Genomic DNA, 115,343 nt, shown 5'->3' with positions numbered 1-115,343 from the left:
GATGATCAACATTAATAAAAGATGAGTTGTAGCACGATGTAAATCAGGATCATAATCTCTATCCGATTCGCTTTTATCAAAAAGTATTAATGGATTGCGGCTAACTCTTATAATCTCTTTGGATAAACTGAGCGCAAGTTTTTCTGTATAATTAAATACCGTTTCAAGACTATCGACAAAGACTTTTTGTATTAACCTTGCCGGTCTTCTGTAAAACCAATCAGTGTCAAGCGCAAGTGTTGGTTCTCCCTCAAGTTTTTTACGAAGCAGCCAAAACGCAATAAACGTAAAAGTCAAAATCTGTATCGATTCAGTAAGGTGATAAATTGTATACGGTTCATAATTAACAGTGAACGGCAGGTAATCATAAAGCAAAGTCGGATACACACCGAAAAGTGTGCAGAGAATTGCAGCGAGAAGCATTCCGACGTGCATGTTAACCGGTGGTTTTGTCGGTTCGATTTCTTCTTTTGATTTACTCCACCACGTGAAGTATGGAAGCTTAAGTCCGGTGTGTAAAAACGTACCGACTGATGCAAGCAATAATAATAACATTGCGGTATCAAAATGAGCTTCGCCTGCAGCCGAGACAACCATTGATTTACTTATAAATCCGTTGAACAACGGGAATCCGGAAATTGAAAACGCACCGATCATATAAAGCCATAGAGTTACCGGCTGCTTTTTTGCTATTCCCCCAAGCTCTGTTAGTTTACTTCTCCCGGTTGTATGAAGTACAACACCGGCGCCCATAAACAGCAATGCTTTATATAAAATGTGACTAAATGCGTGAGCTGTTGTTCCGTTAATTGCCATCTCGGTTCCGATACCGACACCCGCTACCATGTAACCAACCTGACTAATTATATGATACGCAAGTATTTCTCTGATGTCATTAGCAAGTACGGCATATACAACACCGTACAGTGCCATCATTACACCGAAGAAAATCAACACTTCCCACCCGGCAAAAATCTTAATAAGAATTAGTACGGCAGACTTTGTTGTAAAGGCACTCAAGAAAACAGCACCCGTAACAGTAGCTTTAGGATAAGCATCTGCAAGCCAAGCATGTAACGGCGGAATAGCTGTGTTTAGCGCAACACCAACTAATATTAACCAAGATGAAATTGAGCCATCGGGAGTAAGACTTGTTATAATGATTGAACCGGTTGAATAAATGTTTAAAATAATTCCGGCTAGCAATAAACTTCCACCGAAGAGATGCACAATTAAATAACGCATACCTGCATTTGCGGATTCTTTAGTTCTTCTTGCCCAGATTAAATAAGTCGAAGCAACAGCCATCAATTCCCAAAAGACAAAGAGCGTAAAATAATCTCCGGCAAAAGTAACTCCGAGCGCACCGCCGGCATATAACAGAGCTGCCGATTGCTGACCTTTTTCTTTTAAGTGATACGAATAAACTCCGCCGATTATTGCTATGATTGAAAAGATGGTTCCAAAGATTCTGTTTAACCGGTTGAACTCACCGAGGATTAATTCATAATTAAGAAAGTTTATTTTTATTACATGATCTATTGGGAAAGACCAAATAGTTATAAGCGCCAACAGAGGGAAAAGAAGAAAACTTCCCGAGCGAATCTTCTGCGGTAGCAACGGCAAAATCAATGCACCGAATATCATATAATATGCCGGTATGATCATCATGTTAATCGGCATCGTAGTAATCTTCTTTTCTTTGAATGAATAATTTTCCCAGCCACTTTGATATATAAATTATGGCAACACAACCGACAAATCCCCAAAGGATGTAGAATGCGGGAATGTAACTCCACCAATGTTTCTTCGGGTAATCTGCTAGTAATACAAATTCAGAAAACAGTGTTATCAAAGTAATTACCCCCAATAATATCCAATGCCATTTTTTCATCTTAAAATCCCCTCATAACATCGGTCGTAATGCTTACGGCGAGATCAAAGAAATTAAAAAATAGATCAGGGAACAAACCGAATAAAACCGAAAGCGTTGCCGTGATAACGATTGGTACAACCATCAGTTTGTTCGCCTCGCCATAGTTTTCCAAACCGGTTCCCTCTTTAAAATAAGCGCGATAAATAATAGGGAAGAAGTAACCCGCGTTTAACAACCCACTTAATAATAATATTGTTAATCCTATATCCATCCCGGCTTCTAAAGATCCGATGCCTAAGAACCATTTGCTAATAAAACCATTTATTGGCGGAATGCCTGCTAAGCCAATCGAACCGATTGTGAATGCAGCCATTGTCCAGGGCATCACTTTTGCAATTCCGTCAAGCTGACTAATGTTTTCTCTATGAAGATTCACATAAATCGCGCCGGCACAGAAGAATAACGTTATCTTCATTGTAGCATGTGTTGAAATGTGCATGATTCCACCGGTAAATCCAGATGTTGAAAGAAGAGACACACCAAGTACAATGTATGATAAATGTCCGACCGTTGAATAAGCGAGTCGCCTTTTCAAATTATCTTGTTTGAATGCAAGCAAAGATGCAAGAATTATAGTCGTCCCGGCAAACACAAATAAAATATTGTTCAAACCATATTGTTCCATCACCTCGGGACCGAAGACAAATCCAACTACTCTAACGACACCAAATACACCGGATTTTACAACAGCAACAGCGTGAAGCAGGGCGCTAACGGGAGTCGGTGCTGCCATTGCGGCGGGAAGCCAGCTATGTAAAGGCATAATACCGGCTTTAACTCCTACTCCGGCTAAGAATAACATGAATAAAACAATCACAGCATCTTTTGATAAGTTTACATCAGAAAAGATTCCGCCTGCGGAAAAATCTAAAGTGTTTGTGTAGTGATAAGTTAATCCGGCTGCGGCAATTAGAATAACGCCTGCAGTTAATGTATAGAGCAAATACTTTCTACCCGCGGCAATTGCCTCTTTGTTTTCTTTATGAATAACAAGCGGGTAAGTTGCAATAGTCAACACTTCATAAAAAATTATAAACGTAAGTAAGTTTGTCGAAAAAGCAATTCCGATTGTAGCTGATAGACAAACTGCAAAACTTGCAAAATAGCGAGTTTGTTTTTTCTCGTCATTTCCACGCACATAACCGATTGAATAAAAGGAAGTGAATATCCAAAGCCCAGAAGCAATAATTGCAAAGAAAATCCCGAATTGATCGGCTTTGAGTGCAAGTTCAATACCTGGTGCAATTTCTAAAATATTAAATACTGCGGCTTTACCTTCCAATGCTGCGGGAAGTAATGTCAACACTAAAACAAACTTCACAACTGCTGCAAGTATTGTCCATCCTTCGCGTAAGTTGGGATTGTTTCGGCTAATAATAATCAGCGGAACCGCAAGCAGCGAAACCATTACGGCATAAAAAGGAATTGCAGAATTATATGTAGAAATTATTTCCATGTATTAACTATTAAGTCAGCGTCATTCCGAAGGAGTCGTTTTTTGACGACCGAGGAATCTCAGTTTGCTTTAAATGAGATTCTTCCCCCGACTTATCTGGGTCAGAATGACACTTTTTGTTTATTCCTTCTTTGTATTCATCACAACATACCTTCCGGCATCATTTTATAAATGTGTTCAACTATAATAAAGTTCAATATACCCAACACAATCAAACCGATTGCTAAGACCAAAATCGGTATCAACATAGAAAACTTAATTTCATTTTTCTTTACTTTTTCTTTTACTTCCGATCCTTCCGGAGATTTCATATAAACTTTTTCAAGAATTCTAAAAAAGTAAACGGCATTTAGCAAACTGCTTATTAATATGACTGCAAGAAATAACCAGCTTGAGTTTTCTATTGTTCCTAGAGCGAGATACCACTTGCTGAAAAATCCGGCTAAAGGTGGGAGTCCAACCATTGATAAAGCGGCAACGGTAAACGCCGCCATAGTCCATGGGTATTTTTTTCTATAAGAATCATCAAACTTATAAATATCTGAATGACCCTCTTTCATTCTAATACTGCCTGCGACCATAAACAAAGTAGCTTTCATAAAAGCATGGTTAAGTAAATGTAAAACAGCTCCGATAAAACCAAATGGATTTGCAAGACCAATGCCCAATCCTATATAACCAATTTGTGCAACACTGCTGTAGGCTAGCATCCGTTTCATTTCTTTTTGTGCGATTGCTAAGACGGAACCGAATATAATTCCAGCAGAAGAAAAAACAGCAATCAAATCGGCAGCTGCTAATTCGTTACTGAAATATTCAACACCAAATACAAAATAGAGTAATCGTATCATTGCATATGCACCAACCTTTGTCCCGATCGGAGCAATTAATGCAGAAGAAGAAGTGGGAGCAAAAGTGTATGAATCCGGCAGCCAACCATGCATTGGAAAGATTGCCATTTTAATTCCGAAGCCGACGACGATTAAAATTAATGCAACGATTATGGTCGGACTTTCTTCCATCAAAGGTAAAATGCCGGCTAGATCTGACATGTTTAAGGTACCGCTCATAAAGTAAAGATAACCTATACCTAGCAAATAGAATGACGCTCCGATAGTTCCGATAATCAAATATTTAAAAGCGGCAAATGGTGCTTTTTTATCACCAACACCAATTAAGGCATAACCAGCTAACGAGGAAATTTCTATGAAGACATAAAGATTGAATAAGTCCCCGGTGATTATCATACCATTAAAACCGGTTAGTAATAACATTACAACCGAATAATAGGCAGTTTGCTTGCCGGAAAGATCAATATTTACCGGTTGATATGAATATGCAATAACAAATAGTGCTACAAAATTTATAACAAGAACCACAAATGAAGAGAGATAATCGTAAACGTATTCGATTCCTATTGGGGGAATCCATCCGCCGAAGAAATAATTTATTGGTCCATTGTTTATTACGTGAATAAATCCAAATATTGAAAGTATAGTCGCCGCTAGAGTAATCAGAGCGGCAATAGGATAAGCAATATTTTTTTTCCAAACTCCAAGAAGAGGAATAATTAAAGACGCGAACAGAAAGAGCAGCGGTATTATTGCAGGAAGATTTTTCTCAATCATTTCATTAACTCAATCAGTTCGGTTTCATCAAGGGTTTTATAATTTTTGTAAATCAATATGAGTAAAGCAAAAGCAACACCCACGGTTGCAACTCCAACTACAATAGCTGTTAACATTAAAGCATGCGGTAGAGGATTAATATAATTAGCCGGATTTTCAACCGATAAATTTTCTATAATTATTGGGACGGTGGCATCAACTTTTATTGCACTAGAGATATAAAACAGAATTATTGCAGCCTGAAAAATTGTCATGCCGATTAATTTCTTAACTAAATTTTTCTTTACAGTCATTCCGTACAAACCGATTACAAGCAGCAAGATTATAAACCAATAATCATAATGTCCGGCAATAAAATCAAACATCTTCATCCTCGTCATCTATAAGATTATCATAAATGGAAACAAGAATTGCCATGACCGCAATCCCAACTCCGACTTCGATAAATAGTATGCCGAAATATCTTAACTCGGCAGAAGTTAAACCGGGTATGGGCAGAAAACTATAATCCAGAAAATTTCCTCCGAGCAATAATGATAATAAACCAATTCCAAAAAATATTAAAACCCCAAGAACACCTAATGGAATAGCCAAATCTTTGTTAAAATGCATTGGGTGAATTTTTTCATCAGTAGAAATTCTTATTAATAAAATGGATGTTGCAAGCAAGGCGCCACCTTGAAAACCTCCGCCGGGACTATAATGCCCGTGAAAGATCACATACATCCCGAATAACATTATATATGGAGAGAGTATTCGGCTTAAAAGAATAATAATAGGACTGCTACTTCCTTGTTGCACGTTTTTTCTCCCGTCTTAAAAGTAGATAACAAATCATACCAGCTGAAAATATTACAAGTTCTTCGCCCAGTGTATCGAAACTTCTATAATCTCCCAAAACAGTTGTAACCATGTTGTCAGTGTTGGCATCTTTAATTGCATTTTCTATATAGTATGAAGAAGCAACCGGAGTTCCGGTTAAACTTTCTTCTCTATTAACCAAAGCGGTTGAATCACCTCGATAGGGAAGACCATGTGAGGCATAAATCAATAATAGAGCAAATATTACAACGCTGATATAAGTTAGATATTTCAATCGTTAGTTCTCCTCGTTGTTCTGAATATTAAAACGATATAAAGAACACCGGTTATACCGGCTCCGACAACCGCTTCGGTAAACCCGACATCAATAGCGCCCATAGATACAAACAGCATTGCAAGTATATAACTGAACACACTTAATGACACAACTGCGGTTAACAGATCTTTAACATGTAAAGAAACAACAGCAGAAATTATAAGAAAGACATAAAGTACAAGTTCAAGTTCCCAATGCATCTATTCTTCCTTTTCTTTATCTTTTTTGAACCAAGGTTTAATCCCGAAACTTAAAGCGGCACGCGCTAATGCATGAGCCCCAACAGGATTGGCAATCGCAACAAACACAAAAATGATTAATAGTTTTAAACTCTTTAAGCAGAATCCTTCGTAAACCATTAGTCCCAGAATGATTAACATAATTCCCAGCGTATCACTTTTGCTTGTTGCATGAGAGCGTGTGAAAAAATCCGGTAATCTTATAACACCAACACTTCCGATCATCATAAAAAACGAGCCGACTACAATAAAAAAAATTGTTAATATATTTTGAAGTTCTATCATTCTTTTGCTTTCTCGGTTGAAAAATATTTTGCGATAATTAATGAACTGATGAAATTTAAAATTGAATAAGCAAGAGCTATGTCGATGAACATATCTAACCTGCCGAACAAATGACCAAGCAATAAAATCAGCACTAAGGTTTTTGTACCGATTGCACCGGCACCGAGTAATCTGTCAAAAACAGTCGGACCTTTTATTACTCTAAAAAAGGGGATAGTAATAATTATTGTTAAACCTATAGCCATTGCAATAAAAAATGATTCCATACTATAGCTCATCCTCTGAATCAATTATAACTTCGTCGCATACAACTCTTTCTATTTTTGTTTTATAAAGCTTGGCAACTTCAACGGCCAAGGAGTGATCAATATGTGCTTCATCTGATTCACTTGTTAAGGCGTGAACGACAAAGTTTTCTCCGTCAATGTGTAATGTGACAGTTCCCGGAGTTAGCGAGATAGAATTTCCCAAAGTCACTTTCGCAAACATATTCGGCAGATTTGTTTTGAATTTTATTATCCCGGTTTTGATCGGCATCTTGGGATGAATGATCAAGTAAGCAATTCTAAAGCTTGATGTTATTATTTCCCACAATAGAAAAATTAGGAAGTAAAAAAATCTAAAAACTCTTAACCCGGATTCTTCTGATTTTTTATCGGGATAAAAAACATGATTGCGCAACTTTGCGTTGAACCACAAAACAGTACTAACCGACAGAACACCTAGCGAAATATGAAACAAGTCAAAATAGCCGCTTAAGATGAGCCAGAAAGCCATCATTATACAGAAATGAAGTACGATATTTCTTGGATTTACTTTAATCATGGTTAGCTTAAGAATGCAAAAGTTATATAAAAAAGAAATTCTAAACAAGAAAATGCGGAATGGAAACAAGAGGAAAAACTTTGTTGTTAAGTGAATTTTTTAATGTAATTAAAGAATAAAATGATGCTTGCTTTCTTAAATGTTGATTACTGTTTAACCAGTTCCTAATTTTTAAGTATTCAGCTTTTCAGCAGCCTCAAGTTTTTCTTCTAACTTTATTTCTTCCGCACCATGAGTAAGAGCTTTTAATTTTTTAAAGAACACCAAAAGCAGTAGTCCGAAAAAGACACAGAAGACAAATATTCCCGTAAAGACTTCAAACTCACCGGCATTTTGTGCAAACTCTCCTACAAGTCCGGCGAGTTTATTGCCAAGCCCTGTTGCGGCAAAATAAACACCCATCATTATTGATGCATATTTAAGAGGAGCTAGTTTTGTGATGAATGAAAGCGCAACGGGCGAGATTGAGAGTTCGCCTATAACTTGAAGTAGGTAAGAAAGAATTAACCAAATCAGCAATGCTTTACCGCTGGCTTGAGCCTCTAAAGCTGCGGCTGACATCATTAAAAATCCTGTTCCCATTATTATTGTACCTATCGCCATTTTAAAAATGGAAGAGGATTCTTTTCCTTTATTATTTCGTCTGGACCAAAAAGCGGCGACAGCAGTGCCAAATATTATTACAAAAATTGCCGGTACAGATTGAAATACACTCGTAGGAATTTCCCATCCCAAAACAATTCTATTAATCTTTTCTTTCGTGTATAGGTTCATCAACCCGCCTGCCTGTTCATAAGCGCCCCAGAAAACAATTACTATTAGAAAGGAAATTAGAAGAACAACAACACGATCTTTTTCAATTTTTGTTAGAGGTTTATTGCTTTTTGATCCTTCGATTTTGGGAACAGGGACATAGTTCCCGACTGTCTTTAAATGTTTTTGACCCAACAAATAAATAATCTGTCCTAAAATCATTCCAAATCCAGCTAATGAAAATCCGATATGCCATCCGTAAACTTCACCAACATAACCGACAATTAAAGGAGCGGTTGCGGCGCCTATGTTAATTCCTATATAAAAAATTGTAAATCCACTATCGCGTCGAGGATCACCTTCTTTATACAATCCTCCGACCATTGTAGAAATGTTTGGCTTAAGAAATCCGACTCCAATAATTAATAATATCAAACCAGTATAGAAAAAAGCTTCACCGGAAACTGCTAAAGTTAATTGTCCGATCGCAATAAAAAGTCCGCCAAGAAAAACTGTTTTTTTCTGACCGAGAAATCTATCCGCTACAATTCCACCTGGGATTGACATAACATAGACAAGCATCGTATACCAACCATAAAGAATCAATGCATCGGAATTACTCCACCCCATACCGGGGTTATCCCCAATAGTTTCTTTTGTTAAATAGAGAACAAGAATTGCTCGCATTCCATAGAAACTAAAACGCTCCCACATTTCCGTGAAAAAGAGTACGGGCAATCCTTTAGGATGACGAGATTTCATTTTTTCTCCATGTATGAAACTAAAAAGCTAATATACGTAAAAAGTTGATGAAGGTATTTGTTGAGCTTTCTATTAACCACGGAATTATTCCGTGATTAATAGAATTATAAAATTTAATCTTGCGGTTCCATTCCGTAGTTTTTCCATTCTTCTTTTGAAGGACCATATATACCTGGAACTGGTAGTCCGAGTAATCTCATTATAACAGTTATTTGTGCACGGTGATGTATTTGATGATTGACTAACATCGTCAAGATTCTTCCTCTTTCCCATGATTGTCCATACAAATCCATTTTTAACGATAAGTCTTCGTCAGTCCATTTTGATTTAAGGTTGACTGCCAGCTCATCACAATATTTTTTGTAGAGATCAATAATCTCGGATATGTTACTTGGTATAGGCTTGCCATCTAGATAATCATTTTCAACCAACTCAACTTTACTGCCCATTTCGGTTAATGTTTGTGTTATGTGCCATGCTAATCTTCCTAAACTTCTTGTGTTATCGGAAATAGTCTTTAAAAGATGTTCATCTTTAATGTTAGACAATATTTTTACCGTTGCTTCCTCTTCTGCTTTCCAAGTTTTAATGAAGTCTGCAATTTTGCGGTACATATAACCCCCAATGTTTTTAATTGTTACTTGCAAATTACTACAGCAAATATTCTTATAAAAGATGTATTGAGAAAGATATTTGTTCAGATTTATTATGGTTTTGTTGATGACGGATTTAATTTCATTAAAGAAATAAGAAAGAGCAATTACTAATTCTATTGTTCGGTCTTAAAGTTCAACTAAGCCGGTTTTTGTTTGTTGAGCATTTCAAGAATCCAATCCGCTTTATCAAATTTAGGAGGTATGTAGTTTTGTAATTTTAGAAGCATTTTCTCCGGATCACTATCTACCAATATCATTTCGCGGTGTTCCGGTTTTATAAAATTTTCTTTTACGGTATGGTCTAAAAAACTTGTAAGATTATCATAGTAGCCGTTAACATTTAGCAAGCCTAAAGGTTTGTTATGGAAGTTAAGTTGACCCCAAGCGACAACTTCAAAAACCTCTTCGAGTGTTCCGAATCCCCCGGGCAAAGCAATAAATCCATCTGAAAGATCAGCCATCAAAGACTTTCGCTCGGACATTGATCCGACAACACGTAAATCATTTAGCCCGGTATGCGCAACTTCTTTTTCAATAAGCTGTTTGGGAATAACGCCGATTACTTTGCCTCCTGCATTAATAACCGCAGAAGCGATTTCACCCATTAATCCAACACTTGCACCGCCATAGACAAGTTCAATATTCTTTTTTGCGATGAGTTTGCCAAGTAAATTCGCAGTGTCGGAATAACTCTTATTATTGCCAAAACTTGAGCCGCAAAACACGCATATTTTTTTCATGGTTGTAATCCAAATAAATATTGTTAAAAATAAACCCAACGGCTGTTCTGTACAAATAAATTAAATTTTATCACCTCGTTTTTTAAATTCTCTGAAGCACAAATCCGTAAACTTTTCCATTTCCGCGAAGAGATTTTCGTCATAGGATTTAAAATTAAAACAAGATTTACCCTGCATATGCTTTTTCAAATTTTCCGGAATGTTTTCCGCAATATCTTTGTACATATAAATTGGCATTAAATGGTAACTTACATAATTCTTCTTTACTTCCACACCACCGAACCAAAGATTTTTTTTAAATCTTTCTGAAAAGAATCCTTCGAGTGAATAATTTTCTTTTTCGTCTTTTAAAACATTCAATTCTTTATCATATTTATTGAAGTTCTCTTTTAATCTATCAAAGATTATTTTGAAATCATTTGTGGATGTCATATTAGAGTCCTCGTTAATATTATGGCTAATTTGTAACTAACTCATAAACACTAAAAATCTTTCCGCTGTTAAGCGTTATTATTTTTTTATCGTTGATTTCAAAACCATATTGATGCAAGATTTTTTCAAAGTCGCTAATATTTACCAAGTGCATTATAGAGTTTAGTTTTTCTAACGAAGTATATTTTGTTTGTGAAACTTTACTTTGAAGCGCACTCTCATTTTGTAATATTGTAATTAATCTTGAGCGGGAATGCATTGATTTATAAAACATTTTTAAAACGGTCGATACGTTCACATATTCAAAAACAAGTGCGGCATAAATCATGTCGAATTTGATTGAATCGGGATCCCAATATTGTAAATCAGCATTTATGATTTTCAACTGTGGATGATGTCCATATTTCTGACGAACGACATCCAAATAATTCGCGTTGATATCCAGAGCAGTAACACTTTTAACTGATGACCAATCTATATGTTCAAACCCGTTTCCGATTGTACAACCGGGGACAAAGACAGATTTTGGTGAAAAATCCTCGAGAGATTCCTTGAACACTTTGTTTATCATCTTATACTGATCGACTTCCGGACTGTCCATATGTCCGATATAATCTTCATAACTTATGTCTAACCAAGGATTCTTGTTCATTTTCTTAATTATTTTTTTATATCAATCTCGTACTTTAATTGAACTAGTCCGGATTTATAATTTGTTGCTTGAAGAAGCTTTAGAGTTTGTTGATTGGCGTTAGGAAAAAGAGGAATACCTTCGCCAAGAGCAATTGGAATTATCGATAGGATAATTTCATCAATTAAATTGTTGTTTAAAAATTCGGTGTTAAGAAGTCCACCGCCGACAAGCCAAATATTTTCGCGTCCTGAGGAAATTATTTTACTAAAACCGGTTTTTATATCACCATGCAAAAACTCGATATCTTTTCTATCCGTGATTAATTTTTGAGACGTAAAAACAAAGCTTTGTTTTCCAGCGTAAGGCCAGTCACTATGTTGTAAGATAAAATCGTATGTCTTTCTTCCCATTACAATAGCATCTATGCTATTATAGAATTCATTGTAGCCATAATCTTCTTCGCCGTCTTCGACTACAGAAAGCCAATCAACACTATGATCCTTTGTTGCAATGTATCCATCAATACTCGATGCAATATATAAAGTTGTTTTGCTCAAATTATAATTTCCTTATATATTTTTGTTTCTTGAAAATTCTATAAACTCTATAGGAGCACCATTCTCAACTATCATTGCTACGCGTACTCCTTCGGATGGGGAAGATATATCATCGATTAATTCTTTTTCTTTTATTGCTTCTTCAAGATTATCTACTTCAAATGCAATGTGCGGTATTTGTTTTATAATATCTGAAACGGGACTATCGCTTTCGAAACGCATCCATTCAATTCCATATTCACTTGTTTCAAAACCGGAGACATAAAATTTAAGATGTTCGATATATTTTTCGTTTGGTCTTTTTTCTGTGGTGGGAATTCCAATGTGATGAAATTTCATTCCCTTTAATGTTGCCGGAGGTGGTTCGTGGTCTTTTCTCATTAGCTCAACCTAATTCGAAAGTGGTAATCCCAAAAATTTTACTAACCGGAACATTCGGAGGAGTACCGTAATACATTCTTGCGCATTCAAAAACATATTTCATTTTATACTTATCTACGAGAGTTTTTGCTGATTCATTTATTATCGGAATATCTAAATAGAATAAATCATCTTTTACCGATGATGAACATGCTTTGAAAAGTTCTTCTGCAATTTCCGGAGTATCAGCAAAAAGTGGACAAATTTTATAACCTTTGTTTGCTTTACGTAAAACGGCAAATCCCTTTAGTTCATTGTTTTCAATATACTTGAAGGTTTTTACCTCGGGCATTTGTAACCAGTTTAACATGAACTGCGGTCTATCAAAACCGAAACACATTTTATCATACTTCAAAATTTCAGCGTAATCTTTTTCTTCAACCGGTGAAATGTTTTTATTAATTAAATATTCTTTTCCGATACCTTCATAACGTAAATCACGGAATGCAATTTGAAATCCGCCGCGATTATAAAATGGCTGCATATCCACAACGCCGTCCATGCCAATTGAAGCACCTTCGTTTAATCTTTTTAATAAAGCATCTCTTCTTAAATACCAAAGTTTTTTCCCGATTCCATTTGAACGATATTCAGGTTTAACAATGAAGAAACCCATAAAACCGAAATCACCATTGTATGATATGATTGACCCTCCGGCAATGAGTTCATCGTTTTCGAAGAATCCATAAAATCCTTCGGGATCGGTATTCCAATAAACTTCCGCGTCATATGGTCCGGGATTCCATCCTTCTTCATCAGCCCACTTGATTAAGGTATCAACATGTTCGCGAGAAAGCTTTATGAAGTTTAGTTCTTTCGGTTCTTTCATTTTATTTCATCTCGAGTTTCTGCAAAAGCAATTATATATCCGTCTATATCTTCATAGTAAATTACACGATGTCCCCAATCTCTCAATTTTAATCCATCAAGTAAATTTACATTCATTTTATCCGCGCGATTAATATATTTATCAATGTTGTCAACGATTAAATATATTTCGGCTCTCGGTTGGTTGTCAATTTTTTTCGGATGCTCAATTTTATCTTTCAGTAGTTTTTTAATCCCGTTTGCCGGCATTAAACCCAACTCAGAATTATCTGTTAAAATAAACTCTGTCATACCGGGAACATGCAAGGTCGGTTTTTGATTTAGTAGCGTTGAATAAAAATTAGTGCTTGCTTCTTGATCATTTACATAAATAATAGTGTGTGATTTTTTTATCATATTATCTCAATGTAAATCCAACACGCTTCCGCCAATGAATTCACGAAGAACAGAATCACCAGGAACGGGGGAGTTATCTTCTATTGGCTCAACTTCGCTCAATACACGAGTTAATCTTTCTGCTCGCGTATAAGCATCCAGGCGGAGCGGATCATCTTTATATTTTTCCGTCCATGATTTGAAATCATTCAAAAGTAATGGTCTATATAATGGAACTTCGTATGGCATTGATGTATTAATCATATAATCTGCTGAATTACAATACGGTAAAATATTTCTTTTTTCCGAGGAGCGAACATAATGCCAATGTAGTAAAGTCTGTTCAGGTTTATATGCGCGGTGAACCGAATCACGCAGCATTCTTCTAATTAAACGAAGATCAGTCCAGCGAATAAAATCACCGGCACCGGTTTTCATTTGAAGCAATGGTTCAAGGTATAATTTAAATTTTTGTGAAGAGGGAATAAGTTTACTGAACTCCGGGTATAAACCATGTAAACTATCGATTAACAGAACTTGATTATCACCAAGTTTCATAGGAGTTCTATCAAGATATCTTTTTCCTTCTTTAAAATCATAATAAGGAATTTTTACTTCTTCGCCATCGGCCAATCTTTTTAAGTGTTCATTAATCAGATCCAAATCTAAAGCTTGTGGGGTTTCAAAATCATAATCACCGAATTCGTCTTTGGGATGAAGTTCCAAATCAAAAAAGTAATGATCGACAATTAGTGGTACGAAACTCATGTTCATCTTTTTTAATCGTTGCTCTAATTTAAATGTAGTCGTAGTTTTTCCCGAAGAAGATGGACCGCTTACCATAACCATTTTTAATTCGTCGCTTCTTTCTTTAATCATTTCTGCTGCAGTATTCAACTGATCTTCATAATAGCTTTCTGCTTCATGAACTATTTGTGCAAACTCACCTTTTTGAATTCTGTTGTTCATTCCTTCGATTGTATTCACGCCATGATCAACAGACCAATTAAGCGAACGCCACATTTTTGCCCACGGAATATATTCAGATGGTTTAGAAAAGTGCCGTGAATCTTCTTTTCTTCTTCTTGCTGCTTCTTCACGATAAAGAATATATTCCTTTGCGACTTTAGCGTGACCGTTTTCAACTAAGACTTTTTCAACAATGTCTTGAATCTCTTCTATGTGGGGTTGGTCTTTCTCGGTATATTTTTGATCAATAACGTCAATGACTTGTTTGGCTAGACTTTCTGCTTTTTCTTTATCACGTCCGCCAACCGCAACCGCAGCTCTGTAAATTGCGTTCGCAATTCTATCTTCTCTAAAAGGAACAACGGCTCCTGTTCGTTTAATTACAAATTTTACTTTTGCCATTTTCTCTCCGAGTTATTGCTTATCAATATTGTAATTTAATTTTTGTGCAGGTTTATTACAAACTATCTATTTGATGGAACGCAGATTGTTGTGGATGATTATGATTTTTTATGAATAAAGTCAACGGAGATTATAAAAGAAAATATTGATCAGCATTCCATTTACTCTAACAAATTAAGCTTCTTCATCTTCCGCCAAAGTGTTGTCGGATGAATATTTAATTCCTCTGCGGTTTTGCTTCTATTACCGTTATGTTTTTTGAGTGTGTTGATTATAATGTTTCGTTCGGCATCTTTAAGATGATTTAAATTGCCTGAAGTGTTCTTTGTTATAGAGTTAAAATTTTCTTCCCGTAATCTTTTCGGTAAATGCTCAATTTGAATTACATCGCTGCCGCAAAGAACAAAGCAATGCTCGATTACATTTTCGAGTTCGCGTATGTTGCCGGGCCAATTGTAATCCATTAAAATATCGAAAGCGGAAGATGAGAAATGCTTGATGTCTCTTTTAAATTTCTCGTTGAACTTTTCAATGAAATGGTTAACTAATATCGGCAAGTCATCTTTTCTTTCACGCAAAGGAGGGAGATGTATATTCATCACATTTATTCGGTAATATAAATCTTCTCTAAACCTTCCTGCTTCAATTTCGATTTCGAGATCTTTATTTGTCGCGGCAATTATTCTTGTATTAATCTTAATCGGTTTGTTTGATCCGACACGTTCAATTTCTTTTGTCTCCAAGACACGTAATAATTTTGTTTGAACCGTAATCGAAAGATCGCCGATCTCGTCAAGAAAGAGTGTTCCGTTTTGAGCTAGCTCGAATCTTCCTATCTTTGATTTTATTGCACCGGTAAATGCCCCTTTTTCGTGTCCAAATAACTCACTTTCAATTAAGCTTTCCGCAAAAGCGCTGCAGTTGACTGCTATAAAAGGTCCGGTTCTTCGATGACTGTTTAAGTGAATAGCACGTGCCGCAAGTTCTTTTCCGGTACCGCTTTCACCGGTTACTAATACAGAGCTATCGGTTTGTGCAACACTTTCGAGTACGTTTATGATTTGCTTAATTTCTTTGTTCTTGCCGACTATGTTCTCGTACTTAAATCTTTCGTCTAAGTGTTCGAAGAGATTTTTGATTTCGCTTATATCTAAAAATGTCTCAACCGCGCCGATTTTTTCATTCTTGTTGTTTGTTAGAGTTGATGAATTAACTCGAATAGGTATTAACTTTCCGTTTTTATCTACAATTTTAACTTCATTTCCAATAGTTGGTTTATCTTTATTTATAGTTTGTTCCATATGGCATCCTTTTCTACAAACCGATGAATTAAAAATCTCCCAACATTTTTTTCCTATAGCTTCGTTCTTTTTATAGCCGGTTATTTTTTCTGCTGATAAATTAAACGACGTCACATTCCATTCGTTATCGATTGTAAAAGTGCCTTCAATATTGCTATTGAAAATTGCATCGAGTTTATTTTTTTGATCGATTAACTCTGTGGTTTTCTCTTCAAGATCTTTTGCCAAGTTGAGCATTTCTTTTGTATCGCGGAAAACAAGAACTACACTGATTACTTTTTCATTTCTGACAATCGGAGTGATAGAAGCAAGTACGTTTTTCTCGCTTTCTTTTTTTGTCTTAATGTTGAAAGCAAGATTTGTGAATGCTCTATTTTCTCTAATCGATTCTTTTAAAAAGTTCATTCCATCGAAATTCTCTTCGAAAAGAATACTGCAGTCTTCACCAACAACATCATTTTCGTTGAAACCAGTAATTCTAGAAGCGGCTTCATTAAACACAACTATGTTATGTTCTTTTCCTATAACTGCAATTCCGTCGGGGATAATTAGTACTTCTTTTCCCCGATCGATTACTGTTTTAACATCCACCTCATCACCTAAATAAGATTTTCATATCCGCAATATTGCAAAAATATTGCACAAACGGAAGATGCTGCAATCCAGCATTGCATTACTGCAAGACGACTTTCCTAAAAGCTATTAATGAAGCTCAAAAACCGACAAAGTTTAGGGCACGTCTCTTGCAATGTTATCCTTATTCTCACTTGGAGAATTTATATGAATAAGATTACAATTCACCTTAAAAATGGCAGGTACTTATCTTTTTTCCTTTGGCTGGTTGCTATTCACTCATGCTTAGTTGGTATTGGATTAATTGTTTATCCCAGCTCACTGATGGAATTTTTTGGATACGGGGTCTGCTCTGAAAGATTCTTCCCGTCGCAAGGTGGAGTATTTCATATTGCAATGGCAGTCGGATATGCAATGTCTGCCTACAATTTGAAGCGTTATGAATGCCTCATAATTTTCTCGGTAGTTGTAAAATTTATGGCAACAGTTTTCTTATTCACCTATTTCATATTCGTCAGTTCTATTTGGTTAATTCTGCTCTCGGGCATTTCTGATTTCTTAATGGGATTAATAATTTTAATCCTCTATCGCTTCGCAAAAGGAGCGGGTAAGTTATGAGTTTGTATAACAATCATAGAACTGTTTTAATAATCGGTGCCACGGGATTTGTCGGTAAAAATTTTCTCGAGAGCATTAAAGAGGAATATAAAGTATTTGCACTTGCAAGACGCTCACGCACAGAATCACATATTCCGTATCACAAAAACGTGCAATGGCTTCAGTGCGATATTGCAAATAAAAATAGATTAAATGAGGTCAAAAATTTTCTAATCGAAAACGGCGGGGTTGATTTTGTCTTTCACTTAGCTGCTTATTATGATTTTACTTATAAAGATAATCCCGAATACGAAAGAACAAATATTGAGGGAACGAAAAACGTACTAGAGTTAGCAAAGGGATTAAACGTAAAAAGGTTTGTTTTTATCAGCTCGCTCGCTGCTTGTGAATTCCCTAAAGATGGTGAAGTTGTAACGGAGTATACCCCGCCTAATGCAGGCTTCCACTATGCGCGAAGTAAAAGAATCGGTGAAGAGTTAACTCAAGAATATTCAAATTACTTTCCTTGCACAATTATTAGATTGGCGGCTATCTTTAGTGATTGGTGCGAATATGCGCCGTTATATAAATTTTTGACAACATGGCTTTCGAAAAAAATAGAGTCAAGAATACTCGCCGGCAAGGGTGAATCCGCAGTCTCATATTTGCATGTAAATGATCTTATCAATCTGTTCAGAATAATAATTAAAGAAGCGGATAATCTTTCGCAATTTGAAATTTATAATGCAAGCCCCAACGGATCAATTTCGCACAAAGAGTTATATACAATTGCAACAACTTATTATTTCGGAAAAGCAGCAAAACCGATACACTTACCAAAAATTCTAATTTACCCCGCCTTAATTATAAGAAAGATTCCTTTTTTGCTTCACTTATCAAGCGAAGAACATTTTGAAAGATTTTGGATGATAAAATATGTCGATAAAAAATTAAAAGTAGATTCGACACACACACAAATTGCATTAAGATGGCAGCCGACTCCTCGAAATTTAATCACACGCCGACTTCTTTTTTTATTGGAAAAAATGAAAAGTCATCCCGACGAATGGCGTCTTAAAAATGAAGCGGCAATGAAAAAAATTGCTCGCAGAACAAACTTTATCATTTACGATCACTTAACCAATTTGAAAGAAACAATAGTTGCCAAAATAGAAGAACAAATTCTTTCGCCTAACGCCGATGAAGTTTTCAAACGTTACCACAAAATGGATCTAAATGATTTTCAATGTTACATAAGTACAGTTTATCATCTGCTTATGGCAACAGTAAGAAGCGGCGACAGAAGTTTGATGATTCAATATATAGATGACATTGCAACACGCAGATTTGCCGAGGGGTTTCTTCCGAAAGAACTTTGTCAAACTATTCAACTATACAGAGAAATAATCATTTCAGAATTAAGCAAGATAAAAGAGCTGGCAAAAATTAAACAAGAAGTATATGACTACATCGGTTTGACTCTTCAAATGGCAATTGACGAAATTGAAGATCATTACGATAACTTAATAAAGAAAGTTCCGGCTGATAAAATTGCACAGTCGGATTTACTACCGGACTGCAAAGAATTACAAAGAATGATAAGACAACTTAGCGCATTCTATCAAATGTCTCCTGAAGAAGGAATTAATTATGAAGAAATGCGATAAAACCTATATCAGATGAGAGATCGAGGATTGTAAAACAAAATGCGGAGATTGACCTAATGGCAACGGCACAAATATACTCAGGGGAAATGAGAAAAAAGAGTCGATGAAATCCATCGGGCAATGTGCATGGTGGCTGCTGACTGCCATGCCTCCGCAATAATTAAATAAAATAATTACTCAAAATATAAATAGGCTTTTAATGAATCAAAGAATTGCAGTAGCGATTGAAGAACTTCCAGGTAATATTTATGTGGTTGCGGAAAATTTTAGCCGATGCTCAAAATTTGTTGTGTGTGAAATTAACTCTAAAAAGATAGTAGTTCAAAAAGAAACATACTTCAATCCTCTTAACGGTCATCAGAAAAGTCAATCGCAACTACCGGGGTATATTAATCAGTTTGATGTTGATTATATCATTGCGGGAGTAATGGATAAAAAAACATTGTCAAATTTTCATCAGTTCAGAATAAACGTAATAACAGCTCCGAAACTTCAATTTAAAGATGCATTAGAACAATTTTTATTTGGTAAATTAAACCGTTATGTAGAAAAAATTGAAGAGGACAATTAGCATTTACTCAACGTTGGGTAAAAAAACTCCTAAATACTTATTTTGCCTATAATAGTTTGAGAAAAATAACTATCTCAACAAAACCATTTTCTTAGTTAACGAAAATTCACCGACTGCTAACCGGTAATAATAAATTCCACTTGGTAAGTCTTCTGCGTTAAATTCAATTTCGTGATTGCCGGGTTGTAGATGTTCATTTAGAAGAGTTATTATTTCTTTACCGAGAATATCATAAACAATTACTTTGGTTTGTAGGGACAACTCATTAGTTGTCCCAACGGCGGGAATCGTAAAATTAATTTTTGTCGTTGGATTAAAAGGATTCGGGTAATTTTGCATTAATCCAAATTTATTTGGGATCTCATCTTTTTTTTTTACATCCGTTATTGGTGACAAATCGAAATCAGCAACAACAGGAAGGTGATCGGAAACCTCAGTATCGTTTTCACTCAACCCGAATTGATTCAATTCATCGAGACTCAATGTTTTTGTATTAAAGATGTAACTATTTACTTCTTCCATTACCGAACCTGAATAGACAATATAATCAAGTCTTCCCGGTGGATAACTTCCGGTGTTCGTTGTATAAGTCATAGCAGTTTTATTAACAAAGGGAATTGAATCATCAAAATTACTACCGTCCCAATCCGGCGCAAAGTCATCGCCATAAGTATTGTTATAAAAAATATCGCCGGTAATTAAAGTATTGTATTGTCTCGAATCTCCGACAAGATTCATATCTCCCATAATAACAATCGGAATGTTCGGTTGAATAGTTAATACTCCCCCATCATTCATTGCATCTCTGATAAAACCCATGATCGCATCAAATTGATTTTGGCGTTTTGTGTCTTCGCTTCCATCAGTCAAACAGCATTTTGGATGAGCAACTACAACCAACATATCCGAATCATATTTTGGACGAAGATCTAAAAGGAATGCGGTTGATGAATTGTGAGCATAAGGAGTTGTTTCAATTGGGAAACTATCTCTGATTATAAATCGACTCACTAATACAACATCATAGCCCGTAAGTTTTTTGTTATACCAAGTCTGACCTTCTAAAGAAGGAAGATAATTTTCAACTCTATCTGCAACTGCTTGTGCCGAAGATGAATAAACTTCACTGAAACCAATTATGTCCGGCTGTAAAGTAGAAAACACATTGCTAAAGTTTTGTTGAACTTCCGGTGTGTCATCAGTTATTTTATCTCGCTCAATATTGTATGCCATTATTCTCAAATAACCGGGATCAGTTTTGTTAATTGAATAAGTTGGCACCGGATCAACTTCACCTGATTGAAATGTATAGGTGAATCCGCCTTCGTTCGGTATCTTATCTTCATAATCAACCAATGAAGAAGATACATATCCGAACAATTTTACTTTTATCGTATTGCTTTGAAATACTTGAGTTCCGGATATTTGAGCATCTCTTCTTAAAACAAACTCAAAATCATTTGCAGAAAATGTAGGTGAGCCTATAAATCCTATATTCTCGTGATAAATTGTAGATGACCCTCCTATATAACTTTTCCCACGTCTTGTGCCGAATGTAAATTCGATTTCTACACCTATTCCGTCTATTGATTTGCCCGTTGATGGATTATTATCCGAATCGATGTACAAAGTCATATAATTTCCATTAACCAGAACAATTTTTTCAGTTGTCTGAATTCGGAAATAAATATACTCGTCATCGTTTGTTATATATAGATTTCCAAAATCAAACTCGGCACCTGGTGTGTTGTCTCCAATCGGATCTTCGTGCATGGTAGTCACGTCAGACCAATCATCAAAATTTTCGTCAATAAAAATTCTATCTTGTGCAGCAATTAAACTTGTAAATAAAAGGATTAGTAGTATTCTTCTCATCAGGACTCTTTCTTTATTATTCGGTTTTAACAAATGTATAAAATCTTTTTCTTAATTTTAATTCATAAAGAAATCATGTGTTGAATCAATTGAAATTACTTGGCATCTAATCAACTTTGTTTAATATAAATGTGATGACTATGAAATCAATCAAATTATTAATCGTTATTTCTATTTCGATATTTTTATTTAGCTGCGGTGAATCTCTTCCTATCGATGACGATCTTTCAGACAAAAGTTATTCCTTGCTAAATCAAGACAGTGTTGCTGTGGATTATCCGTCAAACGTAAAAAGTAAAATAGCAGTTGTTGGATATGTGTTTACAAATTGTCCTGATATTTGTCCGCTAACGACAAACAATATGAGATTGGTTCAAGAAAAAATAAATGAAGAAGGAATCACCGGAGTAGAATTTGTAACTATTACATTCGATCCTGAATACGACACACCAAGTGTTTTAAAAGAATATGCGGAAGTTAGAAGACTTGATACAAGCAATTGGATGTTTTTAACAGGAGATAAAGCAATAACAGATGAAGTAATGAAAGATGCCGGAGTTGTTGCCGTTCCAAGCGATTCAACTTTAATGGAAAGTGGAAATATGATGTACTTTTTTGTACATACCGATAGAATTCATTTGCTAGATCAGCAAAATAGAATTAGAGGAACTTATCTTGGTAGTCAAGCCGATATTAACAAACTCGTTAACGACATAAAAATTTTAGCAAATTAAAAGGAGAGATCTAAATGAAAAAGTTAGTCATTATAGGTTTATCACTATTCATTTTCTTTGGCTGCAATGAAAAAAAAGAAGAACAAGTTGAAGAAACAACCTCTGCCAAATCTGAATTGCAGAAAGCTATTAAAGAAAACGAAGAGGGAATTCATATTGTAGATTCTTGGGTTCGACCGGCAGCAATGAACCGGAATACGGGTGTGTTTTTAAGAGTAATGAATCACACAAACGAAAATGATACTTTAGTTAAAGCAATATCTACAATTGCAGAAAAAACAGAAGTTCACGAAACATTTAAACAAGGCGAAGACATGATGGGTATGCGTGAAGTTGAATATCTTGTTATGGAAGCAGGAAAAGTTTTTGTATTCAAACCGATGTCATATCATATTATGTTAATAAATCTAAACGAAACTCTTACTGTCGGCAAAACGATTGATCTCACATTAATTTTTAAGAATGCCGGTGAAGTAAAAATCAATGCAGTTGTTGAAGATAAAATGCCGACAATGAAAGCCGGTGAAGAGAAAGAAAAAACAGAAATGTAATTTTGTAACCGCCGGCTTTATGCCGGCGTTTTTACTGCTATCTAAAATCTGTGTTGATAATCAAAGAATCACTCGGTTCATATTCAAACGGAAGCATTTCTGCTAATCTCTGTATCCCGAAGTAACCCGTTGTCTCAAGTTTTAGCTCATCAAAATATTTTCCGCCTTTATCAAAATAAATTGAATCAGCATGCGGCTTAATGAATGAATACTGAGGTTTGTAATTAAGTTTTTGGTACTCTTTATTGTATATAACGTAAATTTGAGTTCTACAATTTAAGATTAGCTCATTTGGTCGTTCGGAGTCAGCAATTACACTATCGGGATAAAGTGGTTTTGAAATTGACTGTGCTCCGAATTGACCGAAGATCAGATCCGGTGTGTAAGCTTCAAAACCGTTTTTGCTCATAAACATTTTTGCGTCATAAAAAAATCTTACACCAATTTCTGTTTTATCGTCAAGATCAATCAATAGCTTAACCTTCTCGCGGTTTTGTTTGATCAACCGATAAGAAGTTGCCAGTGTTCTAAGAAAATGTCTAAGCGAACCCATGTAGGCTTCAAGTCTATTATTCTGCCAGATTACATAGTCATCTTCAAAGTCGGATTGCATTTCTTCAAAAAAAGGAAGTCCTGCATATTTCAAACTACCGAACTTATACTCGAAGTGTTTTAGTGTGTATTTAACATTATAACCTAAACTTCTGTTTTCAATTTGAATTGGCACATCACAACTCGCAAACAAAACGCCATCATTGTTTTTAAAGAAGTCAATGTAATATGGATTAGTAATTTGACATCCTTCAGCGAACCAAGTTTTGCCGAGAAGTTCTGCTTGAAAAATTTCAAAATTTTTCCACCACTCATCATCAAACTTATCGCCCACACCTATTTCGGGGAATTCAATTGGTTTTGGCGCTAGCTTAATATTAAGCTCAACCACTTCATTCGAGTTAATGTCAATCTTAAGATTTTGATTTTCATAAGACAGATGTGAAAGTATTAGGGTATATCTTCCTGGCGAAATATTGCCGATATGAAAATTACCTTCCTTATTTGAACTACTCCTGGTAAGTGAGTTTGCGATGTAAGCATTAACATTTTCTATCGGCTGTTTTGTTTGCTCATCAATTATAAAACCGGAAATACTACCATATTTGGTTTGAGCAATTAATTCCGACGAAAATATCATCAAGAGAAGAATTATGTTTTTCATTTATTTATTGATTTGTTGAACGATCAACATTAACAGCTAAAACGCTTTTTGCGGAAACGGTATGAATGAAAAATTCACCTTGTTGAGGCTTATTATCGGGTAAAATTATTTCCGGTGTCGTTAACCAATCTTTAGCTGCGTTCCAATCTTCGTCTCTTGGAATAAACCAATCCGAATCATCGGCTAATCTTATAATTCTATTTTCTTGATCTATACTTTGAACATATTGAATTCTACCTTTCATCATACCCATCATTTCAATATCGCCTGAACCGGAAAAATTAATTTTACTGTTTCGTAAATAAAAATAACCGGCACCTGTATAGTTTTCAATTATCAGCAATACCGGAGTTGAATTTACGGCTATAATTATTCGGTTAGTTCTGATAGTCATCCCGTTTGAGAAACTGATAGATCTATCATTTACATTTGCGATTGTTGTATAAATATATCCCACTTCCTGGAAATAATTTCTTGAATCAATTCCGCTGCATGAAGTAAATATCAAAACTATGATGAGAGTCGAAAAATATTTTTTCATAATTTATTCTGCTTTTTTATCGGTTGCCAAATTTGGTGTATTTGTGACACTTATGTATTCTGCAGTTACAACATTTGTAATTCTAATCGAGTTTCCGTTTTTAGTTAAAACCACATCAATATTTTCATTCCACTTACTAAGCGTTTCTTTGTCTTCGTCGGAGTTTACGTAATAAACATCGTCAGCATCTAATGTTATACTTGACTTAGTAATATTAATTGCAGTAATGTCTTTAAGTTGACCTATATTGTAAACAGAAAGTCCGTCGTATAGCGCCGGCATATATGAATTGTTGCCTGTTGTATTTGATTTCTGCATTAAAGTAACATTCACTTTTTCATTTTTTATATAAAGATAACCCTCGTTTCTATCATCTTCTAAAATTATAACAACCGGCTGCATAGAAACAGCTGTGACATTTCTGTCGGCTCGCCAAACTAAATTATTTGTGAATGTGATCAAGTTATTATTGACATCTTTAATAAATCCGGTAAGATATCGGATGTTATTTTCGGAAGCATGTAGATTTGAACTTGCGAATATCAGTAACAACAGGATAGTAATAAAAGCATTTCTTGATTTCATTTCCCCTCCGTTGTAATTGAAACAAATTCAAATTAATGTTTTTGGGTTCTGTAATCAAGATTATTCGAAGTCTCTCTTTTTCGAATTAATATTTCTGAATGAGATTTACTATTTTATTACACGTTAATTTAGGAGATAAAATGAGAAAGATTTTATTACTTGGGATGATTTTGACTTTACTAGTTGCATGTAATGAGGAGGAATATATAGAAAAGGGAAGCAAAGAATACATACAAGAAATTAATCAATGGCATGCACAAAGAGTTGCGAGATTAAAACAGCCAACCGGATGGCTTAATTTAACCGGATTATTTTGGCTGAAGGAAGGTGAAAATACTTTTGGTTCTGAATCCTCGAATGATTTGGTTTTCCCAGCAAATATGCCCGGTAATATCGGCAGTTTTATTTTAAGTGATTCAGTTGTTACTTTGAAAGTTAATGATGACATTGACGTTTTAGTTGACAGCCAATCAATTAAAGAGTTTGTATTAATCCCCGATACAAAACCAAACACTACAAAAATGAATCTCGGATCAAACGAGTGGAATTTAATAGTTCGTTCCGGCAACATGTATGGAATACGCCTACGTGATCTTGATGCGGAAATATTAAAAACTTTTGAAGGGGTCGATAGATTTCCGGTTAATGAAGATTGGAACATTAAAGCAAAATTTGAACCGTTCGATTCGTTAAGAGAAATTAAAATTCCGACAGTTCTTGGAACAATTGAAACTGATTATTCTCCCGGTAAATTAATATTTACTATAGATGACAAAAATTATGAATTATATCCGACTAAATCGGGGAATGGATTATTTATATTGTTTGCCGATCAAACTTCGGGTATTGAAACTTACGGTGCGGGACGATTTCTTTATACCGATTCTCCGGATTCTAACAACATTGTAAACATTGATTTTAATAAAGCATACAATCCGCCATGTGCATTTTCAAAATATGCAACTTGTCCTTTACCGCCAAAAGAAAATCAATTAAAAGTTAGGATAACTGCGGGAGAAAAGAATTACGGAGAAGGGCATTAACAATTTATTTTAATCTGAATCTGCTCTAAGAAAGACCGTCATTCTTAAAATAGATGATATGATCTTGCGCTTCTGAATAGTTTTTAAAGTTTATAACTTTTTTAGAATAGCAGATTCCTAAAAAATATTTCTTTTCTATTCCCAAGTACTTTTCGTTGGGCACTTCGTATACCCTCAATGAACGATTTGATCTTCTCAAACCGAAAGTCATTTTTGCATTTTCTATATTGATGGGAGCCCTCATGTAAACAATGCTCAATTTAGCGTGATACAGAACACAAAGCAAGAAAAAAATACATTGGGTCTTATAATAAAAAATGAGCTAAATTAAAAGGACTACTTGTTTTTATTAACTATATAAACACCCAAAATGATTAGGGCCATTCCAACAAAATGAATTGGGTAGAGAGCTTCATTATCTAAAATTCCCCACATAACAGCGGCAATTGGTATGAGATAAGTTGTTGTAGATGCAAAAACCGGGGTTGTAATTTGAATGAGTTTATTAAACAAAACCAATGCAAGAGATGTCCCAACTACACCAAGTATAAATAAATAGAATAAAGACATCAAAGCATAATCATGATACATTACTACATCTATAAAATCTGTTGATAAAAGTAAAACAACTGCAAAAGGACCTATGGAAAACATTGCAAGTGAAGTTAAAATCAAAGAGTTTAATCTTGGGAACCATTTTTTAAGCAAATTAATGTTTATTCCGTACCCAAGTGTTGCGAGAATTACGGCACCGGCATAATGATTAAAACTTCCAAGTGTTCCCCCGCTGCTAACAAAACTAAGAGCAACAGAACCGCCGAAACCAACGGTTAATCCGAACATTTGCCAGCGATTGATTCTTGCAGCAAAAAATAAAGCGCCGACTATTAATGTAAATGCAGGTGTAAGTGCATTTAGAATTCCAGCCAATGAACTTGTTATTCCGGTTTCAGCGTAAGCAAATAATATCGCCGGGAAAAAGTTGCCGATTAATCCCACCGCAACAAATTTCTTCCAATCGGTTTTGAAGTGTAGTTTCAGATTCTTAAATGCAATGGGAATCATTACAAGAGAAGCAAACATTATTCTTATTGTGCCTACCTGAATAGGATCAAATGCAACTAATCCTCGTTTAATAAGAATAAAAGAGCTTCCCCAAACTAATCCGAGAAGTATAAGTATTGTAATAGGAAAAGCTTTGTGTTCGGTGTACTTATCAAAATTCATTCGGCAAATATAAGGAAAGGAAATGTTATAAAGACAACATGTTTTTTTATCTAATAAACATTTTTTCTATGAGCAACTTTAACAACGAGTATTATCAATTTCTCGTCTTCAATTTTATATATAATTCTGTTGACTGCGACTCTAACGCGATAATCACTTTTACCTGTTAATTTTTTGCAATCTTTAGGACGAGGTGTTTTAGAAAGAGATGAAATCTTATCGAGCACTTTTTTGAGATATTTGTCGGGAAGTGATTTGATTTCTTTTACAGCGCTTTTCTTTATCTCAATTTTATAATCTGCCTTCATCTTTCAATTCTTTTAGAAGTGCTTCGCATGAAATCGTCGGTTCATTAATTCTCTCTTTGATGCTTTGAATATCCTCGGCATCATCAAGAAATTCTGCCCGTAACAAATCATTGACTATTTCCGAAATTGAAGATGAAGTTTCTGCCGCTTTTAATTTTAGTAGTTTGTGAATCTGCGGTTCTAAATATATTGTTGCTCTTTTGCTCATTGTTGACATTGTGAACTCCTCTTTTTCCGATAATAACGTTATAGTGCTAAAACGTCAAGCATAAGTTGAACCTATTCTACGAAACCTTTCGTAAACTCGTTCGTCTTAATCTTCAGAACAAATAAAAGATAAGAAAATGAGCGGAAATCAAAATATTAAACCAACCGTTGCCGAATTAGAAATTCTTCAAATTCTCTGGGAAAAAGGCGAAGTGACTGTTAAAGAAGTGAATGAAGAGATAAATAAGAGAAAAGAGACAGGTTATACAACAACTCTTAAAACTATGCAGATCATGTTTGAAAAAGGTTTGGTTGAACGAAAGAAAGACGGAAGAAGTCACAGTTATTCTGCTGCGATTAAAAAAGAAAAAACACAACAAGTATTGCTCGATAAAATTTTAGAAACTGCTTTCGGCGGATCGGCAAGTAAACTTGTCATGCAGGCTTTGGGAAATAAAAAAACAACAAAAGAAGAACTTCGGGAAATAAAAGAATTGATCAATAAGCTTGAAGAGGAATCAAAATGAGTTTCTTGCAAAATATTATTTCAGAAAATGCAATTAACGCTTTTGGATGGATGATCCTCCATTCACTTTGGCAGGGAGCGCTGGTAGCAATTATTTTGTCGCTCTTATTTTTGTTTCTAAATAATAAATCTGTTCATCTAAGATATCTTGTTGCTGTCGGAGCAATTTTATTTTTCACGGCTATGACAATCCGAACGTTTGTCGATTATTATAATAGTCCGATTCAAAAGATTGAACAAAACAATTTGGTTCAGAGTAATGCAGAAGAACCGCAAACTCTCAATTCATCAATAAGCACATTTGAAAGCGAAGATAGTTTTTATAAACAAATTTTGTTTACAACACAGCTTTATTTTAATCAACATTTACCGGTTATTGTTGCGATATATTTAATGGGTGTTTTGTTCTTTTCGTTAAAGCTAACGGGGGGATTTCTTTATTCGCAAAGAATAAAACATCACCGGACAAATGAACCTGACGAAAATTTAACAAATATTGTCAACCGTTTTGGTAAACAACTTAATATAAAACAAAAAGTAAAATTGCTTGAATCTGCTTTAGTTAAAGTCCCGTTAGCAATCGGTTATCTAAAGCCGGTTATACTCTTTCCGATCGGGTTATTAAACGGAATGAGTTATACACAAGTCGAAGCAATAATTGTACACGAGCTTGCACACATTAAAAGAGCAGATTACCTGGTTAACTTTTTGCAATCTATACTTGAGATAATCTTCTTTTATCATCCCGCTGTTTGGTGGATTTCATCACGCATCAGAGACGAAAGAGAAAATATTTGCGATGATATTTCATTAGAACTTGTTAACCGACCGGAGGAATTCGCAAAGGCATTGTTTTGCTTGAATCAGTACAATAGAGAAGACTATTCATTAGCATTGAGCGCAATCGGAAATAACAATCATTTATTAAGGAGAATAAAAAGAATGACGGGGGAAACTAAACATAGAACTTTTAGAAGCAAGGTTTACGCTGCTTCTTTGATGACTCTGATAATAATTTCGTTAAGCATTGCCGCATGCAGCATAACAAACGGCGAAAGTTATTATCAAGATCGATCAAACATTGTTTATGAGGAAGATAACAATGGAGATCATAGATACATTAATACAGATAGATTGGATGAGGAAAACCAAACCTATATTTTTTATAAAAGATTTCGTGGCGAAAAATCAAAGTGGGAAGCCACAATCGACAATGGAAAGCTAGTCGATTTATATAAAGACGGCGATCGAGTTCCGACAGATGAATATTATAAATACGAAGATATGATTCTTGACGAAGTTGACGGCATTACTTGGGAACTTGAAAAAGTTCACAAAGATCTCGCATCATTAAAAAAAGATCTAAAAGATATAAAAATTGATTTAGGTGAAAATTTTGCTGAAGATATGAAACGAATAGCTGAAGACATAAAAATTGAATTCGACAGCGAGGAATTCAAAGAACAAATGAAGCAGTTAAAAGAAGAACTAAAGTACTTAGAAAAGGAAGACTTTCCATTCAACAAAGAAGAATTCAAAAGAGAAATGTCTCAACTTAGAGATGAATTAATCGACATGAAATTTGATATCGACTTCAAATGGGATTCTGAAGAATTTAAAAGAGAGATGAAAGATTTATCAAGAGAGTTAGCAAACATTAAAGTAGATATCGATTTCTCAGGTCTTGAAGAAAGTATGCGTGAACTAAAAGAAGAAATGAAAGATTTGGATATTGATATGACAGAACTCAAAGCCGAAATGAAAATTCTTAAAGAGTTTACATCCGAATTAAAAGATGAACTTGTTTCCGATGGAGTAATAGATAGTCCCGGCAAACTTAGACGATTAGAATTTGAAGACGATGCATTGTATGTAAACGGCAAACAAGTTCCGGATCATCTCTACAAAAAGTATAAAGAGATTTATAAAGAATATTATGGTGAATATCCTGATGGGAACTCTTTCAGTATTCATAACGACTAAAGAGGTAATTAAATAAGTTTTTAAATAGGTGTGATTAAGTCACACCTTTTATTTATTATATAATAACACCACAACATCTTATTAATGCGTGATATTAAGAAGAGTGGTTTGATTTCTTAAATGGCATAACAACAAATAGTATAAACAAATTCTGGATGTTCTCATGACAACAATTACGATTAAAAAAACAGTTTTGATTTTATTGTTTTCCTTACTCGTATTTTCTCAAGATCATAACTTCACGTTGGTTAAAATCGATTTGGCAGATCAAGCAAAATTAAATTATGTCGAATCACTCAATCTTCCCATTTATTTACAATCACAAAATGATCTTATTACGCTGGTTAATGATGATAAGAGAAATAAGTTGAAAGCTTTTGATGTTAGGTTTGTTGAATTGGACAAAACGGATTCGGACAATTCATACAGCTTAGTTGTTTGGAAAAAAAATTCTGCAAAAAGATCATTGACGAATGTTGTTTACGAAACCATCGAACACTCTATTGTAAAAGATGTACCGCAATCATTCCTGGGAATAAAAGGAATTAGAGTTATTAATTTTGATTCGCAGCTTCCGATTTATAGAAATGAAAAAACAATTTACAACAAGGCAAATAACGAATATCTTGATCAAATTATTCAACCGATTGTTAATTCTATCGATTCAAATCAAGTTAGATACTATATACAAAGTCTTGAAGATTTTGGTACAAGATTCTTGGGTCATCCAATAAGATTTGAAGTTGCTGATTGGATAAAAAATCAATTTTTAGCAATGGGTTTTGAAGAAGTAAAACTCGACACATTTTATTCACGTAACGGAATGCTTCAAACAAATGTTGTAGCAACTCTTCCGGCGCAGAATGAAACCGATGAAGTAATAATATTCGCAGGGCATCACGATTCAATCACTTACGAGATTATGGAAGGCGATTCCACATTACCGGCACCGGGAGCAGATGACAATGCAAGCGGAACAACCGCAGTTCTTGAAACGGCCCGCACATTTATGCTCAATAATTTCAAGCCAAAAGTAAATATAAGATTTGTAACTTTTGCTGCCGAAGAGCATGGGCCAGCTGGAAGCGGTGGTGAATTTGAAGCTCAGAAATCAGTTGATAATAATGTTAATGTCCGGTTAATGGTAAATCACGATATGATTGCCTACAATCCTCCCGAAAAACAATACGTTGATGTTTATGTTCACCCTTACCGTGCCACCGAGGCTTATACCGATATCGCTCTTGATAATGTGAATAAATATTCCGGCGTTATAGGTACCCGGGGATTGCTGAATAAACAAACTTCGGATAGTTACTGTTTCTATGAACGTGGAATTAGAGCAATATATTTTGAAGAAACAACTCAAATCCCTACAATACATACCGATGAAGATTTATTAATTTATTGTGATGTCGGGTATGCTGCAGAAGTAATTAAAGGTTCGGCTGCAAGTTTAGCTCACATAAGTCTATTACCTAGAATGATAGACGGACTTGAAGTTGTTGACAAAGGAAACGGTACTTCATTATTGGTTAAATGGAATGAATATCTTGAACAAGATTTTGATATGTTCAAAATTTATGTCGGGACTGAATCAGGTAATTATTATACTTCTTACGCCATAACCGAAAACCAAATCCTTTTAGAAAACCTAATTGAAGGTGAACTGTATTTTGTTGGGGTTTCCGTGGTTGATAAATATGGTTTGGAGTCTCCTCTGCTCGAAAGATCGAACATCCCGCGGTCACTTCCTCGCGAGCCTGAAGTTTTATATGTTGAACCCAATTGGTTTGCAATAAATTTAGCATGGAATCAAAATTCTGAAGATGATCTTTTGGGATATAATATTTATCGAACAGCAGAAAACGAAGCGGAGTTTGTAAAACTAAATGGTGAAGTGTTAATCACATCCGACTATATTGATAACACCGTTCAAAGCGGAGTTTACTATCAATACTTAATTAAAGCTGTTGATACCGATGGGAATGAAAGTATAAGTGAAAACATTTATACCGCAAGAGCCGTCACCTTAGATCAAGGAATTTTACTTGTTGATGAAACAGCCGACGGAAACGGCGGATTATTTTCCCCAACCGATCAAATGGTTGATGATTTTTATAAAGAGCTTCTAAATAGCTTTTCATTTCAAGAGTTCGACTTGCAAACATTGGGAAAAGTTAATCTATCCGATCTCGGTGCATACTCAACAATTATTTGGTACGGTGATGATAAAACAGATCAAAATGCAAAATCATTTACTCAAGAAATTTCAAAGTACTTAAACTTTGGCGGTAATTTTATCTATTCCGGATATCGCCCTTCCAAAACTTTTGAATCAATTACTGCAACTTCAGCGTCATTTGAGCAAGGTGATTTTTTATATGATTACTTTAAAGTAGATTCGATCGGCTACAGTTTATTATCCAGATTCAGATATGCACAGTCCGAACTTACAGGTTATCCCGGTTTATCAACGGATCAATTAAAAACAGATATTAATTCTCAATTCCATTTAGCCGGTATAGAAGTTATTTCCCCGAATTCAGAAAGTGAATCGTTTTATCTTTTCGGAAGTGATTATGATGATTCAACTCCTCAAGGAAGTTATAATAACAAACCGGTCGGAGTTAAATATCTGTCACAAAATTTTAATACGGTCGTCTTTAGTTTCCCGCTTTATTATATGGAACAAGAATCGGTAAAAAATCTCATAACAAAAATTTTAACTGATGACTTCTCCGAGACTACAGATATTAATGATGAACATGAGCAAATAAAATATTCATTTAATCTTGAGCAGAACTATCCGAATCCGTTTAACCCGACAACCAAAATTAAATTTACTTTACCCACTGTGGGGACAACTCATGAGTTGTTCCTACAAACACAATTAGTTGTTTATGATATTCTTGGCCGAGAAATAAAAACAATATTAAACAAACCTATGCGAGGAGGTACTTACGAAATTGAATTTGATGCCGGAAGTTTATCTAGCGGGGTCTATTTTTATGCTTTGAGTTATGGAAACAACATAAAAACAAGAAAAATGATTTTGCTTCGATAATTTAAGTCCGCCTTGGTGCGGACTTTTTTATTATGTAAACAACAGCTATTTTAGAGTAACCAAAAAAATTGGCTTATCAATAAAACAACAAAACATATTATCCTAGCCGCGGAAGAAGTCCTTTAAACTCAGCGCTAACTTACATTAGGTTAGAAACGCTGAGTCCACAAACAGACTTTATTAGTTATTTCAATTAACTGTTAAAAAGGACTATTTAAAATGACATCACTAAAAAATTTAGGCTGGGATGAATTCTTTCAATCTCAACTCAATAAAAACGAAACATTAATCCCCGGTAGAGTTTCTACCGAGAATAAAACTAATTACTTTGTTCATACCGAGTTCGGTGAAATTATTGCTGAAGTTTCCGGTAAACTGTTCTTTTCTACCGAATCAAAAAGTGAATTGCCCAAAACGGGTGATTGGGTTTTGCTTGATTATTTTGAAGACGAGAAAAAAGGTATAATTCAAAAAGTACTTGAACGGAAAACAAAACTGTCGCGCAAAGCTGCCGGAAGTAAAACCGAAGAACAAGTGTTTGCAGCAAATGTTGATTACGTAATGATCGTTCATCCAATTGACGAAAGTTTTAATTACAACAAGCTTGATAGACAGCTTGTCGTGGCTTATCAAAGTAAAGCAGAACCTATTGTTGTTTTGAGCAAATCGGATTTGTGCGAAAACATTGATGATATTTTACAATCGATTAATGATAATCATAATGTTCAACTTATTCCGACAAGCACGGTTACAAATGATGGAATAAATGAACTTAAAGAGACTATCGGACTAGGAAAAACATATGTATTAATCGGGTCGTCGGGTGTCGGCAAATCGACATTGATTAACAAACTTTTCGGAAAAGATATTTTTAAAACTCAGGAAGTTCGTTCTATTGACAATAAAGGAAAACATACAACGACTCATCGTGAATTAATTGTTTTACCAACAGGCGGAATATTAATTGATAATCCGGGAATTAGAGAATTACAATTATGGAATTCCGAAGATGGACTAAGTCAAACTTTCGGTGAGTTTTCCGATTACGAAGACCAATGTAAATATAAAGACTGTACTCACACAGTAGAAAATGGTTGTGCTGTTTTACTTGCACTAGAGAATGGTGAAATTTCTCAAAAACGGTATGAGAATTATTTAAAGATGCGCAAAGAATTAGAATATCTTGAAACCAAACAAAACGATTCAGCAGCGATGAATAAGAAGAACAAATGGAAAAATATCAGTAAGGAAATAAAAAGATATTACAAAAATGTGAAAGATAAAGGTCAATAAAACTTCAAACTGAAGAGACTCATTTCAAAGAGTCTCTTCATCAAATAGTTTATTGTTCGGGGGCAGTTTCCGGTTTCATTATCAGTCCGACAATCAGTCCGGCTACAGTTGCTTCAACTACTGTTCCTAAAAACCAAATAAATGCCATTGAATAAGGAATCGGCATAACTGTATAAGATCCATATCCGAAAGAAATTCCGGCCCCCAGTCCATAAATTAATCCGAATTTTATTGCGGTGTTAAGATTTTTATTTGATACAAAAGCATAATACAAATAACAGAAAACAGCAGATACAAGAAGCGAAACAAACATCATCATCGGCATGCTCATTTCTTCCATCGGACGCCATAGGCTTTGCGTTTCTTCGTAAGCGCCCATCAATATCACGCCGTGTATGATGTAATCCAATATTTGCCAGGCAACAAAAACCGCAAGAATAGAAAGAAGCAGCTTTTTCATTTAAGCACCCCTTTTTTAGTGATATGATTTTGAGAAAAGGAAATTCTGAAAATAATCCTTTGATTTTAAGGAAGTTGATGTTAAGAAACAAGTTAAGTTTTAGTTAAATAGAATTATAGGTTGTAAAACCATCAAAAGATATTTCAAAGATGTGGAATAAATAGATCGGTAAACCGGAGGGCATCATGCTCTCTAGTTATATTTCAATATATTCTCTTAAATCCGACTTTAAGATTTGTTCAATTTCTATAAAATTAGATTTATCAGTTTCACAGAAAATAAATCCAAACACATTTGTTTTTACGATGTCCATTTTTCTGAATTCAAGAATGTTATTAAACTTACTTAGCAGTTTATCGTAATCGAATGATTTAATATGATGTGGTTTATAACCCGTTGAATTATCCAAGACAATTATACTATATAGCTTATCTTCTTTCCCAGTAAGAATCTTATCCCAATCCGGTTTCTTTTGTTCAAAAAAATATTCAATAGAATTTATTTCGTATGAAAAATATGTTGAATCAGCAGTTGTGCACCAGCCTCCAAATCTCATTGGATTAATTTCAATGGGAAATATTCTATTATCCTCGGTTACTCTAACTTCAATATGCAAAGGAAAATTTTTTAATTCGGAAAATTTGGTAAGCTCAAATAAAAAATTAGTGAACGGCTCTAGTTTCTCTTTTATGATTTGAGGTGAAGAAAGATAAACCCTATCTCCCACATCTTCCGAATGAGAGAAGAGATGATGGAATATATTTAAAACTACTGGTTCACCAAATTCGTTAAAGTAAGCATCGAAAGCGAATTCTTCACCATCGATGTATTTCTCAATAATGAAATTCCCGGTGTTTAAAACAGATAAAGGATACAAATGTTTAACGTGTTCGATTTCACTTTCAATGGAATTAATTTTTTGTCGCCAATCATTAACGGATAGAATTTTATAAACACCCATACTAAAGAATCCAACTGCAGGCTTTAATATGATGGGAAATGGAATTGATGAGATGTCAAGATTTTTAAGATTATTAATTTTTACTTCTTGAAAAAAATAATCCGGATACAATTGTTGAATTGAACGACGAAAACGAACTTTGTCTTTGAACAAATTAATTATATCAGGCAGATTAGTGTTTGCTAAATTCTTTTCAACCCAGTCAATTGAATTTTCAGAATTAGTGTATACTAAAGGAAATTTCTCTGTGTTTAACTCTCTACTCGCATCTTCACTTCCAATGAATTTAATCTCATTCAATAAATTCAAATCACTCACCGGAGTTGAAGCTAAAGTTGGATAATTATTTTTGAGAATTGTTTCTTCTAAAAATTTGGATACATAAGGTTTGTCAAGCAATATCATTCAATAATTCCTTAGTGGGACAATAATAAAATCTAAAAACCAGCTCTCAAAGATATAATAAAATTTCTTCCCGGCGCGGCAATTCCGGAGCTATATGGTCTGTATCTTTGATCGGTTATATTTTCTATACCGCCACTAATCAATAGCAAATCACTTAATTGGTAACTCATTTTTAAGTTAAGCGTGTACCAGCTTGGCGAATATGGATTTCCGTTTTCGTCTACCGCATAAAGATAAGTTTTCCCTCTTTCTTCTTCAGCAAGATTATCACAACTAACTTCACCGTTGTAAACTACGTATAAATCCATTTTTAATCTTTGTGCGGAAAATGTTAAGTGAGTCGAGCCGAACCAAGGACCCGCATGTCTAAGCGGACTTTTACTTCCGTCGTCAAGTTCTTCCTCACCTTTTTGATAATTGAAACGAGTTGAAAATCCGAATCCCGCCGGAAGTTTTAATTCCACGCCTGTTTGAATTCCCCAAACATAAGCGCTTGCAGCATTTTGTATAGCTTGAATTTGACTGAGTTCACCGGAATAGATTAAACTATCTAAACCGTTTAAAGAATAATTTCTTCTTACCATTGCATCATCAAGAAAAGTATAATAACCGGTTAAATCAATTTTCATAAAATCGTTAAAGACTTTAGCTATACCAAGCTCAGCGTTATATGCATATTCGGCTTTAAGATTCGGGTTCGGGATAACAACACTGCCCGGTTCGGAATCGAAAACTTTTCCCATGTCGTCTATGTTTGGTGAACGGAATCCGCTGGAAAGATTTAATCCAATTGACCAGGATTTCTCCTGCGTATAAACCAAACCGATACTTCCCGTTAATGCGCCATTGTTTAATTCAGTTTTTGTAAATGGAAAAGGATAAAATGTTTTATCGAACTCGGCATTTATATTAAAATAATTGTACCGCGCACCGGTTTGTAAAAGTAAATTTTGACTCATCTTAAATTGATAAGTTAAGTAAGCGGCATAGGATGACCAGTTTGATTGCGGATATCTTAAAGGTCCGGGAAGAATATCTCTTGTTAAAATATTTTCATCAGTTCCGGTTGAAGCTACATCATTGTAAACAAATTCTAATCCATAAATAATATTATGCTTTTGATCAAACGATTTATTGAAATCAAAGTTAATTGAGTATGCATTTACTTTTTCGATTCTGTTTCTTCTTGTCTCATCGTTAAAATCTCTGTCGACTCTGCTTTCTTCAAAAAATTGATGAGCCAACCGAATTGTCATATCATCATAAACCGAATTATTGTATTGATTTGTAATTTCCAAATTATTCATCATCCATTTTTGTGGACCGTAATACCATTCGGCACTTCTCGGCAAACCGTTTCTTGTTCTAATTAATCTGTCATAACGACCATAGTTAGATGTTGTCGAATAATGGAAACCGTAACTCAAGTTCCAATTTTCATTAGGTTTGTATCTTAGCTTTTGCATTAAGTTAATTTGTGAATAACCGGTTGGTGTTTGTAATTCGGGATCTTCATTTTCGAAAACTTTGTCTTCGCCATCGATTCGTTGTACATAAAACGGCTTAAGATATTCTTCGGGTCCGACAGAACCCATTTTCAAATCACCGTAATCGGTGTGTGTTATGCTTGTAATCAGTGCAAAATCTTTCCAGCCGAGATTTATATCAATGTGACCTGTAAATTCATTGTTAGCAGTCGAGTGACGCACGGATGAATTTCCCTTAATAAAAATTGATTCATTTAATGAAAACTGAGGATTCAAAGTGTAGAAACTCATTACACCGCCGATTGCATCGCTACCGTATAAAATAGAACCGGGACCGAACATGACTTCGGCTCTTTCAATTGAAAACGGATCAAGTGAAATTACATTTTGTAAATTTCCGCTTCGGAATATTGCAGTGTTCATTCGTATTCCATCGACTGCAATTAATAAACGGTTTGTTGCAAAGCCGCGGATCAGTGGACTACCGCCGCCTTGCTGACTTTTCTGAATGAAAACTTCACCGGAGATGTTCAACAAATCGGCGGCTGTTTGCGGATTTTGCAAAGCTAAATCCTTAGGAGTTACCATTGAAACTTTTGTGGGATTTTCTCTATTAAGTTGATTCCATTTAGTTGCAGAAACAACTATTTGATCCAACGAGATATTTGTTGCTTCTAAACGTATTAAAAATTCAAGTTCTTCAATTTCAGAAAAAGTAAAACGCTCTGTTTTATATCCCAGCATTTGAAATGCGATAACTTCCGATCTATTAAATTTAGATAGATCTGCTTTCCCGGATGCATTAGTTACGGTAAAAGTCTTAGGACTTTCACTCGAAATATTTACAAGTTCAAGCGGGTGATCGGTATCTTTATCAATTATAGTTACTACTTGTGCAATATTATATGTAAATAATGCCGATAAAAAGAACGGTATAACAAATCTCTTCATTAATTTCCTCAGAAAAACCAACAGTTACTTTTAATATTCATTTCTAAGTTAATAATACTATCTCTAAAATTTGATTTTATCTATTTCTTTTTCGTTAAATTTCATATGGCAAAATATTTTACTTGCCGGGAATAGGAAAAGTGTTTCTTATATCATTTCATAGAGCAATTTTTAGTAGAAAAGAATTTTCATTTTTTACAGTTTTTTTACTGTCACTTCAATTTTTACACTACGGATTAATATTTTCTTCCCAAGACTATCTGTTGTATGAATCACCGTCGAATCAAAAAGATACTATAATTAATGTTCTTCAGCATAACCTAGGCGATGAGTGCATTTTAATAGAGAATTCAAAAGCTTCCACTAAATCCGAACAGAGCTTTACAAAAACTCCTTTCATATCACCAAACAATTCTGAAAATATTATCAACAGATTCTGTAAGAAATATTTTCCGATGTATTCAGTTTCTTCAGTATCGATAGATTATAAATTTAGTAATCCCCGAAGTCCGCCTTTATTATTTATATAATGTTCGTTTTAATGCATCATCGAGAAAGGATGCAAATTCAATTATAATTTAATAAGGGAGAAAAAATGAGACCTCGGGAATCAAATAATAAAAGAACATCCAAAGATCTAGTAAAAGATTTATCCGTATTGTTTTCACCGTTTATATTAATAGTATTACTCTATTTATTGTTCTTTGCATAATAGTTTAACAGGGGTAAAGCCATGAAATATTTAAAAAGAATCTTGATTGCGTTGTGTGCTTTTTACTTTGTATCTACACTTCAATCGTTTTCTCAAGAACTTACTGTCTATCAGTTTATCGGTAAAACCAAATCCGATGTAATTAAACAATATGGAAAACCCATTCATTCAGACGAATCAAATCCGGATATGATTTGTATTTTTTATAAGAAAAATCAAGATACTATGATCTTTGTCAGCGATAAAACTTCGGTTTATCAGGTAGATGCAATGAAGTTTTATCCTACTGAAGCTGCAGCTTTAACGGCATTAAATAGTGCTGTTCAAACAGCTATTTCTCAAAGTTTTTCTCCGGATACACTTTCATCAAGTAGTTTTAAACTGTATAAGCCCGGAGTTGAATTTAACATTTCGGTCAATAAAGCGTCATCGGGAACCGATTACCAGGTTAAATTACATGCAGCACATAAGGAATAGCTATTGCTATTAATTTTAATGGAAGTTAATTCGAAACGTTTAGCGGGAATTCAATGATTGTTTTTTGAGTTCCCGTTTTATTAACAGATTATGTGAGAGATTAGAATTAGATTGACTATCCCGGTGAGTGCAAAGCCGATCATTATTATGAAGGAATATTTTGAGCTAAAAACATTTACGGATTTTTTAAGAAAATATATATGCAAGAATAAATGAATCACAGCAAACAAATTAAATATTATAAAGAATTCGTAAAAGCAGAGAATAAAAACAGAATAAACATACCCAACTAAAATTGACGGAAGCGGTAAGTGTAGGTAAAGATAAATTCTTTTCTTGATGGGATCACTGACATTTTTAAGAATGGTTAACATCTTCCATTCATTTCTGTATATCGCTTCGATTTCATGAAATATAAAAAAGGCGAGATTTATAAGTGTTATTGTAAGTACTGTTGATTTCAAGTCCGTATCCTCTTAACTAAACGAAATTCCAACCATAAAAAAACCTGCGCCAATCAAACCATAAAGAGGAAAAGGAATTGCAAGGCCGGCTTTGCAATCAATATAAAATCTTTCGGATATGGGAAACAAATAATTCATTGATATTTCGTTAAAGAGAAGTATCCCTTCTCCTTTCTCATGAAAAATTCCGATCAATCCAATATTTACATTTAAAAACGTATTCGGCAGTAAAAGTATCTCCGGACCAAGTTGAGCATACGGAGCATAGTGAAGAGAATAATCAAGTGTTTCTTTGTAGTTGTATTCTGCGATTGATGTAAGATTTAACCCGGCTTCAAATGAGAATTTCACTTCAATTGGTTCCGTAAATTTATTAAAGTAACTGTGTTTAAAACTAATATTTGAAAGAAAATTTTTATAAAGAAAATTTCTATCGCCATTAGTTAAATCAAAAGCCCCAAACATAAATCTAAATCGCTTTGTTGTGGGAATATCTTCTTCAACACTATCATGCGGTTTACCTGAAACCGTAACCATAATTACTAATGTCAGTAAAATAACTTTTGATAAAAAATTTCTGATTGAACAAATCACAATTTTGAATTCGAGATTATTCGTACAATTAATTGTTTACAACTTAAATTAAGGAAAATAATTTAAACTCGCACTAAAGAAATTTTTCTTAATTGATACAGATCATCTTTTTATTTGAATTGAGTCGGCGGTTACTGATTGCGTAGCTACTTGTAAACGTTAAATAAAATTACTTTTGTATAAAACTATTTCAATAAAATCATTTTTCGAGTTTCTATCAAATTGCCGGATGTTAATCTATATAAATAAATTCCACTTGGAAGATCGGATGCATCAAATACTATTTCATATTCACCGGGCTGCATTGACTTGTTGAGTAATGTTTTTATTTCTCTTCCGAGAATATCATAAACAATTATAGTGGATTGTGTGGACAACTCATGAGTTGTCCCTACATCGGGTAATGAGAATTTAATAGTTGTACTTGGGTTAAACGGATTCGGATAATTCTGTTCAAGTGAAAATTCTTTCGGTAATAATTTATCATTTACACCAGTTACTCCGATATTAATAGTATAAGATGACGACAACTCAGTTCTTTGGTTATTATACCAGCCCTCGAGTTTTAATTTGTATGTCCCGGAAATGCTTGATGAGACCAAATAATTATTTTCCATCCGATTAAGATTCACGTTTTCATTATTGGCAACGATAGTCAACGAATCTATATTAATTAAAGAATTATAAAAATCGGAAGTGCTTATTATTTTTTCTTCGTGGACATCTATATTTATTACAACTTCATTAGGATCTTTCCAATCAATAGAAGAATATTCTGTTGAAATATTATTATCAAACCAATTCCAACGTGCGTCAATCCAATTTTTTAGATATTGGATTTCGGATTCGTAAGTCTCTCCGACAAATTTATTCGGCCAAACATAAGTTCCGAGCACAGGCCAACGTTCAAAGTTTCTTGTTTTTGCCTCATCGATATGAACGGTTAACGAATCAATTATTTCGAAGATTCTTTCCTTAGAGAATATTGTTGATTTAACATCACTCCAACGCTTCGCAAATTTATTAGCAAAGACCGGATCGTCAAACATTTTTTCCCACCAAAAAGGTTTTTGGAAAAAATCATCAGGAATCGGATAATAAATTTGAAATCCGTCATCTTCCCAAGCTTCATAATAATCGATATTTCCGAAGGCAAGATTAAAATCCCAGATCGGTCCCATTTTTAATAACGGATTAATATCATCTCTATCTTTATATAAAAATGTACTAAGCCGGTAAGCATCAACATTTCGGGGGAATTCATTCAAGAAAACATAATCTACGAATGTATTTATATCTATTATATCATAATATCCGTCAAAGGGATTTGAATATTTATTCAAGTACATTGTTGATTCAAAATTAAAAATGAAGTCTTGAATGTAATCAATTTGCTGCGGCATTATATCTGTTTCTTTCGGGTAATCGTATTGATAAAAAACTCTTTGCCATGCGCCTGCAAAAGGAACGAAGGAGGATTCCCATCCTTCGGTATTAGCTCCGTCTCTTTTATCAATTTTAAAAAGATAACCCCCGGTTAAAGATGTTCCCGATGTATCTTTTGATTCACACTTTTTAATATCGACTCGATTTTTATCTCGTTTAATCTTTTCCATGAAAACATAGATGCCCATATATTCGTCGTTTACTACTAACTCTACGAACTTAGTTCTTGTTGTGTAACGGTTAATTTCGTTTGAGAGTTTATAAATAAGAGCATTTCTAATAAGCGATTTATCGGAATAAGGTGCGTACAAAACCCAATCGGCTTCTTCGGGCATTCCTAAAAGAGAAACATCTAAATCTTCTTCTTCATCAATTCTTGTTTCAACAGCATATGATTTTTTAGGAAATTGCTGTGATGATGAACCTCTTATTTCTATTCCGATTTTACCGTTATAGTGATTGAATTCATCGACTAGATTATTCCGTTCTCCTTCGCCGTTATAAATAATTCCCATATCAGCCATTAGCTTTGGTTCATCAACAATTGTTTGACCGTTTGTATTTATAACAATGATAGGCAAGTTCGATGAAGTGAAATTTACCTGAGAGAACAAGTCAGCACAAAAAAGAGTTAATAAAGCAGTGAATAAAGCAACGAGCGTTTTCATTTTTATATCATTGTTGAGTTAACCAAATATAAATAGATTGTAAGCAATAAGCGTGGATATAATTTTTATCTAAGCAAAACCATTTTTCTTGTCTGACTAAAACTACCGGAATTCAATCTATAAAAATAAACCCCGCTTGGTAAACCAGTTGCATCGAATTCAACTTCATATTCACCGGGCTGCATCGACTTGTTAAATAATGTTTTTATTTCTCTACCGAGAATGTCATAAACAATTAATTTCACGTCTGACATCTCACGTTTCACATCTGACGGAATTGAGAATTTAATTTTTGTAGTTGGGTTGAATGGGTTTGGGTAGTTTTGGGAAAGTTCAAATTTATTCGTTAAAGTATTCTTCTCTTCTATATTTGTTTTAATACCATATTCTACGCCTTTTATTTTTGCATAGTGTAAATACGTGTATTCATAAAAGGAATATAAAAACACTTCATTATAATAAGAATATGTTAATCCCAATCCTTTAGTAAGTTCATATCCATCATAAGCGGTATTGCTTGTACAGAATTGATCAACAAAACGACTTGATCGTCGTTCATTAAAGATTTCTTTTTCTTCAAATGATTTTACATAGTAACAATATAAAAGTGTGTCGTTGAGTTGTGCAAAAAGTGAATCTACTAATTCTTCTCTTGAACCAAGTAAACGATAGACATTGGCATTAACTGAATCAACTCGGTAATAACTAAATTGTTTGTCTGCGCTGTTTAATTCGGCCTGTTCTATAATAAAATATTTTTTTGTGTTTACAAGTGTATCGCCTATAACAAGCTTATAAAATTTCCACGAAGAGTCCGCTAATCCAGGCTCGTTGCTTATGGTTTCATATTCCCAATAATCTCCAATGTGAAGTGGATAATATTTTTTTACCTCTTCAATTGATTCTGGTTGAGCGAAGATTCCAGTTATGATAAACAAAATAATGAAGATTCTTATTAGCATATAAATATCTTTTTAATAAACTTTAACCTAGCCAAAGCATCTTTAAACTGCAACAGTCAAATTAATCTCTATCTCAGTTTTGAAACTTTTTATCATGTTTTGGTGTAATATTGCAGAATCCACTTATTCGGATATATTTATATATTTACTTTAATTGATTTGCAAATGAGGTGATATAAAATGTCATTCAACTTTAACAAGTTTACGGTAAAGGCACAGGAAACGGTACAAAACGCGGTTGAGATTGCGCAAAATTATAATAATCAAGTCGTTGAACCAGAACATATTTTGGCCGCGATGTTGCAGGACAGTGACAATGTTGCAGTTTCACTTTTGCAGAAAGCGGGTGCAAACTTAAACCAACTTAAGATAAAAGTAACCGGAATAATTGAAAACTTCCCCGAAGTAACAGGTGCGGGAGTCGGTAACCAACAGCTTTCTCAAAATACTGCGCGACTTTTTGATAACGCAGCAAAGGAAGCAAAAAATCTAAAAGATGAATACATATCATCGGAACATATTTTACTCGCGTTATCTGAAGAAAAAGGAAAAGCCGGCTCACTTCTTAACGATAACGGAATAAACAAAAATGTTTTACTCAATGCATTAAAAGATATAAGAGGTAATCAAAGAGTAACATCTCAGAATCCCGAGGATACTTATCAATCATTAAAAAAATACGGACGTGATTTAAACGAACTTGCACGAAGCGGAAAACTTGATCCCGTAATCGGAAGAGATGAAGAAATACGAAGAGTGCTTCAAGTTTTATCACGTAGAACGAAGAACAATCCAGTATTAATCGGTGAACCCGGTGTCGGTAAAACCGCAATTGCCGAAGGACTTTCACATAGAATTATTTCCGGTGACGTACCCGAATCACTTAAAACAAAAACAATCGTTGCTCTTGATATGGGAGCACTTGTCGCGGGGACTCAGTTCCGCGGACAGTTTGAAGAACGTGTAAAAGCTGTTGTTAAAGAAGTTCAGGATTCAAACGGTGAAATAATATTATTTATAGATGAACTACATTTGTTAGTCGGTGCGGGTAAGACAGAAGGTGCGATGGATGCGGCAAATATTTTAAAACCTGCGCTTGCAAGAGGTGAACTTCATACAATCGGAGCAACTACTTTAAAAGAATATAAAAAGTATATAGAAAAAGACGCTGCGCTTGAAAGAAGATTTCAACCGGTTATGGTTGAAGAACCTAACGAAGATGATGCAATTTCAATTTTGCGTGGATTGAAAGAACGTTACGAAGTTCATCATGGTGTACGTATTACCGACGGTGCAATAGTTGCAGCCGTTCAACTTTCAAATAGATATATAACCGATCGGTTTCTTCCGGATAAAGCAATCGATTTGATTGACGAATCGGCTTCTAAACTGAGAATCGAAATCGATTCAATGCCGGAAGAGCTTGATGTGATAGAAAGAAAAATCCGTCAACTTGAAGTTGAAAAAGAAGCTTTGAAAAGAGAAAACGACAACGAATCAAAATCCAGACTTGACGAAATCAAAAAAGAGTTAAGTAATCTAGAAGAAGAAAGAAACAGCTTAAAAAGTCATTGGCAATTAGAGCGGGATAAAATTCAATCAATAAGAAAAATGAAAAGTGATATTGAAAACACGAAACTCGAAGCCGAACGATACGAACGCGAAGGAAATCTAGCCAAAGTTGCCGAGCTTCGTTATGGAGTTATAAATGATTTACAAAAGAAACTCGATCATGAAACACTAGCGCTTGCGGAATTTCAAAAAGATAAAAAAATGTTGAAAGAAGAAGTTGAAGCTGAGGATATAGCCGAAGTTGTAGCAAAGTGGACTGGCATTCCGGTAAGCAGAATGTTGGAAAGCGAACGAAGCAAATTATTAAGAATGGAAGATGAATTACACAAAAGAGTAATCGGGCAGGAAGCCGCTGTTGAAGCTGTATCGAATGCAATAAGAAGATCACGTGCGGGAATGCAGGATGCAAATCGCCCGATCGGGTCATTCATTTTTATAGGAACAACCGGCGTTGGTAAAACCGAACTTGCAAGAGCACTGGCTGATTTTTTATTTAACGATGAACAAGCGATGGTTAGAATTGATATGTCCGAGTATATGGAAAAGTTTTCTGTCTCAAGATTAATCGGCGCGCCTCCGGGATATGTCGGTTACGAAGAGGGGGGACAATTAACCGAAGCGGTAAGAAGAAAACCATACTCGGTTTTACTTCTTGATGAAATTGAAAAAGCTCATCCCGAAGTTTTTAATGTTCTTCTTCAATTACTCGACGAAGGAAGATTAACCGATAACCAAGGAAGAACAGTTGATTTTAAGAATACAATAATCATAATGACATCAAACATCGGTTCGCATCTCATTCAAGAAAAAGTAATTAATGTTAATGAAGAGAATATTGATTACGTAATGGGTGATCTTAAATCACAGCTAAGTGAATTACTAAGAAATACTATTCGTCCCGAGTTCTTAAATAGAATTGATGAAATTGTTCTGTTCAAACCATTATTGAAATCGGAGTTGAAAAAAATCATAGATATTCAGCTGACACGTGTTGCTAAAATGTTAGTCGATAAAAACATTACAATGGAAGTAAAAGAAGAAGTGAAAGAGTTTATAATCAATCTTGGTTATGATGTAACTTATGGAGCTCGTCCGTTGAAACGAACCATACAAAAGTATATCACAAATCCTCTTGCTACCGAATTATTGATGAATAATTTTATTTCTGGTGATACAATTGTAATGAGTTACGACGGAAGCGGAAGAATATTGTTTAGCAAAAAATGATTGTGTGATTAAACCCCGAGATTCAGAAAAAATCCCGGGGTTTTTTGTTTTAAAATTTAAAATCTACTCCTACATCAAAAGCGCTATAGCTGTAAGAACCGAAACCAAATCTGCCAACGATTGCCCAATCGTTATCGATCCAATATCGCATACCCCCGTGTAAACCAACCCAGAATCCGCCGTAAGAAGGTTCAGAATACCAAGATGAATTAGGGCCATCGTAATCAACCGAACCGATATCGAAAGCGATTAATAATCCCAACCAAGGATCAAGTTTTTTGTTATCTAAATTAAAATGGTAATTACCTTGTGCTCCAATCAGAATATCAGAATATGTCCACCAGCCGGCATCATAACTATAGTATCTTACAATCCCACCGACTCCAATTTTGCCTATATCTTTAAGCTGCATTCCATATTCATAATTTGCACCAAATATTACCGAGCTGCCATGGAAGTAAAATCCCAAAGATGGGCCGAGATGATGTTTGTCAACTTCGAACTGTGCATTGCTTGTTGTTGATAATAGAAACAGAGCAAATATTAATACGATAAATGAACGGTAAATGTTTTTCTTCATGCTGTCCTCTATATTATTTGAATGATTAACAATACAAAAATATAATTTTACGTAACAACAAAATATAACTCAAATCACATTAAGTAATATTCTTTGTTAATTCCTCAATATGATTAATTAAACAATTTTATTAATTTTTCCAAATCAAACATTAAGTTAGGAAAACATAATGCAACGCCTCGTACTTGTCATTGTCTTATTTACAATCTCATTGTCGTTGTTCGGACAATCCAAAGAAGACGGATTAAATTCTATCACTGAAGAAATAGTTAAAGCGCAATTGGATTTTCTTGCCAGCGATTGGATGGAAGGAAGAGAAACCGGAACACGCGGAAGTTATTTAGCTGCGGATTATTTAGTAAGCATGTTCAAAATTTATGGTTTGCAGCCCGCAGGTGATACTGAAACTATTATGCCTAGTAGAAGAGAAATGATGGCGGGAGCTAATCCAAAAGAAAATCAAACTTACTATCAAAATTTTAGTCTGCTTGAATATGATTCGGGTGAAGATCAGCAGCTCGCCATTATTATTAATGAAAAAGAAGGAAAGCGAAAAATAAATTTTAATTACAAAACTGATTTTGATGTTCGAACCTCTACTGTTGGTATTGAAATCGAATCGCCGGTTGTGTTTGTCGGCTATGGTTATAAAAACGACGAACATGGTTATAATGATTTTAAAGGTATTGATATAAAGAATAAAATTATTCTACGATTAGCAGGTTATCCCGGACATAATGACTCAACTTCCGAGGGATATAAAAAATTCAAACCAAAGGGCAGATGGGGAGAATGGCAAATTGCACGCAATAAAAATACTCACGCCGCCGAAGCTGGAGCAATTGCCGTGCTTGAAGTCAACATGAATAAAGACGATGCAATTTCTTGGGCAGATAATTTTCCTTTTAGATATGATAACGAATACTATGAAGGAACAGAAAGAATTTCATCCGGTATTCGAAAACGAATGACTATTCCCGGTGATTCAATTTCATCTTCATTAACAACTGTTACAATATCACCTCGTTTAGCAAATGAAATAATCAAAGAAAGTAAGATTGATTTTAATACTTTCGAAAGTACTGTTGCCAAATCATTAAAACCGGATTCAAAAAAATTAAATTCAACATCGATTTATCTTAAGACTTCGGTCAATTCAAACATAGTAAAAGCGAGAAACGTTCTAGGTATGATTGAAGGTGAAAATCCGAATGAAGTTGTTGTAATCGGGGCACACTATGATCATGTCGGAACAAATATGGGATATATTTGGAATGGCTCAGACGATAACGCTTCGGGAACTGTTGGTATGTTGACCCTTGCAAAAGCATTTGCAGAATCGGGAATTAAACCAAAACGTACAATAATTTTTGCCGGATGGACGGGAGAAGAAAAAGGTTTACTCGGATCAAAATATTTTGTCGATAATTTTACCGAAGATAAAAAACTTGTATTGAACTTAAATTACGATATGATCTCAAGAGATGATGACGATGATTCACTCGGAGTGAAAATTAGAATGACTTACACCGAAATAGACACCACCGCTCCTTTCAAATTATTGACAGAGAAAATAAACGAAGAGTTGGACCTTGGATTTGATATTCGATTCAATGGCTCTAAACAACCACGAGGCGGATCTGATCATTCATCGTTTTCGTCAAAAGACATTCCAATTTTTTATGTGATGGCGGGCTTTCCTCCTGAGTATCACAGACCGGGAGATCATTCTAACTTAGCTAACATTGAAAAGATGACAAAGATCATTAAACTCGGCTATAATATTATTTGGGAATTTGCTCATTCGAATGAGCCGATAAAACCTTGATGCAGTAAATCCCCGGGATTTATCAATTATTTTTGGCTAGCTTATTTGTTGCATTGCTAATCTTAAATGGAAAATCCCGGGGATTTTTATGTTACTTCGTTTATAGAACTTTGCAACTCATAACCTTCATTTTTAACAATAGTCGTAATTATATCAATAGCTTCCCAAATCTCTTCAAATGTATTATAAAGCGGATTAACACTTAAGCGTAAGATTCCCGGACGATAATCCAGAATTATTGATTTGCCGCTTTTATTGTTTCTTAATGCAAGCGATATTGAATATGCATCTTTATGCGAGATAGCAATGTGTGATCCGCGTTTAGCAGAGTCTTTTACTGTTAGTAATTCAAATCCAAGCGGGACTAATTTTTCTTCAATTAGATAAATCATATAATCAGTTTGAAGAACACTTTTTTCTCTGATGTTTTCAATACCGGCATCAATGATCAAATCTAATCCCGGTTCGATTGCGGATAATGATAAAATTGGCGGAGTACCGATTTGAAATTTTCTTATTCCTTCCGCCGGTCTGAAATTGAGCGAAAACTCAAAAGGATTTTTATCACCAAGCCATCCCCAGATCGGCGATTCTAATTTTTCTTGTAATTCCCTTTTAATAAAGAGGTAAGCGGGGGAACCGGGTCCTCCGTTTATGTATTTATATGTGCAGCCGATTGCTAAATCAACTTCGGTATCGCTGAGATTTACATCAACAACTCCGGCGGAGTGACTTAAGTCCCATAAAACAAGCGCACCTTTTTGATGCGCGTATCTTGTAATCTCTTTCATGTCGTAAAGATAACTCGTCCTAAAACAAACATGTGAAAGAGTTACAAGTGCGGTATTTTCATCGATTGCTTTTTTTATTTCTTCGAGGTCAATCGTTACTTGATCATTGCTCTTTACAAGATGAAGACTGTGGCTGCCATCAAATTGTTTTATTACACTTTGTAGAACATACAAATCGGAGGGAAAGTTAAATTCATCACTTACAATTTTCATACGATTGTTTTGCAATTTTAGTGTGGCATAAGCAAGTTTGTATAGATTTATTGAGGTTGAATCCGCCACTAATACTTCATTTTCGTTAGCGCCAATAATAGAAGCAATCTTATTCCCGATTAAAAATGGAAGATTCATCCATCTTTCACCCCAACTTCTGACAGCTCTATCACCCCATTCTAAATTTATTACTTCATTAAGTTTTTCTTTTGATGAAAAAGGAAGTAATCCCAGCGAGTTCCCATTTAAATAAATTTCGTTTTTATTGCTAATAAATTTATTACGAAAAACTTTTAACGAATCTTGTTCGTCATATTGCTTGGCGATTGATAAATCGGTTGAATCAAATTTCATAATTATTTTATATCCAATATTTGTTTTGCGATGGGAAGAATTCTTTCTACCCAAAGTGAATACATTTTGCCGGAGGGATGAAGTTTATCGTGGGCTAAAAGTGATTCGTCATCCTTTGCTTCTTTTGAAATATCAGTTATGTAAACGTAATGCGCACCGGCGTCTTCCGCTTCTTGTTTTTTAATGGAGTTGTAAATATCAATTTCTTCTCCGACTTTCTGCGAATCTCTTCCTTTATCAACGGCAAAAGGAGTAACACCCCAATCGGGAATTGAAACAATAATAACATTTTTGATTGAATGTGTATAACCGGCTGCACGATTTAGTAATTGAATGAATTCTTTTCTAAACTCCTCGGCATCTCTTCCACGGTATTGATTATTAACACCAATAAGAAGAGTAACAAAATCAAATTTCCCTATGGTTTCTTTTTCATCGAGAGCGGCGGAAAGTTCATCGGTTGTCCATCCGGTTTTTGCAATTATCAATGGAGGTCCAACATTATAAGTAAGTTTGTTTAATTCATTTGTAAGTTGAACCGGAAATCTATCTGATTCTAAAACACTTTCACCGATTGTGTATGAATCTCCAAGAGCGAGGTAATTAATAGTTTCGTCTCCGGCGGTTTCTGATTGTTGAAAAATACATGACAACATTATAGTTACAAACAAGAATATCTTCATAGTTTCTTCAAGTAAATTTAGAATATTTTTACAACTTATATAGAGTTAATGCTGAATCTATTTTTATGATTATTTAAATCAAATTGCATATCCGTGTAAACAGAAAACTTTAGCCGGCAATGCAATAAACTGTTTTATACAGTGGTCAAATCCACATTGAATTAAATTTGTATGTGATATATTTCACAAATATGTTTTAACAAAATCTACGATTAAATCCAATATCGGGCAAATTAGTAATTACAACCACACGCTTGTCACAAAAACCACCACATTCTAAACATAAATTTTACTCTACTCAACTATTGCATACGAATTTAATTTGCCAATGGACAAAATCAAAAACCAAAAAATTCTCAGTCAACTAGAGAAAGGAGATGTCGTTATGAAAACTACAAAACTTATAAATATACAACTTACCTTATTCGTGTTGCTTTTTGCTGGGTTGAGCTTGTTTGCTCAATCAAAATTTGAAGCTAAACTAACCGGAGAGCAAGAAGTGCCGGCAGTAACAACAGAGGCAGGTGGAACCGCGGTATTCAATTTAACAGCTGCTGGCTTAGAGTATCTTATTACAATAAACAATATGTCCATGACTGCAGCCCATATTCATTTAGGTAAAATTGGTGTTGAAGGAACTGTCGTCAAAAATTTAACCACTAGTTTTCAAGGAAATACCGCATCGGGAATATGGACTTCAAATGATACCGAAGCATTTAACGAAACAATGCTGAAAGCCTTATTAAAAGGTGAGCTTTATGTAAATATACATTCCAATGAATACCCGGATGGTGAAATTAGAGGACAGATAGAAAACGCTTCCTCTACAAGTTTTACCGCTTTATTTAAAGGCTCGACAGAAACAGATATTGAAGGAACCGGGACCTTTAATTTAACATCGGAGGGCTTAAAATATAGCATCACAACCTCTGGTTCTAATGCGACCAATGTTGAATTTTACATCGGTTCACAAAACACAAACGGACAACTTGTTGGGACATTTCAGATAGAAAACAATACTGCTGTAGGTGTTTGGAGTAAAAATGATTCGGAGCCTCTTACAGAAGCAGTAGTTGAAGCAATGTTGAAGGGAAACGTTTACGTTGTCGTTAACACAGACAATGAACCTATGAGCGGACAAGTTGAACTTGACGGTGGAATAAACTTAAGTGCTGAACTCTCCGGTGAAAACGTCGAACCTTCTGTTGAAACCGAAGCTTCAGGTACAGCAACCCTAACTTTAACTTCTGCCGGATTAGTTTACAAAGGCGTTGTTGATAGTGCCGAAATAACTTCGGTTGCTTTCTTTGAAGGAGAAGCCGGTATAAACGGCAATATGTTGAAAGATGTTTCACTTTCAGTTGAAGGAAATTCTTTCGTTGGAGTCTGGACAACTTCCGACAACACAACTCCTTTAACTGCAGAAATAATGGCGAAGATTATTGAAGGTAATGTTTACGTTCAAGTAAATTCAGATACCCACACCGAAGGGGAATTAAGAGGACAAATAGAATTTAATTCCGAAGCATCATTTAATATAGATATTGAAAATAATGTAAACAATTCAACCGAACTTGTTGGTGTCGGTTCATTCATGCTTACAAACGATGGTTTAAATTATCGTGTAACCGTAGAAGGTTCTAAAACTACGGCTATAAATCTTATGAAAGATGATGGAACAGGCAACGGCGAAGTAATTGCTGTTTTTGATACGGATGCAAAAGTAAAAACAAATACCTTTGTCGGCGTTTGGTCAAACTCTTCTATTCTTAATGCTTTTACACAAGCCGAGCTAGAGGCGATGTTAAAAGGTGAAGTGTGGATTGAACTCGAAGAAGAAACCGTAAGAGAGGGTGAAACAAAAGGATATGTTAAAGCTAATGCAGATGTAAGTCTTAATGCAGAACTATTTCCCGAACAATCAACATCCGAAGTTTCATCGTCGGCAAGCGGTACCGCATCAATTAAAATTGTTGGTGATAACGCAGTTTATTTCGTTACCGTAAACGGGTTAGAAATATCAGCTGCACATTTTCATAATGCCGAAATTGGTGTTGACGGCGGCGTTGTAAAAACTATCTCCGGTGACTTTGAGAATAACACTGCTATTGGTGTTTGGAGTGAAACAAATATAGAAGCATTTTCTGATTTTATGGCTGAGGAAATGATGAAAGGCAATGTTTATTTGAACGTTCATACCTCCGAATATCCTAGCGGTGAAATAAGAGGACAAGCGCAAGTTAAAGGAGGACTGGGATTAAAGGTTGAGACAAACGGTGACAATCTAGTGAGTCCCATCGAAACCGAAGCATATGGAACAGGTTCTTTTACTCTAACTTCTAAAGGAATGATTTATGATTATTCCGCAGAAAATGTGAATATAGTTAATGCAGATTTATATTATGGTGCTGAAGGAACAGTTGGTCCGCTTGCTTTTACATTAACAGGGGATCTTTCTTTTAATACTGCACTTGGTGTATGGCTGCGAAATGAAATTGAAGGTTTTTCTTCCGGTGATATGTCTGCATTGCTAAAGAGTGAAACATATTTAAAAATAATTTCGGACACTCATTCTGAAGGTGAAATGAGAGGACAAGTAACTTATGTAGATGAAGGAAACACAATCGTAAGTGTAGAAGAACTTGGTCGTGATGAAGAACTTCCGACAGAGATAGTATTAAATCAAAATTATCCGAACCCTTTTAACCCAGCAACCACAATCGGATTTGCAATACCGGAGAAAAGCGATGTTACTATTGAGATCTATAATATTCTAGGTCAGAAGGTTGCTACAGTTTTAAAGGGTGAACAAAATGCGGGTTATCATGAGGTTTCATTTAGTGCTGACAATTATTCATCGGGAATTTATTTATACACATTAACTGCAGGTAATAAAGTATTAACCAAGAAAATGCAGCTTATTAAATAACACTTATATTATTATATTATAATTTCATTGCCCGCAATTAACCTTGCGGGTTTTTTGTTTCAGCATATAAATCATTTTGTTGTTTTGCCTTCATAAAGATTTTCAAAAGTAACGTCTACCGGTTCCCAAAGTTCAATTTTATTTCCATCTAAATCCATTATGTGAACAAATTTTCCGTATTCATATGTCGCAATTGTATCAAGTATAGTGACACCGTTTATTCTTAGTTGCTCAACTAAATATTCAATATTTACCACACGGTAATTTATCATAAAATCTTTTTCGGAAGGTTCAAAATAATTTGTTGATTTGTTAAACGGACTCCATTGTAAATATGCAATTTTTTTTGAATCGGATTCTCTGAACTCAAACATTGAGCCGTAATCGTTGGGTGCTAATCCTAAATTTTTATAATACCATTCCTTTGTTTCTTGGGGATTTTCTGATTTAAAGAATATACCGCCAATACCGGTTACTTTTCCTTTTTTCTCTTCCATTTGTATTTCCCCCGATTTTTCTTGTGAAAAAGTTTGAACAATCGTTAGTAGTAATATTAAAATCAGCACGCGATAAACGAACATTTTCCCTCCGTCAAATTAAAATATGGTTGAAACTATTGATTGAAAATAAAACTCACAAGTTAATATTGATTATATAATAGCGGGTAAGCCGATATAATTACCCGCAACTTCATTTACTTCATTAATATCATTTGTTTTGAATCTATAAATTTATCTGTCGTCAAGCGGTATAAATAAACTCCGGATGAAACGGAATTTCCAAACTGATTTGTACCATCCCAGGTTATCCGATGATTTCCCGGATTAATTGTTTGGTCTAGAATCGTCTTAACGAGTTCACCGTTTAAGCTGTAAATTTTCAGTTCAACATTACTTTTCTCAGCTAAATCGAAATTGATTGTTGTTGTTGGGTTAAAAGGATTCGGGTAGTTCTGGCTTAGAGCAAATTTTAGATCAACTACATCGTCTACACCGGTTGGATCATAAATCATGAATGGAGCATCATTCTCGTCATAGATTTGGCTATTCAAATCACTTATCCTAAGTAGGCATTCATCCGAGAGAAAATTGGGTATTGTCCAATCAAAACTTCCATCGGATTCAGTTGATGCAATGACTTCACTCCATACTCCGCCGTTATTACTCGAGAACTCAATCGATACATCCGTTATGTCTGTGCTGGTCCAAGTAATTTCAAATTGAGTTCCAACTTCTAATTCCTCCCCTCCGTTAGGAGTGATTAAAGTAATTTGTGGATTGAGCGGAATAAAGATTGAGAAAACTTCGTTGCTTTCATCTTCTACACCGCTGTCATTATCTTTTATTCTTATCTTGCATTCGTTGGACTCAATATTATTTGGAATTGTCCAATCATAATTTCCGTCTGAAATAGTTGAGGAAGTTATTTGATCCCAAGAAATACCGTTGTTCGTTGAAAAACTAATCGAGACAGACGATATGTCCGCACTTATCCATGTGATAGTTTGCTCTGCACCGGCTTCCCAATTTTCACCACCGTTGGGGGAAGTAACCATAAGCTCGGGGTTTACCGGCTGGGATATTGTAAAAGTAGAATTGCTCTGATCGCTTTCGTCTGTATCAAGGTCGTTTACTTTAATCAAATTTTGGGTGGAAGAGATATTCGGAATTATCCAATTAAAACTTCCATCGGATTCAGTTGAGGGGGTGAGCTCATTCCAGCTGCCACCATTATCACTTGAGTGCTCAATGGATACATTAGCTACAAGGTTACTTTTCCATGTAATTTCGACTTGTTGATCGGGTGAGTAGTTTTCGCTGCCATTTGGTGAAGATACAATGATTGTCGGAACGGGGAAATCGTTAGGATCGCCGGGATTTGTAACAAATTCAGGATTTCCCGGTTGAGAACTTCCTGTTGTCCATGTCCCGTTAGGATCTTGTAATTCCTCACCGTTAGTAAAACCATCTCCGTCAGAATCCAGTGCCGCTAATTGAGAACCCCACAAAACATGTCCTGAAGCCCCCGGCACGTCCAAAAAATTATTTTCAACCTCGGTCCCAAATGCATTTCTTGGGCCTCCGCCAAGCGAGCTAACATGACAGTTTGCACATGTATTGACATTTCCATTTGGGATTTCGTTTACACGAAATGAACGCGCAATAAAAATTCCGGTTGCGACAATTAGAAACATTATAACTGCTCTTGCAATAATCTTTCTCATTTATCCTCCCCAAATGGAAAGAGTTTAAAATTAATTTTAATGAGGTCTTACTAGAAGTTAATTTATTAAAAAATACCTCATGTCTCAATACTTATTTTATGGACACATTCCAATGAAAAATTTGCCGCCAAGATAAAAGGTAAATTAAACGGAATAAAAAAAATTATAAAAGATTGAGTGAGAGTGAGTATTTTATAAATCCCAGGACAGTATTTTCTTTGGGTTAAAACGACTGTTTGAAAAGTAACTATTGCTTCGGCTGACCCGCCCATAGCCAAACTATAAAATCAATCACCGGCGGTTCTATCTCCAATTCACGTAACCTTGAGTTTATTTGTGCCCTGTGGTAATGGGTATGTAACACAATCTGATACATTGTTTCTTTTAATGTAACCGGCTCTGGGGATTTACCGGATTCTTTTGCATAGTACTTGCTCCACGGGATTTCAATAATTTTAGAAAGTTCGGAAACATCGACATTATCAATAAACTCTTTTAGCTCTTGATTTTGTTTCACAACAAATTTGAATATTGATTGAATGTCTTCAAAATCATTATCCGTCATGAACGTAAACAATTCCCCTGTCCACACTTTGAGAAATGCATAATGTGTGAAGTGATTATGGAAAAGTAGTCTTTTAATTTCGCGATCTGATTTAGCCGATTCATTGGCAAGAACAGTTTTCCAGATTTCGTTGTCTGCCCAAAACATGTGACGTATAATTTTATCTAATTCCGGGTTACTCATATACTAATTCACGTTTTTTATTTGCTGATATTAAATTAATATCGGTCGTCATCTTCAAAAACACCATCATCAAAACCATCAAGGTCATCATCATCAAAGATGTCGTCTTTAAAATCATCGTCAAAATCGTCAGCGTCATCATCGGCTTTTCCTTTTTTATTTCCGGCTTCAGGAATAAAGTATTCTTCACGCGGAGTTGCATCTTCAATTTTATTTAAAACGCTATCTAATAATTCATCGCTGAGATCATCAATAATGGTTTCGTTATCAGGTAAATCTTCGCCGTATTCATCCGCGGATTCACTTTCATCCCACAGATTGTTCAAATCGTTTTTTTTCAACTTTGAAAGCCAATTTGCAATTTCTTCTTTTACTTGATCTATTAAATCATCATCCCATGTTCCTTCTTCGGCAATTTGTTCCGTTAAAATATTCCAATATGTTTTTTTTGGTTCGTCAGGAAATTTTTGTTTCTTCAACATAGAAATCAAGTCTGTTGCAGCTTTGGTCATAGTTAATGCCATCTTAACTCTCCGATAAAAATTTATTTTGTGTGTCGATAAATTAGTAAAAGGAATTTAAAAATAAATACGGAAAATTATTTTTATAAAAAATTTTCTGTTAAATGATTTTTTATTTGAAATGAATTATTAGTGAGGTCGTTCAATTTATGAATAATGCGGGGAGAAAAATTAGCCCCGCAATTTATCAAAAATAACATTTACTGCTTTAGCTTCTTCTTCGGAAATATTACTAAAGAGATTTTTAATACTTTCGTCAATAGAATCCAGTTCTTCCAGCAGCTTCAATCCCTTTTCGGTTATAATTACTTCAGCGCGTCTTCTGTCTTCTTTACTATGATTTCTCTCGACCAAATCTTTTGTTCGTAATCTCTCAACAAGGCGTGATGCATCACTCATCTTATCCAACATACGTCCTTTTAATAAACTAACGGTTGTTGGTTTGGGATATTGTCCGCGCAATATTCGAAGTATATTGTATTGCTGAGTTGTAATGTTATACTTATCGAATACTTTTGATTGATGAGATATTAGCCAGCTGTGAGTATAGATGATATTCACAGCCAGCTTTTGTAATTCATTATTGAAGCTATTTTGTTTTATTTCTTCTTCAAGTTTCATTATGATTCTGTATTAGTTTCTTTTTTCAACTGAACATCTATATCAATATACACAGTTTTTCCGACTACTAAACCACCCGCTTCAATTGCCTTATTCCAATTTAAACCGTATTCAAATCTATCAACTGAACCGGTTAATTTAAAGCCGGCTTTTGTATTTCCCCAAGGATCTTGTACTGTACCGTTATGTTTAACATCTAAAGTTACTTCTTTGGTAGTTCCTCTCATTGTTAAGTCGCCGACTAATTTATATTTATCATCACTAACTTTAGTCATTGATTTGCCAACAAATGTAATTTGTGGATGTTGATCTGCGGCGAAGAAATCATCCGATCGTAGATGGTTATCTCTATTTTCATTATCGGTGAAAATACTTGCTGTTTGGATTGTAAAATTAACTTGAGCACCCTCAAAAGTATCACCATTTGTTACAACAGTACCTTCATAATCGTTGAATTTGCCGTCAACATCTGTAATAACCATGTGAGAAACGGTAAAACCTATTTTTGAGTGCGATTTATCGAAACTCCACTTTGTTTGCGCACTTAACATCAGAGCGGATAAGAGTAAAACAGTTAGGAAAATATTTATTTTTTTCATTTTTGATCTCCTTTTTTGTGAAATAATTACTAATTGTCTTAGATTGACACTCTAATATACGTTACAACAATGAATGTTGCAACATATATTTTAATTAAAATTTATGGTTTTTGTTCATGATGTATTATAACAAGTTTGATTGGGAAAAAGTGCCCTTCTGAGGAAATAATTATTAATCTAAAAAAACAGCGACCAAAATAAGATGCAATTAATGAAAACTAATCTTATTTTTTGATCGATAGAAATACTCTTCGGAAGTATATGACAAGATCACAACAGATTGATTGTAATGATTGTTCAAATTACACCGATTTAATACAACGATTATTATTCTTCCATAAAATTTCTCAAAATATTTTAGAGAAAAAGCCACTCCCGGATCTCCTTAATGAAATCATTAATTCCAGCAAAATTCTACTTAATGCAGAAGCAAGCTCTCTTTTGCTTTACGATAAACAAGAAAATCATCTTTACTTTCACACAGTTTCTGGAGAGAAAAAGAAAGATCTGACTCGTAAAAAGTTAAATCTTGGTGAAGGAATAGCCGGCTGGGTTGCAAAACATAAAAGTGTGCTCAATATTGACGACTGTTACGAAGACGACAGATTTAATAAAGATTTTGATAAAGCAACTGGCTTCAGAACAAGAAACATGCTTTGTGCTCCAATGATAAGGAAGAATGAACTTGTTGGAGTTATCCAAGTAATTAATAAAAAAGGGAACAAGCTTTTTGATCAAGAAGATATTGACTTATTTAATGTTCTTGCCTCCGAGTGTGCACTTGCAATTGAAAATGCTCGCCTAGCAGAAGTTGAAATAAAAACCGAACAACTTAATTATGAGTTGAACATTGCTCATCAAATACAGCAAAAGTTATTGCCTTCAAAGCTTCCCGAAATTCCCGGGTTTGATATTAGTGCAACTTTAATTGCAGCTAAGGAAATTGGCGGCGATTATTTTAATGTTATTAATATTAATGAAGACCAAACTTTAGTTTTTGTAGCCGATGTCTCAGGCAAAAGTGTATCGGCAGCATTAATAGTTTCAACAATATACTCGTTTATTCAGACCTACTTAATAATTAGTAAAGAGCAATTTGATTTGAAAGAGTTTGTTGCTTCTTTAAATAGGTTTTTAATTACTTCAACTACTCAAGATAAATTTGCAACTGCATGGTTTGGATTGTTTAGTCATCAAGAAAAATCTTTGTTAAGTATAAATGCCGGACACAATCCGACTTATATGTTTATTAGTCGTGAATCTAAACTAGTTCAACTAACTAAAGGCGGATTATTATTAGGCAGCATTGATTTTCCTTATGACGCCGAATTAATTTCTCTCAAAAAAAATGATATGATCATTTTTTACACTGACGGTATTCCCGAAGCAATGAACAAAATGAATAAAGAATACGGTGAAGAAAGATTTGAAAAACTAATAGTGAAAAATTCTGAATATACCCCGGATAAAATCCTACAAAGAATAATAACAAATCTAAATAGATACAGAGGAAGCACAGAACAAAGCGATGATATAACTTTTGGGATTGTTAAAGTTAAGTAGTGTTTTCCTGTGTATTAATTTTGGGCTAGCTTAAATTTCATAAATTTTGTTTTATCAAATTATAATCAGGGGGATTAGATGCACAAACATTTCTTTTTAAAAAACACTACTATTATTTTCTTTGCAGCCACTCTAATTTTTCTTATTAACATAACAGCACAAGAAAAAAGTAATTTATCATTACAACACAATGAAAAGCAGGAAGGGAAATATTCTCAATCAAAATTATCGCAAAGTTACTCATTGCCTTTTCATTATTCCGCAGATAAAATATTTGTTTCACAAGTAAATGTAAGCAGTAATGGATTGAATATTCTTAACGATGCAGCTAATGAACCGTCGATAGCCTTCGATTTTAATGATGCAAATAAAATGGCAATCGGATGGCGACAATTTGATATTATCACAAATAGTTTTAGGCAAGCCGGTTATGCATTCACAACGAACGGTGGATTGAACTGGAATTTCCCGGGTGTTATTGAACCCGGTGTATTTAGATCGGACCCGGTTCTTGATTCCGATTCTGAAGGTAACTTTTATTACAATAGTTTAACGGCGGCAGGTAATGATTATTGGTGTAATGTTTATAAATCAACCGACGGCGGAGCGACTTGGGACGAAGGTGTTTTTGCACAGGGTGGAGATAAACAATGGATGGTAATCGATAGGACCAATAATCCCAGTAACGGACATATTTATGCATACTGGAATGCAATTTACAGTATTTGTGATTATTCGTTCACTAGATCTGTTGACGGCGGATTGACCTTTGAAGATTGTTCTTACATTCCGGAAGAACCGTTTTGGGGAACTTTAGCTGTTGCAAAAAATGGCGATGTACTTATTTGCGGGTATGATTATTATTTTCCCGATGATAATTTTATCGAAAGATTTGTTTTTCTTAAATCGACAAATGCTAAGTTTGCTGATTCCGCTGTTACTTTTTCGGAACCGGTTGAAGTAAATATGAACGGTGTACTGCCTGATTTTGGCGGACCAAATCCCTCCGGTATAACCGGGCAAATTAATATAGCAAGTGATAACTCGGACGGAATTAATAGTGGTAATATTTATATTCTCGGAACGGTAAAAAATCCTATCACAGGTGATCCTGCAGACATTTATGTTGTAGCAAGTACTGATGGAGGTGAAACTTGGTTAGATCCGGTAAGAGTAAATGATGATGAAAGTGACACTAATTATCAATGGTTCGGTACATTATCGGTTGCTCCGAACGGCAGAATAGATGTTGTTTGGCTAGATACCAGGAATTCTCCAGCTAATGATTTCCTATCAGAATTATATTATTCATTTTCTGTCGATGGCGGACAAACATGGTATCCGAATGTAAATCTTCTCGAGGAGAGTTTTGATCCACATGTCGGTTGGCCGGTTCAAAGAAAGATGGGCGATTATTTTGATATGGTTTCCGATAATGAGGGAGTTCATTTAGCTTGGGCAGGAACATTTAACGGAGAACAAGATGTTTATTACGCAAGAATTTTTACCGACGTAATAAATAATATAGATGAAAATAAAAACATTCCCAATGAATTTGTGTTGCATCAAAATTATCCGAACCCGTTTAACCCAAGTACGACAATAAAGTTTACAATCCCGTTAGGTGTGAAACGTGAGACGTCAAATGTGAAGTTAATTGTTTATGATATTCTTGGTAGAGAAATAATAACACTCTTAAATAAACCGATGCAACCCGGAGAATATGAAACAGAATTTGATGCGAGTGATCTTCCGAGTGGAGTATATGTATATAAACTAACAGCCGGAAATATTTTACAAACGCGCAAAATGCTGCTTTTGAAATAAGTCACTACAACTTATCTGCTTTCTTATTACATTTATATATATGAAAGCAGGTAAGTTATTAATATTGTTATTCACTGCAACAGCATTCTATTCGCAGGAAAGAATCCCCGTTGAGTTTTCAATCAAGTCGCTCCAAGCCGATTCGGTTTTTGTCGCCGGAAGTTTTAATAATTGGTCTGGTAGTCTTAATCCGCTTGAAAAGATTAATGATACTGACTGGCGAACAAAGCTTTATCTAGATCCGGGATATTATTATTACAAATTTGTGGTAAATAACAATTGGATTCCAGATCCTTCAAATGATTGGAAAATCAATGACGGTGGAGAGAGTTTCAATTCAATAATTAAAGTTGGTAATCCACCAACCCCAAAAAGAAAAAAACAATCAATTCAATTTCCGAAACATCTTGTACCAGAACCGATATTAGAAAATGAACCTTTGTTAATTGAACTATATTATGCTGCATGGGAAATGGCTTGGAATAAAATTACTCGCGGAACTTCTCAAAACGGATTTGTAAATTTTTATATGGATGAAGGATTTAATGAACTTATCTATCAGTGGGACACAAATTTTATGGCAGGTTTTGGAATATATGCTTCCAATTTATTCCCGGCAATTCAATCTCTCGATAACTTTTATAGTAAACAAAGAGAGGACGGATACATACAAAGAGTATATTGGGAATCAAATGGTCAACCCGCAAGTATTCCGACAATAGACGAACCAATGATCAATCCCCCTCTATTCGCTTGGATTGAATGGAGATATTACCAAATCACCGGTGATAAATCACGATTGAAAAATGTATTGCCAAATTTGACTAAGTATTACGATTGGATTAACAACAACCTTCGTGATTCTCTCGGACAAGGTTTGTATTACACAACTCAACTTGGAAGTGGGATGGATAATATTCCACGAACGAATGTTGGTAAAGCCGGCTGGATTGACTTTTCGGCTCAGATGGCTCTTGCCGCTAAAATGATTGTAAATATCGCATCTTTTGTCGGTGATAATAAAACAGTTTTAAAATTTACGGATGAATATTCTCGCATAACAAAACTAATAAATCAACTTTGCTGGGATGAAGATTCTCAATTTTATTATGATTTAAGAGAAGATAAAAAACTGAGCGATGTTATGCACATAGGTGGATTTTGGACATTGCTTTCGGAAACAGCTACTCGCGATAGAGCAGAAGCATTATTTAAACATCTTGCAAATCCGGATGAGTTTTGGCGATCGCATATGATACCCGCACTTGCCGCAAACCAGCCGATGTATGATTCGAGTGGTCATTATTGGCTTGGCGGAGTTTGGGCACCGACAAATTATATGGTGATCAAAGGTGTGGAAAATTATGGGCAGCATGAGCTTGCAGATCAAATTGTTGAAAATCATCTTTATAAAATGGCGGAAATCTATTTCGATTTTGAACCAAGTGTAGATAAAATAGCTTTCGAGGAAAGATACGCCGATGGTTATAGAACAATTTGGGAATGTTACTCGCCTGAATATACTGAACCTGCTACAAGATGGGATGATACTTTTTATTCACGACAAGATTTTGTGGGATGGTCGGGTCTCGGTCCGATTGCTATGCTGATTGAAAATGTGATCGGTATTGAATTGAACGTTCCGCAAAATAAGATAACTTGGCGGATTGATAGAAGCGATAAGCATGGTATAAAAAATTTGAATTACCTTGACGGTAAAGTAAGTCTTCTTGTTGAACCAAGTGATAGTCATTTAGCTTTCAACGTAACCTCAACTCACAAATTCGATTTGTTGATTGTGTATAAAGGTAAGTCCACACTTCGAGAAATTTATGTTGGTTCCAATCTTTTTATAATTGAGTGACTTTGGAAAATAGGCTAAAGCCTAAAAACCCGGTTAGAACTTACCTTCTTTCCTTTGTCAAATCATTATTACATATTTGTTTTTCATTTCACTAAAAAATATTCACGTGAATCCTTGGAAAGGAATTAAGGGTCTTCCCAAAAACATTTGGTTGATATCAATTGCATCGCTGATTAATAGAAGCGGTACAATGGTAATTATATTCCTTACACTGTATGTTTCACAGAGTTTGGAGGAGAGCGCGACGCGAGCGGGTTTGGTTGTCGCCGTTTATGGTTTGGGGGCGTTTATATCGGCTCCGTTTGTCGGAAGACTAAGCGATAAAATCGGTGAAATTCAATTGATGAAAATCTCTCTCTTCGGTTCGTCTTTCTTTCTGCTTATTTTCTCTTTTGTACATGATTATTATTTAATACTTTTTCTAAGTTTTTTATGGGCGATTGTGAACGAAGCATTTCGTCCTGCGAGTTTATCATTTATTTCAAACGAGAGTTCATCGGTTCAAAGAAAAACAGCTTTTGCTCTATATCGACTCGCAATAAATCTTGGAATGAGTATCGGTCCGGTTATCGGCGGTATGTTAAGTGAAATTAGTTACGATTTACTTTTTTACGTTGATGCTGGGACTTGTTTTATCGCGGGAATTTTTTTGGTTGTCATTAAATGGGATTTACGTCAACCTCAATCAGAAGTTCAATCAACCGATTTGGTTCCGAAGAAAACCGCTTTTTTCTCCGCGCTATCGAATAGATCATTTCTATATTTTTTGATTGCCGCACTTCCGGTATCTATTGTTTATATGCAGTCAATGTCAACGCTTCCTCTATATGTTGTTGATCATTTAGGATTTTCAAACTCTACATTCGGAATACTCATCGCGGTAAATACTGTTCTAATAATTCTTATAGAACTTCCGCTTAACGCATCTATGACAAGCTGGAAGGATGAAAACTCATTATATCTCGGAATAATTTTAACCGCTATCGGTTTTGGTGCTTTAATATTTGCGGATACAATTTCTATTCTAATTATTTCTATAGTTATATGGACATTCGGCGAGATGATATTTTTCCCCGGTGCCGCGACGATGGCTTCCGAAATTGCACCGGAAAAAAGAAAAGGCGAGTACATGGGATTTTATCAGATGATGTTCAGCCTTTCATTTATGGCTGCGCCGTATGTCGGTACATTTATTTATGATAAATTCAATCCAACAATTTTATGGGCGGCATCATTCTTTTTTAGTCTGGTTAGTTTAATATTCGTTTATATGTCGAAAGTATCTAAACAAAAACTACTTCTGCAAAGTGAAGGTAAAGCCGGAAATTAAACCAGGTAATTTTTATCGTTTAGCGGAATAAAATTTCTCGATCTCTTTTCTTGGCGGCTTCATACCAATTGTCAGGAACAACTTTCCAATTATCATTTTTATTGATTTCTACAATTACTTTTTTCTCAATCCATTTCATTAAGTAATAACGGAGATCTTTTTCGGTTGAAGTAATTATACGTTCACTCAATTTATCGTGATCAATTCCGGCGCCTTTTGTCAAATGATTTCCTCCACCGTTACCTCTATATGAATTAACCGCTGCTTTATAAGTTTTGTCTAATTCAAAAATGTTTCCGTTAGTAAATTTTATAATTTCTACTCTATTGCCAACCGGTTTTGATACATCAACTATATACTCAATACCTTCCGCGGTGTCAAAATTATAATATCGGTTTTGCAGCATTGGTGAGTTGCTTCTTTCCGACCAAATTATTTTACCGGTTTCATCTTTCTCAAAAAGCAGTAAGTGATCATCTTCATTCTTCATTTCATTGAACCAAATTGAATAAGAATACTCGAGATAATCTTTTATCTCTTGTCCGGTTAGAGTGATTGTATAGAGAAGATTTTCGTACTTGTATAAGTTGAACATATCTCTGACAAAAATTTTACCCGAATCGATTTCCGAACTCATTGATAACGGAGCGGTGAAGGAAACATCTGCTTCGGTAAGTTCTAATTGTATAGTGTGAATCAAATCAGAAAAATCCGAATCTCCGAACAAAGCATCTTCCGCGTAAATAGTTTTTGTAATTGTTCCGATTCGTTTTGAAACGTATTGCTTTGTTTTATCGTAAGCATATTCAAACATTTTCATAAAATCGGGATCGGGTGTGTAATCTTTGGTCTCAACAATATTTCCGACTAATGTTGATTCCCATTGCTTTGAATCGTTATTATAATTCATCTCAACAACTGCTTCTGCAATTGATGAAGCGTAACCTTTTGTCCCGAGAATTAAAACTTCTTTTCCGAAATTATTTTTAACAAATTTATTCCATCCTTGATGATCATGCCCGACAAAAATTATATCAAATCCATCTACTTTTTCTGCAACTAACTGTGATGCGTTTTCGTTTTTGTAAGTATCGGCGGTTGCACCATTATATGTATAATCTATTCCGGCATGAAAAAGTCCAACAAGTAAATCTGGATTTTCTTTTTCTTTGATTATATTCACCCACTTTTGAGCCGATTCAATCATATCTTCAAAGTACATTCCTTCCCAAATATTTTCAGGCAGCCAATGAGGAATGTGAGGAGTGATTAAACCAAGTACGGCAATTTTAATCCCTTCTTTTTCAATTATTTTGTAGGGCTTAAAATATGGTTCATCGATTTCTTCATCAACGGCATTAGCGGCGAGCCACGGAAAGTTAAATTCATCAACAAGTTTATCGTACACATGATGACCGGCTTCAATATCATGATTGCCGATTGTTGCTGCATCGTAATTCATATAATTCATGATGCTTGCAAGAATGTGTGTTGTATCCGGCTGCTCAAAATTGTAATAATATACAACCGGTTGTCCCTGAAGAATATCTCCGTTATCCAGTAGAATTACATGTTGGTTTTCCTTTGTCCGTTCTTGTTTTACATATGTGGAAATTTGAGCCAATGAACTTTGCGAAGGTTTGTCATTAATAAAATCATACGGAAAAACTTGTCCGTGTATGTCGCTCGTTTCTATGATTTTTAAAGTTACAGTTTGTGCTTCTATAGAGATAAATAATAATATAAGTATCAATATTTGTTTCATACACATTCCTATGGATTGAAGTCGCGCATGATCTTTTAAAATAACTATTTATTTTATCCAAACCGTTTTAATGTTTACAAACTCTTTAATGCCGTAATGAGAAAGTTCTCTTCCGTAACCTGAAATTTTAACTCCGCCAAATGGTAAACGTGGATCTGATTTTACCATACCATTTATAAACACAGAACCCGATTCAATTTTTGTTGCAAGGGTTTTTGCTTTTTCTAAATTGTTACTCCATAAAGATGCACCCAGACCAAAAGGTGAATCATTTGCAATTCTAATTGCATCTTCGTCATCTGCTGCATTGAATAATGAGGCAACCGGACCAAAGAGTTCTTCATCATAAGAGGGCATACCGGGTTTGCTATCTGCTATTACAGTCGCCGGATAGAAATAGCCCTGTCGATTCAATCTTTCACCACCGCAAAGCAATTTTGCCCCCAACTTTACCGATTTCTTAACTTGTTCATCAAGTTCAATTAATAAATCTTCTCTTGCCATCGGACCGAGTTCTGTTTCTTCATTCATCGGATCACCGATTTTTACATTTTTCATTTTCTCGACAAACTTCTTTTCAAATTCATCATAGATTTCTTTAACAACAATAAATCTTTTTGCAGCAATACAGCTTTGTCCGTTATTAATCAATCTTGCGGTCACGGCAGTATTAATTGCCTCATCAAGATTAGCGTCTTTTAAAATGATAAACGGATCACTTCCGCCGAGTTCCATAACTGTTTTTTTCAATTCATTTCCACAATCGCTTGCAACTTTTTTACCTGCGTGTTCACTTCCCGTTAACGTAGCTGCCGTCACTTTGGGGTTTTTAATAATTTCGCTTACTTGCGAGGAACCAATTAATAATGTTTTAAAAGTATTCTGAGGAAACCCGGCGAGCGAAAATATTTGTTCGATTGCTAAAGCACTCATTGGAACATTTGATGCATGTTTTAGAATGCCCACATTACCAGCCATCAACGCCGGAGCCGCAAATCTAAATACTTGCCAGAAGGGGAAATTCCAAGGCATAACCGCAAGGACAACTCCAATTGGATCAAACTGCACATAACTTTCGGAAGCATCTGTTTCTATTATTTCTTGCTTCAATATTTCTTCTGTGTTCTTTGCATAATATTCACAAACCCAAGCACATTTTTCAACTTCAGCAATTGCTTGCTTAATTGTTTTACCCATTTCTAAAGTAAGAATTATCCCGTACTCTTCTTTTCTTTCTCTCAAAACATATGCAGCATTCAACATGAGTTTACTTTTTTCGGAATAATTTTCCTTTCGCCATGACAAAAATGCATCGTGAGAATGATCAATGATATCATCAACTTCCTTCTTTGTCATTTCTGTAAAAGACTTTACTAATTCACCTGTAGCTGGATTAATTGTTTCGAGCGGCATGATTCTCTCCTACATTTCATATCAAATTCAGTATTGTAAAATATATAATAATTTTCTAAAGTTGATAGTAAACAAATAGTTAATGTATGAACAAAAAATCACAAATAGCAATTGCCGCTGTAATGGGTCTACTTGGAGTTGCACTCGGAGCTTTCGGTGCCCATGGTTTAGGTAATTCTCTTTCGGAAAATATGCTTGAGACTTATAAAACAGGTGTTTTATATCACTTAATTCATTCGGTTGTATTGCTAGTTTTGGCTTTATCGAATTATAAATTTATACGTTCATTTATTTTTATTACAGTCGGAATATTACTTTTTTCATTTTCGCTATACATATATAGTGTAATGGGAATAAAATTTTTTGCAATGGTTACACCTTTTGGCGGAGTGAGCTTTTTAATTGGTTGGATTTTAATTATTGTTGAAGCAAGAAAGTCTTAAGAAAATATTTATTCAAATTCGTTTTCAAATTTATTAAGTTGAGATGTAAATAAACTATTGATCATTTACTAACCAGTTCTGTACATTATGGCTAAAACTAAATCTCCCAAAACCTTCATACTCGACACAAACGTAATTCTTCACGATCCAACATGCATAAATCAATTCCAAGAAAATAACATAGTCATACCTCTTGCCGTAATTGAAGAAATCGATCACTTCAAAAGAGGAAGTCAGGTTATCAATATTAATGCCCGCGAATTTGCAAGAACTCTTGATAATATTACCGGAAGTGCTTTATTCAACGGCGGAATATCTCTCGGCAAAGGAAAAGGGAAAGTCCGTATCGTAATTACAAAAGGATTAAGTGCGGAAATCCGTCAGGTATTTAAAGAAGATAATCCCGATCATAGAATATTAAGTGCCGCGTATGATATTCAATTAGCGAGCAAAGCTAAAGAGAAAATAATTCTTGTTACCAAAGATGTAAATCTTCGGATGAAAGCAAAAGCGTTAGGAATTCTAGCCGAGGATTATACTACAGACAGAGTTGGAAGTATTGACGAACTTTACAGCGGTAAAGAAATTATTGAATCATTTGATGATGAACTCTTGCAGAAATTCTATCAATCTCCTTTTGAAGTTCTTGCAAAAAATATATTTAAGAAAATTAAAACAGAAATTGTCGCAAATAAGTATTTCATATTGAAAAACTCAAACAGATCAGTGTTAGCAAGATATAACCAAGAAGAAGAAATATTTAGAAAGGTAGATAAACAACCGACTTATGGAATTCTGCCAAGAAATGCCGAGCAAACTTTTGCTGTAGATGCGTTAATGGATCCCGAAATTCCGCTTGTCTCACTTACCGGTAAAGCCGGTACAGGTAAAACTTTGCTCGCATTGGCAAGCGCACTTGCTGTTAGAAAGCAGTATAGACAAATTTATATTGCACGCCCGATTATTCCTTTGAGTAATAAAGATATCGGTTATTTACCCGGTGATGTTGAAAGTAAGCTCGCTCCATACATGCAGCCTTTGTGGGATAACTTAAAAGTTATTCAAGATCAATACAAAGAAACGGATAAGAATCATCAAGCAATTACTACAATGATTAAAGAAGAAAAACTAGTTGTTGAACCGTTAAGTTATATCCGCGGAAGAAGTTTACAGCGTATTTATTTTATAGTCGATGAAGCACAAAACTTAACTCCGCATGAAATAAAAACTATAATTACTCGTGCAGGGGAAGGTGCAAAGATTGTTCTAACAGGTGACATTTACCAAATAGATCATCCTTATCTCGATACACTTTCAAATGGATTGTCTTATTTAATTGATCACTTTAAGGGACAAAAACTATACGCGCATGTAAACTTGGAAAAAGGCGAACGCTCCGAACTTGCAGAACTTGCTAGTAATTTGTTGTAGTTAATCTTTCTCCAAATTCTTGCTAATTTTATCTTACCTGAGTAAGTTATCATACTTCATTATCTTTTATTGATACATTAGGACAATTAATGAAATCCTTCATATTCAAACCCTTCGAAGAAATGACACCCGAAGATTATGCTGAAGTTGGTTTTAAATCGGGACTAGAAATTCATCAACAATTATTAACTGATAAAAAACTATTCTGCCGGTGTCCCGCCGGGAAATACAGTGAAGAATACGATGCCGAAATATTACGTCACATGCGTCCAACCCTTTCCGAACTTGGTGAATACGACGGTACCGCGTTGATGGAATTCAAGACCAAAAAAGAGATAATTTATCGCATTAAGAGAGAAACAGTCTGCACTTATGAAATGGATGATACTCCTCCGTTCTTAATTAATGATCAAGCTTTAGACATAGCTATTCAAGTCGGGATGCTATATAACTGCAATATTGTTGACGAACTTCATATTGCACGCAAACAATACTTAGACGGCAGCATTCCAACGGGATTTCAGCGAACCGCTATTTTTGCTCTCGACGGTTTAATTCCATATAAGAATCGAAATATTGAAATTGTGCAAATGTCAATCGAAGAGGATTCGTGCAGAGAAGTGAGCGATGTCGGTCACTATCGAACATATTTAACAGATAGATTAGGAATGCCGTTAATTGAAACTGTTACCGGTCCGGATATGAGAACGCCTCATGAAGTTGCAGAAGTAAATTTACTTTGCAGCGCGCTTGTAAGAAGTTCTGGTAATGTAAGAAGAGGAATCGGTGCGGCAAGACAAGATGTAAATGTTAGCGTTGATGGCGGAACAAGAATCGAAATAAAAGGTGTTCCAAGAATTCCGATGATACCACTTCTTACATATAATGAAGCAATGAGACAGTGGAATTTACTTCGATTACGAGAGGAACTTCATAAAAGAGGAATTACCGAAAGCACATTCGAATCAAAAACCGAAGACATTACCGGTGTAATAAAGTCATCCCACTATTTACCTCTTCAAGAAGCAATTGAAAAGAGAAACAAAATAAAATGTGTAGTACTTCGCGGCTATAAAGATTTATTACATTGGCAGACTCAAACAGATACATATTTTTCTCGAGAAATTTCTGACCGTGTTAGAGTAATTGCATGTCTGACAACAATTCCAAATATTATTCATTCAGACAGCAAGGGTGATACTATTACCTCCGCCGAATGGCAAAAGATCAAAAAGCATGTTGGAGCTTCTAACGATGATACGATTGTATTGGTTTGGGGTGACGAAAGAGATACGAGTACAGCTTGCAAAGAAATTATTATCCGCGCCAAAGAAGCCGCAATCGGAATTCCATCGGAAACAAGACAGGCGTTAAGTGACGGAACAAATGGCTTCGAAAGAATTTTACCGGGCGCTGATAGGATGTATCCCGATACAGATTTACCGCCACAAAAAATTACAAAGGCAAGATTAAACAAACTTAGCCAAGACCTACCCGAGCAATTCTGGAAAAGAGAAAAATGGTATAAAGAACTTGGAATTCCGAAAGATACGATCAGAGAATTATCCATCTCAAAATTTGCTAATCTTTTTAAACAGGCAATTAACGAATGGAAACTAAATCCTACGACCGTTGCTGTTGCTTTAATTCAGTATCCAAAACGATTGAAAAAACTAGGTTTTAATCCAGAATTGATTACTGTTGAAATGTTGACCGAAATTTTGTTGAATTATAAATCCGGTTTATTATCTAGATGGGGAATGTTCATTGCTCTTAAAAAATCATTACAACATGGGAAATTTTATCCCGAACTTCTTCCCAGACCAATTCTTGAAGACGAACTAATGAGTATCATTTCACTAAAGAAAAAAGAATTAAAGAAAATAAATTTCTCTACTGAAGATAGAAGAATTAAAGTATTGATGGGATTAGTTATGGAAGATGTTAAAATGAGTATAGATGGTAAATTAGTCTCAGAGAAAATAAAAACTTTGGAACACTGAACACACAGAAGAAAAAGATTTTCACAGATTTAATATGAGTGAATCTTTTTTCGGCGGCATCTGCGTTCCATTCACCTTCTAACATAATTTGAGTAAAAATGAGCATATCAGATTTCAAAGGTTACCGCGGTAAAGCATTATCAACATTAAAAAATTTTAATGCATTTGTTTGGAGCGATGTAGTAATCCAAACTGAAAAAGGGAAATATAAAGGAATAATTCTCCCTCGTTCAGAAACTGCTGACGATGAACATATAGTAATAAAAATGCCAATCGGTTATAACATCGGCGTTGCTGTTGAAAATATTACTAAAATAAAAATTAACGGAAGAAAAGAAGCACATTATAAGATTCCCGAAAAAGAATTTCCTTATGACAAAGGAAAACCACGAGTTAAACTTTTTGGGACCGGCGGTACAATTGCAAGTAGACTAGATTACAGAACCGGCGCGGTGATTCCCGCATTTTCACCGGGTGAACTTTACGGCTCAGTTCCTGAACTTGCAGATTACTGTAACTTAGAAACAGAAAAACTTTACGGTGTATTCAGCGAGAACATGGGTCCAGAACAATGGATCGGAACCGCAAAAGCAATAGGTGCCGAAATTGAGAAGGGTGTTGAAGGAATTGTAATAGGACATGGAACGGATGTAATGCATCACACTGCGGCAATACTCTCTTTTATGGTTCAGAATTCTCCCGTGCCGATTGTAATGGTTGGTTCGCAAAGATCAAGTGATCGGCCTTCATCCGATGCGGCATTAAATTTAATTCATGCGGTTAAAACAGCTGCAGAAAGTGATATTGCCGAAGTCATGGTTTGCATGTTTGGTCCGACTTCCGATATTTATGGTTTACTTCATCGTGGAACACGAGTAAGAAAAATGCATTCTTCTTATCGATCAACTTTTAGAACAATTGGAGATATACCGATTGCAAAAGTGAGTCGAGATGAAATTACTCTTTTAAGAAAAGATTACAAGAAAAGAAGAAAAGATAAAAATGTAATTGTTAATCCCGTCTTTGAAGAAAAAGTAGGAATTGTTTATTACTATCCGAACATGAAGCCTGACATAATTGACTCTATGATTGATAACGGTTATAAAGGAATTGTAATCGCCGGAACCGGACTTGGTCATGTTAACAAACCTGTTTATCCAGCATTAAAACGAGCACAGGAAAAAGGCATTGCAGTTTACATGACAGTACAGACTTTGTGGGGATACGTTCAAATGTATGTTTACGAAACCGGTCGAGAAATGCTTGATCTCGGCGTTGTCCCTTGTGCCAATATGCTTCCCGAAGTCGCTTATGTAAAACTTGGCTGGGCGCTCGGTCAAACAAACGATCTTGAGAAAGTTAAAGAGATCATGCTCACGCCAATTAACGGTGAAACAACTGAACGCGAACCAAGTAACGGTTATTTAATTTATCAAGGCGGACTGCCGGAGGTTGAGGAGTTTATTTCAAAGTATCGAAAGTGACCACCCCTTCTTCCCCTCCTTCACAAGGAGGGGAACAGTGTGCTTTTGATTATTTGGATTTCTTAAATTTTTTTGATATCTGTTTTAAAACTTCTTCAATTCCGTAAATTACATCTTGGTTTTCAAATCTGATTACTTTTATTCCTAACGAATTTATATAAGCATCTCTACTCTTATCATATTTAATTTGTTCTTCTTGAAAATGAATTTCACCACCTAATTCAACTGCTAATTTTTCCGAAGGACAATAAAAATCAACAATATAGTCCCGATACTATGCTGTCTTCTGAATTTTCTGCCATCCAACTTGCTCTGTTTTAATTCCAACCATAATAAAATTTCAGCCTCGGTAGAATTATTTCTTAGTTGCTTTCGGTTTTCTTTCAAATATTTTTTATTATGGATCCTCATTTTCACTTAAATTAAAAAAACATTTTTAAAAAATCCCCTCCTTGAAAAGGAGGGGTCGCCGAAGGCGGGCTTGCCCGACGCAGGCGGGGGTGGTTGCCTTGGTTTTTCTTTTATATAAACCGTAATAACAGGAGACTCAATGAAAATATTATACATATATCCACACCCGGATGATGAATCATTCGGACCGGCACATGTAATGCACAAACAAATTAGAGAAGGTCATGAAGTTTATCTTCTCACATTAACAAAAGGCGGTGCAACAAAAAAACGTTTTGATCTCAATCTTTCAATTGAAGAAATGGGAGAAGTCCGTTACAAAGAAATGCTCTGTGTTGAAAAAACTCTGAAACTTACAGGCATGACGGTTTTGAATTTACCCGACAGCGGATTAAAAGAAATGGATCCTCGCGAAATTGAAAAAATTGTAGAAGAACATATTCACAAAATAAAACCGGATGTTGTCGCGACATACGCTGTTCACGGTATAAGCGGATTTCACGATCACTTAGTTTCTCATGCTGTTGTAAAAAGTGTTTTCTGCAGATTGAAAGAGACTGCCGGTTATCCGAAAAGATTTGCAATGGTAACGGTTGATGAACAAACATCAAAAGAAAGTCCGCACTTTAAATTAAACTTCTCAAAAGAAGAAGAGATTGACTGCATTGTTACCGTTGACGATCAAGATATGAAGGCTTTGCACGATGCACTCGATTGTTATGAATCATATAAATCCGTCATTGAACAATCCAATATAAAAGGATTGCTCAAAAAAGAGTCCGTATTCGAATTATTTCAAGAAAATTTTGATCCACCAATTACGGATTTGTTTGAAGGGCTTTAGTTGAATTATCTACCCAACTTTTCGAAGATGTTGGCGTCTAATAATTTCTAAAATAGCTACTTGTTTTCGTATCTTTAGAAATTCATTTATTAAATACCATTCAAACAAATTGGGGAGATCATGCAGAAGCTGAAACTTATCATTTCAATCTTAGTTTTAACATCATTTCTATTTGCTCAAGATTCACCTTTCGTTTTTAATCCTTCTTTAAACTCAGATGGATCAAAAATCGCTTTTTCTTATCAAGGTGATGTTTGGGTATCGGATGCTGATGGAAACAATGCGGTAAGATTAACAATTCACGAAGCATACGAGGGGAATCCGAAATGGAGTCCCGATAATTCTATGATCGCTTTTTCGAGTGACCGTTATGGTAACAATGATATTTTCGTAATTCCTTCAACCGGCGGAACTTCCAAACGACTTACATATCATTCGATCTCGGATGTGTTATCGGATTGGACTTCATCAAACGATTTAATTTTTACAACCAACAGAGAATTCAAACAAATTGAATGGAATAACGAAATCCAGGCAATTTCAGCAAACGGCGGAACGGAAAGAAGAATTCTTAATGCAGTTGGTGATATGGCGGTTATGAGTCCCGATTCAAGATTCATCGCTTATGTAAGAGGATACAGACCAACACGAGAAGCTTACACAGGTTCGGCAAATTATAATGTTTGGGTTTACGATACGAAGAATGACACACACAATAAACTCACCGATTTTGAAGGTCATGATTGGATGCCGCAGTGGGGTGATTCAAGAACTGTTTATTATATCAGCGCACAAAGCGGAATTTATAATGTACACAGATTAAAAATCGATGATAACGGTAAAGCCGTTGGAAGCAACGAACAGCTCACTAATTTTAAAGAAGACGGATTAAGATATTTATCTGTAAGCCGTGACGGATCAACCGCGACATTCTCACGTCAATCTGATATTTATGTAATGAAAACAAACGGCGGCACACCTCAAAAAGTTAATGTAAATATCTCAGCAGATTACAGATTTGATCCCGTTGAATACAAATCAGAAACTTCAGGCGCAAGTGAATATGCGGTTTCACCAAACGGAAAATTGATGGCATTTGTCGTTCGCGGTGATGTATTTATAAAAGAAGTTGATAAAGAAGAAAGTAAAAGTAAAAATCTTACAAACGATCCCGGTTCACGTGATCAAATGGTTACTTTCTTAAATGACTCTACTCTAATATTTGTAAGCGACAAATATGATCAAAATGATTTATTCATGATTCGTTCAGCCGAGGAAAAACAACCTAATCTTTTCAAATCGCTTAAGCATAAAATTGAAAGATTAACAAGCACCGATGGTGAAGAGAGAAATCCGGTAATTTCACCCGACTTAAAAAAGATTGCTTATGTTGTCGGAAGAGGAGAATTAATTGTTGCTGATATTTCCGCGGATGGAAAATTAAGTAATTCGAAAACTTTATTAGATGGATGGGATACACCGGGAAGTATTGCATGGAGTCCCGATAGCAAATGGTTAGCTTATCAACTTTCGGATCTCTATTTCAATTCTGAAATTTATATTCACGCGGTTGACGGAAGCAAAGATCCGGTTAATGTTAGTATGCATCCGAGAGGTGATTACAGTCCATTCTGGAGTAAAGACGGCTCAAAACTTGGTTTCTCTTCCGCCCGAAACAACAGCAACTATGATGTTTGGTTTACTTGGTTAAAGAAAGAAGATTTCGAAAAAACAAAAGATGATTGGAAAGAAAAAGATGACGATGGTGATAATAAAAAAGATAAAAAGAAAGGCGACGACAAAGATGAAAAGAAAGATGAAGTTGAACCGATTGTAATCGATTTTGAAAATATTCACAGAAGACTTACTCAAGTTACCTCGATGACAGGCGATGAAAGTAATTTTGTTATTTCAAATGACGGCGAAACTTTCTTATTTACCGGTGACAGCAAAACCGATAACGGAACCGATCTTTACAGTGTTAAATGGGATGGGAAAGATCTTAAAGTTGTTATGGGCGGCGGTAAAAGTCCGTCCGGATTTTATCTTGATCCCGAAGGTAAATACATGTATTTCATGAAACGCGGCGGATCGATCGGAAGATTTGATGTAGGCGCTTCAAAAGATGAATCACTTCCTTACAAAGCTGATCTTAAAGTTGATTACTATGCCGAACAAGATCAAGTATTTGATGAAGCTTGGCGCGCTCTCGATCTTAATTTCTACGATCCCGATTTTCACGGAAGAGATTTCGAAGCTCTAAAAAAGAAATATAAACCATGGGCAATGCGAACTTCCACCAAGCAGGATTTCCAAACAGTTTATAATGAAATGCTCGGACAAATTAACGCAAGTCATATGGGGTTGTACGGAGTTCCCGATAGAGCTGAAACTCAAAAAGATAGAACCGGTTTACTCGGAATTGAGATTGAACCAGTTGATGACGGTATAAAAGTTCTTCGTGTTGTTCCTAACACTCCGGCTGATAAAGAAAGAAGCAAACTATTTGTCGATGATGTAATAACTTCCGTTGACGGAAATAAAATTGATAACAAAGTTAACTTCTTCAGTTACTTTAATAACAAAGCAGATGAAAAAGTTCTTCTAACAGTAAAAGGAAAAGACGGTGAACGTGAAGTTGTTATTCGTCCGACTAATTCCGTTAACAACGATCTTTATGAAGAATGGGTTGATGATAGAAGAAAATTAACGGAAGAATATTCGAATGGAAGATTAGGTTACTTACATATACGAGGAATGAGCATGCCGAGTTTTGAAGTTTTCGAGCGTGAACTTACAGCAAGCGGTCTCGGTAAAGAAGGTATTGTGATTGATGTTAGATTTAACGGCGGAGGCTGGACAACAGATTACTTGATGACAATCTTAAATTACAAACAACATGCTTATACTATTCCTAGAGGCGCAGCTGAAGATTTAGAAAAAGAGAAAACTAAATTCCGTGATTATTATCCTCTCGGTGAAAGATTACCTTTCGCTGCTTGGATAAAACCTTCAATTGCATTGTGTAATCAAAACAGTTATTCTAATGCAGAAATTTTCTCACATGCATACAAACAATTAGGAATCGGTACATTGGTTGGAATTCCGACATTCGGTGCTGTTATTTCAACAGGTGCTCAAGGTTTGGTTGACGGATCATATGTAAGATTACCCGGTCGCGGTTGGTACGTAAAAGCAGATGATAAAAACATGGATTTTGTACCTGCAGTACCGGATATTATAATTGACGATGCTCCTGATTCAAAAGCTAAAGGTGATGATCCACAGCTTAGAGCTGCAGTTAATGAATTGTTGAAACAGATTGATGGGAAGTAATTTATTTTATTAAAGGGAAGGCGAAGATTGCCTTCCCTTAACTTCATATTTTCAATAAGCGACCAATATTTACCTCAACCCCCATTTTAAGATACATTAAGGCGCACCCTCTTAACTTAAGTGTGTTCATCTACTCCCATTTAATATTTGGCTTAATGTTTTTTTCTGCACAAGCTCTTAAATAAAGGTTCATCAAATTTTGATAAGGGATATCAGTCTCGGATGCCAATTCCTTAAAGTACTCAATGGTATCATTTTCAATTCGAATCGATATCTGCTTCTTTAACTTTTTTGTATAAGGATTTTTTTTTGAATTCGAAAAATCATATTCTTTCTTCATTTAATTCACCTCGTGATAATATTTGCTTTCAGATTTTGTTGCTTTTCTTGCTGAGATTAACCTAATAATTTCGTCATTCTCTCTGTACGTATGAACGACTACAAGAAGTCTTAATTTATTTGATAAACCCAAAATGATATAACGTTCTTCATCGCTCGAATGTTCATGATCTGATATTAATCGTGCATTTTCATCAAAAAATACTGATTTCGCTTCTTCAAAAGAGACTTTGTGCTTTTTAATATTTACACTGTTTTTAAGAGAATCCCATTGAAAACGAATTTTACTCATAATGCTAATATAATGATGATATAATTATATTTCAACATTCTTAAATAATAAATGCGGGGTAAAATTATATATAAGGAATAATAAGGGTTGCACAATTGTGTCTAATACTAACGAAGAGCAAAATTCAATAAAAAAAGGGGCTGTAGGAATAAGTGTAATGATAATTTTAACATTGTGACAGCCCCTAAAATTGTTTTTTAATCCAACGGTATTCTTTCTTTATATTTTGCAAGCCATGCATCGAATGTGAGAAGTTCGGGATTAAGCGAGCGGGATTCATCCAGATTTCTTGCAGAGCAATATTCAGCTTCAAAATCTCTTTTAAATTGGAACATGTTACCTAAGTCATCGGCACCCGGAAAACCGAAACCTCGATAAACTTCAGGTGAAACGGGATTGTATTTTATTGGCTTATTGAGAGCTTGACTCATAGCATCTGCCATTTGATAGCCCGTTAAATGTCCACCAGCAATTCCAACCGATTTGTTTACATACTTATCATAATTCTTAAAAATCCCGTATGCACATTTACCGATATCCTCCGCGGCAATTCCCGGTAATTTTTTATCATCCATCGGGAATGCAAAATAATAATTACCGTCGTCACCCTTTTTAGGACCCATACCAAAGTAAATAAAATTATCCCAGTAAAAAGATGTATTCAAATAAGTAGTAGGAACATTCGCTTCTTCAAAAAATTTATTTGATTCTCCTTTGGCATCATAGTGAGGGACTTTATATTTTCCGCCAAGTGTCGGCATTCTATCATCATCAAGCGGAATCCAATTTCTAGTATCTTCCAGAGTTGACCAAATCAAATGTTTAACCCCGGTATCCTTTGCCGCTTGGGCAAATATCTTAGCCTGATTTAATTCTTTTTCAGGTGAAAAATGTTCCCAGAAGAAAGTAACTGCAAACACTCCGTATGCACCTTTGAATGCATTTGTAATGATATTAGCATCATCAACATCAGCTTTTACAACTTCGGCTCCTTTATCGGTAAGAGCTTTCGCTTTATCGGAATTTACATCTCTCGTAATTGCTCTTACGGAAAACTCACTGTTTTTATCGGATAATATAGTGTTAGCTAATCCACCGCCTTGAGCCCCGGTAGCGCCAAGTACGGCAATTATCTTTTTATCCATTACTAACTCCTCTCTAAAAAATTTATATGATATTTTTTGCTTTGCAATATTACAGGTGAATATAATACATTTTGTCCTAATTAACAGAGAGAATCAAGCAATGAATTATTATTACTGCCTACAAACGAAAATTCATTTTCCCGTCCAATTCGAGTGAATGGCAATATTATAAATCTACGGTTGCAAAAAAGTGAATTCTATGGAAATTAAACAAATAACATAAATATTAGCGAAGTAGCATTCCTATTATTATAATTGAATGGGTCTGTTAATAAAAACTGAAGATCGGTGATTTGAAACAGCCGCTGCTGAATTGTCGGAACAGAATATTAATTAAGAGGACTAATTGATATTTGTAAGGTCATGCAATAAAATTGTCTCCATTTATTATTTACAACTCCATACTTACATCACTTACAAAAGCTTTTAACGAATAACGTTCTTTCAGTATTTTCAATTTTTCAATTATGGTTTTAATCTTTTCCTCATTGTCGATACACATAATTACATTTCTACGGTTCACTTCTGTTATTTCATCCTTTACCCGTTTACCATTTTTCCCTCTGCCTGCGGCATCTGCAATAACCGTATAGCCTAAAGCCTCACTGTCTTCAAGTATATCGATTACCTTATTTAACTCGTAGCTGCCAATTATTATCTCTAACTTTTTCATTTTATATTCACATAATATTTTGTAAAAAACCTGCGATCGAATAATAGAGTGGGATTCCGAAAACGATATTAAAAGGGAATGTAATCGCCAACGACATTGTAATATAATAAGAAGGATTAGCCGAAGGCAATGCTAATCGTACTGCAGCCGGTGCTGCAATATAGGATGCGCTTGCTGTTAAAACGGCAAAAAGTGTAACACTTCCAACAGTCAATCCTATTGCAGTTGCCAATATTGCACCAAGAATTCCATTAAAAATTGGCATTAAAAGCCCAAATAACCCAAGAGAAATTCCAACTTCTCTGAATTCATCGATTCGCTTTCCGGCAAGCATTCCCATTTCAAGCAAAAACAAAGTTAATATTCCCTGAAATGGTGAAACAAAAAAGTGTTCCGTAATTTCGTAGCCCTGTTCACCTGTTGTAAATCCAATTAACATGCTTCCGAATAGAAGAATAACGCTGCCGTTAAAAAGTGATTCGCGAATAACTTCATTTATATGAAATTGAGTTGATGCAGATTTCTTTTTTGTGAGATATGCAACAAGCAGTAAGGAGATGAAAATAGCAGGAGATTCCATTAATGCCATCATACCAACCATAAACCCGTCGTATATAACAATCTCTCTTTCTAAAAACGTGACGGCAGTAACAAATGTTATAACACTTACCGAACCGTAGTGAGCAGCAATTGCTCCGGCATTAATTGTATCAAGCTTATTTACTTTTTTTAATATTATAAAACTAATTAGAGGAATAAGAATACCGACAAATATCGTTATCCCGATTGAACTTAACAGACCAGGGCTCAAACCGCTATGTTCAATTTCGACTCCGCCTCTGAAACCGATAGCCATCATTAAATAGATTGATAATATTTTTGCTATCGATTCAGGTATCTTTAAATCGGATTTTATAATTGACGCAAAAAAACCTAGTATAAAAAATAATATTGCTGGTGATTTTATGTTGAGGAATGCATTCTGTAGTAACTCTAACAAAGTCAGCCTTTCTATATAGTTAAGGCAAATATAAAAAATGCAGAATTAAATGTAATACTCCTTTGTTTTTCAATAATCGGGTTTTATCGTAATTAAATTCATCTATTTTACAGAAAGTGGACTTGCATAAAATTATTCCTTGATGTTAAATCCCGCATTTCGTAAATAAGAGCTGCCGTCCTGTTATTGTTGTGTATCATAAATACATTAATTAATAGCGAGGCTAGTATGTTAACGGATATTGAATTGCATAAACTGGGCTGCGATATAAGCAGGCGTGATTTTATAAATAAATCTGCCAAGACAATTGGCGGTATAGCAGTCGGTTCTTTTGTTGTTACATTTATCAATGCATGTTCAGGCGATGATTCATCACCGACTTCACCAAACGGAAATGGTAACGGGGGCGGAACAGTTCAATTAACCGTAGATATATCATCGGCTCAAAATTCATCGCTTCAAACTGTTGGCGGGCTGCTCACACTTGGTGCAAATGATATTGATCCGCGGGGAATTTTTATTTACCGTCAAAGCGAATCTTCGGTCATTGCATTCAGCAGAGAGTGCACACATGAAAGATGCCAAGTCGGTTCCTTCGCTTCGAATAATATTGCAACATGCCCCTGTCATGGAAGCCAATATAATCAACTGGGTAATGTTGTAACCGGACCGGCAGCGTCATCGTTACGAAGATACACTGCAGTTTTAGAAGGGAATATTATTACAATCACTAGATAGGTCATAATGAATACAAAAATTGACGAGTTAATTAGTAAAATCGAAAAACTCGATGACAAAACCATACCGCAATGGGGAACAATGACCGCACAAAAAATGGTCGAGCATTTAATAAATACATTCAGAATATCTTCCGGCAAATTGGAAATAGAATGCTTCACGGAAGAAAGAAAACTTCCGATTCTAAAAAGATTTTTATCCAGCGATAAGGAATTGCCACGTGAGTTTAAGAGTCCGGCAAACGAATTAGTTCCGCAAGGATATCAATTTCAAACAATAGAAATTGCGAAGTCAAATCTATTAAAAGAAGTCGAAGATTATTATAAGTTTTTTGATAAGAAGCCGGATGCTAAATTGATAAACCCTACCTTCGGTGAATTAAATAGAGGAGAGTGGGAAAATTTTCATATCAAACATTTAACTCACCACCTCACACAATTTGGTTTACTCCCGTAGAGATTTAATTCATTAAATCTCTCACCCGAATAAGAGTACTCAAAAGGGATTTGTTATTTTAATTGCTTGAACTATAGCAGAGACTTGATGAACTTGTCCGCCTGTGGCGTGATCAAGTCTCTACTTTAGGTGAATACTTTTAGTAGAATTTTATATTTTTGTTTAAGGAAAAACTCCAACGGAGGAATGAATATGTCTCATCAAAAAGATTTTGTTTATTCCGATCAACCTGAACCTCATAAACAAAGAACAAGAGATATTCTAAAAGCACATCCCGAAGTAAGAGAATTAATTTCACGAACTCCAATGAGTGGTGTTATAATAATCGGAGTTGTTGCATTGCAGATTATTATTGCAATTTTATTAAGTGCACAAGCTTGGTGGATGGCTTTAATTACCGCATTTGTGATCGGTGCATTTGCTAATCACTCATTGTTTGTCTTAATTCACGAAGCAACTCACAATTTGATTTTTAAGAGCAGAACGCTAAACAAATTAATCGGAATTATTGCAGATTTGCCCAACATAGTCCCGAGCAGTATTTCATTTAGAACCTATCATTTGCAGCATCATTCACATCAAGGGGATTATAAACTTGATGCGGATCTGGCAAGTATGTGGGAAGCGAAATTAATCGGAAGTAATTTTTTTGGAAAAAGTTTGTGGTTATTGTTCTTCCCGGTATTTCAAGCGCTGCGTCCTCCAAGACTCAATATTAAATTTGCTGATGCGTGGACATTTATAAATTGGTTCTTCGTCTTCGCTTTTGATTTTGTAATAATTTACTTCTTCGGTTGGATTTCATTTCTCTATTTAGTTTTTTCATTTTTCTTTTCAATCGGATTTCATCCGCTTGGCGCCAGATGGATACAAGAACATTTTCTTACATATCCACCGCAGGAAACATATAGTTATTATGGTCCGTTAAACATTCTTGCTTTGAATGTTGGTTATCATAACGAACATCATGATTTTCCATCAATTCCTTGGAACAAGTTACCTAAGCTGAGAGAAATTGCTCCGGAATTTTATAATAATTTGCATTATCACAAATCATGGTTCTTATTATGGTTGAGGTGGTTGTTTGATCCTAAGTTATCTCTTTATTCAAGAATGGCGAGGAAGGTGAGCGCAGCGTCTTAAATCTTCGATAATATTTTAAAGCAAGAATTAGCAAGCTTACTAATTCTTGCTGTTTATAAAACTATTTTAAATCTTCCAAAATTTTCTTCAGTTTTTCTATTGATTCAGACCAGTCATGTTGTTTTGCTTTTTCTTTTTCAACAACATCGACCGGAGCATTGTTTACAAATTTTTCGTTAGATAGTTTTTTTGAAACCGAATTAAACAATCCTTCCAAACGAGAAATTTCCTTTTCTATTCTTTGACGTTCAACATCGAGATCAATTAATCCTTCCAAAGGAATATAAATATCGCATCCTTTAACAACCGATGAAGCACTTGCTTTTGGTTTTTCAATATTTGCACCAACGTTCAAGTTATTTACTTTAACTAATGATTTTATGTAACGCTTTTGAACTTCTGTAATTTTATCGGCTTTTAAGTAAATGTCAATTTGTTTTGACGGAGCAATGTTCATCTCCCCACGAATATTTCTGATTGCGTTTACTACACTTTGCATAAATTCAATCTCTTCTTCGGCAGTTCTATCAATTTTACTTTCATCTGCTTCGGGGAAATTTGAAGTCGAGATACTTTCACCCTCTTTTCTTTCCCCTAGTAATTGCCAAATTTCTTCAGTTATATAAGGCATCATCGGATGAAGTAATTTCATCATTTCGGCAAATAGATTTATTGAACGTGTTAATACAGCAGATTTAATTTCTTTATCATCGGAATAGATTCTGTTCTTGGACATTTCAAGGTACCAATCACAGAAATCATTCCAAATAAATCCATAAATAATTTTATGTGCACCATTGATATCAAATTTATCTAGCGCGGATTTGTATGATTTTATTGTGCTATTAAAACGTGATTCAATCCACTTATCAGAAAAATCAATGTGTTTATTGATTAGAGATTCATCAAGTTCAATATCTTGTGTATTCATTAATAAGAAGCGAGCCGCGTTCCAAATTTTGTTAGCAAAGTTTCTTCCAATTTCACATTTATCGGTTGAGAAGAGTACATCTTGTCCAAGCGGAGCAATATAGTTTATCGTAAATCGTAAAGCATCGGCACCGTATTGATCAATAACTTCGAGCGGATCTGGAGAATTGCCGAGTGACTTGCTCATCTTTCTTCCTTTTTCGTCACGAATGATACTTGTGAAGTAAACATCCTTAAAAGGAATATCGTTTTTAAAATGCATTCCGGCCATTATCATTCTGGCAACCCAAAAGAAAATTATATCGGGTCCGGTAACAAGTAAGTTGGTCGGATAGTAATAATTTTGATCTCGTTCATTTGTAAAAACATCTTGTGCCCAAATCCAACTTGAAGCCCAAGTATCTAGTACATCTTCATCTTGAATCCAATTTTCAATGTCCTTGGGTGGATTAACTTCGCAATAAATTTCTTTTGTTTCTTTGTGATACCAAACCGGAATTCGATGTCCCCAATAAAGTTGACGTGATATACACCAATCTTTTATGTTTTCCATCCAGTGTTTGTAAGTTTTTATCCAATGGTTTGGATGGAAATTAACTTTGCCGTCATCGACTACATTTAAAGCCGCTGCTGAAAGTTCGTCCATTTTCATGAACCATTGTTCGGAAAGATAAGGTTCGATCGGTACACCGCCCCGTTCTGAATAACCGACATTGTTTGTGTAGTCTTCAATCTTTTCAAGTAGACCGAGTTCCTCAAATTTAGCAACAACTCTTTTTCGCACTTCGTATCTATCAAGATTACGTAAATCATCAGGAACATTATTATTGGTTGTAGCGTCTTCATTAAAGATGTTAATCATTTCAAGATTATGTCGCTGACCCATTTCGTAATCATTTATATCATGAGCGGGAGTTACTTTTACAACACCGGTTCCAAATTCTTTATCGACATATTCGTCTGCAAAAATCGGTATTTCTCTTCCTACAATTGGAAGAATAACTTTCTTTCCGATCAAATCTTTATAACGTTCATCGCTTGGATTAACAGCAACCCCGGTATCACCAAGCATTGTTTCGGGACGGGTTGTTGCGACAACAAGTTTAATATCGCTATCCTTAACCGGATATTGGAAATACCAAAGTTTTCCGTTTACTTGTCTGAAAATTACTTCTTCATCGGAGATTGCTGATTTAGATGCGGGATCCCAATTTACCATTCTATAACCACGATAAATCAATCCTTGCTTATATAGTTTTACAAATGCTTCAATTACTTTTTTGTGGTAATGATTATCCATTGTAAAACGTTCACGTTCCCAATCGCAGCTTACACCAAGTTTTTTTAATTGCTTGATAATAATACCGCCGTACTTTTCAGTCCACTCCCAGCAATGTTTTAAGAATTCCTCACGACTAAGCGAATGTTTATCAATTCCTTTTTCTTTTAAGAAGTTTACAACTTTAGTTTCGGTTGCAATTGAAGCATGATCCATTCCCGGAACCCAGCAAGCGTTGTAACCAAGCATTCTTTTGTAACGAACAAAAACATCTTGGATTGTATTATTTAAAACGTGACCGAGTGTTAGCATTCCGGTTACATTCGGGGGGGGAATTACAACAGTATAGGGTTCTTTTGATTCATCAACTTCCGAATGATATAATTTGTGATCTTCCCAATACTTAAACCATTTGTCTTCAACTTCACTCGGATTATATGCTTTTGGGATATCGGATAAATTCTTAACCTTCATTTCTTGCCTTTATTCTGAAAAAATTGAAAGGACAAATATAAGGAAATTTGTGGAGTGTATTAAGCAAGACCCCATGTAAATCCCAGGGATTTTTCAGAAAAAAAATTCCATAATTTATTCTTTGAAATACATTTGTTTTGGACAAATCCCGGGGATTTTTTCGGAAGGTTTTTCTTGCATAGTAAATGATTAATTCCATAAATTCTTTACGACAATTAATCCATTTACAAACAGGAGGTAAAATGGACTTTAACGAACAGACTCATACTCAACAAGATGATGCATCACGACATTTAAGCGAAATGGCAGCGGTTGGCGAAAATATGGTCGGCTGGCTTAAGTTTCTCGGGGTTGTAAATATTATTATGGGAGTTTTTGTCGCACTAAGTATTATCGGGATTATTGTTGCATGGCTTCCGATTTGGCTTGGGGTTTTACTCTTCCAAGCAGGTAATCAAATTACTGAAGCAAGAATCAGCAGAAATTATTATCACTTAGTTACAATGATGCAGAAGTTCAAGATGTACTTTATGATACAAGGAATTCTATTGTTGATCTCGTTAATATTTGCCGTAATCGGATTTTTAAGTTTTGGTGCAGCATTATTTAGTGCTTTCAGCGGTGGGGATTTTAATTCTTATTAATTTATATGTAGAGCGACGATCCTTCGTCGCTCACCTTAATTTTTTGTAAGTCCAATACAAAGCGATCAAGGATGATCGCTTTACAATTTTACTAATCTATCAAATAAAGATAATTCGGTAACTTCACTGTCAATCCTGTATTACTTCCTTCCAAATCACTCCACTGATCACCAACGCAAACCACTATGTTGTAACCTTTTTCGGCTAATAATTTTCTTTCATAATCTTTGAAATCTTCGGCAAGCATATCTTTTGTTTTATCAGTTCGTGTGATTAACGTATCATAAGTAATTATTCCAACTTGACTTAGATTTTTTATAGTAGCTTCATATTCATAAGGTTTTCTGCCTGTTAAAAATGCAATTTTTACACCTCGTTCCTGAAGCCAATCATATAATTTTCTTGATTGAGGAATCACTTCGCAATCTGCGCGTTGAATCCATTCGCCCCAGAGTTTCCATTCAAATCCAAAACCGATCTCTTTTGTATGTGCATAGTTTGAAAGCATTGTTTCGTCAACGTCAAATATTGCCAAAGAGTTTTCCGGGAAGGTTTGTCGACTTAGTTCTTTTATTGCGTCATTTATTATTTCGTCAACTTCTTTATCATATTGACCGTTTTCATAATAATCTTGGACTATCATTTTGGCAGTATCTAAATTCACAACTTCGGTGGAACTGCATCCAAAGAATATTAATGGTATGATTATTAAGATAAATTTTTTCATTATATCCTCCTGTATTAGATAAGAAAGGGCTGCATAAACAGCCCTAATTCTAAATCCGCAAATCTAAAATCTCAATTAAAGAATATATTTACTAAGATCTCTGTCTTTAACAATTGAATCGAGTTTATCAAAGACTAGTTTACCTGTAATTTCAAATTTCTTTTCTGTGTTTTTATCCGGCACATCGAATAAAATATCTTCCAATAAAGTTGTGAGAATTGTATGAAGTCTTCTAGCGCCAATATTCTCGACTTCGGTATTAACATGTGCTGCAGTTCTCGCAACTTCTTTTATTGCATCTTCTTTAAAAATTATTTCAACATCTTCGGTATTCAACATTGCTGTGTATTGCTTAAGTAATGCGTTTTGAGGAAGAGTAAGAATTTTAATAAAGTCTTCTTCGTTTAAGCTGCTAAGTTCGACTCTGATTGGAAACCTTCCTTGAAGTTCGGGAATTAAATCAGATGGTTTAGAAACATGAAATGCTCCGGATGCAATAAATAAAATATGATCGGTTTTAACAACCCCGTATTTTGTATTTACGGATGAACCTTCGACAATAGGAAGAAGATCACGTTGAACACCTTCGCGAGATACATCTGGACCTTGCTGGCTTTTGGCTCCCGCAATTTTATCAATCTCATCAATAAAAACTATTCCGGATTCTTGAACTCGTTTTACTGCTTCACGCTGCACAGCTTCCATGTCAATTAATTTTGCTGCTTCTTCTTGAGCTAAAATTTTCTTTGCATCTTTTATTGAGGTTTTTCTTTTTTTCTTTTTCTTAGGCATCATACTGCTCATAAGTTCTTGAATATTAATACCCATATCATCAAATCCAACCGGACCAAGAACCTGCATACCAACCGCGGGTTGAGTCGAATCAAATTCAATCATTCGTTCATCGAGTTCACCAGCTTCTAATTTTTTTCGCATCCACTCGCGTGTTTTTTCATTCTGAAGTGCTTCGTTTTCATCGGTTACGTTTGTTGAAACCGAAGTATTGGATGGTTGATTTGGTTTCTTTACCGGAGGAATTAAAATATCAAGTATTCTTTCTTCGGCAAGTGCTTCGGCTTTTTCCTGAACTTCTTCTGTTTTTTCTGCGCGAACCATATTAACTGCAAGTTCGGTTAAGTCTCGTATCATTGATTCAACATCACGACCAACATAACCGACTTCGGTAAACTTGGAAGCTTCAACTTTTATAAATGGAGCGCCTGCTAACTTTGCCAATCTTCTTGCTATTTCTGTTTTGCCTACACCGGTCGGACCTATTAGAATTATATTGTTCGGAACAATTTCTTCTCTAATTGCTTCATCAACTTGCTGTCTTCGCCATCTGTTCCTTAATGCAATCGCAACTGCACGTTTTGCATCGCCTTGACCAATTATATATTTATCTAATTCGGTTACAATTTGAGATGGTGTTAAATTTTTCATTAAATCTAATTTGTTAGACATACTTATCCTTCTATTACTTCAACGTTTATATGATTGTTTGTATAAACACAGATATCAGCCGCTGTGTTTAAAGCTTCTTCAACTATTTCTTTTGCGGAAAGATTACTGTATTTCTTTAACATTTTTGCCGCGGCTAGTGCATACATTCCACCGGAACCGATTGCGACAATATTATCATCCGGTTCAATTACATCGCCTGTCCCAGACACAACAAATGTTTTATCTTTTGAAACGACCGCCAACATTGCTTCTAATCTTCTTAAATATTTATCGGTTCGCCAATCCTTAGCAAGTTCAACTACCGAACGGCTTACATTTCCGTTATATTGTTCCAACTTTTCTTCAAATCTGCCAAGCAATGTAAATGCATCGGCGGCTGAACCCGCAAATCCGCATACAACTTGACCATTCATTAACTTTCTAATTTTCATGGAGTTGTGTTTCATTACCGTATTACCAAGCGATACTTGTCCATCACCGCCAATCGCAGCAACTCCGTTGTGAATTATTCCAAGAATTGTTGTTGATCTAATTTTGTTACTCATATATTCTCCCATCAAATATCTTAGTAAATCATTACTATCTGTATAAAGCTTCGTTCCGATGCATTGAAAATGGAACACAGATCTTTAAGATGATTATGACTCATTATGATCTTTTAAAAAATTTTATTGGCACCATCCACGGTGTTTCTTTTTGATATTGAACATACTCATCACCAAAAAGTTCTGTTAATTTTTTCTCTTCATAAATTGAACCAACTATGAAGTAAATCGTTAAGCATAAAAAGAACACAAGATAAAAGAAATCCATAGTTGGTCTTAAACCCAGAAACAGGATAGAGAAAAAATAAATCGGTTGACGTGAATACTTAAAAGCTCCGATCTTTTTCAATTCATATCTTTCATCAAGTTCACTCGGATTATAAGAGCCGTTTAGGTATCTCTTAATTTGAGCAATACCAAAAAACTCGGAAGCATTAACTGCCGACGCAGCCCATAAAAATCCGATTAACGCAAAAAGCTGAACTACAAAAATAACAATATCCCACGGATAAATTAAATCATAAATAATTAGATCGGGTTTGGGCGATAATACATAGATAAGGAAAAAAGTAAGCACCGAAGTAAAATTATAAAACAATCTATAGAAAGCTATTTTATCACCGATTTGTTCAGCAAGCTTTCTTTTGACTTTGTTTGATGCGAGAAGAGAATGAGAGTAACCAAACAATAGGAATAGAACAACTATTATTAAAGTATCCAGAAGAAGTGTCATAACTCTTTTCGCAGACGGGCAACGGGGAGTTTTAACTGCTCTCTATATTTTGCAACTGTACGTCGTGCTATATGAATTCCTTTATCTTGAAGCATTTTGGAAATTTTTTCGTCGCTGAAAGGAGATTTCTTTGATTCACTGTCAATTATTTCTTTAATAAGTTCTTTAATGTGTTTGTTGGAAATTTCATCACCGGAATCGGTTGAAAGTCCTTCGCTAAAGAAATATTTCAATTCATGAATACCTTGCGGACTTTGTACATACTTACCATTTACGACACGACTTATCGTTGAAATATCCATACCGATTTCATCGGCAATATCTTTATAGATCATCGGTTTTAAGTGTTTGGGACCGCTTTCAAAAAAGTGATATTGTTTTTCCAGAATTGCGCGCATAATTTTCATTAAAGTATGACGGCGTTGCTGAATTGAAGCGATAAACCATTTTGCTGATTCAAATTTTTCACGAAGAAATTTATGAGTTTCTTTATCGCGCTCATTCATTTTTCTTCTTCGCTTATTTGTATCAATCATTTCAAGATAAGTCTGGCTGATTGTAAGCGAAGGCATTGTTTTATCGTTAAGCGTAACTATATAGTTATTATCAACTTTTTCAATTAAGAAATCAGGTGTAATTTGATTAGATTCTTCTTCTTCAATATTTCCTTCGCCCGGTTTTGGATTTAAGTGTTGAATCAAATCCAAAGTTGTCCGAAGTGTTTCGCGGGTAAGATTCATTTCCTTTTCAATTATATCAAACCGCTTATTAACGAATTCTTTATAATGATTGGTCAAGATCTTTTCGGCTAGGTAGGAATAATAAGGATCGTAAGAAGAATTTCTTATTTGAAGAAGTAAACATTCTTGAAGATCACGCGCACCAATTCCAACCGGTTCTAAAGTTTGAACAATGGCTAGAACTCTTTCGGCTTGTTCATAAGTAATATCAAGCTCTTCGAAGAGTTTTAGTTCTTTTACAATCTTTTCAAGATTATCTTTAAAGTAACCTTCTCTACTCAAACTGCCGATTATATTCTCCCCAATTATAAGTTCTTCTTCAGTCAAATCAAGCATATGAAGTTGTTCAACAAGCAGTTCTTTTAAAGTGGTACGTTGTGGAGCAATCGGTTGGGTGTGTTCTTCATCGGGACTTCTATTCATTCGATCATTATCTAACTGCTCGTCATTCATGTAGTCTTCAATATCAAACTCGTCATCGGCGCTGTCGTATTCTTCTTCGGTATCTAAAGCATCTTCCGGATCGTCTTGTTCTTCTTTTAACTCTAATTCTTCATCAAGGATTTCTTCCAGAATCGGGTTCAATTCAAGTTCGGTTTTAATCCGTTGCTCAAGAGCTAATGTATTCAGCTGCAGCAATTTCTGATATTGAATCTGCTGAGGAGAAAGTTTTTGTTGTAATGAAAATTTTTGCTGTAATGATAACATGATTAATTGCCCAAGTAATGCTTTGCTTTTTCAAACCACTGAGATCCGTAAAGTCTTTTCAGCGAATCTTTGCAAAATTCTAACACGGTTAATTTAGTTTCTTCACCCTTTTGTAATGCAGGTTGGCATTCCGAATACTCTTCGAAACGCAAAATATCACCACCAAACTCTGAAACACGTATTGGAAAAAGGTGACATGAAATCGGTTTTTGAAAATTTATTTTTCCCTCTTCGTATGCTTTTTCAATTCCACATCGTGCAATTTCATTATCGAAATAAACAAATACACAAGCCTTATTGTCAATACTTTGAGTCATTAATTGACCATATTTTTCCACCCAAAATCCGCTTGTTTCAATTTCATCGACATGCCGTTTTGGTAAATATTCCTTAATAATATGCAATTTCCCGTTAATTTTATCAATTTCTTCTTGTTTTATCGGTGCGCCATATTCGCTTTCCATGGTACAGCACGCGCCTTTGCATTTTTCAAGATCGCAAGTAAATTTCGTCTCAAAAATTTCCGGGTTCAAAATTACGTCATCTATTTCTATAAAATTTCGTCTCATTGTCCTAATTAAAAATTGTGGCGAAAGATAACAATTTTGCGTTTGTTTAGAAAGAAATTAGCATTTTATATAATCGATTTGATAAAAGGTGAATATGGAATTCAAAAACAAAACAATTTTGCTCACGGGAGCTTCAACAGGAATTGGGAAGGAAATTGTCAAAAAACTTATCCAGATTGACTGTACTTTAATTTTATTAGCACGAAGAACAAATCTGATTGAAGAATATCTCTCCGAGATTAATCTTAAACGTGCTGAAACAATTGTTTTAGAATGTGATGTTTCGAATAAAAAATCTGTTAATGAGAGTATGATTAAGATTAAGAGTAAGATCAAGAATGATTTAGACATTGCCATACTTAATGCGGGAATAAGTTACAGAACGGATATAACCGAATTTAATTCCAAACATGCCGAAGAAATTTTCGGTGTGAATGTAATGGGAATTATTTATTGGGTTGAACAGTTGCTCCCAGAAATGATGAATCGTAAAAATGGAATGATTGTCGGCGTCTCAAGTCTAGCCGATAGTCGCGGTCATGCTAAAAGTGAATTCTATTGTGCAAGTAAAGCCGCAGCTACAAAAATTCTTGAAGGATTGCGAGTTGAATTACATCCATATAATATAAAAGTAATAACTGTTAAACCGGGTTTTGTAGAAACTCCGATGACATCAAAAAATAAATTTAAAATGCCGCTATTAATGAAACCTGAGAAAGCTGCCGATATAATTTTAAATGGAATTGAAAAAGAAAAACCTGTAATTGCATTTCCAATACCGATAGTATTTGCATCATGGCTCGGTGGAATTTTGCCCAGTAGAGTTTATGGGTTTTTTGCGAAGCGGATGAAAGTACGCTGAAGAAGTTAAATTCAATTACAATTACTACAAAAGCAGACATCAACTATTATTTTAATAAAAACAACTGACTTTTAGCATTGATTAATCTGAATTTTATAAATAATTTAATTTCAACTTTTCACATTTATTAGGAGACCTTAGAACACTTTTTTACTTCTTTCTCACAACAACAACGGAGGTAAAATGAAGTATTCAAGGCTTTCATCAATTCTGTTTTTTTCAATTATTTTATTATCAATTAGTGCCCAAGAAAATTTACACTTTCATATTTCAGGAGGTTTGGTCTCTCCCTTTAATTCCAAGAGGGGCGGATCAATATTAGGGAAAGCTCAGTACAATTTTGATAGGCAATTTTCTCTTTATTTTCAGTCGGGTTATTTATCCTATGGCGAATATTATCTTAATTATGAAATTGATCACGAAAGAAAAAGAATTGCTGATGAATTAGATCACGAAGTTATACCAATATTATTCGGCGGAAGATATACAGCCGTGAATGAATCTTCATGGCATCCGTTTATTGAAGTTGAACTCGGTGCTTCTATATACAATTTCCAGAAAGGTGATATTATTCCAAGATATCATCCGGATACGGGTGAACTTGTTCAATTTGATAGAATTAATCAAAGAGAAGAAAATAAAGTACTAGTTTCTTATGGTGTTGGACTTGGAATTACACATGAAATTACACAGAATTTCGGAACTGAAATAGGATTGAAACTAAATTCCAATCTTGATGATGAATACAGTATTTTATTAGGTGGTCGCGGGACTTATACAACAATTTATTGGGGCTTTGTTTTTTATTTCGTCTAAAATTAGAATGCTACTTGAAATGAAACCCCGAAGATACTGCTACCTTCGGGGTTTTTTTATTATTTTACTAAATAATTAATTTGATATTAATGACCTCAAATCAAGAACAAATTTTTTTCGAAATTCACACCGACACACCGCGCGAAGGTCCCGGTAATTTTGAATCGACTAAAGCGGCATATTCATTATTAACCGAACTGTCCGAAAAACTGATCATTCTTGATGTAGGATGCGGACCCGGGAAGCAAACGCTTGATCTTGCAAACATTTCACATGGACAAATTATCGCAGTTGATAATCACAAACCATACATTGATAAACTTAATGAAATGGCTGCTGAACTTAACTTATCATCAAGAGTTTCCGGACAAGTTGGAGATATGAACAATCTTCAATTTGATGAAAACACATTTGATGTTATCTGGGCTGAAGGTTCCGTCTATCAAATGGGTATCGGTAAAGCGTTATCACTTTGGAAACGGTTTCTTAAAACAAACGGTTACATAGTCTTTAGTGAATTGTGCTGGTTAAGAAATGATCGTCCCGAAGAAATTGAAAATTATTGGAATTCATTTTACGGAGAAATAAAAACAATCGATTCGGTAATAAAGTTTTTATCTAATACTGATTATAAATTCATAGGCAGTTTTGTATTACCTGATAATGCATGGTGGGATAATTATTATACTCCACTTACAAACAGAATTAATGAACTGAAGAAAAAATACGCAAACGATCCGAAAGCCATGCAAGTTTTAGAAAACGAATCACTTGAAATGGAAATGCATAAAAAATATTCTGCCTATTATGGGTATTCGTTTTTTGTTGTAAGGAAAGTTAATTAGGATAACTACCCAAACTGGGTATATCATATTTAGGTGTTGAGTAATATCTTTCAACTAAAATTAGTCTGAACAAATGAATATAATCATAAAATTATTTTGTTTAATTCTAATATCGGTTTCAACTGTGCTCGCCCAACGCAATTATTCCTTCGGATGGCATACTGAATCAATTAAAATAGATCATCTCGAAAGACACTTCAGAATTTTTATTCCGCGTGAATTGCCAAACAGGGCTCCGATACTTTTTATTTTTCATTCATCTAACAGCGGAATGGAAAATGTATTTAATACGGGTGATGGATTCAATGAATGGCCAAATCTTGCCGAAAGAGAAAAATTTATAATTATTGCACCAAATGGAGTTAATCCGGTTAACGGTGAAACTTTAGGCAGTAATCAAAAATGGAATGATTGCAGAAAGAAACCCGAAGAACTACCTGAAACAAATGATGTACAATTCGTAGAAGAATTAATTGATTGGTCGCAAGAGAACTTGGATATAAACGAAAATAGAGTTTATATCTCCGGAATAGAAAACGGCGGAATGATGGTTTACAGACTTATGCTTGAACTGGGAGAAAAAATTGCCGGGGCCGCAGTATTTTTTGCAAATATGCCGAAAGATTCGGAATGCACATCAAGCGAAATTCCAATTCCCATTTTTATTATGAATAGCAAAGATGATCCCTTGGTTCCTTATGAAGGTGGGATGTTGGCGGGTGATAAAGGAAAAATAAGTTCAGCAGAAGCCACTTTAAATTATTGGGTCAGCTTAAATCATCTCAACACACAAAAACGCACAACAAAATTATTTGACGATATAAATCCCAATGATAACTCCCGCATAATCAAAAATGAATTTGATCGTCCGCTTGAAAACCCACCCGTAGTTTTTAATGTAATTATTAATGCCGGACATGTTGTTCCTTCAATTAAATATGGACTTGGAGATTCACAACTTCTTAAAATTCTCGGTAATCAAAACCGTGATTTAGAAGCGGTAGTTGAAGCTTGGAAGTTTTTGAGAAGATTCGAGAAATAGCCAAAAATTTGTCCCACAACTATATTCAACACCAAAATAATACATAGAAATTTAAAGTATAATTTATTAGTTTGAATGAGATGTTTTTCTCTCATTAAGCCGGGAAGTCGAACATGAGAAAGCTTTTTGCCATTGTATTATTACTCAATAGTTTAATATATAGCCAAACCGAAATCCAAGAAAACCATGTTTTATATCTATCTCAAGGATTTGTTTTAACAAATTTGAATTCATTGGGGATTTCAAATATTAAGAATTCAGTATCAAATATCGGAACAATCAACCCTTCCGCAATGATTTATTTTGATAAGATAGGTATTGGTGGAAGTTATCACTTCGAAACTAATATTGAAGAAGCATATCTTGCAAGTATTGGTCATAAAAGAATTTCAAAGGAGTTGCCACAATCACTAGGGATAGTTTTTCCTTATCAAAATTTTAGACTCGGTATAGCATTTAATCAAAAATATAATTCATCCGCCGAGTTTGACAGAGTTCCAATAACAACTTCCGAATTCCCCGACGGGACTGGTGAGTATTATAAACCGATAATGGAAACAATAGTTCTAAGCTATTCGGTATCAGCTTCTTATCAATTCGAAAATTTTGTTCTTGAGAATTCTTCTTTAGCATTTGGTGCCCGATTAACAAGAAACAGTTTAGATTATCGCGAAGAACTGTTAAGCTATTCTTTTGATGCTAATTCCAATAATTATAATTGGGTTTTTGGTGTTTTATTTAATCATGTTTTTGATATCAAAAAATCATTTTCGGTAGGAGTTTTTTACGAGAGCAATAATAAGATGAATGAGACTATAGTTCATTCGGATCAAAACTTAAACGTAAATCCGAACTTTTCGTTTTCTCAATTTTCATTAATCTATTCTGCAAACTTTCCTGCTAAGGTTAGCTTGGACTTATCGGCTAACGTTATTAATAATATTAGCTTGTATTCTACTGTTAATTATCTATTATGGAATGATGCAATTTCAAATCTGAAAAATCAAATAGAATTTTCCTGTACTGGATTATATTCTATTGATAAAAACCTTAAAGCCTCTTTCGGTTTTTTTACAACAGACCGTAACTATGAAGAAAATATATTGGGACTTAATGAAAAATTAAGAGCCATTTATTTATTAGCAGGTATTAATTATCAAATTTCTCTATTCAATTGCGGGTTATCAATAGCCGACAGTCATCTTTTCTCAGATGAGTGGCGAAAGCAAACAATTGCAAAATTTGAGGTTGAGATTAATTTTTAATTATACTCATGAGGGTTTTTCTAAGTACTTTCCCCAAAATTTTTTAACTTGCCTTACTTTATTAGAACCAAATAAAATCAGAGGTTATACATGAACAAACTAGCTTTATTTATTCTTATTACGGGAGTATTTTTTATGAGTTTTGCACAAAACAGTAATCCGTTTTTCGAAAAATGGGATACGCCATTCGGCACTCCGCCGTTTGATAAAATTTCTTTAGATCATTATTTGCCTGCATTTGAAAAAGGTATTGAAGAACAAAATGCCGTTATTGAATCTATTGTGAACAATTCAGATGAACCAACTTTCGAAAATACAATTGTAGAATTGGAATACAGCGATGGATTATTAACAAAAGTTTCAAACGTTTTTTTTGCAATGACCGGGTCAATGTCAAACGATGAAGTTCAAGCACTTGCAAAGAAAATTTCTCCGATGCTTTCAAAACAAAGTGATGATATTAATCTCAATCCGGAATTATTTAAACGAATTAAATCTGTTTATGATAACAAAGATAAATTTGGTTTGAATACCGAGCAGGATATTCTTCTTGATAAATATTATAAAAACTTCGTAAGAGGAGGTGCTAATCTTTCCGACGAAGCAAAAGAAAAATTCAGAAAAATTAACGAAGAGCTTTCAATTCTGTCTTTAGATTTTGGCGAGAATGTTTTAAAGGAAACAAATAAATTCGAACTCGTTTTAGAAAAAGATGATCTCGATGGTTTACCCGAAAGTGTAATTGCAATCGGTGCCGACGAAGCAAAAACGAAGGGTTATGAAGGCAAATATGTTTATACAATTCAGCGAACAAGTTTATATCCGTTCTTAACTTATTCAACTCGCCGTGATTTAAGAGAAAAACTTTACAAAGGTTATATCTTAAAGGGCGATAACAATGACGAGTACGATAACAAAAAAATTCTCTCAAGAATGGCGGCTTTAAGAGTTGAACGCGCTAAATTACTTGGTTATGAAACTCATGCCGATTTTGTATTGGAAGAAAGAATGGCAAAAACTCCCGAAGCTGTTTATGAACTATTAAATAAACTTTGGGAACCCGCACTAAATGTAGCAAAACAAGAACGTGATGATATGCAGAAAATGATTTATGATGAAGGAAATGATTTCGAATTAGAATCTTGGGATTGGTGGTATTATGCAGAGAAAGTAAAGAAAGCTAAATATGATTTAGATGAAGAAGAACTTCGTCCTTACTTTGAAGTTACAAATGTAATTAAAGGAGTGTTCGATCTTTCAACAAGGCTATGGGGAATTACATTTGAAGAGATTGACGGAATTACAAAATATCATCCGGAAGTGAGAACATTTGAAGTAAAAGACGGCGACGGAAGTCATATCGGAATTCTTTACACAGATTATTTTCCACGCGCAAGTAAAAGAGGCGGCGCTTGGATGAGCTCTTTCCGCAAACAGCATGTTAATAAGGAAGGCGAATATCAAACACCGATAATTTATAATGTCGGTAACTTCTCTAAACCCACTGCAGATAAACCGGCTTTACTTTCACTTGATAACGTAAATACGTTATTCCATGAATTCGGTCATGCACTTCATGGTTTGTTATCAAATACTGTTTATCCGACATTATCTGGAACATCAACACCGCGTGACTTTGTCGAGTTTCCATCACAAGTAATGGAAAACTGGTGTATGCATCCTGAAGTTCTGAAAAATTATGCGTTCCATTATAAAACCGGCGAACCGATTCCAGATGAATTAATTCAAAAGATTAAAAATTCCGGAAAGTTTAATCAAGGCTTTGCAACAGTAGAATATTTAGCAGCTTCATTTTTAGATATGGATTGGCATACATTAACCGAGCCGGTTGAGCATGATGCGATAGAATTTGAAAACGCATCAATGAATAAAATTAGTTTGATCAAACAAATTGTGCCGAGATATAGAAGTACATATTTCAATCACATTTTTGCGGGCGGATATTCTGCCGGTTATTATAGCTACATTTGGTCTGAAGTTTTAGATGCGGATGCATTTGCGGCTTTTCAAGAATCCGGTGATGTTTACAATCAAGAACTTGCAAATAAATACAGAGAATTCATTCTTTCGAAAGGCGGAACGGATGATTCAATGAAACTTTACAGATCATTTCGCGGACAAGATCCTACAATTGAACCATTGTTAGTAAAACGTGGATTGAAATAATATATAATAGAATTTATCCTTCAAGGTTGCGTAACCTGTTAAACAGGCTTCCAATCTTGAAGGATGATTTATAATATGAATGAAATTGATCAACATTTATCGAATAACAATCTTACCCGGTTAAGCAAATACCTTAACTATCAAATCTCCACAGTCGGTTTATTTGTTTTATCTTTTTTAAGCTTTGGCTTCATTTTTTTAGTTACGATTGCTGCTATTATTTTCACTCCGTTTATGCTTTATGTGTTATACAAAGAAAATAAAAATGGTTGGATAGTCTTCTTTATTATATTAGTAGTAATTCCGTTTATCTTGTCCACAATTTTTCATTTCACCGTTTCATTTGTTTTCCCATGGTATTTAATTGTTCTGGTTGTGTTTTATTTCTATTGTTTTCTACTTCGATTGGAAGTTAATAATTGGATGCGTGAGAGAAGATCGAGGCTGCAATATTTATTAGAAAAACAAAGACGTGAGGACGAAACTGAAGTGTTTATGACCCAATTCAATAAATAGTTCCTACAAATGATTTCTATTCAGTAATAATCCACAACGAAAATTCACAATTCTTTAACTTGCCTTCCACTTTAGTTAATTACTATTTTGTTTTTAAAATTTAACAAAGTAGAGGTTACTTGTGATTAAAAGAAGAGCATTTCTTAAAACTGCTGCGTTTTCGTCTGCTGCATTAGTTTTACCTCAAGTTACATTCTCCGAACCGCAATTAGATCAAGCTGATCTGTTAAGCAGTCTTTATATTAGAATTAACGGAGTTGTTTCTGCTAATGGAAAACCACTTAAAGATGTTGTTGTAAGTGACGGTGAAACAGTTGTGGCAACTGACGATGAAGGCAAATATGAATTTATTACAAAAAACAGATTTGTATTTATTTCAATTCCGTCCGGATATAAAATTCCACAAAACGATACCGGGACAGCACTCTTTTATAGGGAGATAGACAAAAGAAAGAAAATGGCTTTCTATCCTTTTGAATTAGAAAAATCCGTTGACGATACTGAACATTCATTTATATTATTTGCCGATCCCCAAACCGAAGATGAAGAAGATATGCAAAAATTTCACAACGAAACTATTCCCGACCTTCAAAAATTGTTAAAGGATGAAAACCTTAAAAATGTTTTCGGTCTTTCTGATGGCGATATAATGTATGACCAATTGGAACTGTATCCCAAATATGAAGAAGCAGTTAAGAAAATGGGAATACCATTTTTTCAGGTGCTCGGTAATCATGATGTAATTGAAACAACCCAAACCGACGAACAAAGTGTAACTACATTCGAAAATCATTTTGGTCCGACTTATTTTTCTTTCAATAGAGGTAGAGTTCATTATGTTGTTCTGGATGATATTTTTTGGTTCGGCGAGTACATAGGTTATGTAAATCAAAAAATGCTTGATTGGTTAAAACGAGATTTAGCATTTGTTGAAGAAGGCAGATCGGTAATTATTTTTACGCACATTCCGCCTCATACAACTTATTCAAAACGATATGAATTGGACGAAGAAGTAAATGCAATCCGAGTTGTTAACAAGGAACTTCTTTATGATTTACTGAAACCCTATAAATCAATTTTTGTTTGCGGACATACACATGAAAGCCAGTACATAACCGATGGAAATTCTGAAGTTCATGTTTGTGGTGCAGTTTGCGGCGGATGGTGGACCGGACCAATTTGTTATGACGGTACTCCAAACGGATATTCAATTTACAAAATCAACGGAGACAAAATTAGCTGGCAGTACAAATCAACCGGATTGCCTCTTTCACATCAATTAAGAATATATAAACCTAATAGTGAACATAATACAACCGACGAGCTAATAGCCAACGTTTGGGGATACGATAAACATTGGAAAGTCGAATGGTATGAAGACGGTGTATTAAAAGGTGAAATGGAAAATCGAATTGGTTTTGATCCTTTTTCAGTTACATTACATGATGGTGACGACAAACCCGTAAAACGCACCTGGGTTAATCCGGTTAAAAATGATCACATGTTTTATGCAAAGCCGAGTAAAAGCGCAATGAAGTTATCTGTTAAAGTAACTGATAGATGGGGAAGAGTTTTTGAGGAAAACGTTTGATTGAAAAACCCCGGGGTTTTTGAAATCCCGGGGTTTCAAACATACTATTCAATCACCCACAAATATTCATCGTAACCCAGTTCTTTCATTTTATCCTTCGGTATAAATTTTAGTGAGGCGGAGTTGATGCAGTATCTTAATCCTGTCGGTTCCGGACCATCATTAAAAACATGTCCTAAATGGGAATCAGCAATTTTACTTCTCACTTCTATTCTATTCATTCCATGGGAAGTATCTTCTTTTTTCTGAGTGAATCTTGTATCGATTGGTTTTGTGAAACTAACCCATCCGCTACCGCACTCAAATCTGTCTTTTGAACTGAACAAAGGTTCACCGGAAACAATATCAACATAAATTCCTTCTTCATCATGATCCCAAAATTCATTATTAAACGGAGGTTCAGTCGCACTCTTTTGTGTAACACTATATTGCAGTTCCGTTAAACTTTCTTTTCTGCTTTCATCTTTAGCATTACGAATATATTGATCGACATTTTCATCTCCCCAAACAGCTTTAATAAATGATTCTCTTCCCGAACCTTTTTTATAATTGCTGTAGTGAAGAGGATTTTTCTCAGCATAATCTTGATGATATTCTTCAGCTTCATAAAAGTTTGTGAACTTTTCAATTTTTGTCACAATAGGTTTATCAAAAATTCCGGATCGATCTAAATCATTTTTAGATTTTTCGGCAACCATTTTCTGTTTGTCGTCATGATAAAAAATACCCGACTCATATTGCGAACCTCTATCATAAAATGAACCGCCTTCATCTGTCGGATCGAACTGTCTCCAAAACACATCGAGAATTTCTGAGTAACTAATTAATTCCGGATCAAAGAAAACTTGAACCGCTTCTTTATGCCCCGTTGTACCACTTGTCACTTGCTCATAAGTCGGGTTTTCAACCGCTCCACCTGAATACCCCGAAACTACTTTTAAGACACCATCAATCGATTCGAACGGAGCTTCAACACACCAGAAGCATCCACCGGCAAGCGTGGCAATTTCAACTTTACCGCTTATAGACTTGATTTCTTTATTAATCATTTTTGTGTCTTGCATGTTTCCCTCGCTGCATCCTGTGAAAAAAGTGAATAGTAGAACGAAAATTGTTAAATTCTTCATGACAATCTCAAATAAGTTATTCTGTCCTTTAAAACAAAATATCGGGGATAAAGTTGCAATTAAGTTGGGGAAATTTATTTCTTACTTATAAATACGTGGAACGCGTGTGTTAATGTTAGTTAGAATTTCATAAGGAATTGTCCCGGACCATTCAGCTAAATCTTCTGCGGTTATGGATCTCTTTCCATCGTTTCCTAAAAGAATTACTTCATCACCATTGTAAGCGCTTTCATTACCAATATTTACAATTATTTGATCCATAGAAATTGTTCCGATTACCGGGTGAATATTTTCGTTCAATAAAACGCGAGCTTTGTGCGACATACTTCTTAAGTAACCATCACCATATCCGACCGGAACAGTAACAGCTCTCACATTCTCTTTACTTTGCCATTTTAGACCATATCCAACCGGATGATCAGCTTTAATTACTTTAAAATAAACAACTAATGATTTCCATGTTAAAGCAGGTTGAACAGATATAGTCCGTGGTAATTCCTTTGAGGGATAAACACCGTAAAATAATATTCCCGGGCGAACCATATCCAAATAAGTTTCCGGTAATTGAAGTAATGCGCCTGAGTTTGCAATATGACGAACAGGTGTTTCAATTGAATGTTTATCAAAAAATAATAGTGATTCATGAAATCTTTCAAGTTGCAGCTTTGTATGTGATAGGTCTGTTGTATCCGCATTTGCAAAGTGAGAATATATTCCTTCCACTAAAATATTTTTGTATTTATAAACGGTTTCTAAAAATTTTTCGGAATTATAGTAATGAACACCAATGCGCTCCATCCCGGTATCAATCTTGATGTGAACCTTTGCTTTCTTTTTTAGTTGAGATGCAGTTTCATCAATTTGTCTAACTTTCTCTATCGAAGATGCGGTAATATTTAAATCATACTTTATAAATAACGGGACTTGATTTCCCCAAACACCGCCGAGGACAAGAATTGGTATTTTAATACCGGACTTACGTAATAGAATTCCTTCTTCAACAACAGCAACGCTTAAACAATCGGCACCAATTTCTTCCAATAATTTTGCCACTCTAACTAAACCATGTCCGTATGCATTGGCTTTAAGAACGATATTAATTTTTGCCGGGGAGACATAATTCTTTATTGCGTCGAAATTCTTTTTAAGAATTGATAGATCGACTTCAACTTTAGTCGGACGAATTATTTTTTCATCTTCGCTTATTATTGGATGATTGTATTCTGTGCTCATGTATGCTATAACTTATTATTTAAAGATAATATTAATTGTAATTCTTTGTGCTTTGAAGTTGAACTTCATCAAAGAAAATGTAAAAAAAGGAAAATTGTAGGTTGTTATGGTTCTGTAGTTAATTCGACCACACAACATTTCAATTTATAACCAGAATAAAATCAATATAATCGTTCTACCTATTACCTTTTCAAAGAAATATTTTCAAGATGAAGTTTTGAAAATATTTCAAATACTTATCACAACAGGAGGAGAAAACAATGTTAGCAACAAAAAAGTCTTTATTAGCATTTTTTACCGTGCTTCTCGTAATTCTATTTATTGGAAACGGATGCGAAGATGACGATAATATTACCAAAGCCGAAGGATCAGGCACAATTTCAATGAAAATGGGGGATGCACCGTTCCCAATTGATTTAGTAGCTAAAGCAGAAATTACAATTGATAAGATTGATATAAGAAGTGTATCCGAGACAGGTTCGGACGATGGTCATAGAACCTACATTGTTTTGGATGAACCACAAACAATAAACTTAATCGATTTTAGAAACGGATTAACAACAGATTTGCCGGATATAATTGTCTCAGCCGGAAATTATGATCAAGTGCGGCTTTACATAGCTGATGCAAAAATCGAATTGATAGATGGTACAACATATGATTTGAAAGTACCAAGCGGAGCTGAATCCGGATTAAAAGTTTATATAAATCCGTTTTTACAAGTAAACCCGGATGTAACATACGAAGTTCTTCTTGATGTCGATTTAACAAAATCATTTGTGGTACAAGGGAATCCAAATACACCAGCCGGTATAAACGGGTTTATTTTTAAACCTGTAATTAGAGCAGTTAATCTTTCTGAAGCCGGAACAATTTACGGTAAAGTGTTTGATGCAGACGGAAATATTCTAGCAAATTCGCACGTTTGGGTTGAACAGGATTCGGTAATATCGAGCACTTATACCGAGATTGACGGCTCGTATAGAATTATTGGCCTGCCATCAGGAACTTACAATGTTTATGCTGAAGTTGCTGACTTCATGACCGGATCTGTAGAAGGTGTTGTTGTAAGTGCCTCATCTGAAACAGAAGTCAATTTTGAATTATCGTTGTAGATAGAATTATCTAAATATATGACTGGATGAAAAGGCAAGTTTTTAACTTGCCTTTTCTTTTTTTTTAATTTGATATATCATTCATTTTCCGCATCTTAAAAAACATCAAAAGTAAAATAGGAGATAAAAATAGATGAACTTTATTATTTGGATTCTCAGCGGAATACTTGCCGGTTGGTTAACCGGAAAAATAATGAAAGGTTCCGGTTACGGACTTTTGGGTGATTTAGCAATTGGTTTACTGGGTGCCGTTGTGGGCGGATTTTTAGCAGGCTTATTTGGATTGGAAGCAACCAGTTGGGTCGGTCAAATTGTTGTTGCCGTTGTTGGCGGTATTGTTTTGGTTTGGGTTGTTAGAAAAATCAAAGGATAATTTTGTTTTCAGAAAGAGCTATTAACTTTTTTCTTAATCTAACGTTGCCCGAAAAATTACCGGATCATGTTGCGATAATGAATCCGTATGATTCTGAAGAAACAGTTCAACTTGTCACAAAGTTTTACAAAAAATTTTTTAATGATAAAAACAAAAGAACTTTTTTAGTCGGAATTAATCCCGGTAGATTCGGCGGTGGTTTAACCGGTATTGCTTTTACAGATCCGGTAAATCTCCAAGAAAAATGTGGTATTAATAATAAGTTGGACAAAAAGCGAGAACTCTCAAGTCAGTTTGTCTACAAACTAATTGATGAGTTTGGCGGAATTAAAAAATTCTATTCCAGATATTTTATTACCGCACTTTACCCTTTAGCATTAATCAAAGACGGTAAAAATTATAATTATTACGACTCACAAAAAGTATATAAAGCATTAAAACCACAAATCATAAAAACATTCAAGCAGCAAATTGAATTTAGTGCAAACGATAAATATGTTATCTCATTCGGTAAAAAGAACGCAGATTATCTTAAAGAAATTAATGATGAGATAAAGTTTTTTAAGGAGATAATTATTTTTGATCATCCGCGTTTTATTATGCAATATCAATTGAAAAAGTTGGATGAATACTTAGACAATTACACAAAAATTCTTCGGAAGGTTAGCAATTGAATAAAGTAAAAACAGCAATCATCACCGGTGCAAGCAGAGGAATAGGTAAATCAATTGCAATTGGTTTGGCACAGGAGGGATATAAAACAATTCTTTTTGCACGGAATGAAGTAAAATTAATCGAAACAAAAAATGAAATACAAAAAATTATTGGCGAGAAAAGAGAATTGGAAGCAGAAGTACACTCTATTGATCTATCTGACTTTGTTAAAGTAAAAGATGTAATCCGAAAAGTTTTAGACAAACATAATAGAATAGATATACTTGTAAACAATGCCGGAATTTGGCGTGATGGCTCAGTTGACCTGCCGGTTGATGAATACAAAGAACTTTTAGATGTAAACCTTGTCGCACCATACATAATTCTTCAAGAAGTAATTCCACAAATGAAAAAACAAAAAAGCGGATACATTTTTAATATTTCATCACGCGGGGGAACATACGGATTTCCAAAATCCGGTTCTTATGTCTCTTCAAAATTCGCAATAAAAGGAATGAGCGAATCGCTTTATCGTGAACTTGCCGAATATAATATCAAAGTCACTGCACTCTGTCCGTCTTATGTGAATACTGACATGGCGGAAGAAGTCGGACCAACACTCGGTCCCGATGAAATGATTCAACCGATTGATATATTGAAAACAATAAATTGGCTGCTAAGTTTATCGCCCTCGGTTTATATTAAAGATGTAATAATAGAGTGTCAGAAAAAGATTAAGTGATTTAACATTTCTTAACATTTCTTCACAGTATTTAACTTGGTTCTCTATATTCAAAAAATTATTATTTGTTTAATTATTTACAAAAACAGAGAGCCGTAATGAATACATTTTTTAATACTATTCTAATACTTCTACTTACATTATCTTTGAGTTCAGCTCATGCTGCAGAGCTAAGTGAGACAGCAAAATCCAGAATTTCTAATGAATCCGATCAACTGATTAAAAAATATACGGATTTGGATATATTTTCAGGAGTTGTTCTTCTCGCTGAAAATGGAAGACCGTTTTATCAGAAAGCATTTGGTTTAGCAAATAGAGATGAGAATATTCCCAATACAATAAATACCAAGTTCGATATTGGCTCCATGAATAAAACATTTACAAAAGTTGTTGTTTATCAATTAATGCAAGAAGACAGGTTAAAACTTGATGATAAGCTAGGAAATTATCTAGAAGGATTTCCAAAAGAAGCAGCTGAGAGTATTACAATTAATATGCTATTACATCATCAATCGGGATATGGGGATTATCATTCTCCCGATTACTTTGATTCACCGAAAGAAGAAAAGAGAATTTCTCAATTAGTTGAAAGAATTAAAAAGATGCCGTTGCTTTTTCATCCAGGTACAGATCAGCAATACAGCAATGCCGGTTATATTCTACTTGGAGCAATAATTGAGAAGATAACCGGAAAATCATATCATGAAAACGTGAAAGAACGAATTGTAAAGCCACTTGAACTCACCGAAACTTATGTCGAGAATAAGCACTCAGTACAGGCAAGAGCAGTTGGTTATTTTAAGAATGCAAAAGGAGAAATCCAAAACAATGAAGGGTTTTTAGAAATACCCAAGCCGGACGGAGGTTTTCAATCAACCACATCAGATATTTTAAAATTTTATCAAGAATACTTTTACGGAAATAAATTATTAAGTGACGAAATAAAAAATTCACTTGATGAATTTAACTATTACGATGAAGTAAGAAAAACCGAAGGAGCAATTCCGCAAGCAGGGGGATTCGAAGGAGCGAATACAGTTATTTACGAAGTACTCCGGGATCAAATATCAATTATTGTATTTGCAAATATGGATGAGCCTGTTGCTGAACAACTTGGAGCAGGAATACTTGCAATTGTTAGAGGCAAAGAACCCGGTGAACCGGCTTTACCGGCAATCCAAAATATATATCGTACTTTAGTTGAAAGATCACCACACTATGTAAGAGAAAATTTTGAGGAACTGACAAAAAACTTTCATCCATCAGACCCTAAGGATTTAATACTCAATCAAGTTGGTTATACATTTCTTTTTGACGGACAAATTGATAAAGCAATAGAAGCTTTTCAATTGAATGTTGAATTGTTTCCCAATATTGCCAACTGTTATGATAGTCTAGGTGAAGCTTTATTGGAAAAAGGAGATCGAGAAGAAGCATTAAAAAACTACAAAAAAGCACTCGAGCTAAATCATGAAATGCCATCCGCAAAAGAAAAAGTAAAAGAGCTAAGTAAGTAGTTAATTTCAAAAATCATCAAGACACTTTTTGTTGGTTAAGTTGTTAACTTTGCCGGATGGATTTACAAATAGAAAAAAGATACGAACGCTTAATCAATTTCCTAACCGACTACATATACACGGTAAAAATTGATGACGGGAAAGTTGTGGACACTTTTCACGGTCCCGGATGTGTTAATGTTACCGGCTATAATTCCGAAGATTATAAAAGTGATCCCGAGCTTTGGTATAGGATGGTTCATGAAAAGGATAGCAAAAAAGTTCTTGACCAGGCAAGAAGAGCTCTGGTTGGTGAAGATGTTGAACCGGTCGAACACAGAATAATTCACCGCGACGGATCAATACGATGGGTAAGAAACAGCATCATTATTACGCGAGATCATTTAGGCAAACCGATTTATTATGACGGATTAATAAATGATATTACAAATCTTAAAGCCGCTGAGAAAGAAGCCGAAATTAGACAACAGCAATTATTACAAGCAGATAAAATGGCTTCGCTCGGAGTTTTAATTTCCGGTATTGCGCACGAAATAAACAATCCGAATAATTTTATTTTACTAAACATTCAACTCTTTCAAAAAATTTGGAAAGACGTTCTCCCTATTCTGGAAGATTACTTTAAAGAAAACGGAGACTTTGTGCTTGCCGGGATGTTGTATAGTCGTGCATCAAGCAAAATCAATCAATCGTTGGAAGGTATTCTTAACGGGTCGGAGCGAATTAGAAAAATTGTAAATACCTTAACCGATTATGCAAAAATTGATAGCGGACAAATTGAAAGCGATGTCGATATAAATAAAATAGTTGATATGGCGATTACAATTACCAGCAACTTAATCAAACAATCGACAAATAATTTTAAAGTAGAACTAGATTCGTCTCTTCCAACAATAAAGGGGAACTCTCAACAATTAGAACAAGTTGTAATAAACTTGCTTACTAATGCTTGTCATTCATTAAAGAAAAAAGATTCGTCAATTAATTTAAGAACTGAATTGAGCGATGACAAAAAATCTATTAGGATAGTTGTGAAGGACAAAGGACGCGGTATAAAAGAAAAAGATCTTAAACATATTATGGATCCGTTTTTTACAACTAGGAGAGACAGCGGCGGGACAGGACTTGGATTGTCAATCTCATATAACATTGTTAAAAATCATGGCGGAGAGTTATCTTTATTAAGTGATTTTGGAAAAGGTACAACGGCAACCGTAACTTTACCTGTAGATAAATAAAATATGAAACCAAACATTACACCGGAAAAACCAATTCTATTAATCGATGACGAAGAGCACTTTTTGCTTAGTGCTGAACTTACTTTTTCATCCAACGGAATAAAGAATACTGAAACATGCAAAGACTCAAGAAATGTTTTAAGCCTTCTCTCTAAAAAAGATTACTCTCTTGTAGTACTTGATATTAATATGCCGAATATATCCGGCAGTGAATTGCTTCCTCAAATAGTAAAAAAGTATCCGCATATTCCGGTTATTGTATTAACTGCTGTCAACAGTGTTGAGAATGCTGTTCAATCGATGAAAGACGGTGCATTTGATTACGTAGTAAAACCGGTGGATGATACAAGATTAATAGCAACTATAAAACGCGGATTAGAGTTTACCGAAATTAGAAATGAAAATGAGTTGCTTAAGCAATCTTTATTAAAAGAAAAATTAGAACATCCGGAAGCTTTTGAAAGCATAATTACAAGAAGCGGTGCTTTAAGAGCGATATTCAGATATATAGAAGCAATTGCAAAGACAAACTTGCCTGTTTTAATAACCGGTGAAACCGGCACTGGCAAAGAGTTAATTGCAAATGCAATTCACTTAGTAAGTGGAAGAAAAGGAAATCTTGTACCTGTTAACGTTGCCGGTGTGGATGATAATTTATTTTCCGATACTTTGTTCGGACATAAGAAAGGAGCATTTACCGGTGCTGAGATTGACAGAAAAGGTTTGATTGAACAAGCTGAAGACGGAACTCTTTTTCTTGATGAGATCGGGGACTTAAATATAGAATCGCAAGTTAAGCTGTTAAGACTACTTCAGGGCGGACAGTATTATCCGCTTGGTTCGGATATTGCAAAGCTTTCAAATGCTAGAATTATTGTAGCAACTAATCGTGATATTAAATCAATGCAAGGCAGTAATAAATTCAGGCAAGATTTATACTATCGTTTACGCTCACATCACATACATATACCTCCGCTGCGTGAAAGAAAAAAAGATATTCCTTATTTGATCGATTACTTTTTAATAAAAGCATCTCAAGATTTAAATAAAAAGAAACCGCGACCACCGAAAGAACTTTATACATTATTAAGTAATTATCATTTCCCGGGAAATGTTAGAGAACTTGAGGGAATAATCTATGATGCCGTAAGTTTTCATAAATCCGGAATCCTTTCACTCGAGTTAATTCGATCAAAACTTTCAGATGAACCTTTCGCAAAACAGAAAGTCGAAAAGAACGGTAACGATATCGAAGATTCTACAATTTTAATAACGGGAAGATTTCCTTCGTTAAAAGAATCCGAGGAAGAATTAATAAATGAAGCGTTGAAACGAGCTGACGGAAATCAAACAATTGCTGCCGATCTGCTTGGTATCTCAAGACGAGCTTTAAACAATAGATTACAAAGAAAGAAGAATTAAAACGTATAATAAGACATCCCATCCTCTAGTGAGTGCCACATTTTTTCACACATTTATTTTGTGGCATTTCTCTAATCCCTTATAAATCAATAACTTAACCTCGTGTTTGAAAATAATCTTACCATTTTGTGGCACCCATCTAAGATGATCGATTTGGATGTGAATTCCTCTAACTGATTATAAAATAATAACTTATAAATATGTATTGTCTTTGGCACCCACTTTGTATAATAGGAGTGTAGTTGATCAGAAGAAAGGAGCAATAATGAAAACGATCAAAATATACATAATAGTTTTTGCAATGATGATTTTTAGTACGGTAAGTATTTATGCACAAAAACCGGCAAACTTCTCAAACGTTGTAACTGAAAATCTTATTCACTCGTTAAATCACAATGTAGATGGAGTAGTTGAAGCATCAATATATAACACATTGTTCTTGAGTAAATATTATCCGGATGCCAACATTGAAAAAGTACTTGATGAATTGAATGAAATAGCAATTTCATCAATAAATCCCGTATTAAGATATAAAGCGCAATTAGCGGTTCTTTACATCACAAATTATTCAAATGAAGAATTACGATTGGAAGATTACAAAGAAAATCAATCTGATATATTCAGAATGATTTCATCAAAATTAGAAAATTCATTGTTGGTTTCTAACTAATAATAAGTAAAGTTCCATCCTCCCTGTACCGGCTTATGGAGTTCGTGGGGTCTCCTGAGCCGGTCTTTTATTTTAAAGCAAATCCTAAATTCTAAGTTCGAATTTCTAAACAAATCAAAAGCACAAAATAAAAAGAAAAACTTGACAAATTTTTTTGTAGAGATTTGATTAATCAAATCGCTACGACAACACAAATAAAATTTGACAAATCCTAAGAATAGAAATCAGACATAACATCTTAAAGTTGACTCGAATATCCTCTTTATATATATTATCTCTCAAATAATACATTACTTGTCAGGTTATTATAGAGATTTGATTAATCAAATCTCTACGTAGGATCACTAATAACAGATGCAAACTTACATCACACGCGAACAAGATTATGCACTTCGAATCACTTCAGCTTTAGCCGCACTTAATAAAAACGATCAACTCCCGGTAAGCGAACTTTCAAAACGATTATACATTTCAAAAAATTTTGCTGCACGTATTGTTCATAAACTAGCAAAGAACGGAATCCTTTCAACAACGCAAGGGAAGTATGGCGGAGTTTCATTAAAAAAACAAGCCGATAAACTTTCCGTTTATGAAGTTCTAGAAACTATTGGTTTCAAAACAAAATTAAATCAATGTCTTGATGAAAGATTCCCTTGTGAGTTTTCAAATAAATGTTTGTTCCACTTATTCTTTGATGAAGAAGAAAAAAAACTTCATGAAAAGATGAAGCAAAAAATGATCTCTGAATTTGTGATCTAAAATTTATTTTATTCAACTAAACTATGGAGAATAATTAAATGGATGTTGAAATACTTGCGCGTATTCAATTTGCATTTACAATTGCCTTCCATTATATCTTTCCGCCATTAAGTATTGGGCTTGGTGTAATTCTAGTTATAATGGAAGGGATGTATTTCAAAACGAAAAATCCTCTTTATGAGCGAATGACAAAATTTTGGGTAAAAGTATTCGCATTAACTTTTGCCATCGGTGTTGCCAGCGGTATTGTTATGGAATTTGAGTTTGGTACTAACTGGGCAACGTACTCAAGATTTGTCGGAGATGTTTTTGGTAGCGCCCTGGCAGCCGAAGGAATTTTTGCATTCTTTCTCGAATCCGGATTCTTGGCAATATTAGTTTTTGGCTGGGATAAAGTTGGTCCTAAAACACACTTCTTCTCAACAATAATGGTTTCGCTCGGTTCGATGTTAAGTGCAGTTTGGATTGTTGTTGCAAACTCATGGCAGCAAACTCCCGCAGGTTATCATCTTGTGGGTGAAGGACTAAACATGAGAGCCGAAATTACCGACTTTTGGGCGATGGTTTTTAATCCGTCCTCGATGGAAAGATTGTCTCACGTACTTTCCGGAGCCTGGCTTGCCGGTGCTTTTTTAGTTATAAGCGTGAGTGCATATTATCTTATAAGAAAAAAACATATTGAATTTGCACAACAGTCAATTAAAATTGCTTTAGTGGTTGCATTATTCGCTTCACTATTTCAATTGTTTACCGGGCATCAAAGTGCGATTGGTGTTAGCGAAAATCAACCGGCTAAAATGGCTGCCTTTGAAGGACATTATGATTCTTCAGCCGTTGCACCATTATATTTATTTGGATGGGTTGATGATAAGAAGCAAGAAGTTAAATACGGAATCGCGATTCCCGGATTGTTAAGTTATTTGATCTATGGAGATGCAAGTAAAGAAGTTATGGGATTAAACGCATTTAGACCGGAGGACAGACCGCCTGTTAATATTGTATTTCAAGCATATCACATTATGGTTGCAATTGGTTTCTTCTTAATCGCAATTAGTATAGTAAGTATATTTTATTGGAAGCGAAAAAAATTATTCGAAACAAAATGGCTCTTATGGATTTTGGTTTTCTCGGTACTCGGTCCTCAAATTGCTAATCAAATTGGTTGGATTGCAGCAGAAGTAGGGAGACAACCTTGGATCGTTTATGGATTGTTAAGAACTGCTGACGCACTTTCAAAAGTTGTTGAAGCTAATCAAGTGATATTTTCATTAATTCTCTTTTTTGTAATCTATTCTTTGCTGTTTGTATTGTTCATTTACTTGTTGAATGAAAAAATTCAACACGGACCTGAACAACCCGATACAATTGCATCTGAATATGAAAAGCAAAAAGAAGTTTTAAATCACTAAAAATTAAAGTAGAGGAAATAATGGAATTCACATTTGACTTAAATACAATTTGGTTCATATTAATAGGGGTATTGCTGACCGGCTATGCAATTCTTGATGGCTTTGATTTGGGAGTCGGTTCACTACATCTTCTCGTTAAGGATGACACAGAAAGAAGATTGATGATAAATTCAATCGGTCCGGTTTGGGATGGAAACGAAGTTTGGCTTGTTACAGGCGGCGGAGCTTTGTTTGCTGCATTTCCGCATGTTTATGCAACAGTATTTTCCG

The 115,343-nt window shown here is 34.8% G+C and carries 107 protein-coding genes (2 of these 107 only partly in view); 47 read left to right on the top strand and 60 right to left on the bottom strand.

What is annotated here, in order from left to right:
* The 22 genes from QY331_16335 to QY331_16230 form a co-directional block, all read right to left on the bottom strand.
* Positions 1-1,683, bottom strand: the 5' portion of a protein-coding gene (locus tag QY331_16335) for a Na(+)/H(+) antiporter subunit D (GenBank protein WKZ69532.1). It extends 42 nt beyond the left edge of the window; only the first 1,683 of its 1,725 coding nucleotides appear in the window; its start codon is at positions 1,681-1,683; its stop codon lies off the left edge, out of view.
* Positions 1,673-1,894 carry a hypothetical protein gene (locus QY331_16330; protein ID WKZ69531.1) on the bottom strand — a complete coding sequence of 74 codons (222 nt, stop codon included), beginning with the start codon at positions 1,892-1,894 and terminating at the stop codon, positions 1,673-1,675. The genes QY331_16335 and QY331_16330 overlap by 11 nt, the downstream gene beginning before the upstream one ends.
* Position 1,895: 1 nt before the next feature.
* Positions 1,896-3,392, bottom strand: a complete 1,497-nt coding sequence (locus QY331_16325; GenBank protein WKZ69530.1) for a monovalent cation/H+ antiporter subunit D family protein — start codon at positions 3,390-3,392, stop codon at positions 1,896-1,898.
* A 140-nt stretch (positions 3,393-3,532) separates the two neighbouring features.
* Positions 3,533-5,020, bottom strand: coding sequence for a monovalent cation/H+ antiporter subunit D family protein (locus QY331_16320; GenBank protein ID WKZ69529.1), 1,488 nt, complete (start codon positions 5,018-5,020; stop codon positions 3,533-3,535).
* Positions 5,017-5,385, bottom strand: a complete 369-nt coding sequence (locus QY331_16315; protein ID WKZ69528.1) for a cation:proton antiporter subunit C — start codon at positions 5,383-5,385, stop codon at positions 5,017-5,019. Before QY331_16315 ends, QY331_16320 begins: the two co-directional genes overlap by 4 nt.
* A complete protein-coding gene (locus tag QY331_16310; protein WKZ69527.1) occupies positions 5,378-5,821 on the bottom strand; it encodes an MnhB domain-containing protein in 444 nt (147 codons plus the stop codon). The genes QY331_16315 and QY331_16310 overlap by 8 nt, the downstream gene beginning before the upstream one ends.
* Entirely contained in the window at positions 5,805-6,116 is a 312-nt protein-coding gene (locus QY331_16305) for a hypothetical protein (GenBank protein WKZ69526.1), read from the bottom strand. The genes QY331_16310 and QY331_16305 overlap by 17 nt, the downstream gene beginning before the upstream one ends.
* The gene (locus tag QY331_16300) at positions 6,113-6,358 is read right to left on the bottom strand and encodes a DUF4040 domain-containing protein (GenBank protein ID WKZ69525.1); all 246 of its coding nucleotides are present in this window, start codon (positions 6,356-6,358) and stop codon (positions 6,113-6,115) included. The genes QY331_16305 and QY331_16300 overlap by 4 nt, the downstream gene beginning before the upstream one ends.
* Positions 6,359-6,682 carry a monovalent cation/H(+) antiporter subunit G gene (mnhG, locus tag QY331_16295; protein ID WKZ69524.1) on the bottom strand — a complete coding sequence of 108 codons (324 nt, stop codon included), beginning with the start codon at positions 6,680-6,682 and terminating at the stop codon, positions 6,359-6,361. It lies immediately after the preceding gene.
* Complete coding sequence (locus QY331_16290) at positions 6,679-6,948, bottom strand: monovalent cation/H+ antiporter complex subunit F (GenBank protein WKZ69523.1); 270 nt, start codon at positions 6,946-6,948, stop codon at positions 6,679-6,681. The genes mnhG and QY331_16290 overlap by 4 nt, the downstream gene beginning before the upstream one ends.
* Before the next feature lies 1 nt (position 6,949).
* The gene (locus QY331_16285) at positions 6,950-7,507 is read right to left on the bottom strand and encodes a Na+/H+ antiporter subunit E (GenBank protein WKZ69522.1); all 558 of its coding nucleotides are present in this window, start codon (positions 7,505-7,507) and stop codon (positions 6,950-6,952) included.
* Positions 7,508-7,678: 171 nt separating this feature from the next.
* Entirely contained in the window at positions 7,679-9,022 is a 1,344-nt protein-coding gene (locus QY331_16280; GenBank protein ID WKZ69521.1) for a peptide MFS transporter, read from the bottom strand.
* A gap of 113 nt (positions 9,023-9,135) precedes the next feature.
* Positions 9,136-9,636, bottom strand: coding sequence for a DinB family protein (locus tag QY331_16275; GenBank protein ID WKZ69520.1), 501 nt, complete (start codon positions 9,634-9,636; stop codon positions 9,136-9,138).
* Between the two features lie 179 nt (positions 9,637-9,815).
* On the bottom strand, positions 9,816-10,418 hold the full coding sequence (locus QY331_16270; GenBank protein WKZ69519.1) for a TIGR00730 family Rossman fold protein: 603 nt from the start codon (positions 10,416-10,418) through the stop codon (positions 9,816-9,818).
* 60 nt (positions 10,419-10,478) lie between these two features.
* Positions 10,479-10,850, bottom strand: coding sequence for a hypothetical protein (locus QY331_16265; GenBank protein WKZ69518.1), 372 nt, complete (start codon positions 10,848-10,850; stop codon positions 10,479-10,481).
* Between the two features lie 25 nt (positions 10,851-10,875).
* Entirely contained in the window at positions 10,876-11,502 is a 627-nt protein-coding gene (locus QY331_16260) for a class I SAM-dependent methyltransferase (GenBank protein ID WKZ69517.1), read from the bottom strand.
* Positions 11,503-11,510: 8 nt separating this feature from the next.
* On the bottom strand, positions 11,511-12,041 hold the full coding sequence (locus QY331_16255) for a dihydrofolate reductase family protein (protein WKZ69516.1): 531 nt from the start codon (positions 12,039-12,041) through the stop codon (positions 11,511-11,513).
* A 12-nt stretch (positions 12,042-12,053) separates the two neighbouring features.
* Positions 12,054-12,422, bottom strand: coding sequence for a hypothetical protein (locus QY331_16250; GenBank protein ID WKZ69515.1), 369 nt, complete (start codon positions 12,420-12,422; stop codon positions 12,054-12,056).
* Between the two features lie 4 nt (positions 12,423-12,426).
* Complete coding sequence (locus QY331_16245) at positions 12,427-13,290, bottom strand: GNAT family N-acetyltransferase (protein WKZ69514.1); 864 nt, start codon at positions 13,288-13,290, stop codon at positions 12,427-12,429.
* Positions 13,287-13,685: a VOC family protein gene (locus QY331_16240; protein WKZ69513.1), complete on the bottom strand. Its 399-nt coding sequence runs from the start codon at positions 13,683-13,685 to the stop codon at positions 13,287-13,289. The genes QY331_16245 and QY331_16240 overlap by 4 nt, the downstream gene beginning before the upstream one ends.
* Before the next feature lie 6 nt (positions 13,686-13,691).
* Positions 13,692-15,035, bottom strand: coding sequence for an ATP cone domain-containing protein (locus tag QY331_16235; GenBank protein ID WKZ69512.1), 1,344 nt, complete (start codon positions 15,033-15,035; stop codon positions 13,692-13,694).
* A gap of 161 nt (positions 15,036-15,196) precedes the next feature.
* Positions 15,197-16,927, bottom strand: a complete 1,731-nt coding sequence (locus QY331_16230; GenBank protein ID WKZ69511.1) for a sigma 54-interacting transcriptional regulator — start codon at positions 16,925-16,927, stop codon at positions 15,197-15,199.
* Positions 16,928-17,116: 189 nt separating this feature from the next.
* Between QY331_16230 and QY331_16225 the strand changes: the two genes are divergently transcribed.
* The 3 genes from QY331_16225 to QY331_16215 all read left to right on the top strand — a co-directional run bounded on the left by QY331_16225 (position 17,117) and on the right by QY331_16215 (position 19,744).
* A complete protein-coding gene (locus QY331_16225; GenBank protein WKZ69510.1) occupies positions 17,117-17,527 on the top strand; it encodes a hypothetical protein in 411 nt (136 codons plus the stop codon).
* Positions 17,524-19,173 carry an NAD(P)-dependent oxidoreductase gene (locus QY331_16220; protein ID WKZ69509.1) on the top strand — a complete coding sequence of 550 codons (1,650 nt, stop codon included), beginning with the start codon at positions 17,524-17,526 and terminating at the stop codon, positions 19,171-19,173. The genes QY331_16225 and QY331_16220 overlap by 4 nt, the downstream gene beginning before the upstream one ends.
* 199 nt (positions 19,174-19,372) lie before the next feature.
* Positions 19,373-19,744, top strand: coding sequence for a NifB/NifX family molybdenum-iron cluster-binding protein (locus tag QY331_16215; protein WKZ69508.1), 372 nt, complete (start codon positions 19,373-19,375; stop codon positions 19,742-19,744).
* A 69-nt stretch (positions 19,745-19,813) separates the two neighbouring features.
* Here the strand turns inward: QY331_16215 and QY331_16210 are convergent, their stop codons facing one another.
* The gene (locus tag QY331_16210) at positions 19,814-21,619 is read right to left on the bottom strand and encodes an endonuclease/exonuclease/phosphatase family protein (GenBank protein WKZ69507.1); all 1,806 of its coding nucleotides are present in this window, start codon (positions 21,617-21,619) and stop codon (positions 19,814-19,816) included.
* 140 nt (positions 21,620-21,759) lie between these two features.
* Between QY331_16210 and QY331_16205 the strand changes: the two genes are divergently transcribed.
* Positions 21,760-22,353 (top strand): SCO family protein, encoded by a 594-nt coding sequence (locus QY331_16205; GenBank protein WKZ69506.1) that lies wholly within the window; start codon positions 21,760-21,762, stop codon positions 22,351-22,353.
* 14 nt (positions 22,354-22,367) lie between these two features.
* Positions 22,368-22,904 (top strand): copper chaperone PCu(A)C, encoded by a 537-nt coding sequence (locus QY331_16200; protein WKZ69505.1) that lies wholly within the window; start codon positions 22,368-22,370, stop codon positions 22,902-22,904.
* 37 nt (positions 22,905-22,941) lie between these two features.
* Here the strand turns inward: QY331_16200 and QY331_16195 are convergent, their stop codons facing one another.
* From QY331_16195 to QY331_16185, 3 genes are read right to left on the bottom strand one after another with little or no spacing between them, the layout of a single operon-like run.
* On the bottom strand, positions 22,942-24,120 hold the full coding sequence (locus QY331_16195) for a carboxypeptidase-like regulatory domain-containing protein (protein WKZ69504.1): 1,179 nt from the start codon (positions 24,118-24,120) through the stop codon (positions 22,942-22,944).
* 4 nt (positions 24,121-24,124) lie between these two features.
* Positions 24,125-24,661 (bottom strand): hypothetical protein, encoded by a 537-nt coding sequence (locus QY331_16190; GenBank protein ID WKZ69503.1) that lies wholly within the window; start codon positions 24,659-24,661, stop codon positions 24,125-24,127.
* 3 nt (positions 24,662-24,664) lie between these two features.
* Positions 24,665-25,246, bottom strand: a complete 582-nt coding sequence (locus QY331_16185; GenBank protein WKZ69502.1) for a hypothetical protein — start codon at positions 25,244-25,246, stop codon at positions 24,665-24,667.
* Positions 25,247-25,386: 140 nt separating this feature from the next.
* Between QY331_16185 and QY331_16180 the strand changes: the two genes are divergently transcribed.
* Complete coding sequence (locus tag QY331_16180) at positions 25,387-26,289, top strand: DUF1684 domain-containing protein (protein ID WKZ69501.1); 903 nt, start codon at positions 25,387-25,389, stop codon at positions 26,287-26,289.
* 336 nt (positions 26,290-26,625) lie between these two features.
* On the opposite strand, the gene QY331_16175 is transcribed toward QY331_16180, so the two are convergent.
* The 3 genes from QY331_16175 to QY331_16165 are packed head-to-tail and all read right to left on the bottom strand — an operon-like array spanning position 26,626 to position 28,041.
* Positions 26,626-27,516: a DMT family transporter gene (locus QY331_16175; protein ID WKZ69500.1), complete on the bottom strand. Its 891-nt coding sequence runs from the start codon at positions 27,514-27,516 to the stop codon at positions 26,626-26,628.
* 50 nt (positions 27,517-27,566) lie between these two features.
* Positions 27,567-27,824 carry a type II toxin-antitoxin system RelE/ParE family toxin gene (locus QY331_16170; protein ID WKZ69499.1) on the bottom strand — a complete coding sequence of 86 codons (258 nt, stop codon included), beginning with the start codon at positions 27,822-27,824 and terminating at the stop codon, positions 27,567-27,569.
* Entirely contained in the window at positions 27,808-28,041 is a 234-nt protein-coding gene (locus QY331_16165; GenBank protein ID WKZ69498.1) for a hypothetical protein, read from the bottom strand. The genes QY331_16170 and QY331_16165 overlap by 17 nt, the downstream gene beginning before the upstream one ends.
* A 127-nt stretch (positions 28,042-28,168) precedes the next feature.
* On the opposite strand from QY331_16165, the gene QY331_16160 reads away from it, so the two are divergent.
* The 4 genes from QY331_16160 to rsgA all read left to right on the top strand — a co-directional run bounded on the left by QY331_16160 (position 28,169) and on the right by rsgA (position 34,900).
* On the top strand, positions 28,169-28,558 hold the full coding sequence (locus tag QY331_16160) for a BlaI/MecI/CopY family transcriptional regulator (protein ID WKZ69497.1): 390 nt from the start codon (positions 28,169-28,171) through the stop codon (positions 28,556-28,558).
* The gene (locus QY331_16155; protein WKZ69496.1) at positions 28,555-30,540 is read left to right on the top strand and encodes a M56 family metallopeptidase; all 1,986 of its coding nucleotides are present in this window, start codon (positions 28,555-28,557) and stop codon (positions 30,538-30,540) included. Before QY331_16160 ends, QY331_16155 begins: the two co-directional genes overlap by 4 nt.
* A 163-nt stretch (positions 30,541-30,703) precedes the next feature.
* Entirely contained in the window at positions 30,704-33,607 is a 2,904-nt protein-coding gene (locus QY331_16150) for a M20/M25/M40 family metallo-hydrolase (GenBank protein ID WKZ69495.1), read from the top strand.
* 219 nt (positions 33,608-33,826) lie between these two features.
* Positions 33,827-34,900, top strand: coding sequence for a ribosome small subunit-dependent GTPase A (gene rsgA, locus QY331_16145; GenBank protein ID WKZ69494.1), 1,074 nt, complete (start codon positions 33,827-33,829; stop codon positions 34,898-34,900).
* 49 nt (positions 34,901-34,949) lie between these two features.
* On the opposite strand, the gene QY331_16140 is transcribed toward rsgA, so the two are convergent.
* The 3 genes from QY331_16140 to QY331_16130 all read right to left on the bottom strand — a co-directional run bounded on the left by QY331_16140 (position 34,950) and on the right by QY331_16130 (position 39,164).
* The gene (locus tag QY331_16140) at positions 34,950-35,360 is read right to left on the bottom strand and encodes a hypothetical protein (GenBank protein WKZ69493.1); all 411 of its coding nucleotides are present in this window, start codon (positions 35,358-35,360) and stop codon (positions 34,950-34,952) included.
* A 196-nt stretch (positions 35,361-35,556) separates the two neighbouring features.
* A complete protein-coding gene (locus tag QY331_16135; GenBank protein ID WKZ69492.1) occupies positions 35,557-36,726 on the bottom strand; it encodes an ATP-grasp domain-containing protein in 1,170 nt (389 codons plus the stop codon).
* 32 nt (positions 36,727-36,758) lie between these two features.
* Entirely contained in the window at positions 36,759-39,164 is a 2,406-nt protein-coding gene (locus tag QY331_16130; protein ID WKZ69491.1) for a TonB-dependent receptor, read from the bottom strand.
* A 733-nt stretch (positions 39,165-39,897) separates the two neighbouring features.
* Between QY331_16130 and QY331_16125 the strand changes: the two genes are divergently transcribed.
* Positions 39,898-40,353 carry a hypothetical protein gene (locus tag QY331_16125; GenBank protein ID WKZ69490.1) on the top strand — a complete coding sequence of 152 codons (456 nt, stop codon included), beginning with the start codon at positions 39,898-39,900 and terminating at the stop codon, positions 40,351-40,353.
* Between the two features lie 476 nt (positions 40,354-40,829).
* On the opposite strand, the gene QY331_16120 is transcribed toward QY331_16125, so the two are convergent.
* From QY331_16120 to QY331_16110, 3 genes are all read right to left on the bottom strand, one after another.
* A complete protein-coding gene (locus QY331_16120; protein WKZ69489.1) occupies positions 40,830-41,354 on the bottom strand; it encodes a hypothetical protein in 525 nt (174 codons plus the stop codon).
* Positions 41,355-41,596: 242 nt separating this feature from the next.
* Positions 41,597-43,525 carry a CotH kinase family protein gene (locus QY331_16115; protein ID WKZ69488.1) on the bottom strand — a complete coding sequence of 643 codons (1,929 nt, stop codon included), beginning with the start codon at positions 43,523-43,525 and terminating at the stop codon, positions 41,597-41,599.
* A gap of 65 nt (positions 43,526-43,590) precedes the next feature.
* Positions 43,591-44,487 carry a T9SS type A sorting domain-containing protein gene (locus QY331_16110; GenBank protein WKZ69487.1) on the bottom strand — a complete coding sequence of 299 codons (897 nt, stop codon included), beginning with the start codon at positions 44,485-44,487 and terminating at the stop codon, positions 43,591-43,593.
* Positions 44,488-44,667: 180 nt separating this feature from the next.
* Here QY331_16110 and clpB point away from each other — a divergent pair, with 180 nt between their 5' ends.
* Positions 44,668-47,286 carry an ATP-dependent chaperone ClpB gene (gene clpB / locus QY331_16105; protein WKZ69486.1) on the top strand — a complete coding sequence of 873 codons (2,619 nt, stop codon included), beginning with the start codon at positions 44,668-44,670 and terminating at the stop codon, positions 47,284-47,286.
* Between the two features lie 49 nt (positions 47,287-47,335).
* Here the strand turns inward: clpB and QY331_16100 are convergent, their stop codons facing one another.
* Entirely contained in the window at positions 47,336-47,866 is a 531-nt protein-coding gene (locus QY331_16100) for a hypothetical protein (GenBank protein ID WKZ69485.1), read from the bottom strand.
* Between the two features lie 169 nt (positions 47,867-48,035).
* Here QY331_16100 and QY331_16095 point away from each other — a divergent pair, with 169 nt between their 5' ends.
* Positions 48,036-49,694: a M20/M25/M40 family metallo-hydrolase gene (locus tag QY331_16095; protein ID WKZ69484.1), complete on the top strand. Its 1,659-nt coding sequence runs from the start codon at positions 48,036-48,038 to the stop codon at positions 49,692-49,694.
* Between the two features lie 86 nt (positions 49,695-49,780).
* On the opposite strand, the gene kynU is transcribed toward QY331_16095, so the two are convergent.
* A complete protein-coding gene (gene kynU, locus QY331_16090) occupies positions 49,781-51,052 on the bottom strand; it encodes a kynureninase (GenBank protein ID WKZ69483.1) in 1,272 nt (423 codons plus the stop codon).
* A gap of 2 nt (positions 51,053-51,054) precedes the next feature.
* Positions 51,055-51,735, bottom strand: a complete 681-nt coding sequence (locus QY331_16085) for an SGNH/GDSL hydrolase family protein (protein WKZ69482.1) — start codon at positions 51,733-51,735, stop codon at positions 51,055-51,057.
* A gap of 385 nt (positions 51,736-52,120) precedes the next feature.
* Here QY331_16085 and QY331_16080 point away from each other — a divergent pair, with 385 nt between their 5' ends.
* Positions 52,121-54,664 carry a CHRD domain-containing protein gene (locus QY331_16080; GenBank protein WKZ69481.1) on the top strand — a complete coding sequence of 848 codons (2,544 nt, stop codon included), beginning with the start codon at positions 52,121-52,123 and terminating at the stop codon, positions 54,662-54,664.
* A 71-nt stretch (positions 54,665-54,735) separates the two neighbouring features.
* On the opposite strand, the gene QY331_16075 is transcribed toward QY331_16080, so the two are convergent.
* The 6 genes from QY331_16075 to QY331_16050 all read right to left on the bottom strand — a co-directional run bounded on the left by QY331_16075 (position 54,736) and on the right by QY331_16050 (position 59,377).
* Positions 54,736-55,245, bottom strand: a complete 510-nt coding sequence (locus QY331_16075) for a hypothetical protein (GenBank protein ID WKZ69480.1) — start codon at positions 55,243-55,245, stop codon at positions 54,736-54,738.
* Positions 55,246-55,358: 113 nt separating this feature from the next.
* Positions 55,359-56,888, bottom strand: coding sequence for a FlgD immunoglobulin-like domain containing protein (locus tag QY331_16070; protein ID WKZ69479.1), 1,530 nt, complete (start codon positions 56,886-56,888; stop codon positions 55,359-55,361).
* Between the two features lie 247 nt (positions 56,889-57,135).
* A complete protein-coding gene (locus QY331_16065; GenBank protein ID WKZ69478.1) occupies positions 57,136-57,636 on the bottom strand; it encodes a DinB family protein in 501 nt (166 codons plus the stop codon).
* Between the two features lie 35 nt (positions 57,637-57,671).
* On the bottom strand, positions 57,672-58,160 hold the full coding sequence (locus QY331_16060) for a hypothetical protein (GenBank protein ID WKZ69477.1): 489 nt from the start codon (positions 58,158-58,160) through the stop codon (positions 57,672-57,674).
* 168 nt (positions 58,161-58,328) lie between these two features.
* Entirely contained in the window at positions 58,329-58,778 is a 450-nt protein-coding gene (locus QY331_16055) for a winged helix DNA-binding protein (protein ID WKZ69476.1), read from the bottom strand.
* On the bottom strand, positions 58,778-59,377 hold the full coding sequence (locus QY331_16050) for a YceI family protein (protein WKZ69475.1): 600 nt from the start codon (positions 59,375-59,377) through the stop codon (positions 58,778-58,780). Before QY331_16050 ends, QY331_16055 begins: the two co-directional genes overlap by 1 nt.
* Positions 59,378-59,638: 261 nt before the next feature.
* Between QY331_16050 and QY331_16045 the strand changes: the two genes are divergently transcribed.
* The 4 genes from QY331_16045 to QY331_16030 all read left to right on the top strand — a co-directional run bounded on the left by QY331_16045 (position 59,639) and on the right by QY331_16030 (position 65,961).
* Complete coding sequence (locus tag QY331_16045) at positions 59,639-60,940, top strand: SpoIIE family protein phosphatase (GenBank protein ID WKZ69474.1); 1,302 nt, start codon at positions 59,639-59,641, stop codon at positions 60,938-60,940.
* Positions 60,941-61,018: 78 nt separating this feature from the next.
* Positions 61,019-62,767 carry a T9SS type A sorting domain-containing protein gene (locus QY331_16040; protein ID WKZ69473.1) on the top strand — a complete coding sequence of 583 codons (1,749 nt, stop codon included), beginning with the start codon at positions 61,019-61,021 and terminating at the stop codon, positions 62,765-62,767.
* Between the two features lie 40 nt (positions 62,768-62,807).
* Positions 62,808-64,631 carry a trehalase family glycosidase gene (locus QY331_16035; protein ID WKZ69472.1) on the top strand — a complete coding sequence of 608 codons (1,824 nt, stop codon included), beginning with the start codon at positions 62,808-62,810 and terminating at the stop codon, positions 64,629-64,631.
* A 106-nt stretch (positions 64,632-64,737) separates the two neighbouring features.
* Positions 64,738-65,961 carry an MFS transporter gene (locus QY331_16030; protein WKZ69471.1) on the top strand — a complete coding sequence of 408 codons (1,224 nt, stop codon included), beginning with the start codon at positions 64,738-64,740 and terminating at the stop codon, positions 65,959-65,961.
* Between the two features lie 19 nt (positions 65,962-65,980).
* On the opposite strand, the gene QY331_16025 is transcribed toward QY331_16030, so the two are convergent.
* Positions 65,981-67,726, bottom strand: coding sequence for a bifunctional UDP-sugar hydrolase/5'-nucleotidase (locus QY331_16025; protein ID WKZ69470.1), 1,746 nt, complete (start codon positions 67,724-67,726; stop codon positions 65,981-65,983).
* Between the two features lie 48 nt (positions 67,727-67,774).
* Positions 67,775-69,139, bottom strand: coding sequence for an NAD-dependent succinate-semialdehyde dehydrogenase (locus tag QY331_16020; GenBank protein ID WKZ69469.1), 1,365 nt, complete (start codon positions 69,137-69,139; stop codon positions 67,775-67,777).
* A gap of 86 nt (positions 69,140-69,225) precedes the next feature.
* On the opposite strand from QY331_16020, the gene QY331_16015 reads away from it, so the two are divergent.
* The 6 genes from QY331_16015 to QY331_15990 all read left to right on the top strand — a co-directional run bounded on the left by QY331_16015 (position 69,226) and on the right by QY331_15990 (position 79,091).
* A complete protein-coding gene (locus QY331_16015) occupies positions 69,226-69,582 on the top strand; it encodes a DUF423 domain-containing protein (protein ID WKZ69468.1) in 357 nt (118 codons plus the stop codon).
* An 87-nt stretch (positions 69,583-69,669) separates the two neighbouring features.
* Positions 69,670-71,013 (top strand): PhoH family protein, encoded by a 1,344-nt coding sequence (locus QY331_16010; protein WKZ69467.1) that lies wholly within the window; start codon positions 69,670-69,672, stop codon positions 71,011-71,013.
* Between the two features lie 89 nt (positions 71,014-71,102).
* Positions 71,103-73,016, top strand: coding sequence for a Glu-tRNA(Gln) amidotransferase subunit GatE (gene gatE / locus QY331_16005; GenBank protein WKZ69466.1), 1,914 nt, complete (start codon positions 71,103-71,105; stop codon positions 73,014-73,016).
* A gap of 98 nt (positions 73,017-73,114) precedes the next feature.
* On the top strand, positions 73,115-74,500 hold the full coding sequence (gatD, locus tag QY331_16000) for a Glu-tRNA(Gln) amidotransferase subunit GatD (GenBank protein WKZ69465.1): 1,386 nt from the start codon (positions 73,115-73,117) through the stop codon (positions 74,498-74,500).
* A gap of 550 nt (positions 74,501-75,050) precedes the next feature.
* Positions 75,051-75,755: a PIG-L family deacetylase gene (locus QY331_15995; protein ID WKZ69464.1), complete on the top strand. Its 705-nt coding sequence runs from the start codon at positions 75,051-75,053 to the stop codon at positions 75,753-75,755.
* A gap of 120 nt (positions 75,756-75,875) precedes the next feature.
* Positions 75,876-79,091 (top strand): S41 family peptidase, encoded by a 3,216-nt coding sequence (locus QY331_15990; GenBank protein ID WKZ69463.1) that lies wholly within the window; start codon positions 75,876-75,878, stop codon positions 79,089-79,091.
* Between the two features lie 130 nt (positions 79,092-79,221).
* Here QY331_15990 and QY331_15985 read toward each other — a convergent pair whose 3' ends face one another.
* The 5 genes from QY331_15985 to QY331_15965 all read right to left on the bottom strand — a co-directional run bounded on the left by QY331_15985 (position 79,222) and on the right by QY331_15965 (position 82,540).
* A complete protein-coding gene (locus QY331_15985; protein ID WKZ69462.1) occupies positions 79,222-79,431 on the bottom strand; it encodes a CopG family antitoxin in 210 nt (69 codons plus the stop codon).
* Entirely contained in the window at positions 79,432-79,722 is a 291-nt protein-coding gene (locus QY331_15980; GenBank protein ID WKZ69461.1) for a BrnT family toxin, read from the bottom strand.
* Positions 79,723-79,919: 197 nt separating this feature from the next.
* Entirely contained in the window at positions 79,920-80,867 is a 948-nt protein-coding gene (locus QY331_15975; GenBank protein ID WKZ69460.1) for an NmrA/HSCARG family protein, read from the bottom strand.
* Positions 80,868-81,258: 391 nt separating this feature from the next.
* Positions 81,259-81,540 carry a DUF190 domain-containing protein gene (locus QY331_15970; GenBank protein ID WKZ69459.1) on the bottom strand — a complete coding sequence of 94 codons (282 nt, stop codon included), beginning with the start codon at positions 81,538-81,540 and terminating at the stop codon, positions 81,259-81,261.
* A 7-nt stretch (positions 81,541-81,547) separates the two neighbouring features.
* The gene (locus QY331_15965; GenBank protein WKZ69458.1) at positions 81,548-82,540 is read right to left on the bottom strand and encodes a sodium-dependent bicarbonate transport family permease; all 993 of its coding nucleotides are present in this window, start codon (positions 82,538-82,540) and stop codon (positions 81,548-81,550) included.
* Between the two features lie 228 nt (positions 82,541-82,768).
* On the opposite strand from QY331_15965, the gene QY331_15960 reads away from it, so the two are divergent.
* The 3 genes from QY331_15960 to QY331_15950 all read left to right on the top strand — a co-directional run bounded on the left by QY331_15960 (position 82,769) and on the right by QY331_15950 (position 84,877).
* Positions 82,769-83,278 carry a Rieske 2Fe-2S domain-containing protein gene (locus tag QY331_15960; protein WKZ69457.1) on the top strand — a complete coding sequence of 170 codons (510 nt, stop codon included), beginning with the start codon at positions 82,769-82,771 and terminating at the stop codon, positions 83,276-83,278.
* A gap of 6 nt (positions 83,279-83,284) precedes the next feature.
* Positions 83,285-83,734 carry a DUF1569 domain-containing protein gene (locus QY331_15955; GenBank protein WKZ69456.1) on the top strand — a complete coding sequence of 150 codons (450 nt, stop codon included), beginning with the start codon at positions 83,285-83,287 and terminating at the stop codon, positions 83,732-83,734.
* 192 nt (positions 83,735-83,926) lie between these two features.
* Positions 83,927-84,877 carry a fatty acid desaturase gene (locus QY331_15950; protein ID WKZ69455.1) on the top strand — a complete coding sequence of 317 codons (951 nt, stop codon included), beginning with the start codon at positions 83,927-83,929 and terminating at the stop codon, positions 84,875-84,877.
* A 61-nt stretch (positions 84,878-84,938) separates the two neighbouring features.
* On the opposite strand, the gene QY331_15945 is transcribed toward QY331_15950, so the two are convergent.
* Complete coding sequence (locus QY331_15945) at positions 84,939-87,560, bottom strand: valine--tRNA ligase (protein ID WKZ69454.1); 2,622 nt, start codon at positions 87,558-87,560, stop codon at positions 84,939-84,941.
* A 242-nt stretch (positions 87,561-87,802) separates the two neighbouring features.
* Between QY331_15945 and QY331_15940 the strand changes: the two genes are divergently transcribed.
* On the top strand, positions 87,803-88,204 hold the full coding sequence (locus tag QY331_15940) for a DUF5362 domain-containing protein (GenBank protein ID WKZ69453.1): 402 nt from the start codon (positions 87,803-87,805) through the stop codon (positions 88,202-88,204).
* 91 nt (positions 88,205-88,295) lie between these two features.
* Here the strand turns inward: QY331_15940 and QY331_15935 are convergent, their stop codons facing one another.
* The 6 genes from QY331_15935 to QY331_15910 form a co-directional block, all read right to left on the bottom strand.
* On the bottom strand, positions 88,296-88,931 hold the full coding sequence (locus QY331_15935) for an HAD family acid phosphatase (protein WKZ69452.1): 636 nt from the start codon (positions 88,929-88,931) through the stop codon (positions 88,296-88,298).
* A gap of 75 nt (positions 88,932-89,006) precedes the next feature.
* Complete coding sequence (hslU, locus tag QY331_15930; GenBank protein ID WKZ69451.1) at positions 89,007-90,395, bottom strand: ATP-dependent protease ATPase subunit HslU; 1,389 nt, start codon at positions 90,393-90,395, stop codon at positions 89,007-89,009.
* 2 nt (positions 90,396-90,397) lie between these two features.
* Positions 90,398-90,940, bottom strand: a complete 543-nt coding sequence (gene hslV / locus QY331_15925; protein ID WKZ69450.1) for an ATP-dependent protease subunit HslV — start codon at positions 90,938-90,940, stop codon at positions 90,398-90,400.
* Between the two features lie 103 nt (positions 90,941-91,043).
* Entirely contained in the window at positions 91,044-91,673 is a 630-nt protein-coding gene (locus QY331_15920; protein ID WKZ69449.1) for a methyltransferase, read from the bottom strand.
* Positions 91,670-93,121, bottom strand: coding sequence for an RNA polymerase factor sigma-54 (gene rpoN, locus QY331_15915; GenBank protein WKZ69448.1), 1,452 nt, complete (start codon positions 93,119-93,121; stop codon positions 91,670-91,672). The genes QY331_15920 and rpoN overlap by 4 nt, the downstream gene beginning before the upstream one ends.
* Before the next feature lie 2 nt (positions 93,122-93,123).
* Positions 93,124-93,690: a DUF3109 family protein gene (locus QY331_15910; protein WKZ69447.1), complete on the bottom strand. Its 567-nt coding sequence runs from the start codon at positions 93,688-93,690 to the stop codon at positions 93,124-93,126.
* 94 nt (positions 93,691-93,784) lie between these two features.
* Between QY331_15910 and QY331_15905 the strand changes: the two genes are divergently transcribed.
* The 8 genes from QY331_15905 to QY331_15870 all read left to right on the top strand — a co-directional run bounded on the left by QY331_15905 (position 93,785) and on the right by QY331_15870 (position 102,814).
* Positions 93,785-94,552: an SDR family NAD(P)-dependent oxidoreductase gene (locus QY331_15905; GenBank protein WKZ69446.1), complete on the top strand. Its 768-nt coding sequence runs from the start codon at positions 93,785-93,787 to the stop codon at positions 94,550-94,552.
* A 183-nt stretch (positions 94,553-94,735) separates the two neighbouring features.
* On the top strand, positions 94,736-95,368 hold the full coding sequence (locus QY331_15900; protein ID WKZ69445.1) for a hypothetical protein: 633 nt from the start codon (positions 94,736-94,738) through the stop codon (positions 95,366-95,368).
* Positions 95,369-95,457: 89 nt separating this feature from the next.
* Entirely contained in the window at positions 95,458-96,213 is a 756-nt protein-coding gene (locus tag QY331_15895) for a class I SAM-dependent methyltransferase (GenBank protein WKZ69444.1), read from the top strand.
* Positions 96,214-96,286: 73 nt separating this feature from the next.
* Positions 96,287-97,255, top strand: coding sequence for a hypothetical protein (locus QY331_15890; protein WKZ69443.1), 969 nt, complete (start codon positions 96,287-96,289; stop codon positions 97,253-97,255).
* Between the two features lie 113 nt (positions 97,256-97,368).
* Positions 97,369-98,520 carry a hypothetical protein gene (locus QY331_15885; protein WKZ69442.1) on the top strand — a complete coding sequence of 384 codons (1,152 nt, stop codon included), beginning with the start codon at positions 97,369-97,371 and terminating at the stop codon, positions 98,518-98,520.
* Between the two features lie 90 nt (positions 98,521-98,610).
* Positions 98,611-100,707 (top strand): M3 family metallopeptidase, encoded by a 2,097-nt coding sequence (locus QY331_15880; GenBank protein ID WKZ69441.1) that lies wholly within the window; start codon positions 98,611-98,613, stop codon positions 100,705-100,707.
* 75 nt (positions 100,708-100,782) lie between these two features.
* The gene (locus tag QY331_15875) at positions 100,783-101,223 is read left to right on the top strand and encodes a hypothetical protein (protein WKZ69440.1); all 441 of its coding nucleotides are present in this window, start codon (positions 100,783-100,785) and stop codon (positions 101,221-101,223) included.
* A 121-nt stretch (positions 101,224-101,344) separates the two neighbouring features.
* A complete protein-coding gene (locus tag QY331_15870; GenBank protein WKZ69439.1) occupies positions 101,345-102,814 on the top strand; it encodes a calcineurin-like phosphoesterase family protein in 1,470 nt (489 codons plus the stop codon).
* A 44-nt stretch (positions 102,815-102,858) separates the two neighbouring features.
* Here the strand turns inward: QY331_15870 and msrA are convergent, their stop codons facing one another.
* Positions 102,859-103,941 carry a peptide-methionine (S)-S-oxide reductase MsrA gene (msrA, locus tag QY331_15865; GenBank protein WKZ69438.1) on the bottom strand — a complete coding sequence of 361 codons (1,083 nt, stop codon included), beginning with the start codon at positions 103,939-103,941 and terminating at the stop codon, positions 102,859-102,861.
* Positions 103,942-104,022: 81 nt separating this feature from the next.
* Positions 104,023-105,174 (bottom strand): alanine racemase, encoded by a 1,152-nt coding sequence (gene alr, locus QY331_15860; GenBank protein WKZ69437.1) that lies wholly within the window; start codon positions 105,172-105,174, stop codon positions 104,023-104,025.
* A gap of 260 nt (positions 105,175-105,434) precedes the next feature.
* Between alr and QY331_15855 the strand changes: the two genes are divergently transcribed.
* From QY331_15855 to cydB, 11 genes are all read left to right on the top strand, one after another.
* Positions 105,435-106,289 carry a DUF4382 domain-containing protein gene (locus tag QY331_15855; protein WKZ69436.1) on the top strand — a complete coding sequence of 285 codons (855 nt, stop codon included), beginning with the start codon at positions 105,435-105,437 and terminating at the stop codon, positions 106,287-106,289.
* 133 nt (positions 106,290-106,422) lie between these two features.
* A complete protein-coding gene (locus QY331_15850) occupies positions 106,423-106,662 on the top strand; it encodes a GlsB/YeaQ/YmgE family stress response membrane protein (GenBank protein WKZ69435.1) in 240 nt (79 codons plus the stop codon).
* Positions 106,663-106,664: 2 nt separating this feature from the next.
* On the top strand, positions 106,665-107,336 hold the full coding sequence (locus tag QY331_15845) for a DUF4918 family protein (GenBank protein WKZ69434.1): 672 nt from the start codon (positions 106,665-106,667) through the stop codon (positions 107,334-107,336).
* Complete coding sequence (locus tag QY331_15840) at positions 107,333-108,058, top strand: SDR family oxidoreductase (protein ID WKZ69433.1); 726 nt, start codon at positions 107,333-107,335, stop codon at positions 108,056-108,058. The genes QY331_15845 and QY331_15840 overlap by 4 nt, the downstream gene beginning before the upstream one ends.
* Positions 108,059-108,156: 98 nt before the next feature.
* Positions 108,157-109,575 (top strand): beta-lactamase family protein, encoded by a 1,419-nt coding sequence (locus QY331_15835; protein ID WKZ69432.1) that lies wholly within the window; start codon positions 108,157-108,159, stop codon positions 109,573-109,575.
* 56 nt (positions 109,576-109,631) lie between these two features.
* A complete protein-coding gene (locus tag QY331_15830; protein WKZ69431.1) occupies positions 109,632-110,813 on the top strand; it encodes a PAS domain-containing sensor histidine kinase in 1,182 nt (393 codons plus the stop codon).
* A gap of 3 nt (positions 110,814-110,816) precedes the next feature.
* Complete coding sequence (locus QY331_15825; GenBank protein ID WKZ69430.1) at positions 110,817-112,235, top strand: sigma-54 dependent transcriptional regulator; 1,419 nt, start codon at positions 110,817-110,819, stop codon at positions 112,233-112,235.
* A 265-nt stretch (positions 112,236-112,500) separates the two neighbouring features.
* The gene (locus QY331_15820) at positions 112,501-112,905 is read left to right on the top strand and encodes a hypothetical protein (protein ID WKZ69429.1); all 405 of its coding nucleotides are present in this window, start codon (positions 112,501-112,503) and stop codon (positions 112,903-112,905) included.
* A gap of 354 nt (positions 112,906-113,259) precedes the next feature.
* Entirely contained in the window at positions 113,260-113,664 is a 405-nt protein-coding gene (locus QY331_15815) for an Rrf2 family transcriptional regulator (protein ID WKZ69428.1), read from the top strand.
* A 38-nt stretch (positions 113,665-113,702) separates the two neighbouring features.
* Positions 113,703-115,073, top strand: a complete 1,371-nt coding sequence (locus tag QY331_15810) for a cytochrome ubiquinol oxidase subunit I (GenBank protein ID WKZ69427.1) — start codon at positions 113,703-113,705, stop codon at positions 115,071-115,073.
* Between the two features lie 20 nt (positions 115,074-115,093).
* A protein-coding gene (gene cydB, locus QY331_15805) for a cytochrome d ubiquinol oxidase subunit II (GenBank protein ID WKZ69426.1) crosses the window boundary here: on the top strand, positions 115,094-115,343 show its beginning. The gene runs 779 nt beyond the window's last position; only the first 250 of its 1,029 coding nucleotides appear in the window; the start codon lies at positions 115,094-115,096; its stop codon lies beyond the right edge, outside the window.

Source organism: Melioribacteraceae bacterium, assembly GCA_030584085.1.
Classification (GTDB): Bacteria; Bacteroidota; Ignavibacteria; order Ignavibacteriales; family Melioribacteraceae; genus SURF-28.
The sequence above is the reverse complement of the archived record's forward strand: the minus strand, read 5'-3'. Positions and strand labels throughout refer to the sequence as shown.

What these genes read in the sequence shown, in the direction of transcription:
- QY331_16330 (WKZ69531.1), bottom strand. Translation starts at nt 1,894, where the DNA reads ATGAAAAAATGGCATTGGATATTATTGGGGGTAATTACTTTGATAACA.
- QY331_16325 (WKZ69530.1), bottom strand. Translation starts at nt 3,392, where the DNA reads ATGGAAATAATTTCTACATATAATTCTGCAATTCCTTTTTATGCCGTA.
- QY331_16320 (WKZ69529.1), bottom strand. Translation starts at nt 5,020, where the DNA reads ATGATTGAGAAAAATCTTCCTGCAATAATACCGCTGCTCTTTCTGTTC.
- QY331_16315 (WKZ69528.1), bottom strand. Translation starts at nt 5,385, where the DNA reads ATGTTTGATTTTATTGCCGGACATTATGATTATTGGTTTATAATCTTG.
- QY331_16300 (WKZ69525.1), bottom strand. Translation starts at nt 6,358, where the DNA reads ATGCATTGGGAACTTGAACTTGTACTTTATGTCTTTCTTATAATTTCT.
- mnhG (WKZ69524.1), bottom strand. Translation starts at nt 6,682, where the DNA reads ATGATAGAACTTCAAAATATATTAACAATTTTTTTTATTGTAGTCGGC.
- QY331_16290 (WKZ69523.1), bottom strand. Translation starts at nt 6,948, where the DNA reads ATGGAATCATTTTTTATTGCAATGGCTATAGGTTTAACAATAATTATT.
- QY331_16285 (WKZ69522.1), bottom strand. Translation starts at nt 7,507, where the DNA reads ATGATTAAAGTAAATCCAAGAAATATCGTACTTCATTTCTGTATAATG.
- QY331_16280 (WKZ69521.1), bottom strand. Translation starts at nt 9,022, where the DNA reads ATGAAATCTCGTCATCCTAAAGGATTGCCCGTACTCTTTTTCACGGAA.
- QY331_16275 (WKZ69520.1), bottom strand. Translation starts at nt 9,636, where the DNA reads ATGTACCGCAAAATTGCAGACTTCATTAAAACTTGGAAAGCAGAAGAG.
- QY331_16270 (WKZ69519.1), bottom strand. Translation starts at nt 10,418, where the DNA reads ATGAAAAAAATATGCGTGTTTTGCGGCTCAAGTTTTGGCAATAATAAG.
- QY331_16265 (WKZ69518.1), bottom strand. Translation starts at nt 10,850, where the DNA reads ATGACATCCACAAATGATTTCAAAATAATCTTTGATAGATTAAAAGAG.
- QY331_16260 (WKZ69517.1), bottom strand. Translation starts at nt 11,502, where the DNA reads ATGAACAAGAATCCTTGGTTAGACATAAGTTATGAAGATTATATCGGA.
- QY331_16250 (WKZ69515.1), bottom strand. Translation starts at nt 12,422, where the DNA reads ATGAGAAAAGACCACGAACCACCTCCGGCAACATTAAAGGGAATGAAA.
- QY331_16245 (WKZ69514.1), bottom strand. Translation starts at nt 13,290, where the DNA reads ATGAAAGAACCGAAAGAACTAAACTTCATAAAGCTTTCTCGCGAACAT.
- QY331_16240 (WKZ69513.1), bottom strand. Translation starts at nt 13,685, where the DNA reads ATGATAAAAAAATCACACACTATTATTTATGTAAATGATCAAGAAGCA.
- QY331_16235 (WKZ69512.1), bottom strand. Translation starts at nt 15,035, where the DNA reads ATGGCAAAAGTAAAATTTGTAATTAAACGAACAGGAGCCGTTGTTCCT.
- QY331_16225 (WKZ69510.1), top strand. Translation starts at nt 17,117, where the DNA reads ATGAATAAGATTACAATTCACCTTAAAAATGGCAGGTACTTATCTTTT.
- QY331_16220 (WKZ69509.1), top strand. Translation starts at nt 17,524, where the DNA reads ATGAGTTTGTATAACAATCATAGAACTGTTTTAATAATCGGTGCCACG.
- QY331_16215 (WKZ69508.1), top strand. Translation starts at nt 19,373, where the DNA reads ATGAATCAAAGAATTGCAGTAGCGATTGAAGAACTTCCAGGTAATATT.
- QY331_16210 (WKZ69507.1), bottom strand. Translation starts at nt 21,619, where the DNA reads ATGAGAAGAATACTACTAATCCTTTTATTTACAAGTTTAATTGCTGCA.
- QY331_16205 (WKZ69506.1), top strand. Translation starts at nt 21,760, where the DNA reads ATGAAATCAATCAAATTATTAATCGTTATTTCTATTTCGATATTTTTA.
- QY331_16200 (WKZ69505.1), top strand. Translation starts at nt 22,368, where the DNA reads ATGAAAAAGTTAGTCATTATAGGTTTATCACTATTCATTTTCTTTGGC.
- QY331_16195 (WKZ69504.1), bottom strand. Translation starts at nt 24,120, where the DNA reads ATGAAAAACATAATTCTTCTCTTGATGATATTTTCGTCGGAATTAATT.
- QY331_16190 (WKZ69503.1), bottom strand. Translation starts at nt 24,661, where the DNA reads ATGAAAAAATATTTTTCGACTCTCATCATAGTTTTGATATTTACTTCA.
- QY331_16185 (WKZ69502.1), bottom strand. Translation starts at nt 25,246, where the DNA reads ATGAAATCAAGAAATGCTTTTATTACTATCCTGTTGTTACTGATATTC.
- QY331_16180 (WKZ69501.1), top strand. Translation starts at nt 25,387, where the DNA reads ATGAGAAAGATTTTATTACTTGGGATGATTTTGACTTTACTAGTTGCA.
- QY331_16175 (WKZ69500.1), bottom strand. Translation starts at nt 27,516, where the DNA reads ATGAATTTTGATAAGTACACCGAACACAAAGCTTTTCCTATTACAATA.
- QY331_16170 (WKZ69499.1), bottom strand. Translation starts at nt 27,824, where the DNA reads ATGAAGGCAGATTATAAAATTGAGATAAAGAAAAGCGCTGTAAAAGAA.
- QY331_16165 (WKZ69498.1), bottom strand. Translation starts at nt 28,041, where the DNA reads ATGTCAACAATGAGCAAAAGAGCAACAATATATTTAGAACCGCAGATT.
- QY331_16160 (WKZ69497.1), top strand. Translation starts at nt 28,169, where the DNA reads ATGAGCGGAAATCAAAATATTAAACCAACCGTTGCCGAATTAGAAATT.
- QY331_16155 (WKZ69496.1), top strand. Translation starts at nt 28,555, where the DNA reads ATGAGTTTCTTGCAAAATATTATTTCAGAAAATGCAATTAACGCTTTT.
- QY331_16150 (WKZ69495.1), top strand. Translation starts at nt 30,704, where the DNA reads ATGACAACAATTACGATTAAAAAAACAGTTTTGATTTTATTGTTTTCC.
- rsgA (WKZ69494.1), top strand. Translation starts at nt 33,827, where the DNA reads ATGACATCACTAAAAAATTTAGGCTGGGATGAATTCTTTCAATCTCAA.
- QY331_16140 (WKZ69493.1), bottom strand. Translation starts at nt 35,360, where the DNA reads ATGAAAAAGCTGCTTCTTTCTATTCTTGCGGTTTTTGTTGCCTGGCAA.
- QY331_16135 (WKZ69492.1), bottom strand. Translation starts at nt 36,726, where the DNA reads ATGATATTGCTTGACAAACCTTATGTATCCAAATTTTTAGAAGAAACA.
- QY331_16130 (WKZ69491.1), bottom strand. Translation starts at nt 39,164, where the DNA reads ATGAAGAGATTTGTTATACCGTTCTTTTTATCGGCATTATTTACATAT.
- QY331_16125 (WKZ69490.1), top strand. Translation starts at nt 39,898, where the DNA reads ATGAAATATTTAAAAAGAATCTTGATTGCGTTGTGTGCTTTTTACTTT.
- QY331_16120 (WKZ69489.1), bottom strand. Translation starts at nt 41,354, where the DNA reads ATGGTTACGGTTTCAGGTAAACCGCATGATAGTGTTGAAGAAGATATT.
- QY331_16115 (WKZ69488.1), bottom strand. Translation starts at nt 43,525, where the DNA reads ATGAAAACGCTCGTTGCTTTATTCACTGCTTTATTAACTCTTTTTTGT.
- QY331_16110 (WKZ69487.1), bottom strand. Translation starts at nt 44,487, where the DNA reads ATGCTAATAAGAATCTTCATTATTTTGTTTATCATAACTGGAATCTTC.
- clpB (WKZ69486.1), top strand. Translation starts at nt 44,668, where the DNA reads ATGTCATTCAACTTTAACAAGTTTACGGTAAAGGCACAGGAAACGGTA.
- QY331_16100 (WKZ69485.1), bottom strand. Translation starts at nt 47,866, where the DNA reads ATGAAGAAAAACATTTACCGTTCATTTATCGTATTAATATTTGCTCTG.
- QY331_16095 (WKZ69484.1), top strand. Translation starts at nt 48,036, where the DNA reads ATGCAACGCCTCGTACTTGTCATTGTCTTATTTACAATCTCATTGTCG.
- kynU (WKZ69483.1), bottom strand. Translation starts at nt 51,052, where the DNA reads ATGAAATTTGATTCAACCGATTTATCAATCGCCAAGCAATATGACGAA.
- QY331_16085 (WKZ69482.1), bottom strand. Translation starts at nt 51,735, where the DNA reads ATGAAGATATTCTTGTTTGTAACTATAATGTTGTCATGTATTTTTCAA.
- QY331_16080 (WKZ69481.1), top strand. Translation starts at nt 52,121, where the DNA reads ATGAAAACTACAAAACTTATAAATATACAACTTACCTTATTCGTGTTG.
- QY331_16075 (WKZ69480.1), bottom strand. Translation starts at nt 55,245, where the DNA reads ATGTTCGTTTATCGCGTGCTGATTTTAATATTACTACTAACGATTGTT.
- QY331_16070 (WKZ69479.1), bottom strand. Translation starts at nt 56,888, where the DNA reads ATGAGAAAGATTATTGCAAGAGCAGTTATAATGTTTCTAATTGTCGCA.
- QY331_16065 (WKZ69478.1), bottom strand. Translation starts at nt 57,636, where the DNA reads ATGAGTAACCCGGAATTAGATAAAATTATACGTCACATGTTTTGGGCA.
- QY331_16060 (WKZ69477.1), bottom strand. Translation starts at nt 58,160, where the DNA reads ATGGCATTAACTATGACCAAAGCTGCAACAGACTTGATTTCTATGTTG.
- QY331_16055 (WKZ69476.1), bottom strand. Translation starts at nt 58,778, where the DNA reads ATGAAACTTGAAGAAGAAATAAAACAAAATAGCTTCAATAATGAATTA.
- QY331_16050 (WKZ69475.1), bottom strand. Translation starts at nt 59,377, where the DNA reads ATGAAAAAAATAAATATTTTCCTAACTGTTTTACTCTTATCCGCTCTG.
- QY331_16045 (WKZ69474.1), top strand. Translation starts at nt 59,639, where the DNA reads ATGACAAGATCACAACAGATTGATTGTAATGATTGTTCAAATTACACC.
- QY331_16040 (WKZ69473.1), top strand. Translation starts at nt 61,019, where the DNA reads ATGCACAAACATTTCTTTTTAAAAAACACTACTATTATTTTCTTTGCA.
- QY331_16035 (WKZ69472.1), top strand. Translation starts at nt 62,808, where the DNA reads ATGAAAGCAGGTAAGTTATTAATATTGTTATTCACTGCAACAGCATTC.
- QY331_16025 (WKZ69470.1), bottom strand. Translation starts at nt 67,726, where the DNA reads ATGAAACAAATATTGATACTTATATTATTATTTATCTCTATAGAAGCA.
- QY331_16020 (WKZ69469.1), bottom strand. Translation starts at nt 69,139, where the DNA reads ATGCCGCTCGAAACAATTAATCCAGCTACAGGTGAATTAGTAAAGTCT.
- QY331_16015 (WKZ69468.1), top strand. Translation starts at nt 69,226, where the DNA reads ATGAACAAAAAATCACAAATAGCAATTGCCGCTGTAATGGGTCTACTT.
- QY331_16010 (WKZ69467.1), top strand. Translation starts at nt 69,670, where the DNA reads ATGGCTAAAACTAAATCTCCCAAAACCTTCATACTCGACACAAACGTA.
- gatE (WKZ69466.1), top strand. Translation starts at nt 71,103, where the DNA reads ATGAAATCCTTCATATTCAAACCCTTCGAAGAAATGACACCCGAAGAT.
- gatD (WKZ69465.1), top strand. Translation starts at nt 73,115, where the DNA reads ATGAGCATATCAGATTTCAAAGGTTACCGCGGTAAAGCATTATCAACA.
- QY331_15995 (WKZ69464.1), top strand. Translation starts at nt 75,051, where the DNA reads ATGAAAATATTATACATATATCCACACCCGGATGATGAATCATTCGGA.
- QY331_15990 (WKZ69463.1), top strand. Translation starts at nt 75,876, where the DNA reads ATGCAGAAGCTGAAACTTATCATTTCAATCTTAGTTTTAACATCATTT.
- QY331_15985 (WKZ69462.1), bottom strand. Translation starts at nt 79,431, where the DNA reads ATGAAGAAAGAATATGATTTTTCGAATTCAAAAAAAAATCCTTATACA.
- QY331_15980 (WKZ69461.1), bottom strand. Translation starts at nt 79,722, where the DNA reads ATGAGTAAAATTCGTTTTCAATGGGATTCTCTTAAAAACAGTGTAAAT.
- QY331_15975 (WKZ69460.1), bottom strand. Translation starts at nt 80,867, where the DNA reads ATGGATAAAAAGATAATTGCCGTACTTGGCGCTACCGGGGCTCAAGGC.
- QY331_15970 (WKZ69459.1), bottom strand. Translation starts at nt 81,540, where the DNA reads ATGAAAAAGTTAGAGATAATAATTGGCAGCTACGAGTTAAATAAGGTA.
- QY331_15960 (WKZ69457.1), top strand. Translation starts at nt 82,769, where the DNA reads ATGTTAACGGATATTGAATTGCATAAACTGGGCTGCGATATAAGCAGG.
- QY331_15955 (WKZ69456.1), top strand. Translation starts at nt 83,285, where the DNA reads ATGAATACAAAAATTGACGAGTTAATTAGTAAAATCGAAAAACTCGAT.
- QY331_15950 (WKZ69455.1), top strand. Translation starts at nt 83,927, where the DNA reads ATGTCTCATCAAAAAGATTTTGTTTATTCCGATCAACCTGAACCTCAT.
- QY331_15945 (WKZ69454.1), bottom strand. Translation starts at nt 87,560, where the DNA reads ATGAAGGTTAAGAATTTATCCGATATCCCAAAAGCATATAATCCGAGT.
- QY331_15940 (WKZ69453.1), top strand. Translation starts at nt 87,803, where the DNA reads ATGGACTTTAACGAACAGACTCATACTCAACAAGATGATGCATCACGA.
- QY331_15935 (WKZ69452.1), bottom strand. Translation starts at nt 88,931, where the DNA reads ATGAAAAAATTTATCTTAATAATCATACCATTAATATTCTTTGGATGC.
- hslU (WKZ69451.1), bottom strand. Translation starts at nt 90,395, where the DNA reads ATGTCTAACAAATTAGATTTAATGAAAAATTTAACACCATCTCAAATT.
- hslV (WKZ69450.1), bottom strand. Translation starts at nt 90,940, where the DNA reads ATGAGTAACAAAATTAGATCAACAACAATTCTTGGAATAATTCACAAC.
- QY331_15920 (WKZ69449.1), bottom strand. Translation starts at nt 91,673, where the DNA reads ATGACACTTCTTCTGGATACTTTAATAATAGTTGTTCTATTCCTATTG.
- rpoN (WKZ69448.1), bottom strand. Translation starts at nt 93,121, where the DNA reads ATGTTATCATTACAGCAAAAATTTTCATTACAACAAAAACTTTCTCCT.
- QY331_15910 (WKZ69447.1), bottom strand. Translation starts at nt 93,690, where the DNA reads ATGAGACGAAATTTTATAGAAATAGATGACGTAATTTTGAACCCGGAA.
- QY331_15905 (WKZ69446.1), top strand. Translation starts at nt 93,785, where the DNA reads ATGGAATTCAAAAACAAAACAATTTTGCTCACGGGAGCTTCAACAGGA.
- QY331_15900 (WKZ69445.1), top strand. Translation starts at nt 94,736, where the DNA reads ATGAAGTATTCAAGGCTTTCATCAATTCTGTTTTTTTCAATTATTTTA.
- QY331_15895 (WKZ69444.1), top strand. Translation starts at nt 95,458, where the DNA reads ATGACCTCAAATCAAGAACAAATTTTTTTCGAAATTCACACCGACACA.
- QY331_15890 (WKZ69443.1), top strand. Translation starts at nt 96,287, where the DNA reads ATGAATATAATCATAAAATTATTTTGTTTAATTCTAATATCGGTTTCA.
- QY331_15885 (WKZ69442.1), top strand. Translation starts at nt 97,369, where the DNA reads ATGAGAAAGCTTTTTGCCATTGTATTATTACTCAATAGTTTAATATAT.
- QY331_15880 (WKZ69441.1), top strand. Translation starts at nt 98,611, where the DNA reads ATGAACAAACTAGCTTTATTTATTCTTATTACGGGAGTATTTTTTATG.
- QY331_15875 (WKZ69440.1), top strand. Translation starts at nt 100,783, where the DNA reads ATGAATGAAATTGATCAACATTTATCGAATAACAATCTTACCCGGTTA.
- msrA (WKZ69438.1), bottom strand. Translation starts at nt 103,941, where the DNA reads ATGAAGAATTTAACAATTTTCGTTCTACTATTCACTTTTTTCACAGGA.
- alr (WKZ69437.1), bottom strand. Translation starts at nt 105,174, where the DNA reads ATGAGCACAGAATACAATCATCCAATAATAAGCGAAGATGAAAAAATA.
- QY331_15855 (WKZ69436.1), top strand. Translation starts at nt 105,435, where the DNA reads ATGTTAGCAACAAAAAAGTCTTTATTAGCATTTTTTACCGTGCTTCTC.
- QY331_15850 (WKZ69435.1), top strand. Translation starts at nt 106,423, where the DNA reads ATGAACTTTATTATTTGGATTCTCAGCGGAATACTTGCCGGTTGGTTA.
- QY331_15835 (WKZ69432.1), top strand. Translation starts at nt 108,157, where the DNA reads ATGAATACATTTTTTAATACTATTCTAATACTTCTACTTACATTATCT.
- QY331_15830 (WKZ69431.1), top strand. Translation starts at nt 109,632, where the DNA reads ATGGATTTACAAATAGAAAAAAGATACGAACGCTTAATCAATTTCCTA.
- QY331_15825 (WKZ69430.1), top strand. Translation starts at nt 110,817, where the DNA reads ATGAAACCAAACATTACACCGGAAAAACCAATTCTATTAATCGATGAC.
- QY331_15820 (WKZ69429.1), top strand. Translation starts at nt 112,501, where the DNA reads ATGAAAACGATCAAAATATACATAATAGTTTTTGCAATGATGATTTTT.
- QY331_15815 (WKZ69428.1), top strand. Translation starts at nt 113,260, where the DNA reads ATGCAAACTTACATCACACGCGAACAAGATTATGCACTTCGAATCACT.
- QY331_15810 (WKZ69427.1), top strand. Translation starts at nt 113,703, where the DNA reads ATGGATGTTGAAATACTTGCGCGTATTCAATTTGCATTTACAATTGCC.